At 36.5% G+C, this 113,921-nt stretch carries 127 protein-coding genes, 3 pseudogenes and 3 riboswitches (1 of these 133 running past the window's edge); of the genes and pseudogenes, 85 read left to right on the top strand and 45 right to left on the bottom strand.

Annotated features, from left to right (window positions below):
* Nucleotides 1-175 carry the end of a biotin synthase BioB gene (bioB, locus tag Q9306_RS00650; protein WP_306194203.1) on the top strand. The gene continues 824 nt to the left of window position 1, outside the view, so the window shows 175 of its 999 coding nt (coding positions 825-999); its start codon lies beyond the left edge, outside the window; its stop codon occupies nucleotides 173-175.
* A gap of 240 nt (nucleotides 176-415) precedes the next feature.
* Nucleotides 416-634: pseudogene (locus tag Q9306_RS00645) on the top strand (hypothetical protein); the annotation flags it as partial.
* Between the two features lie 223 nt (nucleotides 635-857).
* Here the strand turns inward: Q9306_RS00645 and ribH are convergent.
* The 4 genes from ribH to ribD form a co-directional block, all read right to left on the bottom strand.
* A complete protein-coding gene (ribH, locus tag Q9306_RS00640) occupies nucleotides 858-1,319 on the bottom strand; it encodes a 6,7-dimethyl-8-ribityllumazine synthase (RefSeq protein ID WP_020059455.1) in 462 nt (153 codons plus the stop codon).
* 229 nt (nucleotides 1,320-1,548) lie between these two features.
* Nucleotides 1,549-2,742, bottom strand: coding sequence for a bifunctional 3,4-dihydroxy-2-butanone-4-phosphate synthase/GTP cyclohydrolase II (locus tag Q9306_RS00635; RefSeq protein ID WP_306194198.1), 1,194 nt, complete (start codon nucleotides 2,740-2,742; stop codon nucleotides 1,549-1,551).
* 13 nt (nucleotides 2,743-2,755) lie between these two features.
* Nucleotides 2,756-3,400, bottom strand: a complete 645-nt coding sequence (gene ribE / locus Q9306_RS00630) for a riboflavin synthase (protein ID WP_306194196.1) — start codon at nucleotides 3,398-3,400, stop codon at nucleotides 2,756-2,758.
* Nucleotides 3,381-4,493 carry a bifunctional diaminohydroxyphosphoribosylaminopyrimidine deaminase/5-amino-6-(5-phosphoribosylamino)uracil reductase RibD gene (gene ribD / locus Q9306_RS00625; RefSeq protein ID WP_306194194.1) on the bottom strand — a complete coding sequence of 371 codons (1,113 nt, stop codon included), beginning with the start codon at nucleotides 4,491-4,493 and terminating at the stop codon, nucleotides 3,381-3,383. The genes ribE and ribD overlap by 20 nt, the downstream gene beginning before the upstream one ends.
* Before the next feature lie 302 nt (nucleotides 4,494-4,795).
* A riboswitch (FMN riboswitch) is annotated at nucleotides 4,796-4,939 on the bottom strand.
* A gap of 171 nt (nucleotides 4,940-5,110) precedes the next feature.
* Here ribD and Q9306_RS00620 point away from each other — a divergent pair.
* Nucleotides 5,111-5,515, top strand: coding sequence for a fluoride efflux transporter FluC (locus tag Q9306_RS00620; protein WP_306194192.1), 405 nt, complete (start codon nucleotides 5,111-5,113; stop codon nucleotides 5,513-5,515).
* Nucleotides 5,512-5,865, top strand: coding sequence for a fluoride efflux transporter CrcB (gene crcB / locus Q9306_RS00615; protein ID WP_306194189.1), 354 nt, complete (start codon nucleotides 5,512-5,514; stop codon nucleotides 5,863-5,865). Before Q9306_RS00620 ends, crcB begins: the two co-directional genes overlap by 4 nt.
* A gap of 35 nt (nucleotides 5,866-5,900) precedes the next feature.
* Here the strand turns inward: crcB and Q9306_RS00610 are convergent, their stop codons facing one another.
* Nucleotides 5,901-6,104: a CDGSH iron-sulfur domain-containing protein gene (locus tag Q9306_RS00610; protein ID WP_098914662.1), complete on the bottom strand. Its 204-nt coding sequence runs from the start codon at nucleotides 6,102-6,104 to the stop codon at nucleotides 5,901-5,903.
* Between the two features lie 143 nt (nucleotides 6,105-6,247).
* A pseudogene (locus tag Q9306_RS00605) lies at nucleotides 6,248-7,102 on the bottom strand (hypothetical protein).
* A 182-nt stretch (nucleotides 7,103-7,284) separates the two neighbouring features.
* Here Q9306_RS00605 and Q9306_RS00600 point away from each other — a divergent pair.
* Entirely contained in the window at nucleotides 7,285-7,527 is a 243-nt protein-coding gene (locus Q9306_RS00600) for a DUF2552 family protein (RefSeq protein WP_090914031.1), read from the top strand.
* 164 nt (nucleotides 7,528-7,691) lie between these two features.
* Nucleotides 7,692-8,150 carry a DUF4352 domain-containing protein gene (locus tag Q9306_RS00595; RefSeq protein ID WP_306194184.1) on the top strand — a complete coding sequence of 153 codons (459 nt, stop codon included), beginning with the start codon at nucleotides 7,692-7,694 and terminating at the stop codon, nucleotides 8,148-8,150.
* Between the two features lie 8 nt (nucleotides 8,151-8,158).
* Here Q9306_RS00595 and Q9306_RS00590 read toward each other — a convergent pair whose 3' ends face one another.
* The gene (locus Q9306_RS00590; RefSeq protein ID WP_306194181.1) at nucleotides 8,159-9,082 is read right to left on the bottom strand and encodes an alpha/beta hydrolase; all 924 of its coding nucleotides are present in this window, start codon (nucleotides 9,080-9,082) and stop codon (nucleotides 8,159-8,161) included.
* A gap of 349 nt (nucleotides 9,083-9,431) precedes the next feature.
* On the opposite strand from Q9306_RS00590, the gene Q9306_RS00585 reads away from it, so the two are divergent.
* Both Q9306_RS00585 and Q9306_RS00580 read left to right on the top strand, forming a co-directional pair.
* On the top strand, nucleotides 9,432-10,598 hold the full coding sequence (locus Q9306_RS00585; protein WP_306194178.1) for a cation:proton antiporter: 1,167 nt from the start codon (nucleotides 9,432-9,434) through the stop codon (nucleotides 10,596-10,598).
* Between the two features lie 114 nt (nucleotides 10,599-10,712).
* Entirely contained in the window at nucleotides 10,713-11,657 is a 945-nt protein-coding gene (locus tag Q9306_RS00580) for a LacI family DNA-binding transcriptional regulator (protein ID WP_306194176.1), read from the top strand.
* Nucleotides 11,658-11,789: 132 nt separating this feature from the next.
* Here Q9306_RS00580 and Q9306_RS00575 read toward each other — a convergent pair whose 3' ends face one another.
* Nucleotides 11,790-12,791 (bottom strand): alpha/beta fold hydrolase, encoded by a 1,002-nt coding sequence (locus Q9306_RS00575; protein WP_306194173.1) that lies wholly within the window; start codon nucleotides 12,789-12,791, stop codon nucleotides 11,790-11,792.
* 177 nt (nucleotides 12,792-12,968) lie between these two features.
* Here Q9306_RS00575 and Q9306_RS00570 point away from each other — a divergent pair, with 177 nt between their 5' ends.
* Nucleotides 12,969-13,427: a ribbon-helix-helix domain-containing protein gene (locus tag Q9306_RS00570; protein ID WP_306194171.1), complete on the top strand. Its 459-nt coding sequence runs from the start codon at nucleotides 12,969-12,971 to the stop codon at nucleotides 13,425-13,427.
* A 276-nt stretch (nucleotides 13,428-13,703) separates the two neighbouring features.
* Here the strand turns inward: Q9306_RS00570 and Q9306_RS00565 are convergent, their stop codons facing one another.
* Nucleotides 13,704-15,293, bottom strand: coding sequence for a bifunctional metallophosphatase/5'-nucleotidase (locus Q9306_RS00565; RefSeq protein WP_306194168.1), 1,590 nt, complete (start codon nucleotides 15,291-15,293; stop codon nucleotides 13,704-13,706).
* Nucleotides 15,294-15,680: 387 nt separating this feature from the next.
* Between Q9306_RS00565 and Q9306_RS00560 the strand changes: the two genes are divergently transcribed.
* On the top strand, nucleotides 15,681-15,941 hold the full coding sequence (locus Q9306_RS00560) for a YqkE family protein (protein WP_306194165.1): 261 nt from the start codon (nucleotides 15,681-15,683) through the stop codon (nucleotides 15,939-15,941).
* A gap of 24 nt (nucleotides 15,942-15,965) precedes the next feature.
* Nucleotides 15,966-16,481 carry a GrpB family protein gene (locus tag Q9306_RS00555; protein ID WP_306194163.1) on the top strand — a complete coding sequence of 172 codons (516 nt, stop codon included), beginning with the start codon at nucleotides 15,966-15,968 and terminating at the stop codon, nucleotides 16,479-16,481.
* A 39-nt stretch (nucleotides 16,482-16,520) separates the two neighbouring features.
* Here Q9306_RS00555 and Q9306_RS00550 read toward each other — a convergent pair whose 3' ends face one another.
* On the bottom strand, nucleotides 16,521-17,486 hold the full coding sequence (locus Q9306_RS00550; RefSeq protein WP_306194161.1) for a quinone oxidoreductase family protein: 966 nt from the start codon (nucleotides 17,484-17,486) through the stop codon (nucleotides 16,521-16,523).
* 588 nt (nucleotides 17,487-18,074) lie between these two features.
* Here Q9306_RS00550 and Q9306_RS00545 point away from each other — a divergent pair.
* Nucleotides 18,075-18,617, top strand: a complete 543-nt coding sequence (locus Q9306_RS00545; RefSeq protein ID WP_306194159.1) for a DinB family protein — start codon at nucleotides 18,075-18,077, stop codon at nucleotides 18,615-18,617.
* A 596-nt stretch (nucleotides 18,618-19,213) separates the two neighbouring features.
* The gene (locus tag Q9306_RS00540) at nucleotides 19,214-20,041 is read left to right on the top strand and encodes an aldo/keto reductase (RefSeq protein ID WP_306194157.1); all 828 of its coding nucleotides are present in this window, start codon (nucleotides 19,214-19,216) and stop codon (nucleotides 20,039-20,041) included.
* 26 nt (nucleotides 20,042-20,067) lie between these two features.
* On the opposite strand, the gene Q9306_RS00535 is transcribed toward Q9306_RS00540, so the two are convergent.
* Entirely contained in the window at nucleotides 20,068-20,982 is a 915-nt protein-coding gene (locus Q9306_RS00535; RefSeq protein WP_306194154.1) for an aldo/keto reductase, read from the bottom strand.
* 53 nt (nucleotides 20,983-21,035) lie between these two features.
* The gene (mciZ, locus tag Q9306_RS00530; RefSeq protein ID WP_306194151.1) at nucleotides 21,036-21,164 is read right to left on the bottom strand and encodes a Z-ring formation inhibitor MciZ; all 129 of its coding nucleotides are present in this window, start codon (nucleotides 21,162-21,164) and stop codon (nucleotides 21,036-21,038) included.
* 74 nt (nucleotides 21,165-21,238) lie between these two features.
* Between mciZ and Q9306_RS00525 the strand changes: the two genes are divergently transcribed.
* Nucleotides 21,239-21,778, top strand: a complete 540-nt coding sequence (locus Q9306_RS00525; RefSeq protein WP_306194150.1) for an NUDIX hydrolase — start codon at nucleotides 21,239-21,241, stop codon at nucleotides 21,776-21,778.
* A gap of 27 nt (nucleotides 21,779-21,805) precedes the next feature.
* On the opposite strand, the gene Q9306_RS00520 is transcribed toward Q9306_RS00525, so the two are convergent.
* Nucleotides 21,806-22,357, bottom strand: a complete 552-nt coding sequence (locus tag Q9306_RS00520) for a GNAT family N-acetyltransferase (RefSeq protein ID WP_306194148.1) — start codon at nucleotides 22,355-22,357, stop codon at nucleotides 21,806-21,808.
* Nucleotides 22,358-22,481: 124 nt separating this feature from the next.
* On the opposite strand from Q9306_RS00520, the gene spoIIM reads away from it, so the two are divergent.
* From spoIIM to corA, 9 genes are all read left to right on the top strand, one after another.
* Nucleotides 22,482-23,132 (top strand): stage II sporulation protein M, encoded by a 651-nt coding sequence (gene spoIIM / locus Q9306_RS00515; RefSeq protein ID WP_020059431.1) that lies wholly within the window; start codon nucleotides 22,482-22,484, stop codon nucleotides 23,130-23,132.
* A gap of 107 nt (nucleotides 23,133-23,239) precedes the next feature.
* Complete coding sequence (gene fur, locus Q9306_RS00510; RefSeq protein WP_035429393.1) at nucleotides 23,240-23,695, top strand: ferric iron uptake transcriptional regulator; 456 nt, start codon at nucleotides 23,240-23,242, stop codon at nucleotides 23,693-23,695.
* A 104-nt stretch (nucleotides 23,696-23,799) separates the two neighbouring features.
* Nucleotides 23,800-24,030, top strand: a complete 231-nt coding sequence (locus tag Q9306_RS00505; protein ID WP_306194142.1) for a YqzK family protein — start codon at nucleotides 23,800-23,802, stop codon at nucleotides 24,028-24,030.
* Between the two features lie 6 nt (nucleotides 24,031-24,036).
* Nucleotides 24,037-24,927: a site-specific tyrosine recombinase XerD gene (gene xerD, locus Q9306_RS00500; protein WP_306194140.1), complete on the top strand. Its 891-nt coding sequence runs from the start codon at nucleotides 24,037-24,039 to the stop codon at nucleotides 24,925-24,927.
* Nucleotides 24,928-25,047: 120 nt separating this feature from the next.
* Nucleotides 25,048-25,809, top strand: a complete 762-nt coding sequence (locus Q9306_RS00495) for a FixH family protein (protein ID WP_306194137.1) — start codon at nucleotides 25,048-25,050, stop codon at nucleotides 25,807-25,809.
* A 651-nt stretch (nucleotides 25,810-26,460) separates the two neighbouring features.
* Nucleotides 26,461-27,645 (top strand): phosphopentomutase, encoded by a 1,185-nt coding sequence (gene deoB / locus Q9306_RS00490; protein ID WP_306194135.1) that lies wholly within the window; start codon nucleotides 26,461-26,463, stop codon nucleotides 27,643-27,645.
* Nucleotides 27,646-27,657: 12 nt separating this feature from the next.
* Entirely contained in the window at nucleotides 27,658-28,479 is an 822-nt protein-coding gene (locus tag Q9306_RS00485; protein WP_306194133.1) for a purine-nucleoside phosphorylase, read from the top strand.
* Nucleotides 28,480-28,486: 7 nt separating this feature from the next.
* Entirely contained in the window at nucleotides 28,487-29,791 is a 1,305-nt protein-coding gene (locus Q9306_RS00480; protein WP_306194130.1) for a pyrimidine-nucleoside phosphorylase, read from the top strand.
* Nucleotides 29,792-29,868: 77 nt separating this feature from the next.
* A complete protein-coding gene (gene corA / locus Q9306_RS00475) occupies nucleotides 29,869-30,831 on the top strand; it encodes a magnesium/cobalt transporter CorA (protein WP_306194128.1) in 963 nt (320 codons plus the stop codon).
* A gap of 31 nt (nucleotides 30,832-30,862) precedes the next feature.
* Here corA and Q9306_RS00470 read toward each other — a convergent pair whose 3' ends face one another.
* Both Q9306_RS00470 and Q9306_RS00465 read right to left on the bottom strand, forming a co-directional pair.
* The gene (locus Q9306_RS00470; protein WP_306194125.1) at nucleotides 30,863-32,152 is read right to left on the bottom strand and encodes an NCS2 family permease; all 1,290 of its coding nucleotides are present in this window, start codon (nucleotides 32,150-32,152) and stop codon (nucleotides 30,863-30,865) included.
* A 134-nt stretch (nucleotides 32,153-32,286) separates the two neighbouring features.
* Entirely contained in the window at nucleotides 32,287-32,946 is a 660-nt protein-coding gene (locus tag Q9306_RS00465) for an SIMPL domain-containing protein (protein ID WP_306194122.1), read from the bottom strand.
* A gap of 162 nt (nucleotides 32,947-33,108) precedes the next feature.
* Here Q9306_RS00465 and Q9306_RS00460 point away from each other — a divergent pair, with 162 nt between their 5' ends.
* Both Q9306_RS00460 and Q9306_RS00455 read left to right on the top strand, forming a co-directional pair.
* On the top strand, nucleotides 33,109-33,528 hold the full coding sequence (locus Q9306_RS00460) for a MarR family winged helix-turn-helix transcriptional regulator (protein ID WP_306194120.1): 420 nt from the start codon (nucleotides 33,109-33,111) through the stop codon (nucleotides 33,526-33,528).
* Nucleotides 33,529-33,647: 119 nt separating this feature from the next.
* Nucleotides 33,648-34,193 (top strand): hypothetical protein, encoded by a 546-nt coding sequence (locus tag Q9306_RS00455; RefSeq protein ID WP_371932282.1) that lies wholly within the window; start codon nucleotides 33,648-33,650, stop codon nucleotides 34,191-34,193.
* A 27-nt stretch (nucleotides 34,194-34,220) separates the two neighbouring features.
* Here Q9306_RS00455 and Q9306_RS00450 read toward each other — a convergent pair whose 3' ends face one another.
* The 6 genes from Q9306_RS00450 to Q9306_RS00425 all read right to left on the bottom strand — a co-directional run bounded on the left by Q9306_RS00450 (nucleotide 34,221) and on the right by Q9306_RS00425 (nucleotide 40,887).
* Nucleotides 34,221-35,996, bottom strand: a complete 1,776-nt coding sequence (locus Q9306_RS00450; RefSeq protein ID WP_306194118.1) for an adenine deaminase C-terminal domain-containing protein — start codon at nucleotides 35,994-35,996, stop codon at nucleotides 34,221-34,223.
* Between the two features lie 257 nt (nucleotides 35,997-36,253).
* Complete coding sequence (locus Q9306_RS00445) at nucleotides 36,254-37,321, bottom strand: ABC transporter permease subunit (RefSeq protein WP_306194116.1); 1,068 nt, start codon at nucleotides 37,319-37,321, stop codon at nucleotides 36,254-36,256.
* 39 nt (nucleotides 37,322-37,360) lie between these two features.
* Nucleotides 37,361-38,434 carry an ABC transporter permease subunit gene (locus Q9306_RS00440; RefSeq protein ID WP_306194113.1) on the bottom strand — a complete coding sequence of 358 codons (1,074 nt, stop codon included), beginning with the start codon at nucleotides 38,432-38,434 and terminating at the stop codon, nucleotides 37,361-37,363.
* Nucleotides 38,435-38,554: 120 nt separating this feature from the next.
* Complete coding sequence (locus Q9306_RS00435; protein WP_306194111.1) at nucleotides 38,555-39,631, bottom strand: ABC transporter permease subunit; 1,077 nt, start codon at nucleotides 39,629-39,631, stop codon at nucleotides 38,555-38,557.
* A complete protein-coding gene (locus tag Q9306_RS00430; RefSeq protein ID WP_306194109.1) occupies nucleotides 39,621-40,502 on the bottom strand; it encodes an ABC transporter ATP-binding protein in 882 nt (293 codons plus the stop codon). Before Q9306_RS00430 ends, Q9306_RS00435 begins: the two co-directional genes overlap by 11 nt.
* Nucleotides 40,468-40,887 (bottom strand): GntR family transcriptional regulator, encoded by a 420-nt coding sequence (locus tag Q9306_RS00425; RefSeq protein ID WP_306194107.1) that lies wholly within the window; start codon nucleotides 40,885-40,887, stop codon nucleotides 40,468-40,470. The genes Q9306_RS00430 and Q9306_RS00425 overlap by 35 nt, the downstream gene beginning before the upstream one ends.
* A 166-nt stretch (nucleotides 40,888-41,053) precedes the next feature.
* Here Q9306_RS00425 and Q9306_RS00420 point away from each other — a divergent pair, with 166 nt between their 5' ends.
* The 12 genes from Q9306_RS00420 to Q9306_RS00365 all read left to right on the top strand — a co-directional run bounded on the left by Q9306_RS00420 (nucleotide 41,054) and on the right by Q9306_RS00365 (nucleotide 49,994).
* Nucleotides 41,054-42,238 carry a D-alanyl-D-alanine carboxypeptidase family protein gene (locus Q9306_RS00420; RefSeq protein WP_306194105.1) on the top strand — a complete coding sequence of 395 codons (1,185 nt, stop codon included), beginning with the start codon at nucleotides 41,054-41,056 and terminating at the stop codon, nucleotides 42,236-42,238.
* Between the two features lie 268 nt (nucleotides 42,239-42,506).
* Complete coding sequence (spoIIAA, locus tag Q9306_RS00415; protein ID WP_306194102.1) at nucleotides 42,507-42,857, top strand: anti-sigma F factor antagonist; 351 nt, start codon at nucleotides 42,507-42,509, stop codon at nucleotides 42,855-42,857.
* The gene (spoIIAB, locus tag Q9306_RS00410) at nucleotides 42,858-43,298 is read left to right on the top strand and encodes an anti-sigma F factor (protein WP_306194100.1); all 441 of its coding nucleotides are present in this window, start codon (nucleotides 42,858-42,860) and stop codon (nucleotides 43,296-43,298) included.
* A 12-nt stretch (nucleotides 43,299-43,310) separates the two neighbouring features.
* Nucleotides 43,311-44,069: an RNA polymerase sporulation sigma factor SigF gene (gene sigF / locus Q9306_RS00405; protein WP_306194098.1), complete on the top strand. Its 759-nt coding sequence runs from the start codon at nucleotides 43,311-43,313 to the stop codon at nucleotides 44,067-44,069.
* A 91-nt stretch (nucleotides 44,070-44,160) separates the two neighbouring features.
* Complete coding sequence (locus Q9306_RS00400) at nucleotides 44,161-44,781, top strand: stage V sporulation protein AA (RefSeq protein ID WP_306194095.1); 621 nt, start codon at nucleotides 44,161-44,163, stop codon at nucleotides 44,779-44,781.
* Nucleotides 44,774-45,190 (top strand): stage V sporulation protein AB, encoded by a 417-nt coding sequence (locus tag Q9306_RS00395; RefSeq protein WP_306194092.1) that lies wholly within the window; start codon nucleotides 44,774-44,776, stop codon nucleotides 45,188-45,190. The genes Q9306_RS00400 and Q9306_RS00395 overlap by 8 nt, the downstream gene beginning before the upstream one ends.
* A gap of 11 nt (nucleotides 45,191-45,201) precedes the next feature.
* Nucleotides 45,202-45,657: a stage V sporulation protein AC gene (gene spoVAC, locus Q9306_RS00390; protein ID WP_306194088.1), complete on the top strand. Its 456-nt coding sequence runs from the start codon at nucleotides 45,202-45,204 to the stop codon at nucleotides 45,655-45,657.
* A 37-nt stretch (nucleotides 45,658-45,694) separates the two neighbouring features.
* On the top strand, nucleotides 45,695-46,708 hold the full coding sequence (spoVAD, locus tag Q9306_RS00385) for a stage V sporulation protein AD (protein ID WP_306194085.1): 1,014 nt from the start codon (nucleotides 45,695-45,697) through the stop codon (nucleotides 46,706-46,708).
* A 3-nt stretch (nucleotides 46,709-46,711) separates the two neighbouring features.
* Nucleotides 46,712-47,062: a stage V sporulation protein AE gene (spoVAE, locus tag Q9306_RS00380; protein WP_306194082.1), complete on the top strand. Its 351-nt coding sequence runs from the start codon at nucleotides 46,712-46,714 to the stop codon at nucleotides 47,060-47,062.
* A 5-nt stretch (nucleotides 47,063-47,067) separates the two neighbouring features.
* Nucleotides 47,068-47,646, top strand: a complete 579-nt coding sequence (gene spoVAEA, locus Q9306_RS00375) for a stage V sporulation protein SpoVABEA (protein WP_306194079.1) — start codon at nucleotides 47,068-47,070, stop codon at nucleotides 47,644-47,646.
* On the top strand, nucleotides 47,624-49,096 hold the full coding sequence (locus Q9306_RS00370; protein WP_306194077.1) for a spore germination protein: 1,473 nt from the start codon (nucleotides 47,624-47,626) through the stop codon (nucleotides 49,094-49,096). Before spoVAEA ends, Q9306_RS00370 begins: the two co-directional genes overlap by 23 nt.
* 91 nt (nucleotides 49,097-49,187) lie before the next feature.
* Complete coding sequence (locus tag Q9306_RS00365) at nucleotides 49,188-49,994, top strand: Cof-type HAD-IIB family hydrolase (RefSeq protein WP_371932290.1); 807 nt, start codon at nucleotides 49,188-49,190, stop codon at nucleotides 49,992-49,994.
* A 30-nt stretch (nucleotides 49,995-50,024) separates the two neighbouring features.
* Here the strand turns inward: Q9306_RS00365 and Q9306_RS00360 are convergent, their stop codons facing one another.
* On the bottom strand, nucleotides 50,025-50,891 hold the full coding sequence (locus tag Q9306_RS00360) for a DUF1002 domain-containing protein (RefSeq protein ID WP_306194071.1): 867 nt from the start codon (nucleotides 50,889-50,891) through the stop codon (nucleotides 50,025-50,027).
* A 208-nt stretch (nucleotides 50,892-51,099) separates the two neighbouring features.
* On the opposite strand from Q9306_RS00360, the gene Q9306_RS00355 reads away from it, so the two are divergent.
* Both Q9306_RS00355 and Q9306_RS00350 read left to right on the top strand, forming a co-directional pair.
* Entirely contained in the window at nucleotides 51,100-51,537 is a 438-nt protein-coding gene (locus Q9306_RS00355; protein WP_020059398.1) for a peptidylprolyl isomerase, read from the top strand.
* A gap of 424 nt (nucleotides 51,538-51,961) precedes the next feature.
* Complete coding sequence (locus Q9306_RS00350; protein WP_306194067.1) at nucleotides 51,962-52,327, top strand: GNAT family N-acetyltransferase; 366 nt, start codon at nucleotides 51,962-51,964, stop codon at nucleotides 52,325-52,327.
* Between the two features lie 17 nt (nucleotides 52,328-52,344).
* On the opposite strand, the gene Q9306_RS00345 is transcribed toward Q9306_RS00350, so the two are convergent.
* Both Q9306_RS00345 and Q9306_RS00340 read right to left on the bottom strand, forming a co-directional pair.
* On the bottom strand, nucleotides 52,345-52,863 hold the full coding sequence (locus Q9306_RS00345; RefSeq protein ID WP_306194065.1) for a DUF309 domain-containing protein: 519 nt from the start codon (nucleotides 52,861-52,863) through the stop codon (nucleotides 52,345-52,347).
* 203 nt (nucleotides 52,864-53,066) lie between these two features.
* Nucleotides 53,067-53,162 (bottom strand): YjcZ family sporulation protein, encoded by a 96-nt coding sequence (locus tag Q9306_RS00340; protein WP_098914571.1) that lies wholly within the window; start codon nucleotides 53,160-53,162, stop codon nucleotides 53,067-53,069.
* Nucleotides 53,163-53,331: 169 nt separating this feature from the next.
* On the opposite strand from Q9306_RS00340, the gene Q9306_RS00335 reads away from it, so the two are divergent.
* From Q9306_RS00335 to phnF, 6 genes are all read left to right on the top strand, one after another.
* Entirely contained in the window at nucleotides 53,332-54,063 is a 732-nt protein-coding gene (locus Q9306_RS00335) for a segregation/condensation protein A (protein WP_306194060.1), read from the top strand.
* 88 nt (nucleotides 54,064-54,151) lie between these two features.
* A complete protein-coding gene (scpB, locus tag Q9306_RS00330; RefSeq protein ID WP_306194058.1) occupies nucleotides 54,152-54,724 on the top strand; it encodes an SMC-Scp complex subunit ScpB in 573 nt (190 codons plus the stop codon).
* A gap of 77 nt (nucleotides 54,725-54,801) precedes the next feature.
* Nucleotides 54,802-55,704, top strand: a complete 903-nt coding sequence (locus Q9306_RS00325) for a ComEC/Rec2 family competence protein (protein ID WP_306194055.1) — start codon at nucleotides 54,802-54,804, stop codon at nucleotides 55,702-55,704.
* Between the two features lie 388 nt (nucleotides 55,705-56,092).
* Entirely contained in the window at nucleotides 56,093-57,235 is a 1,143-nt protein-coding gene (gene nagA, locus Q9306_RS00320) for an N-acetylglucosamine-6-phosphate deacetylase (protein ID WP_306194625.1), read from the top strand.
* The gene (locus Q9306_RS00315) at nucleotides 57,236-58,024 is read left to right on the top strand and encodes a glucosamine-6-phosphate deaminase (protein WP_306194052.1); all 789 of its coding nucleotides are present in this window, start codon (nucleotides 57,236-57,238) and stop codon (nucleotides 58,022-58,024) included. It begins immediately after the preceding gene.
* The gene (phnF, locus tag Q9306_RS00310) at nucleotides 57,954-58,685 is read left to right on the top strand and encodes a phosphonate metabolism transcriptional regulator PhnF (protein ID WP_306194049.1); all 732 of its coding nucleotides are present in this window, start codon (nucleotides 57,954-57,956) and stop codon (nucleotides 58,683-58,685) included. The genes Q9306_RS00315 and phnF overlap by 71 nt, the downstream gene beginning before the upstream one ends.
* Nucleotides 58,686-58,715: 30 nt before the next feature.
* On the opposite strand, the gene Q9306_RS00305 is transcribed toward phnF, so the two are convergent.
* The gene (locus Q9306_RS00305) at nucleotides 58,716-59,531 is read right to left on the bottom strand and encodes an HAD family hydrolase (RefSeq protein ID WP_306194047.1); all 816 of its coding nucleotides are present in this window, start codon (nucleotides 59,529-59,531) and stop codon (nucleotides 58,716-58,718) included.
* Between the two features lie 164 nt (nucleotides 59,532-59,695).
* Here Q9306_RS00305 and glcT point away from each other — a divergent pair, with 164 nt between their 5' ends.
* The 4 genes from glcT to ptsP all read left to right on the top strand — a co-directional run bounded on the left by glcT (nucleotide 59,696) and on the right by ptsP (nucleotide 65,043).
* Nucleotides 59,696-60,544 (top strand): glucose PTS transporter transcription antiterminator GlcT, encoded by an 849-nt coding sequence (gene glcT, locus Q9306_RS00300; RefSeq protein ID WP_306194044.1) that lies wholly within the window; start codon nucleotides 59,696-59,698, stop codon nucleotides 60,542-60,544.
* Between the two features lie 324 nt (nucleotides 60,545-60,868).
* Entirely contained in the window at nucleotides 60,869-62,929 is a 2,061-nt protein-coding gene (gene ptsG, locus Q9306_RS00295) for a glucose-specific PTS transporter subunit IIBC (RefSeq protein WP_306194038.1), read from the top strand.
* Nucleotides 62,930-63,067: 138 nt separating this feature from the next.
* Nucleotides 63,068-63,331, top strand: coding sequence for a phosphocarrier protein HPr (gene ptsH / locus Q9306_RS00290; RefSeq protein WP_020059386.1), 264 nt, complete (start codon nucleotides 63,068-63,070; stop codon nucleotides 63,329-63,331).
* A complete protein-coding gene (gene ptsP, locus Q9306_RS00285; RefSeq protein ID WP_306194035.1) occupies nucleotides 63,331-65,043 on the top strand; it encodes a phosphoenolpyruvate--protein phosphotransferase in 1,713 nt (570 codons plus the stop codon). Before ptsH ends, ptsP begins: the two co-directional genes overlap by 1 nt.
* 123 nt (nucleotides 65,044-65,166) lie before the next feature.
* On the opposite strand, the gene Q9306_RS00280 is transcribed toward ptsP, so the two are convergent.
* The 3 genes from Q9306_RS00280 to Q9306_RS00270 all read right to left on the bottom strand — a co-directional run bounded on the left by Q9306_RS00280 (nucleotide 65,167) and on the right by Q9306_RS00270 (nucleotide 66,934).
* Complete coding sequence (locus Q9306_RS00280) at nucleotides 65,167-65,457, bottom strand: DUF3915 family protein (RefSeq protein ID WP_306194031.1); 291 nt, start codon at nucleotides 65,455-65,457, stop codon at nucleotides 65,167-65,169.
* A gap of 226 nt (nucleotides 65,458-65,683) precedes the next feature.
* Entirely contained in the window at nucleotides 65,684-65,902 is a 219-nt protein-coding gene (locus tag Q9306_RS00275) for a hypothetical protein (protein ID WP_306194028.1), read from the bottom strand.
* A 414-nt stretch (nucleotides 65,903-66,316) separates the two neighbouring features.
* On the bottom strand, nucleotides 66,317-66,934 hold the full coding sequence (locus Q9306_RS00270) for a nitroreductase family protein (protein WP_306194027.1): 618 nt from the start codon (nucleotides 66,932-66,934) through the stop codon (nucleotides 66,317-66,319).
* A 328-nt stretch (nucleotides 66,935-67,262) separates the two neighbouring features.
* On the opposite strand from Q9306_RS00270, the gene Q9306_RS00265 reads away from it, so the two are divergent.
* From Q9306_RS00265 to Q9306_RS00250, 4 genes are all read left to right on the top strand, one after another.
* Nucleotides 67,263-68,555 (top strand): sensor domain-containing diguanylate cyclase, encoded by a 1,293-nt coding sequence (locus Q9306_RS00265; RefSeq protein WP_306194623.1) that lies wholly within the window; start codon nucleotides 67,263-67,265, stop codon nucleotides 68,553-68,555.
* 98 nt (nucleotides 68,556-68,653) lie between these two features.
* A complete protein-coding gene (locus Q9306_RS00260) occupies nucleotides 68,654-69,781 on the top strand; it encodes a serine hydrolase domain-containing protein (protein ID WP_306194024.1) in 1,128 nt (375 codons plus the stop codon).
* Entirely contained in the window at nucleotides 69,778-70,662 is an 885-nt protein-coding gene (locus Q9306_RS00255) for an NAD(P)-dependent oxidoreductase (protein WP_306194022.1), read from the top strand. Before Q9306_RS00260 ends, Q9306_RS00255 begins: the two co-directional genes overlap by 4 nt.
* Before the next feature lie 4 nt (nucleotides 70,663-70,666).
* A complete protein-coding gene (locus Q9306_RS00250; protein WP_306194018.1) occupies nucleotides 70,667-70,999 on the top strand; it encodes a DUF3909 family protein in 333 nt (110 codons plus the stop codon).
* A 28-nt stretch (nucleotides 71,000-71,027) separates the two neighbouring features.
* Here Q9306_RS00250 and Q9306_RS00245 read toward each other — a convergent pair whose 3' ends face one another.
* From Q9306_RS00245 to Q9306_RS00220, 6 genes are all read right to left on the bottom strand, one after another.
* Nucleotides 71,028-71,306, bottom strand: a complete 279-nt coding sequence (locus tag Q9306_RS00245; RefSeq protein WP_306194015.1) for a hypothetical protein — start codon at nucleotides 71,304-71,306, stop codon at nucleotides 71,028-71,030.
* A gap of 386 nt (nucleotides 71,307-71,692) precedes the next feature.
* Nucleotides 71,693-72,223, bottom strand: coding sequence for a cupin domain-containing protein (locus Q9306_RS00240; RefSeq protein ID WP_306194012.1), 531 nt, complete (start codon nucleotides 72,221-72,223; stop codon nucleotides 71,693-71,695).
* Nucleotides 72,201-72,839 carry a methylthioribulose 1-phosphate dehydratase gene (locus Q9306_RS00235; protein ID WP_306194010.1) on the bottom strand — a complete coding sequence of 213 codons (639 nt, stop codon included), beginning with the start codon at nucleotides 72,837-72,839 and terminating at the stop codon, nucleotides 72,201-72,203. The genes Q9306_RS00240 and Q9306_RS00235 overlap by 23 nt, the downstream gene beginning before the upstream one ends.
* Complete coding sequence (locus tag Q9306_RS00230; protein WP_306194008.1) at nucleotides 72,836-73,495, bottom strand: 2-hydroxy-3-keto-5-methylthiopentenyl-1-phosphate phosphatase; 660 nt, start codon at nucleotides 73,493-73,495, stop codon at nucleotides 72,836-72,838. The genes Q9306_RS00235 and Q9306_RS00230 overlap by 4 nt, the downstream gene beginning before the upstream one ends.
* Nucleotides 73,492-74,736: a 2,3-diketo-5-methylthiopentyl-1-phosphate enolase gene (mtnW, locus tag Q9306_RS00225; RefSeq protein WP_306194005.1), complete on the bottom strand. Its 1,245-nt coding sequence runs from the start codon at nucleotides 74,734-74,736 to the stop codon at nucleotides 73,492-73,494. Before mtnW ends, Q9306_RS00230 begins: the two co-directional genes overlap by 4 nt.
* A gap of 65 nt (nucleotides 74,737-74,801) precedes the next feature.
* Nucleotides 74,802-74,908: riboswitch (SAM riboswitch) on the bottom strand.
* Between the two features lie 51 nt (nucleotides 74,909-74,959).
* Nucleotides 74,960-76,159 carry a pyridoxal phosphate-dependent aminotransferase gene (locus Q9306_RS00220; RefSeq protein ID WP_306194003.1) on the bottom strand — a complete coding sequence of 400 codons (1,200 nt, stop codon included), beginning with the start codon at nucleotides 76,157-76,159 and terminating at the stop codon, nucleotides 74,960-74,962.
* A 94-nt stretch (nucleotides 76,160-76,253) separates the two neighbouring features.
* Between Q9306_RS00220 and Q9306_RS00215 the strand changes: the two genes are divergently transcribed.
* Both Q9306_RS00215 and Q9306_RS00210 read left to right on the top strand, forming a co-directional pair.
* Nucleotides 76,254-77,045 carry a carbon-nitrogen family hydrolase gene (locus Q9306_RS00215; protein ID WP_306194001.1) on the top strand — a complete coding sequence of 264 codons (792 nt, stop codon included), beginning with the start codon at nucleotides 76,254-76,256 and terminating at the stop codon, nucleotides 77,043-77,045.
* A 63-nt stretch (nucleotides 77,046-77,108) separates the two neighbouring features.
* Nucleotides 77,109-77,253: riboswitch (SAM riboswitch) on the top strand.
* Between the two features lie 196 nt (nucleotides 77,254-77,449).
* On the top strand, nucleotides 77,450-77,611 hold the full coding sequence (locus Q9306_RS00210) for a YvrJ family protein (protein ID WP_306194000.1): 162 nt from the start codon (nucleotides 77,450-77,452) through the stop codon (nucleotides 77,609-77,611).
* A 257-nt stretch (nucleotides 77,612-77,868) separates the two neighbouring features.
* Here the strand turns inward: Q9306_RS00210 and Q9306_RS00205 are convergent, their stop codons facing one another.
* A complete protein-coding gene (locus Q9306_RS00205; RefSeq protein ID WP_306193998.1) occupies nucleotides 77,869-78,645 on the bottom strand; it encodes a 3-hydroxybutyrate dehydrogenase in 777 nt (258 codons plus the stop codon).
* A gap of 198 nt (nucleotides 78,646-78,843) precedes the next feature.
* Between Q9306_RS00205 and Q9306_RS00200 the strand changes: the two genes are divergently transcribed.
* Genes Q9306_RS00200 through Q9306_RS00190 form a run of 3 tightly spaced genes read left to right on the top strand, consistent with a single transcriptional unit; the run spans nucleotide 78,844 to nucleotide 80,737 of the window.
* On the top strand, nucleotides 78,844-79,176 hold the full coding sequence (locus Q9306_RS00200) for a PadR family transcriptional regulator (protein ID WP_306194621.1): 333 nt from the start codon (nucleotides 78,844-78,846) through the stop codon (nucleotides 79,174-79,176).
* A 41-nt stretch (nucleotides 79,177-79,217) separates the two neighbouring features.
* Nucleotides 79,218-79,979 carry a DUF1129 domain-containing protein gene (locus Q9306_RS00195; RefSeq protein WP_306193996.1) on the top strand — a complete coding sequence of 254 codons (762 nt, stop codon included), beginning with the start codon at nucleotides 79,218-79,220 and terminating at the stop codon, nucleotides 79,977-79,979.
* A 20-nt stretch (nucleotides 79,980-79,999) separates the two neighbouring features.
* Nucleotides 80,000-80,737, top strand: a complete 738-nt coding sequence (locus Q9306_RS00190; protein ID WP_306193995.1) for a DUF1129 domain-containing protein — start codon at nucleotides 80,000-80,002, stop codon at nucleotides 80,735-80,737.
* Nucleotides 80,738-80,752: 15 nt separating this feature from the next.
* On the opposite strand, the gene Q9306_RS00185 is transcribed toward Q9306_RS00190, so the two are convergent.
* From Q9306_RS00185 to Q9306_RS00175, 3 genes are read right to left on the bottom strand one after another with little or no spacing between them, the layout of a single operon-like run.
* Nucleotides 80,753-81,370 carry an ImmA/IrrE family metallo-endopeptidase gene (locus Q9306_RS00185; protein ID WP_306193994.1) on the bottom strand — a complete coding sequence of 206 codons (618 nt, stop codon included), beginning with the start codon at nucleotides 81,368-81,370 and terminating at the stop codon, nucleotides 80,753-80,755.
* Nucleotides 81,371-81,413: 43 nt separating this feature from the next.
* Entirely contained in the window at nucleotides 81,414-81,710 is a 297-nt protein-coding gene (locus tag Q9306_RS00180; RefSeq protein WP_306193992.1) for a hypothetical protein, read from the bottom strand.
* 32 nt (nucleotides 81,711-81,742) lie between these two features.
* Entirely contained in the window at nucleotides 81,743-82,213 is a 471-nt protein-coding gene (locus Q9306_RS00175; RefSeq protein ID WP_306193989.1) for a hypothetical protein, read from the bottom strand.
* A 304-nt stretch (nucleotides 82,214-82,517) separates the two neighbouring features.
* On the opposite strand from Q9306_RS00175, the gene Q9306_RS00170 reads away from it, so the two are divergent.
* From Q9306_RS00170 to Q9306_RS00160, 3 genes are all read left to right on the top strand, one after another.
* Nucleotides 82,518-82,811: a DUF3928 family protein gene (locus Q9306_RS00170; RefSeq protein ID WP_306193986.1), complete on the top strand. Its 294-nt coding sequence runs from the start codon at nucleotides 82,518-82,520 to the stop codon at nucleotides 82,809-82,811.
* Nucleotides 82,812-82,938: 127 nt separating this feature from the next.
* A complete protein-coding gene (locus Q9306_RS00165; RefSeq protein WP_306193984.1) occupies nucleotides 82,939-83,388 on the top strand; it encodes an NUDIX hydrolase in 450 nt (149 codons plus the stop codon).
* 140 nt (nucleotides 83,389-83,528) lie between these two features.
* On the top strand, nucleotides 83,529-84,704 hold the full coding sequence (locus tag Q9306_RS00160) for an acetyl-CoA C-acetyltransferase (protein ID WP_306193981.1): 1,176 nt from the start codon (nucleotides 83,529-83,531) through the stop codon (nucleotides 84,702-84,704).
* Nucleotides 84,705-84,742: 38 nt separating this feature from the next.
* On the opposite strand, the gene Q9306_RS00155 is transcribed toward Q9306_RS00160, so the two are convergent.
* Nucleotides 84,743-85,423 carry an AAA family ATPase gene (locus Q9306_RS00155; RefSeq protein WP_306194619.1) on the bottom strand — a complete coding sequence of 227 codons (681 nt, stop codon included), beginning with the start codon at nucleotides 85,421-85,423 and terminating at the stop codon, nucleotides 84,743-84,745.
* Nucleotides 85,424-85,552: 129 nt separating this feature from the next.
* Here Q9306_RS00155 and Q9306_RS00150 point away from each other — a divergent pair, with 129 nt between their 5' ends.
* The 3 genes from Q9306_RS00150 (at nucleotide 85,553) to Q9306_RS00140 (ending at nucleotide 87,714) form a co-directional block, all read left to right on the top strand.
* Entirely contained in the window at nucleotides 85,553-86,299 is a 747-nt protein-coding gene (locus tag Q9306_RS00150) for a hypothetical protein (RefSeq protein WP_371932277.1), read from the top strand.
* 280 nt (nucleotides 86,300-86,579) lie between these two features.
* Nucleotides 86,580-87,089, top strand: a complete 510-nt coding sequence (locus tag Q9306_RS00145; protein WP_306193975.1) for a GNAT family N-acetyltransferase — start codon at nucleotides 86,580-86,582, stop codon at nucleotides 87,087-87,089.
* A 265-nt stretch (nucleotides 87,090-87,354) separates the two neighbouring features.
* On the top strand, nucleotides 87,355-87,714 hold the full coding sequence (locus Q9306_RS00140; protein WP_306193973.1) for a hypothetical protein: 360 nt from the start codon (nucleotides 87,355-87,357) through the stop codon (nucleotides 87,712-87,714).
* 15 nt (nucleotides 87,715-87,729) lie between these two features.
* Here Q9306_RS00140 and Q9306_RS00135 read toward each other — a convergent pair whose 3' ends face one another.
* Nucleotides 87,730-88,164 (bottom strand): DUF3997 domain-containing protein, encoded by a 435-nt coding sequence (locus Q9306_RS00135; RefSeq protein WP_306193971.1) that lies wholly within the window; start codon nucleotides 88,162-88,164, stop codon nucleotides 87,730-87,732.
* Between the two features lie 146 nt (nucleotides 88,165-88,310).
* Between Q9306_RS00135 and Q9306_RS00130 the strand changes: the two genes are divergently transcribed.
* The 3 genes from Q9306_RS00130 (at nucleotide 88,311) to Q9306_RS00120 (ending at nucleotide 89,681) form a co-directional block, all read left to right on the top strand.
* Entirely contained in the window at nucleotides 88,311-88,766 is a 456-nt protein-coding gene (locus Q9306_RS00130; protein WP_306193969.1) for an RDD family protein, read from the top strand.
* Between the two features lie 242 nt (nucleotides 88,767-89,008).
* Nucleotides 89,009-89,107 (top strand): flagellar motor protein, encoded by a 99-nt coding sequence (locus tag Q9306_RS00125; RefSeq protein ID WP_306194618.1) that lies wholly within the window; start codon nucleotides 89,009-89,011, stop codon nucleotides 89,105-89,107.
* Nucleotides 89,108-89,204: 97 nt separating this feature from the next.
* On the top strand, nucleotides 89,205-89,681 hold the full coding sequence (locus Q9306_RS00120; protein WP_306193967.1) for an SDR family NAD(P)-dependent oxidoreductase: 477 nt from the start codon (nucleotides 89,205-89,207) through the stop codon (nucleotides 89,679-89,681).
* Between the two features lie 38 nt (nucleotides 89,682-89,719).
* Here the strand turns inward: Q9306_RS00120 and Q9306_RS00115 are convergent, their stop codons facing one another.
* Entirely contained in the window at nucleotides 89,720-90,820 is a 1,101-nt protein-coding gene (locus Q9306_RS00115) for an ABC transporter ATP-binding protein (protein WP_306193965.1), read from the bottom strand.
* 274 nt (nucleotides 90,821-91,094) lie between these two features.
* Here Q9306_RS00115 and Q9306_RS00110 point away from each other — a divergent pair, with 274 nt between their 5' ends.
* Complete coding sequence (locus Q9306_RS00110; protein WP_306193963.1) at nucleotides 91,095-92,771, top strand: glycoside hydrolase family 13 protein; 1,677 nt, start codon at nucleotides 91,095-91,097, stop codon at nucleotides 92,769-92,771.
* A gap of 119 nt (nucleotides 92,772-92,890) precedes the next feature.
* Here the strand turns inward: Q9306_RS00110 and Q9306_RS00105 are convergent, their stop codons facing one another.
* Nucleotides 92,891-94,651 carry an alpha-glycosidase gene (locus tag Q9306_RS00105; protein ID WP_306193961.1) on the bottom strand — a complete coding sequence of 587 codons (1,761 nt, stop codon included), beginning with the start codon at nucleotides 94,649-94,651 and terminating at the stop codon, nucleotides 92,891-92,893.
* A 304-nt stretch (nucleotides 94,652-94,955) separates the two neighbouring features.
* Between Q9306_RS00105 and Q9306_RS00100 the strand changes: the two genes are divergently transcribed.
* From Q9306_RS00100 to Q9306_RS00085, 4 genes are all read left to right on the top strand, one after another.
* A complete protein-coding gene (locus Q9306_RS00100) occupies nucleotides 94,956-96,218 on the top strand; it encodes a sugar ABC transporter substrate-binding protein (RefSeq protein ID WP_306193959.1) in 1,263 nt (420 codons plus the stop codon).
* 78 nt (nucleotides 96,219-96,296) lie between these two features.
* Nucleotides 96,297-97,598 (top strand): sugar ABC transporter permease, encoded by a 1,302-nt coding sequence (locus Q9306_RS00095; RefSeq protein WP_306193956.1) that lies wholly within the window; start codon nucleotides 96,297-96,299, stop codon nucleotides 97,596-97,598.
* On the top strand, nucleotides 97,599-98,441 hold the full coding sequence (malD, locus tag Q9306_RS00090; RefSeq protein ID WP_020059351.1) for a maltosaccharide ABC transporter permease MalD: 843 nt from the start codon (nucleotides 97,599-97,601) through the stop codon (nucleotides 98,439-98,441).
* Nucleotides 98,442-98,697: 256 nt separating this feature from the next.
* The gene (locus Q9306_RS00085) at nucleotides 98,698-99,726 is read left to right on the top strand and encodes a LacI family DNA-binding transcriptional regulator (RefSeq protein ID WP_306193952.1); all 1,029 of its coding nucleotides are present in this window, start codon (nucleotides 98,698-98,700) and stop codon (nucleotides 99,724-99,726) included.
* Nucleotides 99,727-99,903: 177 nt separating this feature from the next.
* On the opposite strand, the gene Q9306_RS00080 is transcribed toward Q9306_RS00085, so the two are convergent.
* Together Q9306_RS00080 and Q9306_RS00075 are read right to left on the bottom strand one after the other, a co-directional pair.
* Nucleotides 99,904-100,776 (bottom strand): transposase, encoded by an 873-nt coding sequence (locus Q9306_RS00080; RefSeq protein ID WP_306193950.1) that lies wholly within the window; start codon nucleotides 100,774-100,776, stop codon nucleotides 99,904-99,906.
* Nucleotides 100,777-100,783: 7 nt separating this feature from the next.
* Nucleotides 100,784-101,143, bottom strand: coding sequence for a transposase (locus Q9306_RS00075; RefSeq protein ID WP_306193948.1), 360 nt, complete (start codon nucleotides 101,141-101,143; stop codon nucleotides 100,784-100,786).
* A gap of 212 nt (nucleotides 101,144-101,355) precedes the next feature.
* On the opposite strand from Q9306_RS00075, the gene Q9306_RS00070 reads away from it, so the two are divergent.
* From Q9306_RS00070 to Q9306_RS00035, 8 genes and pseudogenes are all read left to right on the top strand, one after another.
* The gene (locus Q9306_RS00070; protein ID WP_306193944.1) at nucleotides 101,356-102,168 is read left to right on the top strand and encodes a TrmB family transcriptional regulator; all 813 of its coding nucleotides are present in this window, start codon (nucleotides 101,356-101,358) and stop codon (nucleotides 102,166-102,168) included.
* Nucleotides 102,169-102,229: 61 nt separating this feature from the next.
* Nucleotides 102,230-103,102, top strand: a complete 873-nt coding sequence (locus Q9306_RS00065) for a DMT family transporter (protein ID WP_306193942.1) — start codon at nucleotides 102,230-102,232, stop codon at nucleotides 103,100-103,102.
* A gap of 127 nt (nucleotides 103,103-103,229) precedes the next feature.
* Complete coding sequence (locus Q9306_RS00060) at nucleotides 103,230-103,796, top strand: DUF6434 domain-containing protein (RefSeq protein ID WP_306193940.1); 567 nt, start codon at nucleotides 103,230-103,232, stop codon at nucleotides 103,794-103,796.
* 338 nt (nucleotides 103,797-104,134) lie between these two features.
* Nucleotides 104,135-105,697, top strand: coding sequence for a fatty acid--CoA ligase (locus Q9306_RS00055; RefSeq protein WP_306193937.1), 1,563 nt, complete (start codon nucleotides 104,135-104,137; stop codon nucleotides 105,695-105,697).
* Nucleotides 105,694-106,850: pseudogene (locus Q9306_RS00050) on the top strand (acyl-CoA dehydrogenase family protein). Before Q9306_RS00055 ends, Q9306_RS00050 begins: the two are co-directional and overlap by 4 nt.
* Before the next feature lie 18 nt (nucleotides 106,851-106,868).
* Entirely contained in the window at nucleotides 106,869-107,741 is an 873-nt protein-coding gene (locus Q9306_RS00045) for a 3-hydroxyacyl-CoA dehydrogenase family protein (protein ID WP_306193935.1), read from the top strand.
* A complete protein-coding gene (locus Q9306_RS00040) occupies nucleotides 107,738-108,889 on the top strand; it encodes a thiolase family protein (RefSeq protein WP_306193932.1) in 1,152 nt (383 codons plus the stop codon). Before Q9306_RS00045 ends, Q9306_RS00040 begins: the two co-directional genes overlap by 4 nt.
* Nucleotides 108,890-108,992: 103 nt before the next feature.
* Entirely contained in the window at nucleotides 108,993-109,439 is a 447-nt protein-coding gene (locus Q9306_RS00035; RefSeq protein ID WP_306193930.1) for a GNAT family N-acetyltransferase, read from the top strand.
* 82 nt (nucleotides 109,440-109,521) lie between these two features.
* On the opposite strand, the gene Q9306_RS00030 is transcribed toward Q9306_RS00035, so the two are convergent.
* Nucleotides 109,522-109,833 (bottom strand): PepSY domain-containing protein, encoded by a 312-nt coding sequence (locus Q9306_RS00030; RefSeq protein WP_306193928.1) that lies wholly within the window; start codon nucleotides 109,831-109,833, stop codon nucleotides 109,522-109,524.
* 143 nt (nucleotides 109,834-109,976) lie between these two features.
* On the opposite strand from Q9306_RS00030, the gene Q9306_RS00025 reads away from it, so the two are divergent.
* The 5 genes from Q9306_RS00025 to ytpR all read left to right on the top strand — a co-directional run bounded on the left by Q9306_RS00025 (nucleotide 109,977) and on the right by ytpR (nucleotide 113,747).
* Nucleotides 109,977-111,050, top strand: coding sequence for a M42 family metallopeptidase (locus Q9306_RS00025; protein WP_306193926.1), 1,074 nt, complete (start codon nucleotides 109,977-109,979; stop codon nucleotides 111,048-111,050).
* 50 nt (nucleotides 111,051-111,100) lie between these two features.
* A complete protein-coding gene (locus Q9306_RS00020; RefSeq protein ID WP_306193924.1) occupies nucleotides 111,101-111,610 on the top strand; it encodes a DUF84 family protein in 510 nt (169 codons plus the stop codon).
* Nucleotides 111,611-111,940: 330 nt separating this feature from the next.
* A complete protein-coding gene (locus Q9306_RS00015) occupies nucleotides 111,941-112,255 on the top strand; it encodes a thioredoxin family protein (RefSeq protein WP_306193922.1) in 315 nt (104 codons plus the stop codon).
* A 68-nt stretch (nucleotides 112,256-112,323) separates the two neighbouring features.
* Nucleotides 112,324-113,136: a DUF1444 domain-containing protein gene (locus Q9306_RS00010; RefSeq protein ID WP_306193920.1), complete on the top strand. Its 813-nt coding sequence runs from the start codon at nucleotides 112,324-112,326 to the stop codon at nucleotides 113,134-113,136.
* Complete coding sequence (gene ytpR / locus Q9306_RS00005) at nucleotides 113,133-113,747, top strand: YtpR family tRNA-binding protein (RefSeq protein WP_306193918.1); 615 nt, start codon at nucleotides 113,133-113,135, stop codon at nucleotides 113,745-113,747. Before Q9306_RS00010 ends, ytpR begins: the two co-directional genes overlap by 4 nt.
* The last annotated feature ends 174 nt before the right edge of the window (nucleotides 113,748-113,921 follow it).

The following is a 113,921-nucleotide window of genomic DNA, read 5'->3' as shown; positions in this document are numbered from 1 at the left end:
AATTCGTATTTCTGGCGGACGTGAAATTAATTTACGAGCTGTTCAACCTCTTGGTTTATTTGCGGCAAACTCAATCTTCGTTGGTGATTATTTAACAACTGCTGGCCAAGAGCCAACAGCAGACTGGGGAATGATTGAAGATTTAGAATTTGAAATTGAGGAATGTGCATTATAAAGTGAAACTTCCATCAGTGGGGGTCTTACTGCCCGCAAATAGCGGGATAAACCTAATGATAACTTGAGAAGAAAGCTCTCTATGAAGGAGCTTTCTTTTTTTGTAAATAAAATGTAATAAAGCGTATATAAGCGTTGGAATCATTGGGTTTGTAAAAAGATGACATAATATGTGTTCGAATTGCCCATTCTGCAATTGTGCATAGTAAGAGAGAATTTAATCGTGATTTGGGGGATTCGCATGCATAAATATATATTAGCAGTGATGAGCTTTCTTATTTTATTAAAGGCGGTTAGTGCAGATCCAGTAAAAATTGTTGAAAATCCTGAACAGAAAGATTTCCAAAAGAGGGTCGAACAGCATTTTCGGCACCAAGCTGCGTACTTTGGAATCGAAACAGAAGGGAAAAAACTAAAAGAAGTGCGGCAAGAACTGCAAATTTTACAAGAAGGACAGAGGGAAAGAAAAACGGAAAAATAAAAAGAGGCAGAAGCCTCTCTTTATTTTATACTTGAAATGTAATCGTTTTTTTCGCATTAATGGGTAGTTTCATTTCATCCCGCTCAAACGGCTGGTAAGAAGTAAGAGCTGAAAGAAAATCAAACTAGCCATAAGAGCCCGATTGGTGAGGGCTGATAATCAGTGGGGGATGAAGAAAACCCCCACTGATTAAAGTTTCACTTTATGCCCACTGGCGGGATAGGTTTGCCATTTCAATCGCTGCAACTGCAGATTCCCAGCCTTTATTGCCAGCTTTTGTACCAGCACGTTCGATTGCTTGTTCAATCGTTTCTGTTGTTAAGACGCCAAAGATAACAGGAATTTCTGTTTGTAATGAAAGGGAAGCTACGCCTTTTGCCACTTCATTACAAACATAATCATAATGCGTTGTTGCGCCGCGAATCACTGTTCCAAGTGTAATAACAGCATCGTATTTTCCGCTGTTTGCCATTTTCTTTGCGATTAACGGAATTTCAAATGCACCAGGGACCCATGCGACATCAATGTTATTTTCTTCTACTCCGTGACGTTTTAAACCGTCTAATGCGCCGCCTAATAGTTTGCTTGTAATAAATTCGTTAAAACGACCAACAACAATACCTACTTTTAATCCTGTACCAACTAAATGACCTTCGAATACCATCATGTATCTCTCCCTTAATCTATTTAAATTTATTTTGATTTTTTAATAAACAAATTGCTGTTATGCAGAATCTAACATGCCCGCTACTTGCCTGTTCCATTTGTTTCAAACATGGCAAGTGGCAGGAAAAGGCCCTGACCGCTCCTATACGCGGCCAGACGCTCTCGCCCACCCAAAAAAGAAAGGGTTTAAATGTGCATTTTCAATTTACATTTATAAAGCTATATAACTACAAAGTTAATAAATGACCTAATTTTGTTGATTTCGTGTGTAAATATGCTTTATTTTCTTCTTTTGCCGGCATTTGGAGCGGCACACGTTCTACAACTTCTAAATCATAACCTTGTAAGCCTGCGATTTTACGTGGATTATTTGTTAAAAGACGAAGCTGTTGTAATCCTAAATCTTTTAAAATTTGTGCGCCAATTCCGTAATCACGAAGATCAGCTGCAAAGCCAAGTTTTTCATTTGCCTCTACAGTATCGTAACCTTCTTCTTGCAGTTTATATGCTCGTAATTTATTAAGCAGTCCAATGCCTCGTCCTTCTTGACGCATGTATAGAAGAACCCCTTTTCCTTCTCGTTCAATTTGAGCGAGCGCTGCATGAAGCTGCGGACCACAGTCGCAGCGGCAAGATCCAAATACATCGCCAGTTAAGCATTCAGAATGGACACGCACAAGCGCTGGTTCGCCTGTAGAAACATCGCCTTTTATAAGAGCGATATGTTCTTGATTATCTAGAGAATTGGAATAACCAATTGCCTGAAATGTACCAAAGTCAGTTGGTAGTGTAATTTCGACTTCGCGCTGCACTAACGTTTCATGATGACGGCGATACGCAATTAAGTCTTCGATTGTAATCATTTTTAGATTAAATTGTTTGGCAATTTCTAATAAATCAGGCACTCGTGCCATCGTTCCATCTTCATTTATAATTTCACAAATAACGCCTGCTGGCTCTGCGCCGCATAATTTCGCTAAATCTACAGCAGCTTCTGTATGCCCGGCGCGGCGAAGAACACCGCCCGCTTTTGCGATTAAAGGGAAGATATGTCCAGGGCGCTTAAAATCACTTGCTTTCGCTTCATGATTTAATAGTTCACGTACAGTTGCCGCACGTTCATGAGCACTAATACCAGTTGTCGTCGAAATGTGATCAACGCTAACGGTAAAAGCTGTACCGTGTGAATCTGTATTTTGTGAAACCATAGGTCCTAATTCTAAACGATTGGCATATTCTTCTGTAATTGGGACACATACAAGACCGCGCCCATGTGTAATCATGAAGTTGATTGTTTCTGGGGTAATATACTCGGCTAAAGAAATAAAATCCCCTTCATTTTCTCTATTTTCATCATCGCAGACGATAACAACTTTTCCTTGCTTTAAATCTTCTAGCGCTTCTTCAATTCGATGAAACATTTCATTTCCTCCCTTATAGAAACCCATTGTCTTGTAAAAAGTTTTCTGTAATTGAGCTCTTTTTAGATGTTGGCTGTGTAATAAAACGTTCAATATATTTTCCAATCATATCGCACTCAATGTTCACAATATCGCCAGCAGTTTTTGTACCGATTACTGACTGACTTAATGTGTGTGGAATGAGAGAGATTGTGATGGAAGATTCATCAACTCCAAAGATTGTGAGACTTGTACCATCAATGGCAACAGACCCTTTTTGTAAACAATAACGAAGCAATTCATTTGGTAATTGTATTTTGTAATATACGGCGTTATAGCTTCGTTTTTTATCGATAATTGTTCCAATGCCGTCAATGTGTCCTGTTACAAAATGCCCACCGAAGCGGCCATTTGCACTCATAGCACGCTCTAAATTGACTGCCGAGCCGCGGCTAAGTGATTGGAGAGACGTTGCTCGCATCGTCTCGGGCATGACATCAACGGTAAAAGAAGTGGGGGTAAAAGAGGTGACAGTTAAACAAATCCCGTTTACAGCAATGCTGTCACCTAAGTTTACGTCTGCCAAAATGGTCTCTGCCGAAATTGTCAGTTTCATAGCTTCGCCAGTTTGCTGCATATTAGCGATTGTTCCGAGTTCCTCAACAATTCCTGTAAACATAAGGCACCTCTTTTCTTGGAGTGGCAATTACTTTTATATCATCACCAATTTGTTCCATCGATTGAATGTGCAGCGCGAGTGCATCTTTTAGTTGTGTAAAACCATTTCCACCAAAACATGTTGGGGCTTCTTTACCACCAATTAGCTTTGGATTAATATAAGTAATCAGCTCCTGAAAACATTTTGCTTCTAAGAAACTTGCATGAACTGTTTGTCCGCCTTCTACAAAGAGAGAAAGAATATTTTTTTCTCCGAGAAGATCGAGCAGTTCGTTTATTTCAATATGATTCGTCTTCATTTGCAAAACAGATACCATATCTGATTGAAATTTTGCGATTTTCTCTTTTGAAACGTTATTTCCAACGATAACCCATGTTGGCGCCTCGCTATCTGTAATTACATGTGATGAAAGCGGGGTTCGTAAATGTGTATCAAGTACGATGCGAATCGGATTTTGTCCACCATTTACAATTCGCGTTGTTAAATGCGGGTTATCGGTAATAATTGTATTTACACCGACGAGAATGGCATCGTGTGTATGACGATAGCGGTGTACATCAGCTCGTGCTTCCCCGCCGGTAATCCATTTACTTTCTCCTGTACGAGTAGCGATTTTTCCATCTAAACTCATTGCTGTTTTTAATGTGACAAATGGCCGCTTTGCTTGCATGTAGTGGAAAAAGTAACGATTTAATTCTTTTGATTCTTTTTCCAGTACACCAATTGTTACATCAATTCCAGCTTCCTGTAATCGCTTGACACCTTGACCTGAAACGAGTGGGTTGCTATCGAGTACTGCAACAACGACTCGTTTTACGTTCTTTGCAATGAGCAAATCACAGCAAGGAGGCGTTTTTCCGTGATGACTGCATGGTTCTAGCGTTACATAAACTGTTGCACCGTGGGCATTTTCACCAGCCATGCGAAGAGCGTGAACTTCAGCATGTTCAGTTCCTGCTCGTAAATGGGCTCCCACTCCAATGATATTCCCATCTTTTACAACAACAGCACCAACCATAGGATTAGGACTTGTTTGCCCAGCTGTATGTTTTGCTAATTGCAAAGCAAGTGCCATATATTCTTGATCTGTCATAAACTCACCTCTCCTAAAAAAATCAAAAAACCCCAAGGATAGAATCCTTGGGGTGAGAGAGACGATGTTTCTAGAAATGTAAGAAGGATACGAGAGTATACTGAATAAACCTAGCGTTGATTGATAAGTTTGCATAGAAAAGAAGCTTAGCAACTATCTATTTTTTTACATGCTAGTGTTATTGTATGATTTCAGCAAAGAAAAGAATGATATATGAAAGAAAACATATGCATGTTTAAAAATAAACAGTACAAATGCGCATGCTGAAATAAACGTAGTATCCTATTATACGTACTAGAAAACATATCCTTCTCCCATCCAGACTATACTGTCGGCTCTAGAGTCTCACTAGATCCACCGTTTTCGATTTGAAAACGGGTCACGGACTTAGAAGTGTGCACTTCATCACCGCCGGTTGGGAATTTCACCCGACCCCGAAGGATGCTGTTTGCTCACATTATAGCATAAAAAAGACAAAAGGCTATAAAAAAAATATTTAAATGTAAAGAATTGTATGAAAATAAAGGGGTTCTTAAATCTTGTATTGGTGGAGAAAATGAATTTGTTATACTAGTGTAGAAAAGACTTTTTTGTAGTGTCTAAAATGAGGTGAAAGTATGAAATATATTGCTGTAGGCATAGGTGGCGTTATTGGAGCTTTAGCTCGCTATGGAGTAGGATTGCTCTTTGAAACAACATCTTTTACTGGTTTTCCATTCGCAACATGGTTAGCTAATATGAGTGGAAGTTTTTTATTAGCATTTTTAACGATGTCTATCTTTCAAATGAAACAAGTATCACCGCTTATGATAAGTGCGATTGGTACAGGGATAATTGGTTCCTATACAACGTTCTCGACGTTTAGCGTAGATACGCTGAAGCTATTACAGCATGAAGCGTTTAGTGTGGCTTTTTTTTATATGGGCGCAAGTATGATAGGAGGATTGCTTTTCTCTTTTGGCGGATTTTATGCTGGAAATAAACTATATGAACGCAGTGTAAGGAAAGAAGGAAATGTATGAATATTTTACTTGTCAGTATCGGTGGCTTTTTCGGTGCAATTGCTCGTTTTTATATTAGTACGATAGCGAAAGAAAAATATGGGGATTCTTTTCCGTACGGAACATTTTTTATAAATATAATCGGTTCGTTTTTACTCGGTCTGTTATACGGTACTGGAGTAGCTAAAATGTGGATATTATTATGTGGCACAGGATTTATGGGGGCATTTACGACATTTTCGACATATCAACTGGAAATGATACAATTAATACATAAACGAGAAGGGCAAAAGGCGTTCTTATATTTTGTTATGAGTTATGTAATAGGGATTGGCAGTGCTTTTGTAGGATTTTATATGGGCAGGATGTAAAAAACACGCGCACATGTTCTTGTGCGCGTAGTGTGCTATTCTTTCGGTGCACGTACAACAGATTCAAATTGTCCTTTATGCGAACCATCGCAATACGGCATATTTTTGGATAACCCGCAGCGGCATATCGAAAATGCCGGTTTTGCTGGAAAGACATTTCCTTCCGCATCGATTAGTTCCACATCCCCTGTAATGCGGAACGAACCGTTATCATTTACTTTAATTTGTACTTTCCCCATTGTTACACCTCCTCACCAAACGCATATGCTTATCATATACTTACTAGAATGACTTGACAATGTTTAGAAACAATGCTTTTTGTGAGAAAATGAATACTCCCCCACTTAGCAAAGCTTGAAGTGGGGGTTTCTAACGTTTCGACCTAACGGACGATTAACGTCAGTGGAGTTAACACACTAGCGAGCTGTTCCACGCCTAACCCCTCTATCCCGTTTGTCCATGCATTCGGGACTACTTTTCGTAAAATATTAGCCGCAGCGTTTACATCTGCGTTAATTCCGATTCCTTTTGCAGAACGATACATACCACGCTTCATTCGTTTTCCTGAAAAAGTTGCATTTTGGTCATTTGTTCCATACGTTGGAATAAAGTCATGATCTAGAAAACTTGCTTTTGATGTGTAAGATTCCTCAGTTACAACAACTTGAATGCCTATCGTATTTGCTTTGTATACAAGATTTCCTTTTCAGAAGAACGAATATACTTTGGAATTCTAGGTTTTCCGGTATATTTGTCGGGATTCTTTTTATAATTTTTTAAACTTGCAAAAAAAGACTTCCAATTTTGGAATACATTTTTCATGATTGATTGACTAGATTGTGTAGGCAAAGCACGATAATCCTTCTGAATCATCGCTTTAAATAATGCATCTAGAAAATTGTAATCTACATAAGGATTTTCTGTAGTTGGTTCTGAAAACAAATTACATTTCACTTCTTTTTGTTTTTCTTTTGGTTTTGTTTTCTCTTTTTCCAATTTCTTTTGATAGGCAAGAAGTTGTGTATCATTCATCTTCCCCATGTTTTTAACAATTGTATCTAAGACTTCTCTTTGTAAAGGTTGCAATTCCTTATCTTGTGTCAAACCTGTATACACTTGTCGTATTGTACATATTTTTAGCGTTTTGGCAAGATTCTTGAAAATAAGAATACATACGATGTCCTTTTTTAATCCAAATCTGAAGAGTTTTATAATGTATTTGATTTTCCGTTGTCATTTTTCACCTCCTTGTTAAAGATATTACACCAAAACAAGAACGTATGTTTCTGTTGTTTTTGAACATAAAATATTTTTTTCGATTCACCTCACCACCTTCACATATGTTTAGAGGTGGGAGTCCTCTCGAAAGGTATGATATAATAAGCTATATACTGAAAAAATAGTAAGGTGAACATAAACATGAATAAACAATTACGTACATTACAAAATATTGCAACAGAGCGAACGTGGGTATCGTTTTTAAATGATAATCATCCCTACAGTTTACTTCATTGGTCAATTGCCGGTGTGCAACAGGAAGTAAAGGATGTATGGTTATTACAAGATGAAGTAACATTTCAAACAACAGAGTTTCCATCACTTGATGAAGCCGTAAAGTGGATTTCTGAAAATATGGATCAAGTTACAGATGTATTGGCGTAATAGGCCATTGTAAATGTAATAAAACTTTTGCTGTTGGTTAAGGTAGGAAAAAGGCTAATTCATATGGAGATGAATTAGCCTTTTTGTGTGTAGTTTCTAATGCATAAAAACATACAATGTGTGCAACATACAACCGATAGAAACAGCAAAGAAGGTGGTAGTTGTTGTGGAAACGATTGTTTATAATAAGTATTATCATTTCCTTTTGTATAGCTGGATGCGATAGAGAAGATCAGGCTAATCGATCAAGTGTAAAAGGCATTTTATCCGCTCATCAAATAGATTTTGTTATTAAAAATGTAAGTCGTGTACCGCATTATGATGTATGGACTGCAAAAAATAATTACACGCTTCTTGTTGTAGACTTTTCATTAAAGAACAGTAGAAATAAAAGCATTATTGTTAAGCCAGCTCAGTTTAATGTTATTTCAGAGACGGGAAAAATATATGGAGTTGTTCAAACGAAAGGGAATACAAGTATATTGCATGATAGCAGAGTAAAATCATACGATTCATTGCAATCAAGCGTTATATTCGAAATACCTAAAGAAGAGACGGTATCTGAATTATTATTTGCTCCTTCTTTTGCTAAAGATAAACCAATTGTTATTTCACTAAAATAAAAACAGGCTTACGCAAGCCTGTTTTTTGTTTCGTTTACGTATGTTGTTAAAAATTGATCAACTGCCGCTTCGTATTCTTCTCTATTTTCTGCATAAGAACAAGCATGAGCGCCTTTTTCGGCAATAAAGAGTTCTTTTGCGCCTTCTTTTGCTTCATATAATGATTGTGTCATATTGGATAAAATGTAATCATCATCTTTACTGTGGATGAACAATACAGGATTTTTAATGTTTTTCACACAATCAATTGGAGAAACCTCACGAATTGTATAGCCATCACGCACTTTTAAAAATGCATTAGCCATTGGTAAAAGTGGCCATTTTGGTAAATGAAACTCAACCTTTAAACGATAATGAAGTTGTTCGTAAAAATCAGAGAATGGACAGTCAGCAATGTAAAAATCAGCTCCGTCCTCAACCATGCCTGCATATTGTAATAACGTTGCTGCTCCCATTGATTCACCGTGGATACCAAGTGTAATATTTGAACCAAATCGCTGTTTGAGCCAATCTACTACCGTCTTTAGATCGTGTTTTTCATAATAGCCATAACTTGTTGTTTTGCCTCCTGTTTGGCCATGACGACGATGATCATAAATAAATACGTTGAATCCCCTGTTTAAAAATAAATTTGCATATTTTATAGAATTTATTTTGTTGACGGTGACGCCGTGACAAAAAATCATGAACTTATTTGAATTGTTAGCAGGAATAAAGTAACCATGAATGTTATAACCAAATTGAGAAGAGAGGTATACTTCTTCTTTTTGTAGAGCTTCAAAATCCTCAAAGCGAAAATGTTGTTTTGTTTCACGTTCTAAAATTTCTTCTTCTGTTTTTCTCTTTAAATACATGACTTTATTCGTAAAGAAAATGCCAATTCCAATAAGAGTACCGATTATCGTTAATACTGTTGTCCAAAATGCTTTCATACTCTATCCTCCAAGTTTACAGTACATATGATAATTACATTGTATCATAACGAGATGAAAAGGTGAGAGCGGCGAGATTTGAAATATAGCGGGGAATATGGACTATGATAGGGGTATAATTTTACATAAAATTCAGTTTGAAATTTTTTTTTGTAAGATTAATAAGGGGTTTCAATCAGAAAAATATTTATGTTTTATAAATAGGAAGTTTTTTTCTAACAAGAAATTATTGGAAGGAAATAAGCATAATTATTAAGGAAAGATACGAATTTGATAATTTCACAGACTAGTATAAATCATATATAATTATAATTATTCTAATGAGTAAAATAGGAAAAGGAGAGATGAGATGATATTTTTCTTTCAATTAGCAGTAATTTTGCTAAGTACAAAGCTTGCGGGTGACTTAAGTGTTAGGCTAGGACAGCCGTCTGTACTTGGAAAACTTATTGTAGGTATTATAATTGGTCCAGCAGTACTAGGATTAATTGATAATACGGATTTACTAAAGCAATTAAGTGAAGTTGGGGTTATTCTTCTCATGTTTATGGCCGGTTTAGAAACGGACTTAAAAGAATTGAATGAAAACCGCAATTCTTCTTTCGCAGTAGCAGTTGGTGGAATTATTATGCCGTTCTTAGGTGGTTATGTTGCGGGCCTTATTATGGGAATGGAGCAAGCAAATGCAGTATTTTTAGGCTTACTTCTTTGTGCAACTAGCGTTAGTATCTCTGTGCAAACGCTTCGAGATTTAGGGAAAATGAAGACACGTGAAAGTACAACAATGCTCGGTGCAGCTGTGTTTGATGATATTCTTGTTGTTATTTTACTTGCATTTGCAATGAGCTTCTTAGGTGCAGATGATGTAAATTTAACGATGGTTATCTTGAAAAAAGTTGTCTTCTTTGCAGCTATTATCCTAATCGGATGGAAGGGCGTACCGATGATTATGCGCTGGCTTTCTCCGCTTCGCGTATCAGAATCTATAATAAGTACAGCTCTTATTATTTGTTTTTCTTTTGCATATTTCGGAGAATTATTAGGAATAGCAGGCATTATCGGAGCGTTTGCGGCAGGGATTGCTATCTCTCAAACAAATTATAAACATGAAGTTGAGAAGAAAGTTGAACCAATTGCTTATGCAATGTTTGTTCCTATTTTCTTTGTAAGTATTGGGATGAATATTACGTTTGCAGGAATTGGAGATAAAGTTTGGTTTATTGTTATTTTAACAGTAATTGCTGTGTTAACGAAATTAATTGGTTGTGGTCTTGGAGCGCGTATGACAGGCTTTGATTTACAGTCTTCTACAATCATTGGTTCTGGAATGGTTTCCCGTGGTGAAGTAGCGCTAATTATTGCTGGACAAGGTCTTGCGTCAGGACTATTAGCAAAAGACTACTTTACAGCAATTGTGATTGTTGTTATTTTAACAACAATGATTACACCGCCGATGTTGAAGAAAACATTTGCGATAAAAGACAAACAATTAAAAGAGGGAAGAAGTGCTGTGTAAGCACTTCTTTTTTTATGTAACAATTTTCAGAAATATAAAATAATATTCTTGACGTATCATTCAATTTGTTTTACGGTGAAATTGTAAACCATTTCCATGTTGAGGGGTGAAGAGGTGGCAACGATTCGCGATGTTGCAAAGTTGGCGGGAGTTTCAGTCGCAACAGTTTCACGAGTGTTAAATGAAAAAGGATATGTACATGAGGACACGGTCAAACAAGTGAAGAAAGCAATTGAGGAGTTGCAGTATAAACCAAATGCGGTGGCCAAAGCGTTATTTAAAAAGTCTTCCACCATGATTGCTTTACTTGTATCTAACATACAAGATCCAGCATGCTTATCCTTGCTTACGGTTATTGAAGAAGAAGCATACAAAGAAGGGTATCAAATCGTTATATGTAATGTGAAACATAAGAGTGGTTATATGGATGTATTGGAACAAAATAATATTGCCGGTATTCTTATGACACGTGATGTATATGAAGGATTACAAAAAGAAAGAGTATCAGTTCCATTTGTAATTATTGATTCAAGCGAGGAAAGGGCTTCGCAGTACTATAATGGAGCAATACAAGCTGTTTCGTTACTAGAAGAGAAAGGTTGCCATTTTCTTGCGTATATTCATGAAGGATCAAGCCATGAAGCGATGGAGGAACATTTCTCAGGTTTTTTAGATGCAGTTTGGGAGAAAAACATATCTTATCGAGTGATCGAAATGTATAGAAGTGAGGCCGATTCAGAACAAATAGCTACGGAGGTATTGCAAAAACATCCATATATAGATGGCATCGTCACTTGTAGTGATACCACCGGAATTGATTTTATCCGTGCTGCGCAAAAATTACATATCTCTATTCCAGAGTATTTGCAAGTTATTAGTTTGAATGGAGCCGTGCAAGGAGAGTGGTCTACACCGTCTTTAACGACAATTGCTCAGCCAATAACAAGTATAGGGAAGGCCGCTATCCAGAAATTAATTGCAAAAATAAAAAAGGTAGAAGATAACCATGAGATAATGAATTTGGATTTCGTCCTGGTTGAAAGAGGATCAACAAAATGAAAGGTGCGTGTTTTTACGCACCTTTTTCTATTTTGCTCTTTGTAGGCAGCAAGAGTCCGATTGACAGAAGTTGCACCTTGAACAAGAAGCATGCTTCATGCAGTGCACAATCTTTTTCATGAAATATAGAAATCACGGGTGTAGTAAGAAGTGTTCTTGTTTAATTTCGAGTAACGTTTCTGCAAAACGTTCATGTTCTTCAAAGTGTGGAGAATGGGCTGAGTCAGGAAACCAAATCATTTTTTTGATAGGAGCGTTCAAAACATCGCAATATTGTTGTACAAGTGCATAAGGTGTTTGATAGTCGTAGCGTCCAGAGCAAAAATAGACAGGAAACGAAACGCTTGGAATTTGTGAAAAGAAATCAACTGTTAACATTTCTCTCCATAATTCTCCGGATTTTATATTTCCGCTAAAAAATTTTATCCAATCTATCCATGTGTATTCAGATGATAACAATCCTTTTCGAATGAACGAAAAAAATGTTCCATTTTGAATAGCGCCGCCAAAGATACCAAGCCATTTCCTTTGAATAAGCAGTCGCTTTTTATCTAGAAATGGTGGTTTTCCAAGCTTTTTTAAAGAAGCGAGTGCTCGCTCATGTCTGTGCTTCTTTGCGGATCGAATTAAATGTTTAAAAAGTAATTTCTCATTTTGCTTCATGTGCACAATTTGGCCAACTCCAATATAGGCTTCGATGGATTGGGGAGATTGCTGCGCAGCAGATAATCCAATGATGCTACCCCAAGAGTGCCCGAGAAGAAATAACTTCTTTTTTTGAAACTTGTTTAGCAGATAGTCAATTAGTTTATGTGTATCCAAAATAAATTGTTCAATTTTTAGGGGCTCTTTGAAATCTCGCCATGAAAAGGATTTTCCTGCTCCTCGTTGATCCCAGTTGACAACAATAAAATGTTTCTCGAGTTCTGCTTGGAAATGGCGTGCAAAGCCAATATGAGCCATGCCTGGTCCACCATGTAAACATAATAAAAGAGGTTGTTTGAGATCTTGGCCACGAATAAGCAACGATTGTTTGCGGTTGTTTATAAGCATATTTTCAATTGTAGCAATGCTATTTGGAATAAGTTGTTTATTTTTATCGTAAAAAGGGGGAGTGCAGCTGCGACTGAACATGAGAGAGACCTCCTTTTAAGTACAATATAGTGAACGGTGTCGATTTGGCAACATATACTAAATATACAAATAAGAAATCATTGTATCCTAACATAATAACTTTATCTCGCATGAATGAGAAGCAAAATGCTTAAAGATAGAAGTTTTAAGTTATGTATAAGAGAGAGGAGGGAAGAGGTGGAGATTGGTGAAATTATTGATCGTTTAAATAATCATGAATCGATTGCAATTGTTGCAAAACGACTAGAAATGAGTCCGTATACACTATCAAAAAAATTACGATTGCTCGGATATGAATATGATAGTGAGCATAAAAAAAGGAAGTTTGTTGGGGAGGGAGAAGAGCCTCGTCATTTGCAATTAACAGAAGCTGTGAGCATACAACAGGAAAAAATAGATTATCAACGTCTCATTTACGAGCAATTGCAAAATATTTATAAATTGTTGCAAAAACAGGAGTATGGAATATGTATTACTTCTGCCCAAACAGGAGAGAAAAAAAGACGTACGTTCTCTCTTTCAAAACAAACATTAGAACAGCTAGACTGTTTTTCTATTAGACATGGTGTGCACAAGTCTAAAGTTGTTGAAATTGCGCTGGAAGAATATTTAAAAAAATATCGTAAAAAAGAATAAAAGCGGGATTTCCCGCTTTTATTCCACTAATTATATATGAACCCATTTTGATTTTCTGACATACTAGATTGCTGCTATGCAGACAAAAAGGAGATTCCACGCGCTTTCTCCCTTTGTTTGAACTTCGCATGTGGCAGGAAAAGGCCCTGCCCGCTTCTATGCATGGACAGATGCTCTTGCCCATCTAAAAAAAGATGGTTTTATGTCGTTTTTTTAATTTGGATTTATATAGATGGTGAGATTTGTAAAAGATTCAAAATTTGTATTCTATAATGCCTAGTTTATTTTTTGAATACGACCTTCAATTTTTGCTTCAATTGGAGATTTTGCTTGTTTCACATAATCTACTAGTGCATCTAAATCATTTGGTCCTGTTTCTGCATTTTTCCCATTTCTAAATGAAACGAAACCATCCCCGCCAGAAGCTAAAAAGGCATTTGCTACGACAGTATATGTTTGGGAATCAACAAGCGCTTCACCATTTGTTAAGTGCACATCAATGACTTTTTCTCCAACTGCTTTACTATCATCCCATTTATATGTGATACCAGAAATTTGGAGCATACGTGTTTTATCTTTTTGCCACTGCTGATTTAAAATGTCACGAATATCTTTTCCAGTCAATGTTGACTTTATTAATTGATTGCCAAAAGGTTGAATGCCATATAATTCTCCCCACGTAATATCTCCAGCATCTAAATCGTTGCGAATACCACCAGGATTCATAATGGCAATTTGTCCATTCATCGCACTGCGCTGTGCATCAGCTATTAAGTTACCAAGCGTAGATTCTCCGGCAGGTGATTGTGTTCTATCTAAAGCAGTTGCAGATTTGCCAACAACTTCACTCACAAGAGGAGCGACTTTTTCTTCATACTGTTCCATTTTTTTCTTAATTTGTGAATCTGGTTGAATGCCGTCGTGGAACGTTGTAACAATCTCAGCCTTTTTCTCTACGATATCTTTTGTTTTCTTATCAATTTTTAAATCAACATCTGCAAAAGCCATGCCATACGAATAAGCTTGTACAAGAAGTTTTCCGTTTACAGTGCCGTTTACATATGCATGGTTATGACCGCCAAAAATGACATCTACTTCTGGATCGGTATTTTGAGCTAAGCGAACGAGATCTCCATCTGTAATACCTTTATCATCCGTTGTACCCGGATTATGTGCCAATACAACAATCGATTTTACGCCTAATCGCTTTAATTGCTGTGCAGATTTGTTAATTGCCTCTACTTCATCTGTGAACTGTACATTTTCAACCATTTTCGGAATAACGACGTTTGGTGTTTCTGTTGTAACAACCCCAATAAAACCAACTGGAACGCCTTGTACCATTTTTACTGTAAATGGCGGTAAAAATAAACGGCCAGTTGTTTTGTTATAAACATTGGCTGCAACGTAAGGGAACTGAGCACCTTTAAAGTTGCCAGTCTTCTCATGATAACCGCCATAAATAAGGCGACGCATTTCGTCTACACCTTCATCAAATTCGTGGTTTCCAATTGTTCCAACATCAAAGCCTAGGTCATTGAAGATCTCAATTGTTGGTTCATCTTGTAATAAAGCTGAAACTGGTGGACTTGCTCCAACTGCATCTCCAGCATGAACAAGTAGCGTATTTGGATTTTGTTTTTCGCGATCACGTAAGTATGCTGCTAAATAATCGGCACCGCCAGCTTCCTTGTTATTGATTTTTTTCACTGTGTCTAATTGACCATGGAAGTCATTAATGCCCAGCATTTGAACATCGATATAACGATTTTCTTGTGCTGGTGTAGAAGTTGGTTGTGCTGCAAATACACTTGAGAATGTAACGGTACTTAAAACAGCAACTGCAGGTATAATTTTTTTCCACATGTTTTTTGTTTCTCCCCTTTTATGTAAATCTGACATTATACGACATAATTTTAATAGATTATGAGGAAACAATCTATATAAAGTTTAATATTTTATGAAAATTCATAAAATATCTTTTTATTTTTATATAGAAAATAAATAATAAATTGTAAGCGGTTAACTATATAAATCTATTTTTACTTTTTAACATATAAGTGTAGCTATGTAGAATAAAAAATGCTCTGCACTTGCTTTTCATTTTATTTTCATGTGGAGGAAAAGGTAGGTTGTATTTATACATTCATTAGAGCAAGGATTTGTGAAACTGAATAGTGATACCGCTCTTTTAGTTGCTGCTAAATTACACTTTCTAATATAATAAAGAAAAAAGTAAAAGGTGATTTAATTATGGCAAAGAAAAAACAAAAGCAAACACAGAAACAAAGCGCAATGAAGGTGGAAAAGGAAACACTAACAATTGGAGATCAATTGAACGAAGCTCTAATGAAGCAACTAAAAAGTAAACAGAAAGAATTAAAAGAGCAAGAGGAACAGAAACAAGAAATGGAGTTAGAGAGAAAGCGTAAAGAACAGCGTGAACGTGAAAAAAATAAATCATTTGAAGAATTATTAGGTGAAAGTAGCTTGTCATGGAAAGACTTTAAGTAAGAAACGAATATAAGGGGGATGGGCATGAGAAAAGTGGAAGTAGTTCCCTATGAAAATCACTGGGCAGAAAAGTTTCAGGAAGAAGCGAAACGTTTAAAGGAAGCAATGCCAGAACATGTGAAAGTTCATCATATTGGCAGTACATCTGTACCTGGATTAGTGGCAAAACCGATTATTGATATGATTATGGAAGTTACGAATATTGACAAAGTGGATAGTTGGAATGACATATTCCAAAAACTGGGTTATACACCAAAAGGTGAAAATGGTATTTCAGGACGTCGTTTCTACATGCACGGTACAGAAGAAAAGCGAAGCTATCATTTACATGTATATGAAACAGGGAATCAAGAGATTATACGTCACCTTTCATTTCGCGATTACATGATGGAGCATTGTGAAGAAGCGGAGGCGTATGCAACGTTAAAGCAAGAGCTTGCGAAACAATGTACATACGATATAGAGCGGTATATTGAAGGAAAAGATGCATTTGTTCGTGAGAGGGAACAAAGGGCGATAGAATGGATGAAGAAAAAATAACGTGCCATATAGATGTGGCACGTTATTTTTATCATTGTTTTATGGGAGTAATAAAATTTTCCCTGTGCTTTTTCTACTTTCTAAATAATGGTGTGCTTTTGCGCCTTCGCTTAATGAAAATGTAGTTGGCGTAGATAACTTGATCTTTCCTTGTTGAATCCACGTGAATAGCTCATTAGAACGACGAACGCGTTCTTTATGAGACGTGAGTACATTCCATAAATCTCCGCCGGTTAGCGTTTTAGATGTATCCATAAGCATGCGCGGGTCTACAGGCGCTGGATCGCCTCCTGCCATTCCGTAAAACACAACGGTCCCTCCAATACGTGTTGCCTCAAAGCTATCCATCAACGTAGAACCAACAGATTCATATACGACATCGACACCTTTTCCGTTCGTCGCATGCATGACTTTCTGTTTCCAATTATCCTCATACAAAAAGGTCCAGTCTGCGCCAACAGCTTCGGCAGCTTTTGCTTTTTGAATAGAAGAAGTAAGTGCAATCACTTTACCGCCTAGTAATTTTATAATTTGTACAAGAAGCTGGCCAACACCACCGGCAGCAGCGTGTACGAGTACGATATCTCCTTCTTTTACCACATAGCTATCTCGGGTTAAATAGTGAGCTGTTAAACCTTGTAGTAAAATAGACGCAGCTGTTTCATGTGAAATATGATTAGGAAGTGGAATTGCTTTCTCTACTGGAACTGCTACAAGCTCTGCATTTGCATAAGGAACATCTGCAAATGCGATAGAGTCTCCTTGCTTGATTGTGGTAACATTACTTCCTACCATTTCGACAATTCCAGCGCCTTCGTAGCCTAAAATATACGGTGGTTTACCGGCAAGGTGGTAATTACCTTTTCTTCTATAAACATCAGCAAAGTTTAAACCAATCGCTTTCATTTTTACAAGAATTTCATTAGGTCCAATAACAGGATTTGGGATTTCTTTATATTGTAATACTTCTGGTTCTCCAAATGTGTTAAATATAAGAGCTTTCATCGTTTGACCTCTACTTTGTGTATTTTATTTTACGCTTACACTGTAAGGTAAAAGGATGGAGAAAGCAAGGAATTACGCTTTGGAAAAAGTGGGGAAGGACACTGAGTGATTTATACATAACCAGATGCTTTGGTATTGGCTTGAAACAAAAGATTGAGAGTTTAATGGTTCATCACCAAAAGTCGTGGTTGCGTACACTGCACTCCGAGTGGATGCTTTCCGCGGGGCGAGAGCGAGCCTCCTCGGCAAGCCTGCGGGGTCTCACTTTCCTCGCTATTTCCCGCAGGAGTCACCACTCTCCGTTCCGTGTACTAAAATGAATTCATCTCAGAAAAATCAACCACATGTTATGGTGATGAACCATTTTAATTCGAAAAATAGCTATATTTGGAAATAATTCGAGTCTGAAAGTATTTTTTCTGCGTATCGTAAAATTTTTAACAATCCCTTTAAGAAGGTGTGAAGGGATTTTGTTTTTTCTTATGGCACTAAATGGGTATTTAAATTGAACAAGTAACAATAATATTGCTAAAATTGAATTGTATTATTGTAGGGTGAAAGCTTTAATTTCGAGTGAGGTGGAGATAAATGATTTTAGATTTAAAAGGTGAATCCTCAATGGAGCCTATTGTAGGTATGCTTTATTCTGCTGTAGATGGTAATTATAAGCGGTTAAAATCTATTGTTGCAGGTATGTCACAGGAGGAACTAGATTATAAAGGGCCCAATCAGAAATATAACAGTACAGCACAATTAATAAGGCATTTGGAATATGTGGACCTTAACTGGGTTTTTAGAATTAAAGGTGAACCAGTACCGGAACTTCTTGAAGATAAGTACGGACCTATGTTAGATAAAAACAATGAAATCCCATTGATTTATGGAGTTTCCTTAGAAAGGATTCTCTCTGATTATGATGAGGTATTTAACATGTTTAAGTCTATTTGCTTTCAGTTAACTGACAACCAATTGAATAAAATAGTTGAGTATGAGAATGGAGTAACTGCAACTATCCGATGGGGCATTTGGCATATAGCAGATCATAATAGATATCACCAGGCTTACATTAATCAACTTCGCAAATGGTATAAAGAAGAGAAGGAAATAATGATTAAAAAAGAAGTCTACTAAAACAAGTCATGCTACACGTTATTTTGCTAACGTTTAATAACATGCTTTTAAAGTTTATCAATTTATCAACGGTTGTTAGTACATATTTGATCAAAGTAACATCTATATGAATTCATTTTGATTTTCCGACATATAGATTGCTGCTATGCAGAAAAAAAGGAGCTTCCACTCGCTTTCTCCCTTTGTTTTCACTTCACATGTGGAAGGAAGAGGCACTGACCGCTTCTATGCATGGCCAGATGCTCTCGCCCACCTAAAAAAAGATGGTTTTATGTTGGTTTTTTAATTCGTATTTATATATATAAATCCATTTAAATTTTTTCAACAAAGAAGTCGCTGCTACGCAGAATACATCATAACCTGCACTCGCTTACTCTCTTTGTTTGAAAACATCGCATGTGGCAGAAACAGGCACTGACCGCTTCTATGCATGGCCAGATGCTCTCGCCTCCCTAAAAAGAAAGAGGGTTTTTATGCCGTTTTTCAATTTGTATATTTCCTTCTAATTTTTAACATAACAAGATTATGTGAACAAACCGCTTTTCTTTTGACTTTTTATTTTTTTCTTGGTGAAATGGAGGAAAGGAGGAGTTTTTATGCGTATCCCAACAACAACACTTCATAACGGCGTAAAAATGCCAATGCTTGGTTTAGGAGTATATAAAGCGAAAGAGGGAGAGGAAGTAAAACGAGCGGTGAAGACTGCACTTGAGATCGGATACCGTTCTATTGATACAGCTGCTATTTACGAAAATGAAAGCGGTGTCGGAGAAGCGATTCGTGAATTCGGAATTGCTCGCGAAGAGCTGTTTATTACAACGAAAGTATGGAACGATGAACAAGGGTATGAAACGACGCTAAAAGCTTTCGATACAAGTTTAAAAAAATTACAGATGGATTATGTTGATTTATATTTAATTCATTGGCCGATACGTGGGAAGTATGTAGATACATATCGTGCTTTAGAAAAATTGTATGAAGAAGGTAAAGTGCGTGCGATCGGTGTGTCAAACTTTCATATTCATCATTTAGAACACTTATTAGCAAATTGTCACATTAAACCGATGGTGAACCAAGTTGAGCTTCATCCAATGTTGGCACAATTTGAACTTCGTAACTTTTGCCTGCAAGAACAAATTCAAATGGAAGCATGGAGTCCGCTTATGCGAGGCGGAGAGGTGTTTGAACATCCTGTGATTCAAGAAATTGCTAAGAAATATGGAAAAACACCTGCTCAAGTTATTTTGCGCTGGGATATTCAAAGCGGTGTTGTAACTATTCCGAAATCTGTTACACCGTCTCGTATTGCAGAGAATTTTCATATTTTCGATTTTTCATTAACAGAAGAAGAAGTGCGCCAAATTGATACATTAGATTGTAATAAGCGTTCAGGCACGAATCCAGAGAAATATGATACGATGTAAAAAGCTACCGATTTTCGGTAGCTTTTTCAACGATGAGATTCATATGTATCCAATTTTAAAAGTGCTTGAATACGTTCGTATTGCTCGTCTGTTAATGAATTTGTAGTGCCGGCTTTTACGTTTTCGCGTAATTGGTCAATTGAGCTAGCACCTGGAATGAGAGCTGCAATTGCCGAAGTATGCAGGCAATATTGAAGCGCGGTTTCTGTTAGAGAGCGTTCATCTGTTATTTCTTTAATACAAGATACAGCGTGTTTTACTTCATCAAAGTTGTAAGAGAGATAGCATTTTTCTTTCATCTTAGCTAATTTTTGGTCATTGTTATGAGTTAATAAGCCTTTTGAAAGTGGGCCGCGAGCAATAACGCTAATATTGTGCTCTTGCAAGAATGGGAACCATTCTTCTGGGCGGCGATTGAACATGTTATATTCCATTAAAATACTTACAATATTAGAGCGCTCTGCATATTGGCGAATGACATTAGGGCGGATGGAAGAAATACCGTAATGACGAATGAATCCTTCTTGTTTTAGTTCTTCAAATGTTTCAATGACCTCGTCGATATGATCCTCAATTGTTCCGCCGTGCAGCTGATATAAATCGATATAATCTGTTTTTAATCGGCGCAGGCTTTCTTTTACTTCCTCTTTTATATATGCCTTAGAAGGATCCCAAGACCAACCATTTTTTTCTTCTGTCCAGCGGTTCCCAACTTTTGTGGCAAGGACAACTTGTTCTCGTTTTCCTTGTAATGCTTTTCCGACAAACTCTTCATTTAATCCATAATTGTATAAATCGGCCGTATCCAAAAAGTTAATGCCTAAATCTAACGCTTCATGAATAATTTGAATGGCTTCTGTTTCATTTGTTCCAAGTGACATGCACCCAAGTCCAATTTCACTTACATATAAATCTGAATTTCCTAATTGGCGTGTTTTCATAATTCTCCTCCTTACTGTTATTGTACGAAAGCGTAAGGAGTTACACAAACACTTTACTTTTGTGTATTTGTAATCCAATTATGAACAGTTTTATAACGTTGTTCATATTGCTTTAGCATATGACGAATTTCCCAAGCTTTTCCGACTAACGTTACTCGATTTGGTAAAATATACACTTTCATTTTCGTTTCGCTCCTTTCAATGTGATAGAATGTATGAAGAAAGATTAGGAAATAGAACAGGGAGATGAAGTCTTGTGAGTAATCTTGAAGAAAGAACGGTTGCGACTGAGCCTATTTTTGATGGAAGAATCATTAAAGTTCGTGTTGATGAAGTAGTATTGCCAAATGGTGAGACGAGTAAACGTGAAATTGTGAAGCATCCTGGTGCGGTAGCGATTATTGCTATTACAGATGATGAGAAAATTGTGTTAGTTGAACAGTATCGTAAAGCGATGGAAAAAACGCTTATAGAAATTCCTGCTGGAAAGTTGGAACCGGGAGAAAAACCTGAAGTAACAGCAATTCGTGAATTAGAAGAGGAAACCGGGTACATATGTGATAATATGGAGCTCATTACGTCATTCTACACTTCACCAGGGTTTGCAGATGAAATTGTGTACGTATATGAAGCAACTGGCTTGAAGAAGAAAGAAGATAAAGCGGATCTTGATGAAGATGAGTTCGTTGAGTTAATGGAAGTATCATTAGAAGAAGCATTGCAACTAATAAAAGAGCAACGTATTCATGATGCAAAGACAATGTTTGCAATTCAATATTTACAACTGAAAAAATAAACACTCGCTTTATGCGAGTGTTTATTTTTATTGTATTTTTGCGTATACACACGTATCACATAAACTACCATCAGGAGCAAGGAAATCATTTTCGAGCGTACCTTCTAGAATAAACTCTAGGCGCTCTGCAACTAATCGTGCGTTTGTATTATTCGCATCACAGCGAATTTCAAGACGTTTCGCTCCCAGTTTATCGAAAGCGAATTGAACAGCTCCTTTTAATGCTTCTGTCATATAGCCTTGTTTTGTATAAGAGCTATGTAGCCAAAAGCTAATAGAAAACTTTGGGATATCCCAATTTTCTGGGTGAAGAGTGAGTGCACCGATGAAAGTACCTGATGTTTTCTCGTATAGATGGAACGGTAATGTTTCACGAAGTAAAAACTTTCCATGTGCCGCTCTAACTGCTGCTTCTGCTGTTTCTTCAGTTTCGTGTGTAATCGTCATCCATGGCTGCAATTCTTCTAAAGATGCTTGGATTGCTTCGTAAACTTCCGCTCCATCACCTGGGAACGGTTTCCGCACTTGTAAGCGCTCAGTCTGAAATAATGTTGGAAAATCTAATAATAGTTGTTTCAAACGAAATCCCTCCTATTCTCTTCTTTTAAGTTTAGCAAAGTGGCGTGGAATTTCAATGTTAATTCGTCATACTTTTTTCTTTCTCTCATACATTCTAGTAAGAGAAAGGACGGAGGGACGTAATATGTTAAGGAAATCATCTTGGCAAGATCGTGTAACATATCATGTACAAGAACATGCTTCACTTTATGTATTTGTAGCAGTTCTTTTATTAATGGGGGTTATTTTTGGAGCCATTCTTGTGAATAGTTTACAAGTAAGTCAAAAGCAAGATTTGTACTTTTATTTGAGTCGTTTTTTTGGACAAGTTTCCAAAGGGCAATTTGCAAATGCAGGAGAGATGTTTCGAGAAAGTTACTTATCGCAACTGAAATATATTGGCTTTATTTGGATTTTAGGTATTTCCATCATCGGCTTACCACTTATTTTTATTTTATTATTTTTAAAAGGAGTCGTTGTTGGGTTTACAGTAGGATTTTTAGTGAGTCAACTCGGATGGAACGGCCTATTATTAGCATTTGTGGCTGTGCTTCCACAAAATGTGATTATCATACCGACGTTTCTTATTATGACGACGATTGCAGCTAGCTTTTCATTGCGGATGATTCGTCATCAATTTATTCGGAAAGTAAATGAGCCATTGCTACCACTTTTTATGCGCTACACTTGCTTTTTTCTTATTATCGGTGTGGTGTTAGCAGTTGCTTCAGGGATTGAAGCGTATGCATCGCCAACTTTTATGAAGCAAGTCATGGATACTATTAATAAAAAATAATTATACTTTGAGAATTATTATCAAGTAATTTTGATTATTTTTGTTTTGACAGTTGCCCTTCTTCTGATATAATGGGGTAAGAGTGGCGAGGGAGGGAGTAGTACCGAATGGAAGAGAGAATTGATCGAATTAAGAAGCAATTACATGCAGCAAGTTATAAGTTAACACCACAACGTGAAGCAACGGTTCGCGTGCTGCTAGAAAATGAAGAAGACCATTTAAGCGCGGAAGATGTTTACCTCCTTGTAAAAGAAAAGTCGCCAGAGATCGGACTTGCAACCGTCTATCGGACTTTGGAGTTATTATCCGAGTTAAAGATTGTCGACAAGATTAATTTCGGTGACGGTGTTTCGCGCTATGACTTACGCCAAGAGGGAGCATCACGTTTTCATCATCATTTAATTTGTACGGAATGCGGTGCAGTAGAAGAAATTCAAGAAGATTTACTTGGCGAAGTAGAAAAAAGAGTAGAACAAGAGTGGCGCTTTAAAGTAAAGGACCATCGTTTAACGTTCCACGGTATTTGTGAAAATTGTCAAGAAAAATTAACAGAAGAAAATTAACCTTTTCCTATTTAATTAGGAAGAGGTTTTTTATTTATCATTAGGTATAAATGATGAAAAGCTTGGCATATGTTGTAATAACATATATTTTGGAGGAATTTACAATGAGCCGAGCAATAAAAGTTATTTTTGATGGTATGAAAGTATTTTTATTGTTTACCAGTTGTACCATTTTGTTTTATTTCGCTATACTATGGATAAATGAAGAATATGAAAGTTATCATCGTTATGAAAAACCGAAAGAAGAAATGGTAGAAAAAGTATCTGGAACAGAAGAACCAGCGAAAGATGCTTTTGTAAACAGAATGATTTTTTTCTATGAAAATGGGGAGTAGAGGAGATTGGAAGATCAATTACAAGATTTTATTCATTATATGGTTGTTGAAAAAGGATTAGCTAAAAATACAGTTGTATCATATGAACGCGATTTAAAAAGTTATATGAAGTATTTACAAAAAGTAGAGAGGGTTACATCGTTTCATGATGTAACGCGAATGCATATTGTAAACTTTTTGCATCATCTAAAAGAGAATGATAAATCTTCGAAAACGCTGGCGCGTCACATTGCATCTGTACGATCGTTTCATCAATTTTTATTACGTGAACGTGTAGTAGAACATGATCCATCTGTACATATTGAAACGCCTCAAGCTGAGCGTAAATTACCGAAAGTGTTATCTATTGATGAGGTAGAAGCATTATTACAAACGCCAAAAGCAACGAGTGCCTTCGGAATCCGTGATAAGGCTATGCTAGAGTTATTATATGCAACAGGATTACGTGTTTCTGAGCTAATTGAATTGAACATAGCTGATGTACATTTAACAATGGGTTTTGTTCGTTGCGTTGGAAAGGGAAATAAAGAGAGAATTATTCCTCTTGGCAGCTTAGCGGCAGAAGCGATTCAGCGTTATATTGAAAAAGGAAGGCCGGAACTATTAGGGAAGAAGACGGCCGAAGCACTCTTTTTAAATCATCATGGAAATCGTTTATCACGCCAAGGATTTTGGAAAATTTTAAAGAGACTTGCAAAAGAAGCAAATATTCAAAAAGAACTTACACCGCATACATTGCGTCATTCCTTTGCAACGCATTTATTAGAAAATGGGGCAGATTTAAGAGCGGTACAAGAAATGCTTGGCCATGCTGATATTTCAACAACACAAATTTATACACATGTTTCAAAAACTAGATTAAAAGATGTATATAAACAGTTCCACCCAAGGGCATGAGTTTTCATGTCCTTTTGCTATTATGAGAAGAAACTTCACAAAAACTTCACAAACATTTCGTACATTGTTTTCAGCAGAAGGCTAGAATATGAACGCATATGTCCTCTATACTAATATAGAATGAAGGAGGAAGTTATAATGAAGAAACTTTTAATTACATTATTTATCGCCATGCTAGCTTTAGCTGGTTGTAATACGAAATCAGACGAGAAAGCGAAAACAGATAAACAGCTTGAAGAAGTAAAAGTTGAAGTGAAAACAAACCCTGAAACAATAAAGCCGAATGAAAAAGTAGAAGTACAAGCAATTGTTACACAAGGGAAAGAAAAAGTAACAGATGCAGATGATGTGAAATTTGAAATTTGGAAAGATGGCGAAGAGAAAAAAGAAATGCTAAACGCGAAGCATAAAGGAAACGGCGTTTATACAATCGATAAAACATTCCCATCTGAAGGTGTTTACCATATTATTGCACATACAAATGCACGTGATATGCATGTGATGCCAGAAGTAAAAGTAGCGGTTGGAAATGCAAAAGTAACAGACGAAAAGAAAGCTCATGATAGTCATGAAGCAGGTCATGGTGATCATAAAAGTGAGACAATGATTCATCTTATGGCAGATGGTGTAAAAGCAAATACAGAATCTACAATGAAGGTACATGTAAAACAAAAAGAAGAAGCATTAACTGGTGCGGTAGTTCAACTTGAAATTTGGAAAGATGGTGCTGAAAAGCACGAGTTTGTTCCAGCAAAAGAAGGGAACAAAGGTGAATATACAAGCACTCATACATTTAAAGAAGCAGGCACATATAAAATGAAGGTTCATGTACGCAAAGGTGATCTTCATGACCATAAAGAAGAAACGGTTGAAGTGAAGTAAGGAACAGCTCTTTGAAAGAGCTGTTTTTATTTATTATTGGTAACTATATAAATCCAAGTTAAAAACCGACATAAAACCATCTTTTTTAGGTGGGCGAGAGCATCTGTCCATGCATAGAAGCGGTCAGTGCCTTTTCCTGCCACATGCGAAGTGAAAACAAAGGGAGAAAGCGAGTGGAAGCTCCTTTTTTTCTGCATAGCAGCAATCTATATGTCGGAAAATCAAAATGGATTCATATATTCAGTCACTCTATGAAAAACCGATAGAAAAGCGTTTTTTTAAATGGTCGAGAGGGACTGGCTATGTATAGTAGTGGTCAGTGCCTTTTCCTGCCACGCGCAAGGTTTAAAACAAAGGGAGAAAGCAAGTGTAGGTTCCGTTTTCTCTCCATAGCAGCGACTTAGATGTTGAGAAATCAAAATGGATTTATATATATTGAGAAATATAGCGGTTTTATTAGCACTTCTGTGCAGAATAGATTACAATGAAATGTGTATAAAATATGAAATGTGATAAAAATTTCTTAAAAAGAAAGCGTAAACATGTTATAGTAGCTGTAGGAGATGTCTGACATCTGACTTAGAAGAAGAAGGAAGTTTTTACAGCGATTTGAACATACTACATTAGTAGCATATATAGGAGGTTACAGTTGTGAGCAAATATAAACGTATTTTCCTTATCGTAATGGACTCCGTAGGAATTGGAGAAGCACCAGATGCTGAGAAATATGGCGATAAAGGGTCTGACACATTAGGTCATATTGCAGAGCATATGAATGGATTACAAATGCCAAACATGATGAATTTAGGTCTTGGAAATATCCGTGAAATGAAAGGGATTTCAAAAGTAGAGAAGCCGCTTGCATATTATACAAAAATGCAAGAAAAATCTATGGGTAAGGATACAATGACAGGACACTGGGAGATCATGGGCTTATACATTGATACGCCGTTCCAAGTGTTCCCAGAAGGATTCCCGAAAGAATTACTGGATGAGCTAGAAGCGAGAACAGGACGTAAAATCATTGGGAATAAACCAGCTTCTGGAACAGGAATTCTCGATGAGCTTGGACAGGAGCATATGGAAACAGGCGCATTAATCGTGTATACATCTGCTGATAGCGTACTGCAAATTGCTGCTCATGAAGAAGTTGTACCACTTGAAGAATTATATAACATTTGTAAAATTGCACGTGAGTTAACACTTGATGAAAAATATATGGTTGGCCGTGTGATTGCTCGTCCATTCGTTGGGGAGCCAGGAAACTTTACACGTACACCGAACCGTCATGACTACGCTTTAAAACCATTTGGTCGCACAGTTATGAACGAATTAAAAGATACTAACTATGATGTAATTGCAATTGGCAAAATTTCTGACATTTATGATGGAGAAGGTGTAACAGAGTCTCTTCGTACAAAATCCAACATGGATGGCATGGATAAACTTGTAGATACATTGAACATGGACTTTACTGGTTTAAGCTTTTTAAATCTAGTTGACTTTGATGCGCTATTCGGTCATCGTCGTGATCCTCAAGGATATGGAGAAGCGTTGCAGGAATATGATGCACGCCTTACTGAAGTGTTTGAAAAGTTACAAGAAGACGACTTATTACTTATTACAGCTGACCATGGTAATGACCCAATTCACTACGGTACAGACCATACGCGTGAATATGTACCATTATTAGCGTATAGCCCAAGTATGAAAAATGGTGGACAAGAATTGCCACTTCGTCAAACATTTGCTGATATCGGTGCAACAGTTGCCGAAAACTTCAATGTAACAATGCCAAAATACGGAAAAAGTTTCTTAAACGAGCTAGGTAAATAGGAGGAATATAAAATGAATCGTGAATTAATTTCAAAATCTGCATCATATTTAAAAGGTAAATTTTCAGAAAGACCAACAGTAGGACTAATCCTTGGTTCAGGTTTAGGTGTATTAGCGGATGAAATCGAAAATGCAGTAGCAGTACCTTATAATGAAATTCCTGAGTTTCCTGTATCTACAGTTGAAGGTCATGCCGGTCAATTGGTATTCGGTACACTTCAAGGAGTTACAGTTGTAGCAATGCAAGGTCGCTTCCACTACTATGAAGGATACGATATGCAAAAAGTAACATTCCCAGTTCGTGTTATGAAAGAATTAGGTGTAGAAACAGTTGTGGTTACAAACGCAGCTGGTGGTGTAAATACATCATTTGAACCAGGTGATTTAATGCTAATTTCAGATCACATTAATTTCATGGGCTATAATCCATTAATCGGACCAAATGATTCTGAAATGGGAGTACGTTTCCCTGATATGTCTGAATCTTATAGTAAAGATCTTCGTGCAATGGCGAAACAAGTTGCAGCTGATTTAAATATTAAAGTACAAGAAGGCGTATACGCTGGGATGACAGGTCCTGTATATGAAACACCTGCAGAAATTCGTATGATCCGTACAGTTGGCGGCGATGCTGTCGGAATGTCAACTGTGCCAGAAGTTGTCGTAGCACGTCATGCTGGTATGAAAGTACTTGGTATTTCTTGTATTTCAAATATGGCAGCGGGTATTTTAGATCAGCCGCTTAATCATGAGGAAGTAATTGAAACAACAGAGCGTGTAAAAGCAAACTTCTTAGCACTTGTAAAAGAAATTGTAAAACAAATGAAAGGATGAGTTTACAATGAGAATGGTGGACCTAATTGCGAAAAAACGTGATGGCAAAGCATTAACGACAGAAGAAATTAATTTTATCATTGAAGGGTATACAAATGGTGATATTCCAGATTACCAAATGAGTTCACTTGCAATGGCAATTTTCTTCCAAGATATGAATGAGCAGGAACGTGCTGATTTAACGATGGCAATGGTAAATAGCGGTGATACAATTGATTTATCAGCGATTGAAGGTGTAAAAGTAGATAAGCATTCAACAGGTGGTGTTGGTGATACAACTACACTTGTATTAGGTCCATTAGTAGCTGCTTTAGGTGTACCAGTTGCGAAAATGTCTGGGCGTGGCCTTGGGCATACAGGTGGTACAATTGATAAATTAGAAGCAGTTCCAGGATTCCATGTAGAAATTGAAAACGAGGAATTTATTCGTCTTGTAAACGAAAATAAAATTGCTGTTATCGGACAAAGTGGTAATTTAACGCCTGCTGACAAAAAGTTATATGCACTTCGTGATGTGACGGCAACGGTAAACTCTATCCCGTTAATTGCCAGCTCTATTATGAGTAAAAAAATTGCAGCTGGTGCGGATGCAATCGTTCTTGATGTAAAAACAGGTGCGGGGGCATTTATGAAAACGGATGAGGATGCGAAGCAATTAGCAGAAGCGATGGTTCGTATTGGGAACAATGTTGGACGTAAAACAATGGCTGTTATTTCTGATATGAGTCAGCCACTTGGTGAGGCAATCGGTAACGCTTTAGAAGTGAAGGAAGCAATTGATACATTGCAAGGAAAAGGACCAAAAGACTTAGAAGAGTTATGTTTAACACTTGGAAGTCAAATGGTATACTTAGCTGGACAAGCTTCTTCTTTAGAGGATGCACGTGAAAAGCTAATTGAAGTGATGAACAATGGCAAAGCACTAGAAGCGTTTAAAACATTTTTAGCAGCACAAGGCGGCGATGCTTCAGTTGTGGATGATCCAACGAAACTTCCGCAAGCGCGATATATGATTGAAGTAGAAGCAAAAGAAGATGGCTATATATCTGAAATTGTCGCAGATGAAATTGGTACAGCAGCGATGCTTCTTGGTGCAGGACGCGCAACGAAAGAATCTGAAATTGATTTAGCAGTTGGTCTTATGCTTCGTAAAAAAGTTGGCGATAGCGTGAAGAAAGGCGAATCACTTGTAACAATTTACGCAAACCGTGAAAATGTAGAAGATGTAAAACAAAAAATTTATGAAAACATGAAAGTGTCTGCAAATCATCTAGATGCACCGAAGTTAGTACACGGCATCGTTGAGAAATAAAGTGACAATTTGTCCACGAATTATGAGATAAAAAAGCTAGGGAGTTTTCTCCTTAGCTTTTTTTGCATATAATAATAATGGGTGAAATTATGATAAGAATTTGTGCAGTAACAAAAGAAAATGAAGTATTATATGACGTGTCATTAGAAGAAACGAAGCGAGAAGATATCGTATGGTTTTGGCTGGATTTATGTAAACCGACGAAAGAAGAGTATACATATATTTTACAAGATTATTTTAAATTCCATCCCCTTGCGATTGAAGATTGTTTGGAGTACGTGCAGAGGCCGAAAGTGGATTTTTATGAAGGGTATAATTTTTTAGTTCTTCATGCTTTTAGTGAAGAGGGATTAGAGCCGCATGAAATTGATTTATTCGTTAGTGATCAGTTTGTTGTATCTTTTCACTTTTCACATAATAAGGCGATTGAACGGGCGTGGAATAAACTTGGGGAAAAACAGCGCATAAAGAGAAGCACTCTTCATGTGACCCATATGATTATTGACCAAATTGTCGATGATTATTTTGCTCCTGTATATTATATTGAAGATCATTTAAATGCCATTGATGATAATTTAACGGGAGATACCGCTGGTGTTGTATTAGAAGAGGTATTTGATATTCGCTCTGATTTATCAAAATTACGACGAACAATTGTACCAATGCGTGATTTATTGTATCGTATTTTAAATTCAACGCGCTTTTATGGTGTAAATGAACATGAAATTTATTTTAAAGATATTCATGATCATCTTTTAAAGCTTGCCGAAATGATTGAAGCAAGCCGAGAGCTGACAGCTGATATTCGCGATAGCTACTTTTCGCTTAACTCTCATCATATGAATAACATCATGAAGACATTAACGGTTTTTTCAACTATTTTCATGCCATTAACATTTATTGTTGGGGTATATGGAATGAACTTTGATCATATGCCAGAATTAAAGTGGGAGTATGGCTATTATATTTGTTTAGCCATAATGGCCTTTATAGGTGGCGGCATGATGGTCTGGTTTTATAAGAAGGGTTGGTTTAAATAATAAAACGCCGGGAATTCCCGGCGTTTTTTCTTTAGCCAATGGCATGTAACACAAACATGGCTAAGAAGAGACATGTGATAACATAAAGCGGTTTTGCAACTTGTTTATGTTGACCAAGTGCTACTTTTAAGATTGGATATGCAATGAATCCAAAAGCAATACCATCAGCAATGCTATATGTGAGCGGAATCATAACAATGATTAAAAACGCTGGAAATCCTTCTGAAAAATCGTTCAGAGGAATTTGTTGAATGTTTGTAATCATTAAACCGCCAATAATAATTAAGATTGGAGCGATTGCGCTATCTGGAATCAATTTTACAAACGGTAAAGCAAATAATGAGGCAAAGAATAATCCGCCAGTGACGATAGACGTCAGACCTGTCTTACCGCCCGCTGTAATACCAGCAGCACTTTCTACTGTAGAAACAGTTGGACTTGTGCCGAATAGACCGCATGTCATCGCTGAAATTGCATTTGCTTGATAAGCACGAGGGAATTTACGCTGATCTTCTAATAAACCGTGCAAAAGTCCCATGTTTTCAAAAATGAGTACCATACTCAATGAGAACGTTGCGATTAAAAATGGTAAAGAAGTCAGTTTTCCGAACGACATTGCACCAAAAACATCACCGTAGTTAGCAAATGAAAATGAGCTATTACCAACTTGACTTGTATCTACAATACCAAATAACCAAGAGATTCCCGTTCCAATTGCAATCGTCCACAAAAAGTTTCCACGTACGTTACGAATAAATAAAACTAAAGCAACGATAAGAGTAAGCAGTGTTGCTAGAACAACTGGACTACTTAGTTTTCCTAATGCAACAGCAGTATTCGAATTCGCGACGACAAGGCCGCCTTTTTGCAAACCGATAAATGTTAAAAAGAGTCCGATACCAACAGTTATCGCTTCTTTTAACGATTGTGGGATTGCAGCAGAAAGTGTGCGAGCAATTGGTGTAAATGCGGCAATTGTAAAAATAATACCAGCGACAAATACTGCTGCTAATGCTTCTTGCCAACTTAAACCAAGCGTATGCACAGCTGTGTACGTAAAGAACGCATTTACTCCCATACCTGGTACAAGAATCGCCGGTGCATTTGCCCAAAATGCCATCAATAGACATCCGACAAATGAGCTGAATACTGTTGCTAAAATTCCTGCTTCAAGAGGAATGCCGGCATCTGATAAAATGGATGCATTCACAATCATAATATAAACAATCGTGAAAAATGATGTTACACCAGCGAGCACTTCTTGTTTTGGTGACGTTTGATGTAAGTCTAATTTAAATGTTTTCTCAAGAATTCCTTTCATGTTAAACCTTCTTTTTCATATCCCTCTCCCACCCGTGATATCCTTATGTAAGGTTCACCGTCTATTATTATATCAAAACAAATGTTTTTTACAACAATTAAATGAGAACGTTTTCTTTTTTGCTAGATATATAATTACATATAGGTAAAAACGGCACGTACAGTTGAAATGATTTCTATTTCGCCTGATTGAATAGGGGGAGCGCCGCTATGAACAGCTGAATAAGCAACAAATTCCCGCGGCATATGAGAAGACTCTTCAACGAGAGACAAAGGAACGGGATTTATATTTAGATTATATGTACTAGCGATTGTCCTTGCTTTTTCTTGTGCGTTTTGCACAGCGAGTACTAATGCTTGTTTGTAATAAGCATTCGGTGCAGAAACGCGAAATACGAGTCCTCTGGCAACATTTGCTCCGTTTGCTACGGCTGCTTCAAATACTTCGCCTGCTTTTTGGACATTGAGTACAATAACCTCATATAAATGTTCAACTTGATAACCTCGCAAGACAGGCTTTTCGTTTACGTATTCATACTGTGGTGTAATCGTGTAAGAAAGTGTTTTAATATTTTGTTCTGTAATTCCAAGTTGTTTTAAAGAAGCAAGTAAATTAGCGGAAAGAGCAGCGTTTTCTGCTTGCGCCTGTTTTATATTTTGATCTTCAGTACGAACACCGATTGTGAGCACGACAACATCCGGTTTTGCTTTCACAATGCCTTCACCTTGTACAGTAATCGTTGCTTCCTTGCCATTACGTAACTCGTGTGAATAGGGGGGCATGCCCATTTGCATGATTGTTCACCTTCCTTTCTTTATTTATATGAAAGAAGGAAGTCCATTTTTTCCTTAAATTTAAAAATAGAGCAGAAAATCTAAGTAGAAAGAAAATATATACAATTATGGTATTCATGCATTATAATAATGTGTAAATATTATAAAAAAGGATCGAGAACAGTGAACGAAAAACGAGAAGCGCTAATTTTAAACTTATCTACTTCCTTTCGAAAAATGCTACGCTTATTACAAAGTGATATTAATGAACTTTTTTCTGAATATATGCCATGGAATGAATTTTCTGTACTACGTGCGTTATATTGGAAAAGTCCACAAATGGCATCGCAAATTGCAAGTGAAGTGAATGTTACATCTAGTCATATTACAGCAGTTACAGATCGTCTTGCGCGTAAGGGACTTGTAATGAGAAAACGATCGAATTCAGACAGACGCATTGTGTATTTAGAAATTACAGATAGCGGGCGAGAAGTTGCTGAAAAACTGGAAAATGTTCGAAAAGAATATTATAGAGAGAAGTTTCAGGACTGGAGCGACCAGGAAATTGAAATGGCGTTAGATCTCTTCGATAGAGTCATATAAAAATAGAAAAGCAATTTGTGCTTTTCTATTTTTTATGGCTTCATCATGCAGGATGGATACGTTGCATAAAAATAGCCTGAAATTCCTATACTTTACGTATATGAAATAGGAGGCAAACAATGAAGCGTATGGTTTCGCTTGGAATTATCGGTATATGTTTATTATGTTACGGCACTGAGATACGTGCAGCGTCACCAAATCAAATTGTCCAAAAAGAACTGGAATATATCTCAAATCATAAACCTGTTTTATATTCAAAATTATGGATACGTTCGATGCAAACGTCTGTATTATTTCATCATAATGATCGTATTCATCATCAAGATACTTTATATAATATAAAGCATTCATCTCTCGTCGGTATAAAACAAATGTCGCTAACGAAAGCTTCAATTTATATGCCGAGAGTTTCTCAATATGTATCAAAATTCGGAAAAGAAAATGTACAAGTGTACTATTTGGCTGTGCAGTATGATGTGAAAAAAGAAAACATATATCAAATGAATGGAACGAACTACTTTTTACAAGTATTTGTTCGAGAGTATGGAGACTGGAAAATTGCTGAAAGTATTGTTGCACCGACAGATCAAATTTTGGCAAATGGTAATGGATTCGGAACAGATGAGGAGAAGAACTATAGTGAAAAACGGAAGAATGTAAAATAGCCTCCTAGGAGGCTATTTTCACATTGTTTATCTTATAAAATAGTCACTTTTCACTCTCTTAACGGAAGAAACAACCGCATTCTCTTTAATAGAATATACTCCTTCAGCTGTTAAGCGTACCGCTGGTAAATGGGTCGATGTCAAAAAGAACATCGTATATAATGGATCGATATGCTGGTGTCCTCTCTCTTTCAGAAGTTGTACAAGTCTGATCGTTTTTGAAATCAGTTCATACATGGGTAACTTGCTCATTTTCCCTCCAAGCGGTAATTCCAAATTGAATAAGGTTTCCTCCCCCTCCATTAATATGGTACCGCCGCCTTGAGCGAGTAGCTGATTTACAGCCTGTATCATAATCTCTTTCTTTTGCCCTATAACAACGATATCTTGAGATGCTGTATAGGTTGTCGCTAGAGCATCTAGGTGATCGGCAAACCCTTTTAATATGCCGTTAGTAACCCACTTCCCCTTTTGATCAATAAGACTGACATAACAATATCCTTCTCTCGCTTCCAAGTCAATAATACCTTGCTTTAATGGCAATGCCTCTAGACTTGGTTTCGTAATGACCGCATTAAGCATTTCTATTACAGGGACTTCTGGATGCTCAGCAGTCATATCAAGCCATTCCGGCTGAACGCGCCATTCTATGTGCATGGGCTCAAATTGTAATTGCTGCCAATCACATACAGGAAACGGGTTCAAGAGCTGTCTGTTTGTCACAACTAGCTGCCCGTTTGCTATCACCTTGATCGGAGAAGGCTTGCTTATATCCTCGAGAAATAAAATATCTGCGATTCGTCCTGGAGCGATTCCGCCGATTTCTTGATCCAATCCATAATACGTTGCAGGGTTTAAAGTGGCCATCCGATAAGCGGCATGGAAAGGGACGCCATTATCGAGACAAATCTTAATAAGATAGTCCATTAGCCCATGCTGAAGAAATGGGGGCATAGAGCCATCTGTTGTTAACATAAGTCTTGAAGCGGAAGAAAAATCAAAGCCGAGCTCTTGTAAATCCTTAATTAGGCCTGGCAAATCAGGGCGTATGGAGGAGTGACGCAAAGTTGCATACATACCTAAACGAAGTCTTCTAATTACTTCTTCTCCATTGATAGCTTCATGACAAGCCGTAACACCGAGTGCTGCCAAAGCATTTAAGGTTTCACTAGAAGCTCCTGGGTTATGCCCTTCAATTCTTTTGCCGAGCCTCCGCGCTTCTGCTATTCCTTCTAATATTGTTTCATCACCAGCCAGGGCGGCAGGCCAAGCTGTCAATTCACCAGCTTGTATAATCTGCTTATGACGAAGCAAACTGACCAAGCGCTCAGTCGTGAATTTCGCTAACATATCCGGGTGGTTACTTTGTGGATCCATCCTTGCCCACCAATAATTTTTGATAGGCAAATGACTGCTGTAGTCCATTAAATATTCAAAGCCTTTCGGATCGGCATTTAAATAAAATATTAGATTATCATTCACTAAAGTCGTTGTACCTAAACTTAAAGCGAATTCTCCAAATGACGTAGGATTATAATACTGATACGGATGTGCATGAGGTTCGATGTATCCTGGAACTAACGTGAAGCTGGATGCATCTATAATTTGTGTTTTCTCATCAATTTGTGGTTCCCGCATTCCAACATAAGCAATACGGTCTTCATACAAAACGATATCGTTTCTTTCTAGCTCTCCTGTGTATACATTTAACACAATTCCTCCTGTAACCCAAACTGTTGCCGGATGTTTCCCCCTTGATACCTCTATAAGTTTCCACAATGTATCCCTTTCAATGTATCTCATGTAAGTCTCCCCCCTGATCTGCTTTTTCCACGCTCAGCATTATATTAGTTCAAGTTAAAATATCTAAAAATTCAGTCTTACACACTACTATATTTTACTATAAAGGGGGATCACATTGTAGACCGTCTTTTCTTCTTCTGTTCTATATAATACATATGAAAACTCCTCTTTCAATTGTAAAGAGGAGGGAAGAGAGGGAAGTGTATAGAGACAAGTTTGTTTTTCGACACTCTGAAAATAGCCTCCTGACTAGGAGGCTATCTTGTATATAAAGAAAGTTTATGTTTTAATACCCACTGTAAAATAGCATATGTCAAAATGCCACACCCGATAAAATACATATAGTGAAATGGGGTAGATTCACTGCCATCAATGAATACTTCGCTGCCAAGAAGTCCGAAACAAATGGAAGTACATATTGAAAAATAGACATGAAGTTTTTGATATAGCAATATCTTTCCATTCTGTTCATTTGGTGAACGTGCATACAAATAGGCTCCTAGAGGCAGACAAATAAGTATATAAATAGCCGGACTTAGTAGTGTCCATGCAGACGGAATATGATGATAAGCAGGTCCCGCATGTACATCTCCATATTCATCTTTTATAGCTTCTCCTTGCGGTTGATAATTATAGTTAATATTAAAATGCATAAGAGGGGATAATGTGCTTGTATTTTCTATATACATGGAACTTTTACGATAGACCTTGTCATATTCTTTTTCTGATAAATCAACATGTAATGCAATGAACGGAAACGCAAGTTGAGAAATGTAAATCGGGAAAATCAATAAAATGTAACTTAGCGCTCCTTGTGAAACAATATTTCCTGTAATGCTTCCGATAAAAAGGGCTAATGTATAAACTGCAATTAAAGTCATGCTTGTATAAATAAAGTATAGATGAAACGGTGTAAATGATTGATAATCGGCGTGTATCGTAGTTTTATAGATGATATACATAAGGAACCAGTTTACGCTAAGTGCACTTACGATATGGATCGTACCGAATAACCATTTTGATGAAAATAAATGTGAACGTTTAAATGGCATAGACCATAAGAAATCATTTGTTTGATTATGACGCTCCCAGCCTATTAATATGACCGCTAATCCAATTAAAAGCAGGCCAGGGAAAAATGTAGGATGATCTCCGCTCAAATGATAAGAATAGTACGTATCCGTCGTTTCACGTAAATACTTAGTTCTGTACAGTGCGTCTCTATAATATCCATATGGTAAGAGATATAAGGTACTGAGCCAGAATAATACGATGACATATTTTCCTTGTTTCCAGTTTCGCAACCATAGTGCTTTATGGAACATACAATTCACCTCGGTTTATTATTGGTTGAAGTAATATTCTTATCTTCCTACTAAAGAAAATCTCCATTTTAGTAGGCGAGATAGAATGAGATAAGTGATACCCCCCGTGCCTAGAAAACCGATGTAATAGCTTGCCAACGAATTGATTCCTCCTAGTAAACGAGCACCCAGTAAGGCAAAGCATGTTACCGTACAAATGATAAAGAACTTTTGTAGCTTCGGAAAAAGTAGTATTTTTCCATTTTGTTCGTTAGGTGACCGAGCGTATAAGTACGTACTTAATGGTAATAAAATTAATGTATATAGGATTGGGCTTATTAATGTCCAGAGAGACGGAATAGAACTATAGTTAGGTTCATTGATTTGTTTGCTTGTTTTATCATCTGTACCGGCATACTGCGGAGCGTAATTAAAATGAATTTTAAAATGCATCATCGGTGAAAATACCGTAAGTTTTTCAACATTATTCATATATGCATTCTCTCGTTCGTAAGTTTTCGCATACGAATGATTCGTATGAACAGAAATGAATCCAGCAATCAAAAGAGACAATACGAACGGTAAAATAAGAACAATTGTAGTTAAAAGACCTTGTGATACAATATTTCCAGCGATTGTTCCAATACATAGTGTTAGCGTATAGATTGCAACGAGTACGATTGCTGCGTATAGAAAGTAATAGTGAAACGGTGAAAATATTTGATATTTATTATGAAAAGTTGTTTTTTTCAAAATGGCGAAAATTCCCCAGTTTAATACTAGAACGCTTATAATATTACAAACACCAAAAAGCCATTTTGTAAGAAAGATATGTGTTCGTTTGAATGGCATTGACCAAAGGAGTTCGATCGATTGATTGTGACGCTCCCAGCCAATGATTACACAACCTAAAATAATAACAAGTGCCCCTTGTATTACTATAGTTTCTTCAGGGAAAATATAGTTGTAATGAAAACGATAATTCCATTTCATATTATCGTGGAAATAATTTAGTTGTTTTACAGATGCCAAATAATATCTGCACGATAGTATATAGAAGTTAACGAGCCAAAATAACCATACGATATATTTACTTTGCTTGTATGTTTGAAGCCATAGTGCTTTTTGAAACATAGGATCGCTCCTTTAAAAGATTTTATATTTCCCTTGCTTCCAGTTTCGCATCCATAATGCTTTATGGAACATGTAATTCACCTCTATTTATATGTGCTCGCTTCTTGATTAAAAATATCGTTATCTTCCACCAAAAGAAAACTTCCATTTCAGCAAGCGAGTTAAAATCATATAACTAACCATTCCTGCTCCTAAAAACGTTATATAGTAAATCCATAAAGCACCTATTCCAAATATTCGTCCTGCAAGTAATGCAAAGCAAAGGACAGTACAGCCAATGAACCATTTCTGTAGCTGTGGAAACAATAGAATTTTCCCGTTATGTTCATTAGGAGAGCGTGTATATAAAATGATTGCTAATGGTAAAAATAGAATGATATAAACGAATGGATTCAGCAATTTCCACACAGGTGGAATTGATGTTTTCTCCATAGGATTTTTGCTAGGTACTTCTGAGATTTTCCCGTTCTGGTCGAATTTCTCTTCAGGATAGTAGTTGTAACTAATGTAAAATTCATGGAACGGTGCAATAATGCTTACTTGTTCTAAGTAATATTCAGTTTTACTCTCGGTTTTATATCGATCCTCGGTTGCCCCTCCAGTATGAACAAAAACAAATCCAGATATCAGTAAAATTAAACCATACGGAAGATATAAAATGACCGCAGTTAAAGTGCCTTGTGAGAAAATATTTCCAGTAATTGTTCCGATGAATAAAGAGAATGTATAAATAGCAATTAGTACAATTGTTAGGTAGATAAAATAAGTATGAAATGGACTAAAATCTTGATAAGCGTTATGAAAAGATACTTTTTTAATTCCCCACATACTAATCCAGCAAACACAATTCACGATTATAATATTAAAAACACCAAACAACCATTTTGTTAGAAAAATATCTTTTCGCTTAAAAGGCATAGAGAAAAGAAAATCGGCTGATTGATTGTTGCGCTCCCAACCAATTAAAACACAAGCGAGTGCGATGAGCATAATGCCTTGTATCAGGACAGGTTCATCTAATTGAAAATGATAGGAATAATAATATATATGATCCCATTTCATTTTTGACTGCCTCAGCTCTGATTGTGCAGCACTATAATAGGCATAAGGAAGTATATATAAACTACTTAACCAAAAGAGTAGCAGTACATATTTCCCCTGTTTAAACGTCCGCATCCATAGCGATTTATGAAACATGTGACCCCTCCTCAAAAGCCGTAACGAATACATCCTCAAGTGACATTGGCAATTCTTCTAATAAGAGCGGCTGTTCTTTATGGAATTTTTCTAACGTAGTTGCTACGTTGTCTTCGATTAAAACAGTGTATACTTTTCCGGTTTGCTGTAATACTTTCACGTTGCTTAAGTTTTCTAGTTTTTGTGGGAGTGAACGTTCATAAGCGACTTGAATTTTGGCATAACGTGATTTTGTATCGTCTAAAGCTGTGACAGATGCGATTGTATGATCTTTTAAAATGATGATTGTGTCTGCGATTTTTTCGATTTCATCTAAGTGATGCGTCGAGATGAGAATGGTAATTTCGCGTTCTGCTACTTCTTCAATTAAAAATTGCAGGATTTGTCTTTTTACAATTGGATCCAGTCCGTTTGTTGGCTCATCTAAAATTATGTATTCTACACCGGTAGAAAAGGCTAAGATCATTGCTAGTAATGCTTTCATTCCGCGGGAGTAGCTGCGAATGCGTTTGTCTGGTAAGTTAAAACGCTCTAGTAATTCATAGAAATAGTCTGCATTGAAATTATGATAGACTACTTTATAGAATTTTACGATTTCTTTTACCGTATATCCGCTTAATACATTTGTAGAGTCTGGAACAAATACAACTGTTTGTTTCACTTCAGGGTGTTTGTGCACGTCAACTTCGTTATAGGTAACAGTTCCTTCATCTGGATTTAAGATTCCAACGAGTGTCCGTAATAATGTTGTTTTTCCAGCTCCGTTTCTGCCGAGTAATCCGGCAATGCTCCCTTTTTTTAAAGTAAATGAAACATCTTCTAATATCGTTTGATTATCAATTGTTTTCTTTACGTTCGTCACTTTTAACATGAGTGTTTCCTCCTAGCTCTTTATAGTATGAATCAATCCAATCATGAATTTTTTCTTTTGAAATACCAAGATACGAAGCTTCTAGTAACAATTGATGGAATTGTTTTTCTACCATAGCGATTTTCCTTTCATCTTGTGCGGGAGTAATGGATTGCGAGACGAATGTTCCTTTGCCGCGCAGCGTTTCGATAATTCCTTGTCGTTCTAATTCTTGATAAGCCTTACTCACTGTGTTCGGATTAATTACAAGTGAAGAGGCAAGTTCACGAACGGAAGGGAGTTTATCGCTAGATTCGAGCATCCCTCTTAGAATTAACTCTTTAACATTATGAACAATTTGTTCCCATATCGGAGTGTTGCTTCTTGGATCTAGTTGAATGTGCAAGAGCAAAGTCTCCTTTCTAATAAAAAGTATGAGTGTACTAATAGGTGTAATACACTTAATACAATATATAGTACATTATCATTTGTCAATCATATTTTTAGAAAATTATGGTATAAAACCCCTTCGTTTGGAAAAAATAGGTGTGATATAGAATGGAGGGTTAGTCATGAAGCGATTAATAGGAATACTTGTTTGTTTCATGTTATTGCTTTCCGCTGTTCCAGTTGGTTTTGCACAGTCTGAGAAAAAAGAAGCGGAAGCGGAAACAAAACCAAAACTAGCGGAACAAGCATCGTCAGCAATTGTGATTGAGCAGGATACAGGGAAAGTTTTGTTTGACAAAAATCCCAATGAAAAGTTGCCACCTGCTAGTATGACAAAAATTATGACCATGTTACTCATTATGGAACAAATCGAAAAAGGAAAATTAAAACTGACAGATAAAGTGAGAACGAGTGAACACGCTGCTTCTATGGGAGGTTCACAAATTTTCCTTGAACCTGGTGAAGAAATGTCAGTCGATGAAATGTTAAAAGGCATTGCCATTGCATCTGGAAATGACGCATCAGTTGCCGTTGCTGAACACATTGCTGGATCAGAAGAAGGATTTGTAGATAGGATGAATAAAAAAGCAAAAGATTTAGGACTAAAAAATACTCATTTTCAAAATCCAACAGGTCTTCCAGCAAAGGATCATTATTCAACGGCATATGACATGGCCGTTATGGCAAAAGAATTGATGAAATACCCATTAATCCGTAAATATACAGGGAAATATGAAGATTATTTACGAGAAGATACGGATAAGAAGTTTTGGCTTGTAAATACAAATAAGCTTGTTCGTTTCTACCCAGGTGTTGACGGTGTAAAAACAGGATTTACAACAGAAGCAAAATATTGTTTAACCGCATCTGCAGAACGAAACGGGATGCGTGTCATTTCTGTTATTATGGGCTCTCCAACATCAAAGGAACGAAATGCGGAAGTAACAAAGCTTCTTGATTATGCATTTAGTCAATATATGACGAAAAAGATGTTTACAAGAGGTGAAAAAATTCAAACGGTAAAAGTAGGAAAAGGCAAAAAAGAAACAGTCGACTTAGTAGCTTCTGAAAATGTTTCCCTTCTAATGAAAAAAGGAGAAACAATGAAGAATATTAAAAAAGAAGTAGTTGCTGAGGAGAAGGTGAAAGCTCCAATTAAAAAAGGAGATGCCTTAGGTACACTTGTTATCAAAAAAGGGAATGAAGTGCTACTCAAACAAACAATTGTTGCAAAAGAAGATGTTGCAGCAGCGAGCTGGTGGGAGTTATTTAAACGAAGTTTTGGGATGTTTTCGACATCGAAATAGCGGCAATATAGTTGCCGCTTTCTCTTTTAGTAATTTTACTGTGATGCGATAGTGAGAGATGGTTGCGGCTATGCATGGCCAGATGCTCTCGTCCGCTGAAAAAGAATGGTTGTATGTCGGTTTTTTAATTTGGATTTGTAGAGAAGGTTCATTTTATGACGAAATAGTACTTCTTTTGTCAGGTGGAAGGATTCTACAGTTATTTTAGAGAAAACTTCTTATATATTTTGCGTGTATACGCGAATTTTGAATGTAAGGAGGAAATAGAGTGAGTCTTTCCATCCATTTAGAAGTAAAGCGTGACGTCTTATGTGTTCGTTTAGCAGGCGAACTAGATCATCATACTGCTGAAGAGTTGCGAGCGAAAGTAACTGATATGATTGAGACGCATCATGTTCATCATATTATTTTAAATTTAGAGCAATTAGCATTTATGGATAGTTCTGGTCTTGGTGTTGTATTAGGAAGATATAAACATGTCAAAAGCTTAGGCGGCGAAATGGTTGTTTGTGCAATTTCTCCTGCTGTAAAACGCTTATTTGAGATGTCAGGGCTATTTAAAATTATTCGGTTAGAAGAAGATGAAGCGCATGCGCTCGCGACATTGGGGGTGGCATAGATGAGAAATGAAATGAACCTTCAATTTTCTGCATTAAGTCAAAATGAATCGTTTGCTCGTGTTACAGTTGCAGCTTTTATTGCACAGCTGGATCCAACGATGGAAGAGTTAACGGAAGTGAAGACCGTCGTGTCTGAGGCAGTAACGAATGCCATTATTCACGGATATGAAGGAAATCCAGATGGCATTGTCTATATTATGGTTATTTTGGAAGATGATATGGTAAAGTTAACAATTCGTGATGAAGGGATTGGAATTCTAGATTTAGATGAAGCAAGGCAACCCCTTTTTACAACTAAACCCGAATTAGAGCGTTCTGGAATGGGATTTACCATTATGGAAAATTTTATGGACGAAGTAGAGGTTATTTCTAATGAATCTTTCGGGACAACGATCCATTTGACGAAGCATCTATCAAAAAGTAACGCTCTATGCAATTAAGGAGAATTGCCTATGGACATAGAGGTCAGAAGTGAAAAAGGAAAAGGGCAGTTAAAGGATCAGGAATTAAAAGAATTAATTAAAAGAAGTCAACAAGGCGATCAAGGAGCGAGAGATTTAATTATACAAAATAATATGAGGCTTGTTTGGTCTGTTGTACAACGTTTTTTAAATCGCGGTTACGAGCCGGAGGATTTGTTTCAAATTGGCTGTATTGGGTTGCTAAAGTCTGTTGACAAATTTGATTTATCTTTTGATGTAAAGTTTTCAACATATGCAGTTCCAATGATTATTGGAGAAATTCAACGTTTTTTACGTGATGATGGAACAGTGAAAGTAAGTCGTTCGTTAAAAGAAACGGGAAATAAAATTCGTAAAATGAAAGATGAATTATCAAAAAAGTATGGCCGTACACCGACAATTACCGAAATAGCAGAGGCGCTAGAACTAACGCCAGAAGAAGTTGTAATGGCGCAAGAAGCAAGTCGAACACCATCGTCGATACATGAAACGGTGTATGAAAATGATGGTGATCCTATTACTATTTTAGACCAAATTGCGGATCGCTCTGAAACAAAGTGGTTTGATAAGATTGCGTTAAAAGAAGCAATCCGTGAATTAGATGAGCGCGAACGATTGATTGTTTATTTGCGGTATTATAAAGACCAGACACAATCGGAAGTAGCGGAGCGTTTAGGGATTTCTCAAGTGCAAGTATCAAGGCTGGAAAAGAAAATATTAAAGCAAATGAAGGAACGAATAGGCGAATAGTCTATTCGTTTTTTTATTTAAAAAAAGTTGTATTAGAAAAATTTCCAATATCCATACTACAACTACGAGGAATAGTTAAGAGGTGATTGGAGTGGAGCAAACGATATATGTAAAGATGAGGAATCGTCTACAAGTGTCGCCTGCTTATGAGATTAAAATTGGTGACGTTGCACAAGTAGTTGGAGAGTCACGAATTGTAGATCAGATAAAACGACAGGTTATATACAAAATCACAAAGAAAGATAAAACGCATGTTGTAATTGATGTGATGAAAGTGATTCAGAGTATTCGGCAGTATTCTAGCAGTTTAGAAATTAATTTGCTCGGTTCAGCGCAAACGATTGTTGAAATTGTATATGAAAAAAAACAAGTAAATCCATTTTTCTTTGGAATGGTGTGGTTATTACTGTTTGTCGGGGCGGCTCTTGCGATTATTTATTTTCACGAAGATGTTAGTATGCAGCAAGTGCATCAACGTTTGTATTACATGATTACAGGAGAAAGTAACAAAAAGCCACTTTTATTTCAAATCCCATATTCGTTAGGGCTTGGACTTGGAATGATTCTTTTTTTTAATCACGTATTTCAAAAGCGTATTAATGAGGAGCCAAGCCCATTAGAAGTTGAAATGTTCCAATACCAGCAATCTCTCGATCAATATGTAATGATGAATGAAAACAAAGAAATGATAAAGAACATTCAAAATGATTGAATATATTGGAGTAATTTTTATTGGATTTGCTGGTGGAATTGCTGTTGGAGGAGGCTATGTTGCATTTTTAACTGTATTAGGTATGATTCCAAGACTCGCTCAGTTAACGAAAAGTGGTCATCGTGTGCAATCTTATGAGTGGGCTGTTGTGAGCGGGGCATTAAGCGGTACGTGGTGTAGTCTACGCGATGTTACATTGCTGGCTTCACCGTATTGGCTTTTGCTCCTTGGGTTGTTATGCGGCACGTTTATCGGAATGCTGGCTGCTGCTTTAACAGAAGTACTGAATGTACTTCCAATATTAGCGAAACGTGTTGGGGTTGATGGGAAAATTGTTATTCTTCTTATCGCACTTGTTCTTGGAAAGGTGGTAGGATCTTTATTTCATTGGATTTATTTTGTGAAATAGGAGGCATGTCAGTGGCACAGCATAAGTTAAAAGATAATTATACGAATAACGTGAAAGAGTATCATCCAAAACCTAACTATATGATGAATTGTCTGAAGGCTTTTGTTGTGGGAGGGCTTATTTGTACATTAGGTGAAGCTTTGATGAAGGTGTATATACACTACTTTGATTTTACGGAGAAAAATGCGGGAAATCCGGCAATCACAACACTAATATTACTGTCGGCTATTTTAACAGGACTTGGTGTATACGATAAACTTGGACAATTTGCGGGAGCCGGGGCAGCAATCCCAGTAACTGGATTTGCGAATTCAATGGTGAGTGCAGCAATGGAGCATCGCAGTGAAGGAATTGTTCTTGGGATTGCCACAAATATGTTCAAAATTGCGGGTAGTGTAATTGTATTTGGGGTTGTTGGGGCGTATGTTGTAGGTCTCATTCGGTATACATGGAAGCTCCTCCAATGATGGAAGTTTCAGCTTATGTAAGTAAAGGAGAAGGTAGATGAGATTAACTGGGAAGCAAACGTGGTTATTTCAAAACGATATATATGTGAATGCGACGGGAACGGCTGTTGGACCGGATGAGGCAAAGGGGCCGCTTGGAGATAGTTTTGATATTACATATGATGATTTGCATTGCGGAGAAGAGAGCTGGGAATTAGCGGAAAGAAGGTTAATGAGAGAGTCGATTCAACAAGCATTGCGAAAAGAAAAGATGCAAGCATCTGATATCGACTTATTTTTAGCTGGAGATTTATTAAATCAAACAGTTACAGCAAATTATGTTGCTAGAGAGCTTTCGATTCCATTTTTAGGCATGTTTGGAGCGTGTTCCACTTCAATGGAGACGCTAGCTGTTGGCGCAGCATTTATTGATGGGGGATTTGCAAATCGTGTGTTAGCAACAGTCAGTAGTCATAATGCCACAGCTGAAAGGCAATTTCGTTATCCAACAGAGTATGGAGGACAAAAGCCAACTACAGCGACATTTACTGTTACAGGAGCTGGTACAGCTTTAATTAGTCGGGAAAGAAGTTCAATTAAAGTTACATCAGCAACCATTGGAAAAGTTCAAGATTTAGGTATAACAGATCCGTTTGATATGGGGTCTGCAATGGCCCCTGCTGCAGCTCATACAATTGGGCAGCACTTTGAAGATTTAAACAGAAGCGCAGCAGATTACGATTTAATTGTGACGGGTGATTTATCAGGAGTTGGAACACCAATTGCGCGGCAGCTTTTGTTAGATGAAGGCTATGATTTAGGGAATGTTTATAATGATTGCGGTTTAATGATTTATAGGGATGACCAGCAAGTATTTGCGGGAGGAAGTGGCTGTGCTTGTTCCGCAGTAGTAACATATGGACATTTAATGAAAGAAATGAACAAGGGGAATTTGGGGCGGATTTTTGTCGTGGCAACAGGTGCTTTGCTAAATCCGATCATGATTCAACAAAAAGAATCGATTCCAACGATTGCACACGGTGTCGTATTTGAAAGAATAAAAGGGGTGTAATATGTGGAATTTATATATGCGTTTTTAGTTGGAGGGGCGATTTGTGTTGTCGGACAACTTCTGTTAGATTTTGCGAAATTAACACCTGCACATGTGATGGCAATTTTCGTAGTAGTTGGTGCTATATTAGATGGTTTTGGCATCTATGACAAACTGATTCAGTTTGCAGGAGCGGGAGCGACTGTCCCAATTACAAGTTTTGGTCATTCTTTATTGCATGGTGCGATGGAAGCAGCAGAAAAGTATGGTTATCTTGGGATTGGAATGGGAATGTTTAAGTTAACATCTGTTGGAATTTCAGCAGCGATTTTGTTTTCATTTTTAGCAGCACTTATTTTTAAACCGAAAGGATAAATAAGATGAGAAGAAGGGTTATTTTGGTGACAGACGGAGATGAATATGCGCAGCGAACAATCGAGTTACTGGCAAAGGAGTTTGGTGGACGATGCATTTCGGCATCGCAAAGTAATCCAACGAAATTAACAGGGAGAAAGATTGTTGAGCTTATCATGCAAACACCACATGACCCTGTTTTTGTTATGTTTGATGATAGTGGATATATTGGGGAAGGATCAGGAGAAAAAGCATTAAAATATGTGGCAATGAATAAACAAGTCGATGTGATTGGTGTGTTAGCTGTTGCCTCTAATACGCATCATTGGGAATGGGCACGTGTGGATGTAAGTGTCGATCGAGAAGGACGATTAACTGAATATGGCGTTGATAAATTTGGATTGGCGGATATTGAAATAGGAAGAATTAACGGTGATACCGTTTACTGTTTAGATGAATTGCATGTTCCTATTATTGTTGGAATCGGTGATATTGGGAAAATGTACGGCAATGATGACTGGAAACGTGGGTCGCCAATTACAAAACAAGCAATTCAATTAATTTTAGAAAGGAGTGGGTTTTATGACCAACACAAAAAAGACTAATATACCAATTTCTTCATTTTTAAGCGACAATGAAAATTATTTAAAGCAAACAGTTGGACTTGGCGTTACCTTTGATGTGGGAATTCGTAAATTTCATATTTTAGATAGAGAAATTGGTGTTTTGTTTGTAAATGGTTTATGTGATACGAACTATATCATACACATTCTCGAAGAGGCTATTGATACGAATGAAATACAAAGGTATGGAGAAGGTATGGTAAAGTTGTTAGAAAATCGTCTGATTCATCAGCAAGTAAGTAAAGTAAAGACGATGGATGATGTCATATTGCAAGTTCTATCAGGCTTAATCGTTATTTTTGTGGAGGGAGAAACAGAAGCGTTTGTAATCGATGTTCGGAGCTATCCAGGACGAACTCCAACAGAGCCAGATACAGAGAAAGTTGTTAGAGGTGCACGCGATGGATTTGTTGAAAATATTATTGTAAACACAGCTCTTATTCGGAGACGTATTCGTGATCCTCGTTTACGACACGAAATTATCCGGGTGGGAGAGCGGTCACAAACAGATCTTTGTATCGCATATATACAAGATATTGCGAATCCTGATTTGGTGAAAATAATAAAGCAAGAGATAGAAAATATTCAAATCGACGGTGTAACAATGGCAGATAAAACAATTGAGGAGTTTCTTGTGAAACAAGGGTACAACCCTTTTCCGCTTATTCGATATACAGAAAGACCAGACGTCGCTGCGAATCATTTGTTAGAAGGACATGTTTTACTCTTAACAGATACTTCTCCTAGCGCAATTATTACACCGACAACATATTTTCATCATTTACAGCATGCAGAGGAGTTTCGGCAAAATCCTGCTGTTGGAACATTTTTACGCTGGGTTCGTTTTCTGGGTGTTGTATTTTCTCTGTTCTTATTGCCACTTTGGCTTGCGTTTGTACTGGATCCGGCTTTATTACCAGAAAAGTTAGCGTTTATTGGACCGAATAAAGTGACTAATATACCAATTGCTTTGCAGATTATTTTAGCAGAAGTAGGGCTGGAATTTCTGAGGATGGCATCAATCCATACACCAACGCCGCTGTCATCAGCAGCTGGGTTAATTTCGGCTATATTAATTGGTCAAATTGCAATTAATGTCGGTCTATTTGTACCAGAAGTCATTTTATATACTGCCATTTCTATGATTGGATCTTATGCAACGCCAAGTTATGAATTAGGATTAGGGAATAAAATCGGTAAATTATTCCTAATTGTATGTACTGCCTTATTTCAAGAAATAGGATTTGTTATTGGAATGACAGTGTTAATTTTATTTTTAGCATCCATTAGAAGTTTACAAACGCCATATCTTTGGCCGTTTCTTCCATTTGATTGGGAAGCATTGGTGAAAATTTTAATTCGCCCATCTATTTCTAGTTTGAAGGTACGTCCTAGCATCGTCCATCCTCAAAATATAAAGAGGCAAAAATGAGCAGAAGAATCAATTCTGCTCATTTTTGTTTTAAATTTATCTGGTTTTAACAAAAACATAACATTTCTTTTGTACACTAGAAGTAAATATGATGTATGGAAGGGGAGATTACATGATTAAGTTATTTGTTAGCGATTTAGATGACACGCTCGTTTATAACGTGAATCGGATTCACCGTGACGATGAAAAAGCATTATGCTGGCTAGCGGAGAAAGGTACGAATATTTGTTTTGCTTCTGGTCGTTTTACCCACCGCATTCATGCTGTTGTGAAACAATTCGCTTTCCCTTATTATACAACAGGATTAAATGGCGCCGTTTTATTAACGAAAGAAGGAGAAATATTAAACGAATCAACTTTTGATGGTGAGGTTGCCCGGGAAATATATAAATATATACATGAAAAAAAGATGGCGGATATTGTATGTGCGAAGGAGCAGCGATATACAAAAAAGAAAAATGAACATCATTGTATGTTTGAAGAATATATTCAAGGAGAAATCACAGAAGTAGAGGCATTAGAGAAAGAGTTCGGACAAACTATTCATCCGGAAAAATTATTTGTTTATGGAGAAGAAGAGAAAATTACCATGTTAGATCAAGAGTTACGAAACGAGTTTCAAGGCAAGGCGGAAGTCGTGATTTCAGGAAAAAAATACGTGGATATTATGCCAATTGGGATTAGTAAGGGAAGTGCACTGCAGCTTTTAATGGAACATTTACAAGTAGAAGCACATGAAGTAGCGTGTATCGGGGATTCTTTTAATGATGTTTCCATGTTTTCTGTGACGCCGCATTCTTTTACACTGCATCACGCTCATCCATATGTAAAAGAAAAAGCAAGTTATGTTGTTCGTTCTGTAGAAGAAGCGATTATGAAACTACCATTGTTAGCATAAGAAAAAAGCTCGTTAATAACGAGCTTTTTATTACTTAAATAGTGATTTTATAAAATCAATAAAACTAGAGAATACGCCTTTTAATTTATCTAAAAAGCCTTGACCTTCTTCAGAACCTAGGAACGCTGACACGTGTTCTTTTGCTTTATTTAATTGGGTACTAACCTGATTCCAATCAATGTTTAAGTTTTTCATTTTGTCAAAGAGTGCTACTAAATTATCAAGTTGTTCATCAGTTAATGTAATTCCAAGCTGATCTGCAATCTTTTTAATGAGTGAGCGTAAATCTTCTGTTGTTTTTGGTTGCTCTTTTGCAATCTCTTCTTTAACTTTTGCAACAAGTTGTACAGCTTTGTCATTTCCGATTTGGTCACCAAGTTTTGCTGTTTGAACCATTTCTTCATTAGCTACTTTTTTAACTTCTTCTGGAATTTCTTTTTTCGCTGCTGTCTCGTAAGCTTTCATTAAGCCTGTTAAAGCGGCAGTTCCTGATACTTTAAATGGTGCTGTAATGTAAATATTCGCATCTTTTACACCTGCTGTAATTAATGCGTTTGTATACATTGCATCTGTTACCCAATTGATATTATGCGCTTGTACAACAAGACCAGATCCTTTTTTTGTATACGTAATCATAGAAGAAGAAATTGCTTTCGTGCCGATTTGAGCGTTTGGTACAACCCCATCTAAATATTTATGTTCTTCCGCATTTGATACCGTAATAATTTGCGCATCTTTTGGCGCTTTCATTTCTTGGAGAAGCTGTTGTTTTTGTTGTTCTGATAAATTTTCTCCTAATGTAACAATAGACTCTCCCTCAATAATGTCTGCATATGAAGCTGTTGGAATCAAAAAGACCATAACAGCTAATAGCAGTGCTAACAATTTCGTTTTCACGAAAAATCGCTCCCTTTCTCTTTCTGAAATTTTCGGGCAACAAAGTAATTATAGTATATTTTTTATATTTGTCATCCGTCTTTAGATTGATTTTAGAAAGAAATAGCAGGATTGTCGGATTTTATCAAGGTTTTCACAATAATATTTTTGTTTATTACAGTGATTGTGGTAATATAAGGCTGAGATTGTTGAAAGGAGCTTATTATACATGAAAACTTTAGGATACATATTAATGGAAAATGGTGAAAAAATCGAATTAGAATTTTTCGCAGAAGAAGCACCAAAAACAGTAGAAAACTTTAGAAAATTAGCTAATGAAGGCTTTTATGATGGATTAACATTCCACCGCGTTATTCCTGGTTTCGTATCTCAAGGGGGTTGCCCAATTGGAAACGGAACTGGCGGACCAGGCTATTCAATCCCATGTGAAACAGATGGTAACCCTCACAAGCATACAGTAGGTGCACTTTCTATGGCGCACGCTGGAAGAAATACTGGAGGAAGCCAGTTCTTTGTTGTACATGAACCACAACCGCATTTAGATGGTGTTCATACTGTATTCGGAAAAGCAACAAGCGGCATCGAAACAGTATTAAATATGCGTCAAGGCGATGTTATGAAAGAAGTTAAAGTTTGGGAAGAGTAAAATGTAAAGAGAGGGCAAAATGCTCTCTCTTTTTTTATTTAAAAAAGAATTTGTGTATCTTTTGTGTCATTTGAATTTGTTAACATATAAGCTGTTATTATACAGAAGTGATCGCTACTTGCTTCCTCCCTTTTCTTTAAATATTGTCCGTAAAAGCCCAATTGGTGAGGGCTGATAATCAGTGGAGGATGAAAAAAACCACTGATTAAAGTTTCACTTTATATGGGTACGAACCATACAATGCCGTTAGCATAATATAAACAAAATATCAACATTTGACTTCCTATGTACGTCTTTGTATGATAATAAAGTTGTTTTTAGGCAAGCCTTCTCAGTAGGTTAGAAATGTTGTAAAATAGACATGATATGAACATGCTGATTAAGGGGATATGATTTGTAACTTTTGTAAGAAGGGATAAATTTCATGTTAATTCGTTTTAAAAAAAGTTATGAAAAAATTGCAATGGGACTTCTTTCTTTTATGCCAATGGAAAAAGATATAAAGCGATTGCAAGCGACGATGAAGGATTATGAACAAAATGATAATTGGCAGCTTTACTTATGGAAAGAAGATGAAGCGATTGTTGGGATTATTGGGACGGTAAAACAAGCAGAGGATGTATTAGAAATTCAACATATTAGTGTGAATCCTTCACATCGTCATGCTGGAATTGGAACAAAAATGGTGCAAGAATTACAAATTATGATGCCGAATATTACGGTATGCGGAAATGACCAAACATCTAGTTTTTGTAAAAAATGCAAAGAATTTGAACAGAACGTGTATTAATAAAAGCAGAGATTACATTATCCCTGCTTTTTCTTTTTTAATTGCATATTTCGTTCGGCAATTACATCTTCACGATTGCGGCGGGAGTGTTTATGAATAATGTCTTCGCTTGGTGTGAAAGAAGTATCTTTCCAAAGAAATCCTTTTGTTTTGCATAAATGTATACATATGTTTTCTAAATTTGAATCAGCAAACGGGAGAAATAGTGTTGTATAAGACTCATGATTTTGTATGATGTGCAATCGCTCTTCAAGAAGCAATAGTAGTTTTGAATGGTTTAAACCTAATGCCTCTATATGCTGTTTTTCATTTTGTAAAATGAATAGCGCACTTTTCATCATTTTTTTGGCGCCGTTCCAATTACAGCGTCTATGGTGATATAAAGCGACGGCAATTTGGATAAGTCCAACCCAATGCTGTTCCCGCTCTCCGCGTGGTTTTGTTTTCCAATGTTCTTCTAAAACTTCGTGACATTCAAAGTAATCATAATCACTATGAAAATGAATTAAAAACTGTATGTATGCTCCGTGATACATGTTTTTCACTCCTATTCTAAGTAGTGTGCATATATATGAATCCATTTTGATGTGGCAGAAAAAGGCCCTGACTGCTTCTATGCATGGTTAGATGCTCTCGCCCACCGAAAAAGAATGGTTTTATGTCGGTTTTTTAATTTGGATTTATATATTGTAGCATAAATATAAAGCGACTAGAGAGTGCTCTAGTCGCTTTATGTCAGTTAGCAGAAACAAGCTGCGCCGACAATAATTAATAAAATAAACAACACAACTAGTAGAGCAAACCCGCCGTGGAAACCTCCGGTAACATGACCCATAGTTTGTAACCTCCTACAATGTACTCATTACACTGTCATCATATGAAGGGGATGGGCATTGTGGCCTAGGTATACGTCTATTTTTAATTAATTTTTTGAAAAAGGTTGGATAGTGTATGAGTATGCACTATACTTAGGGTGTTACAGAAAAATTGTGGTGGGATGAGTTGTGCAATATAATTTTAAAGTTGAGGCATTTGAAGGCCCTTTAGATTTACTATTACATTTAATTAATCGTTATGAAATTGATATATATAACATTCCTGTAAAGGAAATTACAGAACAGTATTTATCATATATCCATACGATGAAGGAATTGCAGCTTGATATTGCAAGTGAATATTTAGTTATGGCTGCGACGCTATTACAAATTAAAAGCAAAATGTTACTTCCAAAGTATGAAGAAGATGTAGAGGATAGCAGTGAAGAGTTTATCGAAGATCCTCGGCAAGAGTTAATGGAACGCTTAATTGAGTATAAGAAATATAAACAAGTTGCTACTCAATTAAAAGAAAAAGAACAAGAACGAGCGCAGTTATATACACGGCCTCCTCTTGATTATATGATGTTTCAAAAAGAAGAGGCTGAAAAGCTGCCGATTGACGTTACGTTATATGATATGCTAGCAGCGTTTCAAAAGCTCATGCGCCGAAAGAAAATACAGCGGCCAGTAACAGCTACAGTTACTAGGCAGGAAATCCCCATTGAACAAAGAATGGGCGATGTTTTAAAGCAATTGGAACTTGCAGGAGGGCGCCAAAGTTTCTATGATTTATTTGTAGATGATAATCGAGATATGGTTGTTGTTACATTTTTAGCAATTTTGGAACTCATGAAACATCAGAAAATTGTTATTGAGCAAGAGCGTAATTTTGATGAAATCTTTTTAAAGAAACAATAGCTGTAATCTTTGACCGAACGCAATATTTTGCTGTTCGGTCTTTATGACGTATATGGATACAGAGAATGTGAGAAAGGAGCTTTTATCGTTGGATAGACAAGAACAAAAGGCTGTTATAGAGGGTCTGTTATTTGTAGCAGGAGATGAAGGAATCTACCCAGAACAAATTGCAAAAGTATTAGAAGAAAAAGTGAAAGATGTCATAAAGCTTGTAGAAGAGCTGCAGGAAGAATATGAACAATTGAACCGAGGTTTACAAATTGTTCAATTTGCAAAAGTGTATCGTTTTACAACGAAAAAAGAGCATGCCCCGTATTATCAAAAATTGATGGATGCACCAACAGCTGCATCTTTATCGCAAGCAGCATTAGAAACGTTAGCGATTATTGCCTATCGTCAGCCAATTACAAGAACAGAAATTGAAGAGGTTCGCGGTGTAAAAACAGACAGGGCTCTGCAAACGCTTGTGTCTCATTTGTTAATTAAAGAAGTAGGACGTGCAGAAGGGCCGGGACGTCCTATTTTATACGGCACAACAAAAGAATTTTTAGATACATTTGCATTACAAACATTAGATGAACTACCTTCTCTATCAGAAGACGGTGAAGGAATGAATGAAGCGGATTTATTCTTTGGTTCTTTACAAGAAATTTCGAAGTAAAAGCTTGGCATTTTGCCAAGCTTTTTTGTATATGAAATCCAAGCTGCGTCATACTAAATAGAAAAAGGAGAAGGTGTATGAAAGATGTGCGTATCGCTCTTTTTCTATTTGCAGCAATATTATGTATAACTTTAAATAGTACATCCCTTACGCGTCAGTATGCTTCTATACATACGGCTTCCTCCTTTTCGAGTCAGCGTACGCATTTAGGTAAGATGACGGTAAGTTTTTTAAGAGTTGGACAAGGAGACGCAACGATTATTTCTTTACCGAACGGGAAAACAATTTTAATTGATGGTGGACCGCATGAAGCTGGGGAACCTATTATTGATAAATTAATGAGAAAAGGAATTAAACGTCTAGATGTTGTCATCGGTACACATCCTGACATGGATCATATCGGAGGATTAATTCCAATTATTGAACAAATGCCAGTTGCGCTTGTGTTAGATAGCGGGAAATTATATAGTTCGTTTACATATCATACGTATATAAGAAGCATTAAAAAAAGAGGAGTTCCATTTTTACGTGTAAAAGAAGGACAGTATATTCCCCTGGATCCTCATATTGCAATTCAAGTATTAAATGATGGTAAAGCAAAACGAGAAAATAATGAGTCATCTATTGTATTGAAAATTCGTTATGGTAAGGCTGATTTTTTATTTATGGGGGATGCTGATACACACACTGAGGAAGACATTATAAGGAAATATGATGTTCATGCGGATGTATTAAAAGTTGGTCATCACGGGTCATATACATCAACGAGTGAACAGTTTATAACGGCTGTTGCGCCGCAATTTGCTATTATTTCATATGACAAAAAAAATCCGTACGGTCATCCCCATCGAAGTGTGATGAAACGTTTAAATCGGCATGGTGTCACTGTGCATACTACAATAAAAAGTGATGTTGAAATTGAAACAGATGGTGAGAACATTACTATTCAGCATAAGCTGCCTTTACCATTGCTAAAATAGCGTAAGTATAATTCATTTTAACTTTATATACAGTAACATTATTTCTTCTTGATATTCATTTCATTATAATACAATGTATTTTTACAAATGTAGTTACGGGCCAGTTTCATTGTATGATATACCGTCTGTTGAAAGTCTTTTTATAAAGCATTTTCAACAGACGGTATATGCTGCTAAAATAGTTCTGAAATTTGAATTTAGTTACAAAAATAAATAAAGTAATTATCGACTTCTTCATCTATTATAAATTCATCCTTTTGAATAAATAGTCCTAAATACTATAAACTCACTCTAAATGTATAGACAACTACTCGTGTGTATATTATGATGGAGATAGATAAATGGGTAATAATACAAGTAGGGATTACATGAGAAAGGATCGATGAAAATGAAAACGCAAGTTGTCATCAATGCCAAAATTTATACAGGTCGTGAAATTTTAGAAAGAGGTTTTATTCGTTACACTGATCAAATTCAAAATCTGGGATTGATGGCTCAGTATGTACCACAGGAAAATGAAACGATTCATGATATAAAAGGGAATATAGTCATTCCAGGCATGATTGACGTTCATATTCATGGTGGATACGATATTGATGCAATGGATGCAAATAGCGATGGATTAGTAACTCTCGGTAAACAGATGCTACAAGAAGGGGTTACAACTTTCTTTCCAACAACAATGACACAGTCTCCTGAAGCAATTGAAGCGGCGTTGAATGCTGCAAAAGAAGCAAAGGAAAAAGGGGCTCATTTCGCATATATTCATTTAGAAGGCCCATACGTTTCAAAAAAACGTGCAGGTGCACAGCCGCTGGAATACATTGTCCCTGCAAATATTGAGCAATTTAAACAATGGCAAAAAGCAAGTGGGAATTTAATTAAACTCGTAACATATGCTCCTGAAGAAGGAGGCGCGCGTGAGTTTGAACAATATCTTGCAGAAACAGGTGTTATCGGTACGATGGGACATACAGATGCAACAAATGAACAATTAACTGGTAGAAACATTTCACATGCAACACATCTTTACAATCAAATGCGTGGTTTGCATCATCGTGAACCAGGTGCAGTTGGTCATGTGTTGTTAAATCCAGATGTAATGGTCGAAGTGATTACAGATGGCATTCATATTCATCCGGATATGGTGAAATTAGCCTATAAATTAAAAGGTCCGCAAAAAATGAGCGTGATTACAGATGCGATGCGTGCAAAAGGTTTAGAAGATGGATTATATGAACTGGGCGGTCAACCAGTTATCGTAAAAGATGGTAGTGCACGATTAGAAGATGGCACATTAGCAGGTAGTATTTTGAAAATGGACGAAGCATTGCGCAACGTAATAGCGTTTACTGGATGTTCCATTGAAGAAGCTGTTCTGATGACATCAGTTAACCAAGCGGAGGAATTTGGTTTAGTAAACAAGGGAGCTTTAGAAACCGGAAAAGATGCAGATTTTGTTATTATGTCTGAGGATTTATATGTACAAGATACAGTTCGATTAGGAATTCATATGAAAGAGGGGAAATAAATGAATATCGTTGTTGTGAAAACGCCAGAGGAATTAGCAGAAGCAGGTTATAAAGTAATTGAAAAAATTGTAAAATCAAAAGAAAATCCAGTGTTAGGAATGGCTACGGGAAGCTCTCCATTAGGAGTTTATACATTAATGAGAAAAAATAAACTTGATACAAGCCGTGTAACCACTGTAAACTTAGATGAGTACGTAAATTTACCACTTGATGACAAAAACAGCTATCATTATTTTATGCAAGAACAGTTGTTTAATCATCTTCCGTTTAAAGAAACTTATGTACCAAATGGAATGGCAGGCGATTTACAAGAGGAATGTAAGCGTTATGAAAGTATTATTGATGCCAATCCAATTGATTTACAAATTCTTGGAATCGGTGAAAACGGTCACATCGGATTTAATGAGCCGGGAACATCTTTTGATTCTGTAACGAACATTGTGAAGTTAACAGAATCTACCCGTCAAGCAAACCGTCGTTTCTTCGAAAAAGAAGAAGGTGTGCCAACACATGCTATTACAATGGGGATTGGTAGCATTTTGAAAGCTAAGCGAATTTTACTTGTCGCTTCTGGCTTGAAAAAAGCAGAAGCAATTAAGGAAATGCTACAAGGGGAAGTAAGCGAAGGGTGTCCGGCTACAGTTTTACAACGGCATCCGAATGTAACCGTAATCGCAGATCAAGAAGCTCTATCTTTATGCAGTGAGGCGATTGCTGATGAACATCGACAAGTATTCACCATTTCCGATCTATTATCAGATTCAAGAGTGGGTGAAGCAACTAATTGAATACGGTGAATGGAAGCCGGGAGATAAAATTCCATCTGAAAATGAATTATGTGATAAGTTTGAAGTAAGTCGAATGACAATCAGACAGGCGATTAATAACTTAGTTGAACAAGGTTATTTATATCGAAAGCGTGGAATTGGCACTTTTGTACAACTTCCGAAAGTTGAACAAAAGTTGCAAGGCTTGACAGGCTTTACAGAGGATATGCTCTCTCGTGGAATGAACCCGAGTAGTGCGTTATTAAGCTTTCACCTTGTTCCAGCTACTGCTAAAATAGCAGATAGGCTTAGAATTCAAGAGGGAGAATCGGTATACGAAGTAAGGCGTATCCGCTTAGCTGATGAAGAGCCAATTGCGTTTGAAACAACGTATTTGTCACCATCTCTTGTAAAAGATATAAATGAAGAAATTTTGCAGCAATCATTGTATGAGCACTTAGAAAAAAGACTGGGTTTTAAGTTAGTTCGTGCTACGCAATCTATTGAAGCGTCTATTGCAACAGACGAAGAGGCAGAGCATCTTCATATTCCGAAGAAAGCACCAGTGCTTGTAATGAGGCAATGGTCATATGCAGAAGATGACTTGCCGCTGGAATATGTGAAGTGTATTTACAGAGGAGATCGTTATAAATTTATTACGAATATTTCACGCAATAAGTAAAAGTAGTAGAAATAAAAATACGACTCATCCTTATAAGGAGGGAGTCGTATTTTTTTGTTCTTCATTATAACGAAGAACATATTCAATTGCATCTTTGACAGAGGGAACGGTATGTGATGCATGCTGTCTAACTTCAGCGTCTGCACCAGCCATTGCAAAGCTATGAGGTGTTAAAGCAAACATAGGAATATCATTATAAGAATCACCAATGCAAGCTATTTCATTAGATTGAATATTAAACTCGTTTAATAAAACAGAAATAGCAGAACCTTTGCTAATGTTAGGGGGCATTACATCTAAACATTGCTCGGCAGAAATAAAAGTGCTTACTTTTTCTTTGAAGTTTTCCTCAATTTGTTTTTGAAGAATAATTAAATTTTCTTTTGTACCACCGACTGAAATTTTATTTGGGAAAATTGTTGTATCAATTTTTTCGAGCAAGTTTGGTTCTTCAACGGAAGTCATCTTTACCTGCTTTTCGAGTTCATGAATAAATGGTGTTTTTTCCTCAATGTAATAATTATATTCATCACTTACATAACGAAAGAAAGGTTCTTTGTTTGTTATAGACAACAGTTCGGGTAAAATAGTAGAATCAAATGTTGCAGATAATAATTGTTTATTTTCGTGTGTATACACAAATACTCCATTCACACTAATCCGATGAAAGTTGATATCAACTTTATTCATTAAATCGGCAATCTCATTATCAAGTCTTCCGGATGCGAAACAAAGAATTATATTTTGGTCAGCAAGGCTACGGAGTGCATCTACATCTTGGGTATCGATTACACCTCCGTGTTGCATCATTGTGCCATCAATATCGCTTATAAACATTTTAATCATACTATTTCTCCTTTCGATTAGACGTATGCCATTACATTATACGCATCTCGTACATTGATGTCTAAAAAATGACATTTCTAAAATGGCAGATGTTTGACATTGACGAAAAATAAGATTGTTCTGTAACATGAAAGTAGACGTTTTACGCGCGGGGGTGGTGTTGTATGGATAATTGTCTCGAAATTAAAAAAGTTTTAAATAATAATGTTATTATTGCTGCTCATCCAGAACATGAAGAAGTTGTTGTCATTGGAAAAGGAATTGGATTTGGGAAAAAAGCAAAAGAGATGTTGCAAGTAGAACAAATTGAGAAAATGTTTGTGTTAACGAACGAACGTGAGCGCGAACAATACAAACTTCTTGTTCCGCATGTGAGTGAGAAATTGATTGGATTAATGAACGATCTTATGTTTTATATTCAAGATCGAGTAGAAACACCGTTAAATGAGCATATTCATATTGCTTTAACGGATCATATTGCTTTTGCAATAAAGCGACTAAAGCAAGGGTTTACAGTTGATAATCCATTTTTAGTGGAAACAAAAGTGTTGTATCCAAAAGAATATAAAATTGCAGAAGAAGTTGTAGAATTAATTAATTCCCGCTTAAATATTCATCTTCCTGAAGGAGAGATTGGATTTATTGCACTGCATATTTATAGCTCTGTTACAAACTCTGAATTATCTTCTGTTAATCAAAATTCTAAATTAATTGCCCACCTTGTTTCTTTAATTGAAACAAACTTACAAATCGAGTTAGACAAAGAGAGCATTCATTATTTACGTCTTGTTCGTCATCTACAATTTGCAATCGAACGAGTAAAGAATGGTGAGAAAGTGGAAGAATCACAAAATTTTGCAGATTTATTAAAAACTGAATTTCCAGAGTGCTATAATTTAGCCTGGAAACTTGTAAAAGTTATGCAAAAACAATTACAACTTTCTGTGTATGAGGCAGAAACGGTTTATTTAACGATGCACTTGCAGCGCTTAATAAAGGTTGAACAAGTTTAAATTTTGTCGGAAATGTAAACGTTAAAAAAAAACTATTGAATCGCTTACAATTGTTATGTATAATCAGTTATACAAAGTTCTACTAAATTCGACAAATGAATAACAGTACACAAAGAAAACGTTTGCTTTAATTTGTGAACTTATTATGTATACCTATTTTTGACACGTGTTACTGATTCGATCAGGCATGAGTGAAGAAAGTTAGGAATGTAAGCTAAAGAAAGGGACATACTACCCTTTGTATAGCTATCGTTCTATCTTTTTTTCTCATGCCTTTTGGCGTTTGTCGAAAGTATCTATTATATTAAGAGAGGAAGGGTATTTATGTTTAAGAAGATCTTTGGTGTTCTTCAAAAAGTCGGTAAAGCGCTTATGTTACCAGTTGCAATCTTACCGGCTGCAGGGATTTTACTTGGATTTGGTAATGCATTCCAAAACCCTCAGTTAACAAATCATATCCCAGCGTTAAAAGCAGATTGGTTTGTTCTAGTTGCAAAAATTATGGAACAATCTGGTGACATTATTTTCGCAAACCTTGCACTATTATTCGCAGTAGGGGTTGCCATCGGGTTAGCAAATGGAGACGGAGTAGCTGGATTAGCAGCATTCGTTGGATATTTGATTATGAACAAAACGATGAGCGTATTCTTAGGAGTAGACAAGTTAGTTCAAGTAACAAGCAAAGCTGGAGATCCAATTAAAACTGGTTTTGCAGATCCATCTTATGCAAATGTATTAGGCATTCCAACACTTCAAACGGGAGTGTTTGGTGGTATTCTTGTAGGGATATTAGCAGCATATTGTTATAATAAATACTTTAATATTGAATTACCATCATACTTAGGATTCTTTGCTGGTAAACGTTTCGTACCAATTGCAACAGCAACATTCTCTTTAATTTTAGGGATTGTAATGTGCTTTATTTGGCCGACAATTCAAGGTGGTTTAAATTCATTCTCGCATCACATGATTGATACAAATAAAACATTAGCAGCATTTATATTCGGTCTAATTGAACGTTCTTTAATTCCATTTGGATTACATCATATTTTCTATGCGCCATTCTGGTTTGAGTTTGGTCAATATACAAATGCTGCAGGTGAAATTATTCACGGTGACCAAAAGATTTTCATGGCACAATTAAAAGATGGTGTGGAGTTAACAGCTGGTACATTTACAACTGGTAAGTTCCCGTTCATGATGTTCGGTCTTCCGGCAGCAGCGTTAGCGATGTACCATGAAGCACGTCCAGAAAATAAAAAATTGGCAGCTGGTATTTTAGCTTCTGCTGCGTTAACATCTTTCTTAACTGGTATTACAGAACCGATTGAGTTCTCATTCTTATTCGTAGCACCTGTACTATTTGGAATTCACGCAGTATTTGCTGGTTTATCATTTATGACTATGCAAATTTTAAACGTTAAAATCGGGATGACATTCTCTGGTGGTTTAATTGACTTTATCTTATTCGGTGTATTACCAAACCGTACAGCATGGTGGTGGGTAATTATTGTTGGTCTTGTACTAGCAGTGATATACTACTTCGGATTCCGCTTCGCAATTCGTAAATGGAATTTAAAAACACCAGGTCGTGAAGTAGTTGAAGAAAATGACGGAGCAGGAAAAGTAGAAGCAGGCGAGCTTCCAGGTGAGATTTTAGTAGCACTTGGTGGAAAAGAAAACATCGCTTCTTTAGATGCTTGTATTACACGTTTACGCGTGCAAGTAAAGGAACAAAAGGATGTAAACAAAGATCGTTTAAAAGAGCTTGGAGCAGCAGGTGTTCTTGAAGTTGGTAACAATATTCAAGCAATCTTCGGCCCAAAATCAGATACTTTAAAATCACAAATTCAAGATATTATGGCAGGCCGTGCAGTACATGTTGAAAAACAAGCACCTGCGAAAGTAGAAGAACCTGTACAAAAAGATACAAATGAAGTAATTGCGATTCCAATTGAAGGTAAAATTTTATCAATTACTGAAGTGCCAGATCAAGTATTCTCTGGGAAAATGATGGGTGATGGTTTTGCAATTGAACCAACAGAAGGAACAGTAGTATCTCCTGTAAATGGTGAAATTGTGAACGTATTCCCAACAAAACATGCAATCGGTATTCAATCAGAAGGCGGAAAAGAAATTTTAATTCACTTCGGTATTGATACAGTGAAACTAAATGGAGAAGGCTTTGAAGCGTTAGTTTCTCAAGGAGACAAAGTAACACAAGGCCAGCCGTTATTAAAAGTAGATATAGCGTTTGTAAAAGAAAATGCACCTTCTATTATTACGCCAATTGTTTTCACAAACTTACAAGAAGGACAACAAGTTGAAATCAAAAAGCAAGGTAATGTTAAGACAGGTGAAACAAGCGTTATTGACATCCATTAAAAATTTAGACACAAAATGTTGATAATAAAAATAGGCGATGTAGTTGACCGCTCATCGCCTATTTTATAAAATAAAGATGATGTGATACTCACGTCTATACAACTTAAAATATATTGTGATTAAAGGAGATAGATCATTATGGAAAAAATCTTTAAAGTAACTAGCGATTCTGGAATTCATGCTCGTCCAGCAACTTTACTTGTGAACACTGCAAGCAAATTTGGTGCAGATATTAACTTAGAGTATAATGGCAAAACTGTAAACTTAAAATCAATTATGGGTGTTATGTCTTTAGGTATTCAACAAGGCGCAGAAATCAAAATTACTGCAAATGGTGATGATGCAGCTCAAGCAGTAGCAGCTATCGAAGAAACTATGAAAAACGAAGGATTAGGGGAATAATGACTCTTAACATTAAAGGGATTGCTGCATCAAGTGGTATTGCCATTGCAAAGGCATTCCGTTTAGAAAATCCTGAATTTAACCTTGTAAAGAAAACGATTTTGGATGAAGCTGCGGAAATCGCACGCTTAGAAGCTGCGCTTGAGAAATCAAAATCTGAATTAGAAGCAATTAAAAATCATGCTTTTGCTGAGCTTGGTGCTGATAAAGCGGCTATCTTTGAAGCACATTTATTAGTATTAAATGATCCAGAACTAGTAAACCCAGTAAAAGATAAAGTGAAAAACGAGAAAGTAAACGCTGACTTTGCGATGGATGAAGTTGCATCAATGTTCATTACTATGTTTGAGAGCATGGATAACGAATATATGAAAGAACGTGCAGCTGATATTCGTGATGTGACAAAGCGTGTTATTGCACATCTACTTGGAATTAACTTCTCAAACCCTAGCACAATTTCTGAAGAAGTAATCATTATTGCAGAAGATTTAACACCATCTGATACAGCTCAGTTAAACCGCCAATATGCAAAAGGTTTTACAACTGATATTGGTGGACGTACATCTCACTCTGCAATTATGGCTCGCTCTATGGAAATACCAGCTGTTGTTGGTACAAAAGTTGTTATGGAACAAATCCAAAACGGCGATATCGTAATTATCGACGGTTTAGACGGAGAAGTAATTGTAAACCCATCTGAAGAAACTCTTCGTGCTTATGAAGAAAAGAAAGCACAATTTGAAGAACAAAAAGCAGAGTGGGCAAAATTAAAGAATGAAGCGACAGTTACAGCTGATAATCACCATGTAGAGCTTGTGGCAAATATCGGTACACCGAAAGATGTAAAAGGTGTTATTGATAACGGCGGTGAAGGCGTTGGCTTATATCGTACAGAATTCTTATATATGGGCCGTGACAATCTTCCAACAGAAGAAGAACAATTTGAAGCATACAAAGCTGTTCTTGAGGGTGTAGGAGAAGGTCAACCAGTTGTCGTTCGTACACTTGACATTGGTGGCGATAAAGAACTTCCATACTTACATTTACCAAAAGAAATGAACCCGTTCTTAGGTTACCGTGCAATTCGTTTATGCTTAGAAGAACAGGATATCTTCCGTACACAACTTCGTGCTTTGCTTCGTGCAAGTGTATACGGTAACTTAAAAATTATGTTCCCGATGATTGCAACTCTTGATGAATTCCGTCAAGCAAAAGCAGTTTTATTAGAAGAGAAAGAGAAACTTGTACAAGCTAATGTAGTTGTTTCAGACGCTATTGAAGTAGGTATGATGGTTGAAATTCCTGCTTCAGCGGTATTAGCTGACCAATTTGCAAAAGAAGTAGATTTCTTCTCTATCGGAACGAATGATTTAATTCAATACACAATGGCAGCGGATCGTATGAATGAACGCGTAGCATACCTATATCAACCATATAATCCGGCGATTTTACGCCTTGTAAAAATGGTTATTGATGCAGCTCATAAAGAAGGAAAATGGGCTGGTATGTGCGGTGAAATGGCAGGAGATGCCCTAGCAATTCCATTGTTAGTTGGATTAGGATTAGATGAATTTAGTATGAGCGCAACATCTATTCTTCCAGCGAGAACACAAATTCGCAAGCTTTCAAAAGTACAAATGGAAGAATTAGCACAAAAAGCTTTAAACATGTCAACTGCTGAAGAAGTAGTTGAACTTGTAAAAAGTATTTAATGAAAAAAACCTGGGACTGATTTGAAATCGGTCCCAGTTTTTTTGTGCAATTCATTTCTTCGTGAGTAGTTGAATAAATAAAACCAGGAAAGCAATAGCTTTCCTGGAAAGTACTGACTTTTATTAGAAAACGATCGCTACAACGTCGTGTGGGCAAACACGTAATAAACCTGAACCTGTAATGTCTCCTCCTGAGAAAAGTGCTACGCCATTTGAGAAGCCTTCAAATACAACGTTATTGAAAGAACCGTTATCTCTAATTGTTAATAGAGCAATTTGAGTGCCGATAGAAAGGTTTCTAAGAACATTGCATAAACGATTTCTATTACCATCACTACGGCGGTCGTCGCGTCTATGGCTACGGCGATCGCTACGGCGATCGCAGTCATCAAATCCAAAACATCCTCCGAACATAATTCTCACCCCCTTCACATTAATAAGATATGCTTTAGGTACATGCATTGTTTGGACATAATGAAGAATTTTTTTAGATTTTTTCCTATTTTTTAGGAAAGGAATAAATACTTTAGGTAAAATGCTGTTATTTCTCTTATAACATATGAGAATATGGAAATGAGAGTTTGGACAAAAAGCGGATATGTATAGAAAAAAGACTGCCTCTTTTTCATCAAGGCAGTCTTTATATTTTTTTGCTTTTATATAAAACAATAATATATACAGGAAGTGCTAATAGTAATGGTGCAAAAGAGCGAGAGGCATACTGACTAATTTCTGATTGAAGCGTTGTTTCTTTTGAAAACTGTAGCATCGCAATATTTGTCATATCCCCAACGAAGTACAGAAGCAGTACTGTGACCATGTAGCACAATATGGCGATAAAGCTTCCATATAAATTCAACGCAAATCCCTCACTTGTTATCAATTTGTTACTATTGTATCACAATTGTAACAAAAAAGCACCTTTAGATTACACTCTACCATTCCTAGATAGTAATCTGCTTTTAATATTTAGAGAAGTGAAGAAGATAGATATGAGAAAGTAAAAAAATGACATAAACCCTTCCTTTCTTTTAGAGAAGGACGAGAGCATCTGTCCGTGTATAGCAGCGGTCAGGCCTTTTCTTGTCACACGCGAGGTTTCAGACAAGAGGAGAAAGCCAGTAGCGGTTATGTTGTATTCTGCATAGCTGTGATGTATATGTCAAAAAAATAAAATGGATTTATATAGAGGGATAATAACTGTTGTCATATTTAAAGTTGTTGAGAGGTTCCATTCGTGAGGGATGAAAAAAACCTCCACTTATGGAGGTTTTTATTTTGCCCATTCTGTTACTTGTTCTACGCTCATGCGTGGTGCTGGGTGCCCTGCTAAGGTAGATTCACCAATTGTAATTAACATAATTGGAATGTAACGAGTAGAAACGTTAAACTCCTCCATTAATGCTTGTGGATTGAATCCTCCGATTGCACATGTATCCCAACCAGTTGCTTTTGCTGCAAGCATAAGCTGCATTGCTGCTAAAGATGCGTTTGAGAACGCTGCGTCACGCGGGTATTGTTCACGTTGATATGCACTTTCAATATTTTGAGCTAAACGATTTTTTGCTTCTTCCTGCATAAGTCCTTGTTCTACAAGTGAACCGTATACAGAATCAACACTTTTATATGCTTCTAGGTCGCCTAATATAGCAACAACTGCAGAGGCATCGAGAATTTGTTGTTGCTTATATGCGATTGGATGTAAACGACGTTGTACATCTTCTCCTTGGAATACAAGGAATTTCCAATGTTGTAGATTCCATGCTGATGGTGCTTGGCCAGCAGCTTTTAAAATATCATTTAGTTCCTCTTTAGAAATTTCTTTTTCAGGGTTGAAAGCACGATTAGATGTACGTTCGTATAAAACAGTAAAGAAATCTTGCTTTGTCATAATAGTTCCTCCAAGCTTCGTTTCTAATTGTAAATCATTTCGAATGAAAAAATGTTCTTTACTTACATTTTGTAAGTTGATACTGTAAAAGGATATAACATATGCATTTCTATTGTCAAGTCTTTTAAAAAAGATATGGATAATAGAAGATATTCGCACAGACGTCTTATTTATTGTTGACATACAATAAAAAGATGAAACAGTATTTTAATGGGTTTATATAACGAGAAACTGCCATGTGATGGTTTGTTGAACAAATTAAGTTGTTAAGAGTAGCTCTGTAGTAGGGTGTAAGAATGGGATAAATAAAGTGAGTGAAAGCCTAATGGTGCACATTCTACGTTTTTTATTGGAACATACAGTCTTTCAAAATGTATTACAGGATCTTGATATGAATGTATTGTATATTGAAGAAGGGCATAATGAACAACAGACAATTGCAATGTTAAAGCCAAAGTGCCTGTTTTTGGCACACAGTTTTGAAGAAGGAAAAATATTGATTGATAAAGTCCAGCCGCAAATTGTCATTATATACATCTCGCAAGCCTCTCAAGTTGATTTTGTAAAAGAACTCTTCACTTCAGATATATCGTTTATCATTGTATGGAGTGAAGAAGTAACACCTCAATTTGTTGACCTTATTAAACTTGGTATACGAAACATTGTATTACCTCCAATTACGCCGCAATCTGTACTTGCTGAAGTGCAAAAGAGTATGTATGAGTTATCATTAGTAAAACAAGTCATGTTACAGCAAGAGTTACTTCAAATGATATTTGATTTTCAGAATGATTTATTCCTTATTTTAGAAGATGATGAAATTATAGATTGTAATACGAATTTTTTGCGTTTTTTCGGATATGAAGATCTTATGTCATATCATGAGCAGCATATGACATTTGCAGAATATTTTGCTCAGGAGAATGGCTATTACATTGCGGAAAATAATACAATGTGGATTGATGATTGCTTAACGCACGCAAGAAAAATTAAAATGTATAATGAGGTTGGAGAAGGAAGAGTATTCTTGTTACGTATTGCTCCGTTACCTAATGATGTATCACGATTCATCGCGACATGTACAGATATTACAGAGCTAGAAGAAGACTATAAAGAGCAAGAACGTTTAGCAACAACTGATTCTCTGACAAATATTTATAATAGAATGAAGTTTCAAAGGCTATTTTCAGAAGGTTGGGAAACTGCTTTAAGAATGAACCAATCATTTGCTCTCGTTTTATTTGATCTGGATAATTTCAAACAAGTAAATGACACGTATGGGTATGATTTTGGAGATTTAGCATTGGTACAATTGACGGAGCTTGTGACAGCAAAATTACAGCCGCATCATGTTTTTGCAAGATGGGGCGGAGAAGAATTTGTTCTTTTTTTGTCTCAAGTGACAGAAAAAGAAGCATTTCAGATTGCAGAATCGATTCGTTTTTTTATTGAAACAAAAAAAATTTCTGGAATTTCAAAGATAACCGCAAGTTTTGGTGTCGCTGCATTTGAAAATGGAATTACAAAAGAAATGTTAATGCATCGAGCAGATGTTGCATTATATGAAGCAAAAAAGAAGGGGAAAAATCAAGTTTGCTTATATCGAAAAGAAAAAATGTAATATTTTTTCGCAACAAATTGTTGCGATTTTTTTTTATTAACGGATAATGGGGAAGAGGGGGGAGTAAATATATAAGATGCGATGGAGGATTTTTAGGAATGAAGACGTTATGGAGCACAATTATTTTTTTACTTTCTGTTTTATTAGTAGGAAGCTACTTCTTTTTTAAAGTACCTGCTAAAAAAGAAGCACAATCAATAAAAACAACTGCCCCTGCTAATACAACGAAAGAAAAAGAAAAAGAGAAAGAAATTGATTATACCGCTGTTACCCAAAAACTAGATCAGTATCTAAAAGATAAACAATTTAATGGATCAGTCCTTGTTTCCCATCAAGGTCGTACAATCATAAATAAAGGGTATGGCTATGCGGATGTTCAAAAACAAATTGAAAATACACCGCAAACAAAATATCGAATTGGTTCTATTACAAAAACTGCTGTTGCTGTATCGGTTTTACAGTTGCAAGAACAAGGGAAGTTAAATATACAGGACAATGTACATACATATATTCCATCTTTTCCTGCGAATAAAAATATTACATTATATCATTTATTAACGCATACATCAGGACTCCCTGAACACGGGAAAGGGAAAGTGAATGCGGCATCTAGGCTGAATTTAGTAACGTGGCTTGGACAACAACCAACTGCTTTTCAACCGGGGCAAGGCTGGCTATATACAGACTATAATTATATGTTGCTAGCTTATATTGTAGAAAAAAGCTCGGGACAATCTATAGCACAATACGTTACAGAGCACATCTTTATTCCGGCTGGAATGACAGAGTCAGGTATGGGAGAGACACCAGAAGGAGATGTGAATTTTGCAAAAGGGTATAAAAAGAAAGAAAATGAACTTGTATTAGCCCCAAAATTAATTATGAGCTGGTTATATGGATGCGGTGAGATGTATACCACGGTACATGATATGCAAAAGTTAGACGAAGCAATAATGACAACTAAGCTTATTTCGTCTGAAAGTTTGAAATTAATGATAACACCACCCACAGACAGAAAATATGCATTTAGCTTTTATATATATCCAGATTATTATCATAATCATGGTGTACTTTCCGGCTGGAATACATTTAATAACTTTAATTGGGACAAAAGACTACTTGTCACTGTGTTTTCAAATGTGCAAAATGGAATAAATGATGAGTTTAATACCGAATTTCGCAAACTTGTGAGCGATTTGTTAGAAAAAGAGGAGATGAAAAAATGAAGCAGTTATTACCACCAAATTCTATTGGTTTTGTTGGTACTGGTGTTATGGGAAAAAGTATGGTGCGTCATTTACTAAAGGCAGGCTATACGGTGTACGTATATAATCGTACAAAAGAAAAAACTGCAGATTTAATTGAAGAAGGTGCACATTGGTGTGATTCTCCAAAGGAAATTGCAAGAACAGTTGATGTCGTAATGACGATGGTTGGATATCCGCATGATGTAGAAGAAGTATACTTTGGTGCAAATGGAATTCTTACTCACGCAAAACAAGGAACGATTACGATTGACTTTACAACATCCACACCAACTTTGGCGAAACGTATTTACGAAGAAGGAAAGAGCAAGGGGATTTATGTATTAGATGCTCCTGTATCGGGCGGAGATATTGGAGCAAAAGAAGGGCGTCTTGCAATCATGATCGGTGGAGATGAAGAAGCATATAAAGCATGTCTACCATTATTTGAACTGTTAGGTAAAAATATTATGCTACAAGGAAAAGCAGGCAGTGGTCAGCATACAAAAATGTGCAATCAAATTGCGATTGCATCCAATATGCTTGGTGTATGCGAAGCACTTGCTTATGCACAAAAAGCAGGATTACAACCAGAAAAAGTGTTACAAAGTATTTCTACTGGCGCAGCAGGCAGCTGGTCATTAAGTAATTTAGCACCTCGTATGTTACAAGGTGATTTTGAACCAGGATTTTACGTGAAACACTTTATAAAAGACATGAACATTGCCTTAGCGGAAGCAGAAGAGCTTGGACTATCTGCACCTGGCTTAACTCTTGCAAGAGAATTATATGAGCAATTGATGCAAAATGGTGAAGAGAATAGCGGTACACAAGCATTATATAAGCAGTACATAAAGGGGTGATTGTATGAGTTTAGAAAAGTTCGATCATATTATTCGCACAGTACAGTGTACAGAAACGACTCTTATTAATGATAAGCAACTAGCTGCATTTAAAAAGAAATATAACTTTGAACCATTATTTGAATATGGTAGAGATGCAACAGGTCGTTATGTTATTCGAACAACGAAAGAAATGCTAGAAGAGATGGAATTTTATTTGGCACTAAAATATGAGCATGAACTTATTGATTTATATATGAATGCAGAAGTAGACGGAAAATTTTATGTTTCGGTTAGCTACGGAGACGATGCGCTTCATTTACAGGAGCTGTTTCATTTTTTAGAAGAGAATAAATAAAAAAGTCCTCACATGAGGACTTTTTTATTTAGGAAAGGCTTGTTGCCCGGCGTGCTTTTTCAATTGGAAAGGGAATCACTTCAGCCATTCTGTTTCGGGTAAATCGTTTTGTGCGAGCATGACGTAATATATAGAAGGCAAACAGTATACCAACAGGAACCGCACCGTATAAACCGAAAAATAAAGCGCTTACAGTAGATGCGACGAAACCAATCATACCAATTTCTAACTCATCCATAATAGCTCCCACGACAGCAGGTATAGCCCCGCAAACGACACCAAAAAGAATTGCTAAAATTAACTCCATGTATTCCCTTCCTCCTTTTTACAATTTCGTTCTTTTTTACTATTATTTGTATTATAACATATTTTAAACAGAATTTTCAGAAAAAATTCATAAAATGTTCATAAAATGTTCAAAAAGTTGTAAAAAAATTTCGACAAAAAAGAAGGTTTATCTCATAAAAGGAGATAAACCTGTCCATAGGAGGATGTATATATGTAGAGTGAATAAAAGGAAGGAAAAGGGGAACCAATTCCCTTTATTCAACATGCTACCTTAATAAAGTGAAACTTCCATCAGTGGGGAGGGTTTATCCCCCACTGGTGGTTAGTTGAACCAATCGGGCTTTTACGGGCAGTTATACCCCCACCTATCTTCTTTGCTTCTCTCCCAATCTAGAGGTGGGGGTCTTACTGCCCACGAATAGCGGGATAAATAGGAACCCAACCTTCAGTTGTTACAAAAATACGAATTGCGACAACTTGACGATCGTTTTGAAGAGAAAAATAATGCCTTGTGTTTTCAGGGACCGAAATTAAATCTCCTGGTTCAAGTTCAACGTCAAAGAACGAGCCATTTTTCCCTTGGATTGTAAAAATGCCATGTCCGCTGACGATAAAGCGAACTTCATCATCAGTATGATGGTGTTCGTGTTTAAAGTTTACTAGCAATTCATCTAGATTAGGTGTTGCACTAGAAAGTGAAATGACATCGCTAGCTTGATAGCCGCGACGCTTAGAAATATCAGTCACTTCTAGCGCAAACACTTCTAAAATGTCATTCTTATTTTCATCAGTTAATGTATAGTTTTCATGTAAATGAGCAGGGAGCTTTGTAATATCCCATTTTTCATACAAAACACCTTCATTTTGTAAGAACTGATGTACTTCTATTTCATTTTCAATACGCGTGTTAACATTATGAATACGTATTTGCGCCATGTTGAACGCCTCCTTTAATTGATAAAAGTTTAATATGGAACTGAAATAGAAACTCGTATGCTTCTAATCTTTTTTTTGTATCAAACCCATCTTTTCCCCATACGGTAATGCCGTGATTACGAATTAAAACAGCTCCCACATGTTCGTGAATATGCTTGCGAAATTGTTCACCTAAAGTTGGAATATGCGCATAATTTTCGATAATTGGAATTCGAATAGAAGCGCCCTCTTCCCAAATGTTGAGTGCTTTAATAATTTCTTGATTACTGAATACGACTTCTTGATCGTATACATTTGTAATGACATTGTTATCAGTTGTATGAATGTGCAACACACAAGCAGCATTTGTAAGATTATAAATGTGAGTGTGCAGCAATGTTTCGGCAGAAGGGCGTAAATCAGTTTCCAAAACAGGATTACCGTTTTGATCAACTAACAAAAAGTCGTCCGGCGTTGTTTTTGTTTTATCTCTTCCGCTTGCTGTAACGAGAAAGGTAAGAGGATTATCACTTACTTTTATTGAAATATTACCGCTTGTTGCTGGAAACCAATTTCGATCAGTTAATTCTTTTTTCAGTTCACTCAGTTCTTGCCACTGACGAAAGAGCTGCCTCACTTTCTCACTCCTAACAATTTTTCTACTTCGTTTTGAATATCATGAAATGTTTCAAATGGTGTATAAGGAATATGATGTTCTATACATTTAGTGATTAAAAAATCACGAGCAAATACTTTATCAGCAAGTTTTGCTGCTTGCAAATCTGTAATAGAATCACCGATTACAATTTTAAAATCGGTTTGTGAACTTAGATTGCGAATAAGTGTTGATTTACAGAGACCACATTTATTTTTACAATGTTCATCACACGAATGCGGCCAATTTACTTGAATTGTGTCATTGGAAAAATTAGTTTTGTTACAGTAAATATGTTCAAAATCAATAAGTCCTTCGAGAAGAGGATAAACAAAAAAGTCCATTCCTCCTGATATGATATAAAGTTTGATATTATTTTTTTGCAAAAAATGTACAAATTCTATAAAACCAGAACGAATGACGGCGGTTTCTTTTATAAAAGCCGTAATTTTATCTTGTAGACTTGTAGGTAATAGAGAAAAAAGTTTTCCTACACCTTCTTGAATAGAAAGTTCTTGTGATAAAATTAGTTGTTTAATAGTTTCTGCCTCAGGTGGTGCAAATTTTTGCATAATGGCAACAATATTATCGTTATTTGTAATTGTGCCATCGAAATCACAAAAAATTTGAATGCTCATGCTTTCACCTCTTTAGTTGGATTGCCCCACAGGCGCAAAGCAGCTTGTAAATAAGAATCCTCACTCTTATGAAACGGCGTGTTGGTTAATGCTGCATCGATAGCAGCTCGAAATGCTTTTCCGCCCCCCTGTGCTCCGGATGGATGCCCGTGAATACCGCCGCCAGCATTAATGACACATTCCGTACCGAAGTCATGAATGAGAAGTGGAACAAGTCCTGGATGAATGCCAGCAGATGGGACAGGAAAGCTACGCTTAAATGGTTCATTTTCATCTGTAAGTGCTTTGGCTAAATAAAGTACTTCTTCTTGTTTTAAAGCGACATTTCCATACGGTGATGGAAATAGTGAGAAATCTGCACCAGCATAGCGAAGAAGCTTGCCAAGTAATAAAGAAGAAGAAAATCCATATAATTTAGATGCTATGTAAGTTCCGCTTACTGCCGGATGTGCCATAATTGGGATAGGGATATCATTGTCTTCTGCTAAAGCTTGCAGCACATCAAGTCCATATGCGAACACGTTGAAAAGTAATAGATCAGCTCCAGCAGCAACGGCTTGTTTTGCCTTTTCTTTTAAATCATAAGTCCGTCCTGAAAGATTAACGGCATATAACGTTTTATGCCCATATGTTTCATAAACAGATTGCAATACTTCTTTTCCGGCCTGAATGCGTTCGGACAGTGGTGTTAACGGATTATCAAATAAAATTTCATCATCTTTTACAATGTCAACACCGCCGCTTGCTTGATCGCGAAGTTGTGTTTTTAAATAACCGATATTCCGGCCGATCATTCCTTTGAAAATACTCATGAGAAGAGGGCGGTTGTGAACATTTAAATTATTTCGTATTTCATCGATACCAAATTTAGGACCAGGGAAGCACTTTTTAATATCATCAGAAAATGCTAAATCAATTAATTTAATTTCTCCGTCCAAGGATAGTTTTCCGAAAACAGTTGTGAATACTGCTGGTAAGTCATTGGTGAAGTTAGCGGATGGATAATAAATTTTAATAAATCCGCGTGTTACTTTTTTATCAAGATATACGTTTGTTTTTTCATCATCTTCTAATTTTTCTACGCTAACGACAGAACCTTTATGTCGCTTTAATTGTTCTTGTAATAAGTGTGGTAAGTGTGTCCACGAACCAACTGTTAAACCAAGAGCAATTTGCTCTGCTTTTTTACTTAAATTATGAGAATCATCATGAATGAAGTATGTTGCTGTTATTCCGCTCATTTTCATAACCTCCTAGTTGAATAAAAAAAACCTCTCAGCTAAGGAGAGGTTTTTTTACAACCAGCTCCTTATCTGTCAGCATTACGCTGCGAGAATTAGCACCGTGCCTACATAAAGTAGATCGGTTGCCGGGTTTCATCGGGCTCGTCCCTCCACCAGCTCTTGATAAGAAGTATTTGGAAATGTTTAAAATTTTTGATAATTGAATTTTGACAGAGAACTTTTACGTTGTCAATGTTTTTTTGAAAATTTTTAACTCTGCAATTCTCTGAACCGCTTCTTGAAGACGTTCCTCTGAATGTAATAAGCCAACACGAACAAAACCTTCTCCGTGTTTACCGAAGCCGATGCCTGGAGCGACAGCAACGTGTGCCTTGTTTAATAGTACATCAGCAAACTCCTCTGACGTATAGCCATCTGGAACGGGAAGCCATGCAAAAAAAGAACCTTTTGGAGAGGTGACATTCCAGCCGATAGAACGGCAAGCAGTAATGAAAGCATTTCTTCGAGATTCATAGCGTTCTATAAGTTCCTCGACACAAGTTTGCGGACTTAATAACGCTTTTTGAGCAGCTTCTTGTATGGCACCAAAAATACTAACATACATATGATCTTGTAATACGTTAATCGTTTCAATAACACTTTCATTCCCAACGGCAAATGCGATGCGCCACCCTGCCATATTATACGTTTTTGACAACGTATAAATTTCAATGCCAACATTTTTTGCTCCATCGATTTGTAAGAAACTAATCGGCTTTTTAGCGTCAAAACCGATCGCTCCATATGCGAAATCATGACAGACTAAAATGTTATGTTTGTTTGCAAACGATACAGTTTCCTCAAAGAATTTTGTTGTTGCAACGGCTCCAGTTGGATTGTTCGGATAGTTTAAAAACATTAATTTTGCTTGCTCGGCAGTTTGTGTATCAATCTTTGAATAATCAGGTAAAAATTGATTTTCTGCTAGCAGTGGCATTGCAGCAATCTTTGTTTTTGCTAAGGCTATCCCTGACAAATAATCTGGATAACCTGGATCAGGAACAAGAACTGTATCACCTGGGTTCGTAAAACAAAGCGGTAATTCAACTAAGCCAGCTTTTCCGCCAAATAGAACAGCTACTTCTGTTTTCGGGTTTAATTGTACACCGTATTCACGCTCATAAAATGTAGCGACAGCCTCTTTTAAACTTTCAAGTCCTCGAAATGGCGGATATTTATGATGAATAGGATGTTCGGCTGCACGTTGTAATGCTGATACGATGTGTGCTGGTGTTGGTTGATCTGGATTTCCTTGTCCTAAGTTAATAACATCATGACCAGCTTGCATTACTCCATTTACTTTTGCGACAAGAGAAGCAAAAAATTGAGTTGGTAATGATGTTAATATCTCGGAAGGTTGAAAATGTTTCATACTTTCCACCTCTTTTGAAAATTGTTGCAATTATAGTGAAAAATGATATAATCTTTCCAACTTTTTGTAAAGAAAAAAATAAAAAGGAAGAAGGAAAAGAGTAATGAAAATTGCGTGTGTACAAATGAATATCACTTTTGGCGATGTTGCAAAAAATATAGAACATGCTGAAACAAAAATAAACGAGGCGATGAAGGGAAATCCAGATGTTATTGTATTACCGGAGTTATGGACAACAGGTTATGATTTACAGCGTCTTCCTGATATTGCTGATCTAGATGGGAATGATACAAAAGGTTTATTATCAAAGTGGAGTAAGCAAAATGGAGTAAATATTGTCGGCGGTTCAATTGCTAAGCAAACAGAGAATGGTGTTATGAATACGATGTATATTAGTGATCGAAACGGAAAAATTGTGTCTGAATATAGTAAAGTGCATTTGTTTCAACTGATGGATGAGCATAAATATTTGATTGCTGGAAATGAAACGGGGCATTTTCTATTGGAGGACATACCGTGTGCAGGGACAATTTGCTATGATATTCGTTTTCCAGAATGGATGCGCGTTCATACTGCGCATGGAGCAACGGTATTATTTGTTGTAGCGGAGTGGCCGCTTGTTCGTTTAGGACATTGGCGAGTATTGCTTCAAGCAAGGGCGATTGAAAACCAATGTTATGTTGTAGCATGTAATCGAGCGGGGAGTGATCCTAATAATGTATTTGCAGGCCATTCTCTTATTATTGATCCTTGGGGAGAAATCGTTACTGAGGCTGATGAAACAGAAACGATTTTGTATGGAACGCTAGATATAAAAAGGGTTTCTGAAGTGCGTAGAGGGATTCCTGTTTTTTTTGATCGGCGCCCAGAATTGTACACGACAAAAAAGTATTGACAAACAAATTTTATTCTTGGTATAGTCAGAATCGGAAACGAAAAATTCAGACAACTATATATACTCTTATCAAGAGCAGGTGGAGGGATTTGGCCCGATGAAACCCGGCAACCGACCGTAATACCATTGTAAAATGGGGCGCAAGACTTGGCGCCTAGTAAGGCACGGTGCTAATTCCAACAGAAAGAGACTTTCTGGTAGATAAGAGGGGAGAAGAAAATCTTCAAACCTCTTTCGTTGTAGAAAGGGGTTTTTCTTATGATGAAAAGCCCTGATATATTGAGGGGGAATCAAAGTGGGATATAAGCAATTAACAGAAAAAACAGCTGAAATGATTTAATTTGTTTTTAGTTACCACTTTTTTTCCTCTCTGTTTATTTATAATAAGAAGGGAGGAGACAACGATGGAGGAATGGATATCAGTTATTGGTAATGTTGGTTTTCCGATTGTTGTTACGCTATACTTGCTTCATAGAATTGAAAGTAAGTTAGATAACGTTATTGTTGCAATTGAGAAGCTACCAAAGCAAATGCAAAGGTATGAATCTCCAAAAGAAAATATGTAAATGCAAATTGAAAAACCGATATAAAAACCTCTTTTTTTAGGGGAGGGCGAGAGTGTCTGACCGTGCATAGGAGCGGTCAGGTCTTTCTCCTGCCACATGCCAGGTTTAAAACAAAGGGAGCAGACATGTTGTATTCTGCATGGTTGCGATTTGTGTGTTAAAAAAATAAAGTTTATATATGTAACGGAAACGGATTGTGTGGAATAGGCACAATCCGTTTTTAAATTTGATATAGAAGAAACATAGTTTGTTGTCATTTACTGTGCAGTATAACCACCGTCAATGACAACAGCTTGCCCTGTAACTCCTTTTGCTTTTTCACTTGCTAAAAATAAGGCGTAGTTTGAAATTTCTTCTGTATGTAATAATCGTTGTTGCGGTACGAGCGGGTAAATGACATCTTCTAACACATGTTCAAGCGGGACATTTCTTGTTGTAGCTAAATCTTGAAGTTGATTACGAACAAGAGGGGTGTCAACATAGCCGGGACAAAGTGCATTTACGGTAATACCATACTCAGCTCCTTCTAGTGCCGCGACTTTTGTAAGCCCGATTACCCCGTGTTTGGCACTATTATATGCAGATTTACCTGCAAAGCCAACGAGACCATTAATAGAAGCGATATTAATAACGCGACCGTATCGTTGTTTTTTCATAATAGGAAATGCGTGTTTTATTGCAATAAACGGTGCAATTTGCATAATTTTAATTAGCATTTCAAACTTTTCAGTTGGAAAATCTTCAATTGGAGAAACGTATTGCATACCTGCATTGTTAATTAATACATCAAGTGAACCAAATCGTGTAACAGTTTCAGAAGTAGCTTGTTCAATCTCACGTTCTACTGTTACATCACATTGCATTCCAAATACTTTATACCCTTCGTTCTCTAATTGTTTCACTGCCTCTTGTACTCGGACCTCTAACCGATCCGTAATTATGACAGTTGCTCCCTCTTTTGCAAAGGTCTTTCCCATTTCATATCCAATTCCACTTGCAGCGCCTGTTAAAAATACAACGCGATTTCTAAACATGTTTTATTCCATCTCCTCTATGAATATAGTTAGCTCTAATGCTCTATTTATAGAAACGGAGTGGGAAATCCTGCAATCTTTTGGAAAAAATACGCATACTATCTTGCTTTGCAAAATACTGTTTGCTATACTATTTTGTAAAGCAAGATACTTATACTTATCTATCTTGTAAAGCAAGATAGAGGAAGGATTTGAATGATGTCGACGAGTCAAATGCTAAAAGGTATTTTGGAAGGATGCTTACTTGCTATTATTTCTGAAGGAGAAATATACGGATATGAAATGAGTGAAAAACTGGCACAGTATGGTTTTACAATGGCAAGTGAAGGAAGTATTTATCCGCTATTAATTCGCATGCAAAAAGAAGGATTGATTACAAGTACGATGAAGGAATCGCCATCTGGTCCAAAGCGAAAATATTACACATTAACAGAAAAAGGTGAAGATGCACTAGATGATTTCATGGAACGGTGGGAAGCAATGCAAAGTAGTATACAGCGCTTGTTGGAGGGAAAAGGAAGGAAACGATAATGCTGACGTGATGAAAGGAAATCAAAAATGGGGGGAATCACATGCAAGTTTCTAAAGAAGGAGAAAAATTTTTAGTTGATATGAAAGTGTATTTATTAACAAAAGGAATAAAGGAAGAAGATGTAAATAACTTTATAGAAGATGCCGAGCTTCATTTAATAGAAGGAGAAAAAGAAGGAAAGACGGTAATAGATATTTTTGGGGATTCTCCGAAAGAATATGCGGAAGAATTGGCTAAAGAGATGGAAGTTGATAAGAAAGAAAATTGGAATTTACTTATTTCTTTCGTGATTGCAACAGCAGCTTATTGGTTGATTCCAGAACTTGTATTTCGAAATGCAGGGAAACCATTCACTGTATCACTTATTAATTTAATTGGCTATCCTATCGTTTTATTCTTGATGATAGCAGGGATGATTTTTGCTTTTCGTAGCTCCAGTTTTCAAAGTAAATTGAGAGAGTTTTCTATTATATATGTAGTAACGGCTGTCATTCCAATGGTTTTACTTGTTGGATTAATGCTACTTAATAAACAGTATGGTACACCGTTTTTCTCTTTAACCTCGACTCAAAGTTATATTCTTGGTTTTTTATTATTTGCAGCAGCTATAATAATTAATTTTCGTTTAAATAGCTGGATGGGGGTACTTACATTATTTGTTTTGCTTTTTATCATGTTTGTATTTGAATATTTTAAAATTAATAATACGGGATGGGGAAATTTAGAGCCGATTGTGTCGTATGGAAGCTTAGTACTGCTTATGATGTGGGATTCTAAACGTCAAAACATTGTGCAAAGATAGTTAAGATGGGAGGGAGTAAGGTGCTTTCAAGGGAATCACAGCAGTTTCTAGAAGATACAGGAGCGTATTTAACGGTAAAGGGAATAAAAGAAGAAGATATAAAATCTTTTTTAGAAGACGCCGAGCTTCATTTAATAGAAGGAGAACAGCAAGGGAAAACAGTAATCGATATTTTCGGAGGTTCTCCAAAGCAATATGCAGATGAATTAGCAAGAGAAATGGACATAGATAGGAAGAGAAATTTTGCTTTGTTGGTAACTTTCATTATGAGTGTAACCGCATATTGGACAATTCCAGATTTATTATTTCGAAATTTGAATGAGCCTTACAAAGTATCTGTTATTAGTTTCATTGGCTATCCGCTTATTGTATGTTTCATACTTATAGGTAATGTGTTATTTGCACGAAACATGCTTTTTCAAAATAATAAATGGAACCGAAATATAGTATTAACGATTATGGCTATAACACCTATATTATTATCTCTTACCCTTATGTTTTCTAATGAATGGTACGGGACAACGTTATTTGAAATTGCTGGGCAGTTGCGATATATCATTGGAATCACGTTGTTTGTTTTGGCTGCTATTATTAATATTCGCTTTATTGGTTGGAGTGGATTGTTTATATTAATTGTTATGATTCTTGCGCCGTTTCTTTTTGATCAATTAAGAGATAGAAATTTATATTGGGGAATTCCTGGGTTAATGGGAATAGCTTTTCTTATTTTATGTTTCTATTTTAAAGATAAAAAGTAGACGTAACTACAGCGTTTATTTTTTTTCTTTACGCAATAAAGGGCTTTGTAAAGATAATTCTCTTTGGGTATTTGTTAATAAGGAATCTATTTGTGATTTATGAGGGGTAGGAATGATGTAGTGCATAAGATTCGTAGGAGAAGGATGGTGCTCGGAGCCGTTTGGACATTCAGGATCAGCATTTGTAAGCTTATCTTGTACGCGGCGTGTGAATAAAATGTGACCGATTTCGTGGGCAAGTGTGTATATGTTCTTCGAAGCTGAAGCTGAGTTTGTTAATACAATGTAACCTTTAATTTGATTACGAATTGATATGGAATAGGCACAAGCGATTACAGAGTGTTCTTGAAAATAATCACTGCCAATATAACAAATATAAATATCGCATTGCGACGCATGCTCAGAACATTTAGCAAATAAAGAGGCCAACTTTGGTTGTGATTTTAACGAAGATACGTAACTAATTTCACCATCATGAAAACGATATAGTTCATCTAGAACACTGACATCTTTAATTTTAAATATGATAGGATGCCAAATGTATTCAGCAATTGCAATATCCCTAGCAATGCGGTCGTTGTCAATATGAGATCCAGGAGTAGTGCAAATACATATATTAATGTAAGGATACATAGGAGACACCTCAAATATTATGGATTTTTCTATCGAAATATACTTAACGATTAAAAAAAGGAGGGATAAATGTTTTTAATGTATTTACATTGTTTTTTTGCCGAATCACGTACGGAGAATATTCTTTATTTGATAAGAGCTGCGGAAGGATAGCGTCCTCTTTGTTTAGTAAACTGTTAAAATTAGTTATCATATGGGTGAACTGTTCATCCGTAATCATCCCGCTCGTATGCCAATAACACATCATGGCATAGGCAATAGAGCTTGTATCGACGTTTACGGTTATATTCACATTAGAGTTTCCGCTGTTTGAAATATTGGAGCTATTTCGCCGCATCATAATTAATCCTCCTTACCAAAATAGGCTACTGTTTAGTAGCCTATTCCTTTTTGATTATTTTGATTTAGATTATGATTTAGATTATGATTATGATTTTGATTTTGATTTAGATTTTGATTATTTTGATTTAGATTATTTTGCGAGGATTGAGTAGCGTTATTTAAAACGTTTGTTAAAAATGGGAGCAGGGCCGTTAATAATTGGTTTGTAACATCTGTATTCAATTGACCTTGACCTTGTGCCTGACCTTGACCTTGTGCCAGCTCCTGTCCCTGTCCCTGTCCTACATCAGTAGACTGCTGATTAGTAGCAGTTGTATCAGTATCTATATCAGAGTCTACGTTTAAATTCACCTGAGAATTTCCACTATCTGAAATCTGAGCAACGTTATGATTATGTGTATGCTTCTTTGTATGTTCTTCTTGTGATTCAGATTGATCAGATTGATCAGGTTGATCATACTGGATTCTTCTTCGGCAGCGATCATAATAATAATAAGACAACAGAATCCTCTCCTTTAATAACTACAGAAAATGTCTATACCATACTTTATGTGAAAAGAGAGAATGTGTATGGACAAATGAACTATCGTTTAAAGCGGTTTTTTATCCTGTTATAGCATGAGTTACTAATAATTTATTAAATTCACATGAATTTGTGAGCAGTTTTAATAATAAATTATGTTTGTGTTTTTATGACATCTGAATAGTATGATGAAAATTGGTGAAAAGAAGTCAGAAAATAGTCAAACTTCGACACGTTTATATACCCATTTTTTGTTATAGTAAAAGAAAAGGGGGGAAAAACATGTATACATTAAAAATTGTTTCAGATCGTGAAGCTGTTTATCAATTTGCAAGTTATGTTCAAGTTATACAAGGGGTAGAAAATGTATATGTGGAAGTGGGCGAAGCGTTGTATGAACATCCGCTTATGAAATTTTATGTTCACGTCTCAATTAAAGAAAAGTATGAACAAGAAAAAGCATTGCGGGAAATTGCACGTTTAGTAGAGTTAGGACGTTTTACATATGTCCATTACCGAGATGAAGAGATTGAAAGAGCATTTGAAGACGTAAAATACGAAAGCCATATTGGCTAGATAATAAGCAATGAAGAGGCTAATGTGAGTTAGTCTCTTTTTGTGTAGGGAAATATTTTATAGGTATCAAACAAATTAAGAAAGAATTTTGCTATTATAGGAGAGGGAAAGAAAGGGGAGTTACATAATGGGGTATATACAGGAATTAAGAAAATTAGTTGGAACAAAACCACTTATAATAGTAGGATCAGCAATTATAGTTTTAAATGAAAAGAATGAAGTATTATTACAACTTCGTTCTGATACATATGATTGGGGATTGCCAGGTGGAGCAATGGAGTTAGGAGAAACAATTGAAGAAACCGCAGAGAGAGAATTAAGAGAAGAAACAGCTTTACAAGTCGAATCTTTACAGTTTCTAGGTGTGCTCTCTGGTCAAGACTTATATTATCGTTATCCGCATGGAGACGAAATTTATAATGTAATCAACGTATTTCAAGCGCATCGTGTGTACGGTGAAATACAATGTGATGAAGAAGGATTGGATATACGATATTTTCCAATTGATAAGTTACCGAAATTGAATATAACAACAGAAAAAATCTTTCGGAAATTTTTAATAGCATTGACAGAATAGGAAGGGAATTATCTTTCTATTTTTACTTTGTTAAATATTTTGATTTTTTAGTTACTTCCTAATATAATAGACATAGATATGCATCTTGTGGTATTTCATCCAAAATTCACTAGGATACATAAGAGAGGAGAAAGTACACGATGCGTAATGTAGTTGTCACAGCTGCAGTTCGTTCACCGATTGGAACATTTGGAGGAGTTTTCAAAAATGTAAAACCAACTGAACTTATAGTTCCTGTATTACAGGAAGCTGTAAAAAGAGGCGGTGTGTCGCCCAGTGAAGTAGATGAAGTGATTTTAGGTCACTGTATTCAGCGAACAGATGAGGCAAATACAGCAAGAACAGCAGCTCTTATGGCCGGATTTCCTGATACGGTTACTGGTTATACAATTCAGCGTCAATGTGCTTCAGGTATGCAAGCGCTAATTTCAGCAGCAATGCAAATCCAATTAGGTGTAAGCGATGTTGTTGTTGCAGGGGGAGTAGAAGCGATGAGCTCTAGTCCATATGTATTAAAAGAGAACCGCTGGGGACAACGACTACAACATGGAGAAATCCGTGATATGGTGTGGGAAGTGCTAGAAGATCCAATCCATCATATTATGATGGGAGAAACTGCGGAAAATCTTGCCGAACAATATGAAATTTCTCGCGAAGAACAAGATGAAGTAGCGTTGTTAAGTCATCAACGTGCTCTTCATGCAATCGAAGCGGGCTATTTTGATGAGCAAATTGTTCCGATTACGAAGAAGGAACGGAGAAAAGAGATTGTCGTTTCCAAAGATGAACATCCTCGTGCAGATATTACGTTAGAAAAACTTTCGGGTTTAAAAGCAGCTTTTCGCAAGGATGGAACAGTAACAGCAGGAAACGCATCGGGTATTAATGACGGAAGTGCAGCGTTAGTCTTAATGAGTGAAGAAAAAGCGAAAGAAAAAGGGCTTCAACCATTAGCGAGAATTGTTGGATACTCTGTAGCAGGTGTAGATCCTAAATTTATGGGGATAGGGCCGGTGCCGGCAATTCAAAAAGGACTGCAAAATGTAAATTGGTCAGTAAATGATGCGGATTTATTTGAAATTAATGAAGCATTTGCTGCACAGTATGTAGCAGTAGAGAAAGAATTAGGCTTAAATCGTGAAAAAGTAAATGTAAACGGCAGTGGAATTGGTCTTGGTCATCCAATTGGGTGTACAGGAGCACGTATTACAGTAAGCTTGATTCATGAATTAAGAAGACGAGGATTGGAAAAAGGGATTGCTTCTCTTTGTGTCGGTGGCGGTATGGGAGTAGCTTTATTTATAGAAGCATTATAATAACAAAACCAGCTAGTGTGTCTACTAGCTGGTTTTGTTTATGAACGGAATAGATGATGGAATAGTCTTTCACGATCTTCAAAAAAGAGTTTCATCGTTTGATAATGTTCAGTTTCTTCTAATGTAATTTCTTGTATCTTCTCCTGATGTAAGGAATACATAGTTGCATCAGGATATCCCATTAAAATCGGAGAATGTGTAGCTATAATGAACTGTGCGCCTTCATCAATGAGTTCGTGCATTCGAATTAACATAGAAAGTTGGCGCATCGGTGATAGGGCGGCTTCGGGCTCATCTAAAATATATAGTCCGTTACTAGAAAAGCGGTTCATAAATACAGAGAAAAATGATTCACCATGAGATTGTTCATGAAGGGAGGTACCTCCATAAGAGTGAATGGCATCTATTTCATCAATATAAGACGCAACATTATAAAAAGATTCTGCACGAAGAAAAAATCCATCCTTCGGTTTTCGTAAACCTTTTATGAGTGTGAGATATTCATGTAAGTCAGAATGAGACGCGTTTGTCGAAAAACGAAAATTTTTCGTCCCCCCCTCTGGATTGAATCCCCACGCAGTGGCAATTGCTTCTAATAATGTGGATTTCCCGGTTCCGTTTTCTCCTATAATATAAGTGACCTTTGGATGAAAGGATAACGATTGTAGTGAACGAACAACAGGCAAGGAAAAGGGATATACAGAGAATGATGGTTTTATGTCGTTTTTTTATTTGTATTTATATAGGCATGCATAGCAGTCAATTATATGGGGAATAATTAAAATGGATATATATAGTATAATAGTATATGAAATGATAGTTTCATAGAATGTAATGACAGGAGAAAGATGATGAAAATCAGGAATGTATTTTATATTTTATGTAGCATTCTTATAATTTTAAGTGGGTGTGCCCAGCAAGAAAAAGTGAAGCAGCCGAAGAAACAGGCTATTCCTGAGACGAATGAATATGGCGGTTTACAACTAATAAAAGTAGGGCAAGAGATTAAGCAAAAAAATTGGGGGACTTTAAAATTAGAACAAATCAAACATGTAAATGAAACATTTACAGTTGGAACAATGAAAATCTATGTAGATAATGTTAGAGTGATTACATTATCAAATATGGAAACCGAAACAAAAGAAATGCTAAAAATGTATACAAAATTAACTCCAGAAGAAGTGCAACGCCGCTTAGGTAAGACATTGGAGCAAACGGAGGCAGAATTGTATGCATCATTAAGTGGACAAGATATTGGTGATACTGCTAAATATATTGAAATTACATATAAGGTTGAAAACACAGGTGACAAAGAGATGCAGTTCTTTTCTATGAATGATGTAACTGTAAATGAAACACAACCATTTCATGTACCAACGAAAAACTTTTTATATGCGGAAGATACGCTTGTTGGTACAAAAAGTGTATCGAGAGAGGATTATATTCCAGGTGAAACAAGGGATGGCTTAATTGGACTTTTACTAAGTGATCCTAAAGAAAAAGTAAAAACTGTTTCTTTTACAACAGATACATTGGCGGCAGGAGACACACATGAAAAAATAGCAGAACCGCAAACATTTACCATTTCACTATAATAGTGAAATGGTTTTTTTGTTGTTAAATATAAGTTAAAAAAACGACATAAAAACCCCTTTCTTGTTAGGGAGGATGAGATGATCTGGCAGTGCATAGAATCTTCCTGCCACATGCGAAGTAAAAGCGAAGAGAACAGCAAGCGAGTACAGGTTATGATGTATTCTGCATAGCGGTGAATTATATGTTGAGAAATGAATATGGATTTATAGAGTAGGAGAGGGAATATGTCGTTGTATAGAGAATTTATATGTACATAGTGATTAGCAGGGAGAGGAAAAAATGTATATTGTTAAAGCAAATGTAAATGATGCACAGGAACTCGCACGTGTTCATGTTGATAGTTGGAGAGAAACGTATGATGGTATTATGCCGAAAGAAGTATTAGATAAAAAGTCGTATGAGAAACGGGAGGCATTATGGCTAAAAATATTAAAGGAACAGCAGTCGCATGTCTATGTTGCTAAAACAATTGATGGGAAAATTATCGGTTTTGCAGATGGCGGGAAAGAAAGAACGGGTAGTTATGAATATGATGGAGAGTTATATGCGATATATATTTTACAAGAATATCAGCGTAATCAACTTGGAAAAAAATTAATAAAAGCGGTAGCCGCGGATTTATATGAGAATGGCTGTTGTTCTATGCTTGTTTGGGTAGTGGCAAGTAATCCTTCTAAATATTTTTATGAAGCATTACAAGGCTCTTGTGTAGATAAGAAACAAATTGAAGAATTACACGTAGAAGAAATTGCATACGGCTGGAAAGATATAGAAAATCTTCTTATATAAATCCAAGTTAAAAAAATGACATAAAACACTTTTCTTTTTAGGTGGGCGAGAGCGTCTGACCATGCGTAGAAGCGGTCAGGGTCTATGCGAAGTTCAAACAAAGAGAGAAAGAAAGTAGCAGAATCTATTTTTCTGCATAGCAATCTAAATGTTGAAAAGTCAAAGTGGATTTATATATAATACACCCCCCCATTCGTTTTATCACTTCGTGAATATAATGAAGTGAATAGAGTGAAAGGGGAGACAATCCGTGAGGGGATTCACGGTGTTGATCGGAGTTATATTAGCGGTTTGTTTTCAAATAGGGTTATTATATATGTTACAACGAATCGAGCAAGTATCACTTATTCATCTTCTATATGAAATTGTATATATCGGAGTATTATTTGGAATCGGGATGAGTATTGCACATTATTTTTATAAACATAAAATTTATATATTTATATTGATATTTGTTTTTTTCTATGTTTGTGGATACTATAACGGTGAGAATGTTCAAGACATTTTGCGATTGCATATTGTATTAATTAAACGGGCATTCATATTATTATTTTGTATTATGTTTGGAACGATTGTTTATGGAATGTTGTTTTATAAGGGAAATAATGAGAAAAAGGTCAAATGACACATTTGACCTTTTTTAAGATGCTTGTTTTTCTTTTGTAAGGTAAGTTTTCACGTTCTGTAATTGCAGTTGTTCTGAGATACGAAATTCTTGTTTTTGTTCTTCAAATTGTTTTTTTGTATAGGGGCCGAATCGGCGGTTATTTTTTAAATCAATAATCCAATAATTTTCTTTTGCTTGATTGGTAATAGAAGCGTCAGGGTTGTTAGGATCATCTGTTTGTTCTATTTGCTTTGCTAAAATATAAGCGTCGTTCCAAGCGATTTCTACAATTTTTGATGGAATATATTGAGAAGCATACAAGGCGTCTGATTTAGGGAAAAGTTCTAGTGCGTCACCGGTAACATTAATGAGCTCATATTCATCACTAACACTGTAATAAGAGTGATTAGAATCTGTTGAACAACTAGCTAAAAGTATGAAAGAGCAGAAGATGATGAATCGTTTCAATATGAGCTCCTCCTTCCGAAATGTGATTGATACATATTGTACAGGAAAAGAGAGTAAAACACCAATTTATGAGTTGTTTACAACTGTTTTTAGACATGATACGATGAAACAGTTAATAAAGGATAGAAAAAAGGAGACGACACAACATGAATCTGAAAATACATCGTCCAGCGATTGTTATGAATCGCATCGGGGCTGCGATTATCGATATGTTTTTCATTTCTGTTCTGTATGGTGCTGTTGTCGCAATTACAACAGGAAACTATAAAGCAATCTTGAATCGTTTTAATGTAAGTTCAGGAGACATCCGTTATGACCTTGGACTTGTATGCTTATTAATGGCGCTTTATTTTATTGTTGTACCATTCATTTGGAATGGATATACACCAGGGAAAAAATTTACCCGTACAAAGCTTGTATCACTTACAAATGAAAAGTTAACGTTAGGGATATTAACAATGAGGTTTTTTGTATTGTTAATACCAAATATTTTATTTCTCGGGATTCCAGTGATATGTAATATATATATGATGCTGTTTAGAAGTGATAATAGCGGTTTCCATGATCTTATAGTAAAAACAAAAGTTATGAGTGTCGTATAGAGAAAGAGAGGCAGCCGCTTCTCTTTTTTTAATAAAAATTTTTACTAAGTATAAATTTTTACAAAATTCGATATTTTTAATTGGTATAATAGAATTTATATAGGACAGGCATCTCCTATATAGTACCCTCCATATTGATGGCGCGCCACAAAAAGGCGTGCTTTTTTTATTTAATTAGACTGAAAATTAAGAAAATGATATTTTTATGATAAAGAGTAATAAATTTATATTTGGGGAGGCAACTGATGGGAGGAAGTTTATTATTTTGGGGAATTCTTATTTTTGTCGGTCTAGCTTTTGACCAGTATAATAGTAAGAAAAAAGAGAAAGTTCAAAAGTAAACGATTACATCTTATATATCTATCTTTTCCTGCTTGCGGATGCTTTGAAAAAAGGAGTATACTGTGACGGTAAGACTAACCAGAAGGGGTAATGACGATGAAGCTAGCAGGAAAAATTGTCGTTGTAACAGGTGGTGGCATTGGTATTGGTCGTAGCACAGCTCTTTTGTTGGCAAGGCAAGGTGCCAAAGTAATTGTGACGGATATTGATGAGGAAAGCGGACAAGCAACAGTTGATGAAATTGTAGAATTAGGTGGAGATGCAATTTTTGTTACTCACGATATGGGTAAACAAAGTGATTGGCGACATGTTTTAGAAGTTGCACTTGAAGTCTATAATAGAGTTGATATGTTGTTTAATAATGCTGGATTATATAAAATAGATCCAATATTTTCTCATGAAAAAGAGAACGATTCCACTATGATTTGCATAAATGACGTCTGGATAGAAATAAAACAATTGACGTCATCTTTTATGAAACAGCAAGAAGAAATGATGTTAACAGATTTACCGATTTCTGGTGTTATAGGAGCAAGACAACAATCATTTCATACAGCAGAAGTAGTATTATAATGGAAAACCGCCCATGAATATGGACGGTTTCTTTGTATTTAGCGAATGCGATTTTCAGTTTTTACATCAAAGAAGTGTGCTTTATTCATATCGAAAGCAAGCTGGATTTGATCACCGTTAGCAAACATATGTCGCGCATCAACACGTGCTGCAAAATCTTGATTTCCAAGTTTCATATATAAAATAGATTCTGCACCTAATAGTTCGGCAACATCAATTTTTGTTGTAAATGTTGTATCTTGTGAAGCTTCTAAAAATAAGAGTTCATCGTGAATATCTTCTGGACGAATTCCTAAAATAATTTCTTTGTTAATATAGCCTTGTTCACTCAGCAGTTTCATTTTTCCTTCAGATACTTTAATTTTTATCTTATTATCTATTACAAAGTAATTTTCTGTTAACTGACCACGGAAAAAGTTCATCGCAGGGGAGCCAATAAATCCGCCAACGAAAATATTTTCGGGTGTTTCATATACTTCTTTTGGTGTTCCAATCTGCTGTATTTTCCCATCTTTCATAACAACAAGGCGTGATGCCATTGTCATAGCTTCTGTTTGGTCATGTGTTACATAAATAGTTGTTGTTCCTAGTTTTTGATGAAGCTTAGAAATCTCTGACCGCATTGTTACACGTAATTTTGCATCAAGATTTGATAATGGCTCATCCATTAAGAAAACTTTTGCATCACGAACAATGGCACGTCCTAATGCAACACGTTGTCGTTGCCCTCCAGATAATGCTTTTGGTTTTCGATTTAAATATTCTTCTAGTCCTAAAATACGGGCTGCATCTTTCACACGGCGATCAATTTCTTCTTTTGGAATTTTACGAAGTTTTAAGCCGAATGCCATGTTATCATAAACACTCATATGCGGATAAAGTGCATAGTTTTGAAAGACCATTGCGATATCACGATCTTTTGGAGGAACATCATTCATTATTTTTCCATCAATTGAGAATTCACCTTTTGAAATATCCTCTAAACCAGCGACCATTCGTAATGTTGTTGATTTCCCGCACCCGGATGGACCGACAAATACAATAAATTCTTTATCCTGTATGTGTAAATTAAAGTCTGTTACTGCTGTTACATTGTTATCGTATATTTTGTAAATATTTTCTAATTTTAATTCTGCCATGACTTTTCCTCCTAGCAAAAGTGTGCAAACGTTTTCTTTGGATTTATTATATACGAATGCATAAAAAAAATAAATAAAAAAATTAAAACGTTTTCATATTTTTAAAGAAGTGTAGTTTAATTATTGTTTATTTAGTGTTAATCGAGGAATAAGTTTATATTTTTTGATGATAAAAAATGTAAGTCTGTTTTCATTTTTTTTTAAATCTGTTATCATTCAGTAATGAAAACGTTTGCGCCTGTTTTGCAATTAAATAATGAAATGGGGTAGCATGATGGAGAAACAGTGGTGGAAAGAAAGTGTTGTATATCAAATTTATCCGCGTAGCTTTATGGATAGTAATGGTGATGGAATTGGTGATCTTCGTGGAATTATTTCAAAGCTTGATTATTTGCAAGAACTGGGTATAGATGTAATTTGGTTATCACCAGTTTATGAATCTCCAAACGATGATAATGGTTATGATATTAGTGATTATCGTAAGATTATGGATGAATTTGGGACGATGAATGATTGGGATGAAATGTTAAGTGAAATGCATAAACGTAATATGAAATTAATGATGGATTTAGTTGTTAATCATACTTCAGATGAACATCATTGGTTTGTTGAATCGCGAAAATCAAAAGATAATCCATATCGAGATTACTATATTTGGCGTAAAGGAAAAGATGGAAAAGAGCCGAATAATTGGGGAGCTGCTTTCAGTGGATCGGCTTGGCAGTATGATGAAACGACAGATGAATATTATTTACATTTATTTTCAAAAAAGCAACCGGATGTAAACTGGGATAATGAGCATGTACGTAAAGAAATTTATGAGATGATGAAATTTTGGCTTGATAAAGGGATTGATGGTTTCCGTATGGATGTCATTAATTTTATTTCAAAGACAGAAGGGCTCCCATCTGTTGATACCGAAACGGAAGGGTATGTATCAGGGCATCAATACTTTATGAATGGACCTAATATTCATACGTATTTACATGAAATGAATCAAGAAGTACTGTCTAAATATGACATTATGACAGTTGGTGAGATGCCGGGTGTAACAACGGAAGAAGCTAAACTGTATACAGCTGAAGGGCGCCAGGAATTACAGATGGTATTTCAATTTGAACATATGGACTTAGATTCCGGAGAGAATGGTAAATGGGATGTGCTTCCATGCTCACTCCTTACACTAAAGCAAAATTTAACAAAGTGGCAAAAGGCATTGGAGCATACAGGATGGAATAGTTTGTATTGGAATAATCATGATCAGCCACGTGTTGTGTCTCGCTTTGGTAACGATAAATCTTATCGTATTTCGTCAGCGAAAATGTTAGCGACAGTACTTCATATGATGAAAGGAACTCCTTATATATATCAAGGTGAAGAGATTGGAATGACAAATGTCCAATTTGCTTCAATTGATGAGTACCGTGATATCGAAACGCTGAATATGTATCGTGAAAAAGTAATAGAACGTGGTGAAGATCATGAAAAAGTGATGCAATCTATTTATGCGAAAGGGCGCGATAATGCTCGGACACCAATGCAATGGGAAAACAGCGAACATGCGGGATTTACAACAGGTAAGCCGTGGTTACAAGTAAATCCTAATTATAAAGATATCAATGCGTGGCAAGCATTACGTGACCCGCAATCAATTTTTTATTATTATAAGAAATTGATTGAGCTTCGTAAAAAACATGAAATCATTGTATATGGTACATATGACTTGATTTTAGAAGAACATCCGTCTATTTTTGCTTATGTGAGAACATGGAAAGATGAGAAATTACTTGTTATTGCAAACTTTACTGAGGAATCATGTGTATTTGAGTTGCCAGAAGAGATAACACATAGTAGTTCAGAGTTATTAATACACAATTATGATGTGCAGAGTGAATTAATTGAAAATATTGCTTTACAGCCTTATGAAACAAGGGTGTATAAACTGAAATAATAATATGTAAATTACAGGATGTAACATATCTCAGTTTCTAATGAATGGTTGTCTGCAGTCGTTACATTGCCGATTATAAATAAAGAAAAGCCTTGTTTTTTTAACAAGGCTTTTCTGATTTACCATTTCAAAATTGAAAATCCGTATGGTGGAAGTGTAACTTGTAGTGAGTTTGTTTCAGCTGAAAACTCTTCTTGTGTATATAAGTTTGTAATCTTTTTACCAGCGATATCATAAGGGATAGAAGCTGTAACTTTATGATTTGTTGGATTTAAAACAAAAAAGATTGTTTCTTTCTTGTATGTTTTTATATAAGAAATATAATTGTGTTTGTCGTTTGCCTCAATCCATTGAAATGAACCGTGTCCACTAAAGGTTTTATATTGCTTTCGTAGGGAAATTAGTGTTTGTATATGTTGAAAGAACCCTCTATCTTGTTTATCTTCTTCCCAAATCATGCATGCTCGGCAGCCTGGATCCATTCCGCCCTCCATTCCGATTTCATCACCGTAATAAATACATGGCGAACCGATGAAGGAGAGTTGGAATACATAAAGTAACTTCACTTTTTCTTTATTACCGTTGCAGGTTGTTAAAATCCGTGGTGTATCATGGCTATCTAATAGATGAAAAGCAGCTTCGTTTATATTCATGGAATATGAATGTAAAGATGATGTAATTTGTTCCATAAATTCACTAGCTGTAATCGTTTCATGTGCAAAGTAAGAAAGGAGGGCGTTTGTAACTGGGTAACTCATTACAGCATCAAATTGATCTCCTTGTAACCATGGTTGTGCATCATGCCAAATTTCTCCTAAAATATACACTTCAGGATTAATTGCTTTTATTTCACTGCGAAATTCCCTCCAAAAGCTATGATCGATTTCATTTGCAACATCAAGTCGCCAACCGTCTATGTGGAACTCTCGTACCCAATAACGGCCTATTTCTAGTAAGTATTCTTTTACATCTGGATGAGCAGTATTTAGTTTTGGCATATCGGGTGTAAACGCGAATGTATCATAATTAGGAACAGGTGCTGTTTGAATTGGAAATTCATGAATATGAAACCAATCTTTATAAGGTGAGCGTTCTTCTTTTTCAAGAACATCTTGAAATTTATCAAAAAAGTATCCACTATGATTAAATACAGCATCTAGCATAATTTTAATACCGCGTTGATGACATGCTTCGACAAGCTTTTGAAACGTTTCTTTCGTTCCAAATTGAGGATCGATTTCCATATAGTCAATTGTGTCGTATTTATGATTCGAATGTGCCGTAAAGATTGGAGTAAAGTAAATCCCGGAAATACCGAGTGCTTCAAGATAATCAAGATGTTGCATAATGCCAGCGAAATCTCCGCCGAAAAAATTTGTTGCAGTTGGCACTGTGCTACCCCAAGAAAGAGTGTCCGTAGGATTACATGTAGCATCTCCGTTCGCAAAACGTTCTGGGAAAATTTGATACCACACTGTATCTTTTACCCATGAAGGGGCGGAAAAAACATCCTTTTCATGTATAAATGGGAAGCAAAAGTAATGGCCAACGTCGTCGGTAGGTGCTTCAGAGAAAAATCCTCTTTCTGTATAAATAGTAGTTTCCGTACTGCTTTTTAGTTCGAATCCATATCGTAAGCGCTTAAATTTCGGTTCAATTGATACAAACCAATAATCGAATAAATCCGTCGAACCGCTCTTTTCCATTGTCATTTTTGCTGTGAGCCACTTCTTATTCTGCCATTCATATGGATCCCCATAAATAAAGGACACTGCATCTACATCGTTTTTTTTCGTACGTAACCGAATATGAAGTGTTTTTTCATTGTAAGCATATGCGTAATTATCTTTTGGCCTATGGTATATTGCTTCTTTTAACATGTAAAAAGCCCCCTTTACTATTTTTAAAAATAAAGATATATCGCAAACGATTGCTTTTTATATAACTTTAATATTGCTTATAAGAGTAGTACTCATTTTATGTAAAGTCAATGACTATAAAGATTGGTTACGTAAATTTTTTGAAAAATAATATTTGCAAAATCTATAAAAGAATGTATAATGATAGACAAATAGCGCAAACGTTTTCGTAAATTAGAGAATTGTTTGTGCTTCTATTAAACCATTATATGCAAACGTTTTCATTTTTAAGGTATTATGTACATAATTTGGGAGGTAGTTAGGGATGAAGAAGAAAGCGTTATCTTTATTAACAGTTTCAGCTTTGACAATCGGAATGTTATCCGCGTGTGGTCCGAAAGATTCAGGAAAAAAAGAAGCGAGCAAGGAGAAGAAAGATTATGATCTTCTTGTTTGGGAAGACCAGAAAAAAGCTGTTGGTTTAGATCCAGCCGTAAAAAGTTTTGAAAAGAAATATAATGTAAAAGTAAAAGTTGTAGAAGTTCAGATGACAGAGCAAGTAAAAAAACTTCGCCTTGACGGTCCAGCTGGTACAGGACCAGATGTTGTGACATTGCCACATGATCAAATTGGGAATGCAGCAACAGAGGGACTGCTTTCTGAAATAAAAGTAGATGATTCTGTTAAGAGTAAGTTTACTGATTTATCATTACAAGCACAAACATATGATGGGAAACTATATGGTTTACCAAAAGCTATTGAAACCCCTATATTCATTTATAATAAAAAATTAATGCCAAAAGTACCAGAAACAATGGATGAACTATTTAATTTTTCAAAAGAGTTTACAAAGAACGGAAAATATGGATTTTTAGCATTAGGAGATAACTTCTACTTTGCGAATGCATTTATGGCTGGTATGGGTGGTTATGTATTTGGTGAAAAAGATGGTAAACCAAACCCTGCAGATATTGGATTAAACAATAGCGGTGCAGTACAAGGTGCAGAATTTATTCAAAAATGGTATAAAGAAAAACTATTCCCAGAAGGAATTATCGGTGAGTCTGGCGGATCAGCTGCAGATGGATTATTTAATGAAGGAAAAGCAGCGTCTATTATGAACGGTCCATGGGCATTTCAAGCGATTGAAAAAGCAAAGATTGACTATGGTGTAGCTCCAATGCCTAAATTACCGAATGGTCAACCGATGAAAACATTTGTTGGTGTAAAAGGATGGCATGTAACAAGCTTCTCAAAAAATAAAGATTTAGCAGCAAAATTTACTGATTGGGTAACAAATGAAGAAAATGCAAAAATTCGTTTTGAAAAGACAAAAGAAATTCCTCCAGTGAAATCAGTGATGGAAGATCCAATTATTAAAGATAACGAAGCTGCAAAAGCAGTAGTAGCACAAGCAGAAAATGGTATTCCAATGCCGAATATTCCAGAAATGCAAGAAGTTTGGAAACCAGCTGGTGATGCGTTGCAATTAGTTGTAACAAACAAACAAGATCCAAAAGCGGCACTTGATGGGGCTGTGAAACAAATTAAAGGAAACATTGAAGCAAATCATAGTAAGAAAAAATAATATAGAATTCGTGTCTTTTGTATACAAAAGACACGAATTCTCCTCCTTCCAAGGGGAAGAAAAAAAGGGGGAAGAACCATGCAGACATCCATTGAACCAGCTCATGCAGGAAACGGTTCAAAACACCGAAAAACAGCGGCAACGTTGTCTATTATTCCGGGTATTGGTCAACTGTACAATAAACAATATGTAAAAGGTATTATTTTTCTAATATTAACTAGTTCGTTTTTTGTAGCATTTGCTGACTTGTTAAATATTGGATTGTGGGGAATTGTAACGCTCGGTACAGAAGTTCCTCGTGATCATTCTATCTTTCTTTTAGTAAAAGGGATTTTAGCGCTGATCGTCACTGCATTTGGACTAGGTATTTATGCATTTAATATATATGATGCGTATCAAAATGGGAAAAAGCGTGATGAAGGCATACCGTTACACTCTGTGAAAGAGCAGTACCATCATTTATTAGACCAAGGTTTTCCGTATATGATGGTTTCGCCAGGATTTCTGTTATTAATCTTTGTTGTTGTACTTCCAATTATTTTCGTCATACTAATTGCATTTACAAACTATGATTTATATCATTCTCCTCCTGCAAAACTTGTAGATTGGGTTGGTTTTAAAAATTTTGTTGATATTTTCACATTACCAATGTGGCGAAATACATTTATAAGTGTATTTTCTTGGACAATCATTTGGACGTTTTTGGCAACAACATTGCAAGTAGCACTTGGAGTTTTCTTGGCAATTTTAGTGAATCAACAAGGAATTAAAGGGAAAGCGGTAATTCGTACAATCTTTATTTTACCTTGGGCTGTTCCAGCGTTCGTTTCGATCCTCGTATTTGCTGGTATGTTTAACGAATCATTTGGAGCAATTAACAATCAAGTGTTAGCTCTATTTGGAATTAAAGAAATTGCTTGGATGACAGATCCATTTTGGACAAAAGTCGCGTTAATCTTCATTCAAACATGGCTTGGTTTTCCGTTTATCTTTGCGATGACGACAGGTATACTGCAATCGATTCCAGGTGAATTGTATGAGGCTGCGACGGTAGATGGTGCGACAGCTTGGCAACAATTTTGTAAAATTACATTACCGCTCGTTTTATATGCAACTGCTCCTATATTAATTACGCAATATACGTTTAATTTTAACAATTTCAGTATTATTTATCTGTTTAATGGCGGCGGTCCGGCTGTAGCAGGACAAGATGCAGGTGGGACAGATATTTTAATTTCTTGGATTTATAAGTTGACGATGACATCGGCTCAATATGGGAAAGCAGCAGCACTTACGATGATTTTATCACTAATTGTTATTTCAGTTGCTTTATGGCAATTTAAAAGAACAAAATCATTCCAAGAAGAGGATATGATGTAAATGAACATAAAACGACAGAAGATATTACGTCTTTCATTAAGTTATTTCGTAATTTTCATGATGTGTGTGATTATTTTCTATCCATTATTATGGATTGTAGGATCATCCTTTAATCCAGGAGATAGTCTTTCTGGATCGAGTATCATTCCTAAAAATGCAACGCTGGATCATTACAAAAAACTACTGGATCTCTCCCAAAGTAACTATGTACTTTGGTATAAAAATACGTTGAAAGTTAGTGTTTTGACAATGATTTTCTCAGTATTGTCAATTAGTTTTACAGCATATGCATTTTCGAGATATCGTTTTGTCGGAAGAAAGAATGGGCTAGTAACATTTTTAATTCTTCAAATGATCCCAAACTTTTCAGCGTTAATTGCATTGTATATTTTAGCGCAGCTAACAGGATTAATGGATACGCATCTAGCACTAATTTTAATTTACGTTGGCGGTGCAATTCCGATGAATACGTGGCTCATGAAAGGATACTTTGATACGATTCCGAAAGAATTAGATGAATCAGCTCGAATGGATGGCGCAGGACATTTTCGGATTTTTTGGCAAATTATTATGCCTTTAGCAAAACCGATTGTTGCGGTTGTAGCGTTATTTACTTTTATTGGTCCGTTTACTGATTTTATTTTAGCAAGTATCATTTTACGTACACCGGAAAATTATACGTTAGCTGTAGGATTATATGAAATGGTAGCGAAAAAATTCGGTAATGAATTTACAACATTTGCAGCAGGCTCGGTATTAATTGCGATACCAATTTCAATTTTGTTCTTATCTTTGCAAAAATATTTTATTTCTGGTTTAACTGCTGGAGGGACGAAGGGATAAATGGGACGTTATGTCCCATTTATCTTTTTTTATCGAAGAATCGATTTAGCAAGTATAGGAACGAAGAAAAATTCAAAAAAATACTATATGGTATAGGAAAATAACCATCTATCCATTACAATACATGAAGAGGGAAAATATAGATTGATATTAATAAAGTGAAACTTCAATCAGTGTGCGTTTTTATGTCGGTTTTTTAGCTTGTATATAAATAGTATAAATCATATAAATCAAAGAAGAGAGGGGGAACAAATTTATGACAGTTACAATTAAAGATGTAGCAAAAAAAGCAAATGTTGCTCCTTCTACAGTTTCACGTGTAATTGCTGATAATCCGAGCATTAGTGAGAAAACAAAACGACGTGTTCGTAAAGTAATGACTGAATTAGGATATCATCCGAATTTAAATGCGAGAAGCCTTGCAAATCAAACAACAAAAACGATTGGACTTGTTATGCCGAGTTCTGCAAGTAAATCGTTTCAAAATCCATTTTTTCCAGAGGTTATTCGAGGAATTAGCTCATTTGCACACGGAGAAGAATACTCATTGTATATGTCAACTGGAGAGACGGAAGAAGAGATTTTTGATGCTGTTGTGAAAATGGTGCAAGGAAGGCAAATTGGCGGCATTATTCTTTTGTATTCTCGTATGAATGACCGTATTTTAGAATATTTACAGGGACAAAATTTTCCGTTTGTTCTTATTGGTAAACCATATGATCGAAAAGAAGAGATTACATATATTGATAATGATAATTATGCGGCGGCGCGAGAAGTAACGGAATATTTAGTTTCACTTGGACATAAGCGAATTGCATTTATCGGTGGTGATTCAGATTTACTCGTTACGAAAGATCGTCTTGCTGGGATGACAGATGCATTAAAATTAGCTGATATTTCTTTGCCAGCTGAGTATGTCTTAAATCTAGGTTTTTTACAAGAAAGCGGTCAAAAAGCAGTAGAAAAACTGATGACACTTAGTGAACAGCCAACAGCTATTATCGCAACGGATGATTTAATTGGATTAGGTGTATTAAGTGCATTATCAGAAAAGGGAATCTCCGTACCGAAAGATATTTCTATTGTTAGTTTTAATAACGTATTGTTATCTGAAATGGCCAATCCACCATTAACAACGATAGATGTAAATATTTATCAGCTAGGTTACGAAGCGGCAAGATATTTAGTTGATAAAGTTGAACACTGTGAAACTTCACCAAAGTGTATCATTATTCCTCATAAATTGGTGAAACGTCAAACTTGTAGTGAAAATGAAAAAAACTAAGAGAAGAATTTTCTCTTAGTTTTCACTTTGTTGAAAAAAGATTATGTCAAAGAAAATGCCAAATTTTTTTGGCATTTTCTTTGATTTATATTTGTTTTATAAAGTAGTTTCTTCTATAATTTGATGTGTTAGGTGTAAACCAACTCGCTTAAGTGAGCGAAGTTTGGTCCACTTTTTTTAGTTTTGTATGATGGCCGTCATCAAAACTTGTGTTTTAACTTTTTGAACTCCACGGTATCGCGCGTAGCGCAAACCGTGGAGTTCTTTACTATGTGCGAAACTCAGTTCCACTGTAGATGGACGAACAGAACGGAGAATTTTCCCTCTCATCGACAAGCGCTGTTCTCTTAATTGATCGTAAATTTCTTGATGAATCGAAATTCGCAACACACGGTCTTCGTTTTCTTTTTTCGCAAATGGACAGAATTCGCAGCTTCCTTTAGGTGGCTTGAACTCATGATATCCTTGACGATTTGTTGTTTTATAATAAAATGGTACACCGCAAGGACACGCATAGAGATCCTCGTTTACTTGTTTAAAGTGGTAACGACGACACTGCGGATGTTCTTTTGTGCTGAATCGGCGATAAGATATGTAGACAAAGAAGTGACGTTGAAACAATCTGCGTGCGAGGGAAGCGTTGTAGTAGCCTGAATCAAGGGCGATTTCTCCCGCATACTTCCCAAATAATTTCTTTAATCCCTCAATTTGTTCAATCAATTTACGATGTCCTGGAACATTCGCAGCAGTGATATTTGTGGCAATGATAAAATTATGAAGCGAATCTACTACCCGGTGTTCAAAATATGCAAATCGCCCGCGTTTATCGTGTTTGATAGATAAACGTGCGTCAGGATCTACCGGGCTAACCTTTGTCTGTTTTTCTTCTATTTTTGAACGTTTCGCTGGTAGAGATTTTTTTCCATGACGCAAACGGTGATTGTTAATAATCGCTAAATCTTTGTCTTTTTCTTCTATGACTTTCTCCTCTATTAGGGTTTCGCGGATACGTTTATTTGCGTTTGCTTTTAATTCTGTTTCATCCGCCACCCATGTTTCATTCGCGATAAATCCTTCGTTGCGAAAGAAACTTAGAGATTGTTGAGTGATCTGGAATTTTCTCTTTTGGAGAAATACCTAAAAACCAACGATATGTCGCATTTTGTTTTACCTGTTTACATGTGAAACGAACCGAACGAAAGCCCTCCAAATACTGAATCAATAAGATTTTCACTAACATAATTGGATCTTTCGTTGGGCGACCAATACGATGTGGATAGAACACTTCTAACTTCCTTGTCACAAAATCCCAATCCATTATTTGATCTATCTTTACTAAATGATGCGAAGCATCATACATCATTTCATAGTACTTTCGATTTTCTTCAACTTTTCTCATGGAATATGTAACGTACATAAAAAATCTCCTCGCTTCATTTCATTCACGAGGAGATTTTATCTAAATTTTTAGTTTTTGTCTATTGACTAGATTGTTTTTCAACAGTATGAAAAGTATCAGTCTATGTTGACTGATACTTTTTCACGTTTTAATAAAAAACTGAAAATATAGACATTTCATTATGGATGTTTTATAGTAGTTAATAGAATAACTACTATTGAGGAGGATTTATGGAAGAGAAAGCAATTACCGAATTGCAAAAACATGGATTTTCAAAATACGAATGTAAGGCTTACATCGGTTTATTAAAAGCACCCGCCATTACTGGTTACGAATTAAGTAAGCGTTCTGGCGTTCCGCGCTCCATGATTTATGAGGTATTAGGAAAATTGCTTGATAAAGGAGCCATTCAAACGGTTCCTTCTGATCCGATTGTTTATAAGCCTGTTGAACCGAAACTGTTGCTTGCTCGTTTGAAAGAAGAGATGGATGCATCATTAGAAGTGCTCGAATCATCTCTTACGACGTTAGAAAGTGATCAAAAGATAGATGTTGTCACGAGAATTGTTCAGTATGAACATATTGTTCAAGAAATGCTTTCGATGATTCGAGAGGCAAATAAAGAACTTTGGTTATCCATTTGGTCTCCTATTGTGAAAGATATTGAAAAAGCTGTTCGAGAAAAAGAAGGATCAATCCCTATTTTTACAGTTTTATTTGGTGCAGAAGATAAGACGCTAGGAAATACGTATCATCACAATTACATGGCGCCCGACATTGTTAGTAAGCGTATGGGTGGGTATTTGACGATTCTCGTTCGAGATGAAGAAGAAGCGTTAATTGCTAAGTTTAGCGACAAAGGTTCAGAATGGGCTGTGAAGTCAACCGATCCAGCACTCGTTTTAATTGCTACTGAATACATTCGCCATGACATTATGGTCGAAGAAGTTACAACTGCGTTCGGTCCTGAAAAGTTAGATGAACTATGGAAGAAAAGGGAAGATTTAATTCATGTTATGACAGGAAAAAACAACTTAATGTAAAGCTGTTTTTTCGCACAAAACAATAGTCGTTATAATTATAACGACTTTGGAGGGGAATTAGATGTATGCAAAATTAAAATTTGCCGTCTCGATGGCCCTATTTGGTTCCATCGGCCTATTTTCGATTAAAACAGGTCTTCCGTCGATTGAATTGGTCTTTGTACGATGTCTTTGTGCAAGTGTTCTGTTAGGGGGAATATGGTTTTTTCGCTCATTTACAACGAAACAGAAGAACTGTATTCCGCGCCGGGAGTATGCACTTGCCTTACTATGCGGCCTGTTTCTTATTATAAACTGGGTCTTTTTCTTTCGCTCCATTGAAGTCATGCCTATTACTGTAGCGATATCGATTTATCATTTAGCACCTGTTATTGTGCTTCTTGTAGGCTCTGTTATCTTTAAAGAAAAAATAACAGGAACAGGTTTATTTTTTTTCTTTGTTTGTTTTATAGGTACATTGTTAGTTGGAGGCATTCATCAACATACAACCGTTTCCGAATTTTTATCCACAGGTGTACTATGGGCGTTTGCCGCAGCATTATTCTACGCACTTACTTCCATTACAGGAAAGGGAATTCAAATACTGAGCCCGCTATTAGCAACTTTCATACAAACGACCCTCGGTGTTGTCATGTTGATTCCATTTGTGGATTGGTCAAAATTTATGCATCTTGCCGCTGAAAATTGGTTTTATATCCTTGTTACAGGATTTATTCATACAGGGTTTGTGTTTTATTTGTTCTTTAGTAGTTTACGAGAATTAAAGGCTCAAACAATTGCTATTTTAGTCTTTGTTGATCCGGTTGTTGCAATCTTACTGGATGTTACAATTTTGCATTACCGTCCTGATATGTATCAGCTTCTCGGCATTTTCCTCGTATTTGCGGGAATGTGCTATTCTCCGAAAAAAGAACGGCAATTAGCAGAAGCTTAATATACATGTAAAAGATATCTAGAGTTTGTTTTCATGAATTTTTTAAACAAACTCTATTTTTCGTTATGGAGAATTGTAATTCACGAACCTACGTTCTAGAATGGAGGTATATGTGGAGGTGTGAACAGTGAGACCGAATCTTACAAAGAATATTTCAATTCAAGATTTCAAAGATTTTTATTGGCTAAAGGAAGAGTTGCAATCATTTTGCAGGGAACATGGAATAAGTGCATCTGGTTCTAAGATGGAGATTACAGATAGAATTGAAACGTTTCTTCAGACTGGGGAGATCAAAAAAGCGTTAAGAAAGCCGAAAAGTAAGGCACAGTCCCAGGTACTAGGGAACTTAAGCCTTGATACAATTATTACGGAAAATCATCGTTGTAGTCAGGACGTAAGAGCATTTTTCAAGACAGTAATTCCAAAGTTTCACTTTTCTACTTATATTCAAAACTATTTCAAAAGTAATGTAGGAAAAACGTTTCGTGATGTTGTAGTTGCTTGGTATGAAGAAGAAGAGCGTAAGAAAGATCCAACATATAAGAAAGACATTGCTCCTCAATTTGAATACAACCAATTTACTCGTGACTTTTTCACGGATCCAAACAATAAAGGGAAAACTCGTAAAGAAGCGATTGAAGCTTGGAACAAGGTTAAGAAACTGCCTGGAAGTAATACATATAGACCGAACTAAGCATCTGTCCGTGCATATATAAATACAAACTGAAAAAACGACATAAAAACTTTTTTTTAGGGGAGGGCGAGAGCGTCTGACCGCGCATTGGAGCGGTCAGAGCCTTTTCCTGCCACATGCCAGGTTTAAACAAAAGGAGCAGGCCAGTGGCTGACATGTTGTATTCTGCATAGCCGCGATTTATCTGTCGAAAAATAAATATAGAGTTATATATTTGTCGAAAGATTCACCTGTAAAGTATTCTGAAAATTGTTATAATATTCCCCAAGCTATCTTGTTTTTAATAGGGAGATAGTTAAAAATGAAAGCGTTTTAATAAATAGGAGGGAAAAAATATCGTGTATATGACCATTGGAAAACTACTGGAATTAACGACTGGGAATTATCCGAATAAGGAAGCGATTGTTGAGCCTGAAAAACAGATTCGCTGGACGTATGCAGAGTGGAATGAACAGGTAAATAAACTTGCTCATGCGTTCCAACAAAGCGGGATTCAAAAAGGAGACTGCGTTTCGACATTTCTTTTTAATAGTAGCGCGCTGGCAACGACATGTTTTGCCTGTGCAAAAATTGGTGCTGTATTCAATCCAATTAATTTTCGGTTAAAACCGCAAGAACTTACTTATATATTAGAAGACGTTTCTCCTAAAATCGTGCTTTTTGAACAGCAACTATCCTCCCAAATACAAAGCATTCATACACAATTTCCTCACATTCAGTTTTGGTATATTGATCAAAATAAGCCATCGTTTTCTGTTTCCTATGAAGAAAAAGTAGCGACTGCTACGCCGCAATTTGAAAAAGTAGAAGTGAATGAAGATGACATTTGTTCCATTATGTATACGAGCGGAACGACAGGAAGTCCAAAAGGTGTGCTTCATCGCCACCGGGAAATTCTTGAGCAAAGCTTAATGGGCGTTGCTTATTTACATTACACGGAAAATAGCCGCGGCCTTGTGACAGCGCCGATGTTTCATTGTGCGGAACTTCATTGTTGTTTTATCCCAAGAGTACATAGCGGTGCGACAAATATTATTCTTCATCATTTTGATACAAAGCTTGTCTTGGAGACGATTCAAAATGAAAAGGTGACAGTTATGTTTGCTGCACCGACAATGTGGAATATGCTGCTGCAGGAAGATTTAGCGCAGTATGATTTATCATCGCTTCAATACGGTTTATACGGAGCGGCTTCGATGGCCCCTGCGCTTATAAAAGCTTGCGATGAAAAACTGAATGTTTCGTTAGTACAAGCTTACGGAATGACAGAGATGGGACCGGCCGTTACATTTTTACGAGAGCATGAGCAGCTTTCGAAAATTGGCTCGGCAGGAAAGGCTGGGTATAATCATGAAATTCGCGTTGTTCGCCCGAACGATGATGGACCGTCTGAGCCGGATGATGTGTTACCTCCATATGAAATTGGAGAAATTATTATGAGAGGCCCATGTGTGATGGCAGGGTATCACAATAAGCAAGAAGCAACGGAAAAGGCTTTATATAAAGGATGGCACCATTCAGGAGATTTAGGGTATGTCGATAGAGATGGGTATTTATATGTAGCTGATCGCGTTGATGACATGGTCGTGAGCGGCGGAGAGAATATTTATCCGCGTGAGGTAGAGGACTTTTTGTATACGCATGAAGGTGTGTTAGACGTTGCAGTATTGGGGGAGAAAGATGATCTATGGGGGCAGCGCGTCGTTGCATACGTTGTCTCTAAGGATGGGTCTCTTACAGAAGAAATGTTAGATGAATATTGCAGGCAAAGCGATAAACTCGCTGATTATAAACGTCCGCGCCGGTATGTATTTACGGAGCAGCTGCCGAGAAATGCGAGCGGGAAAATTCAAAAGTTTATTTTACGTAATCAAGGGACAGAGGTGAAAAAAATACGATGAAGCATGCCTATTTAGAGGAGGAGCATCACATTTTCCGTGATGCTTTCCGTAAATTTTTAGAAAAAGAAGCGTACCCTCACTATAACCAATGGGAGAAGGACGGGATCATTCCGCGGTCTCTCTGGAGAAAGATGGGAGAAAGATGGGAGAAAGCGGTTTTCTTTGTCCAATGGTAGAAGAGAAGTACGGCGGAGCTGAAGCTGATTTTGGGTACTCAGTTGTAATCAATGAAGAACTAGAAAAGGTAGGTTCAAGTTTAGTAGGAGTCGGTTTACATAATGATATTGTTGTTCCGTATTTGACATCATATGGGACAGAAGAGCAAAAGAAACGATGGCTTCCTAAATGTGTAAGTGGTGAATATATTACCGCTATTGCGATGACAGAGCCGGGAGCTGGTTCTGATTTAGCTAGTATTCGTATGGCGGCACGAAAAGAAGGCGATCATTATGTTGTGAACGGTGAAAAAACATTCATTACAAATGGGATTCATGCAGATTTAGTCGTTGTTGTTTGTAAGACAGATACAACTGTAAAGCCGGCGCATAAAGGAATTAGTTTACTCGTTTTAGAAAGAGGAATGGAAGGATTCATGCGAGGAAGAAAACTCGAAAAAGTAAGATTGCATAGTCAAGATACAGCGGAACTCATTTTTGAAGATGTGAAAGTTCCTGCCTCTAATTTGTTAGGGGAAGAAGGAAAAGGTTTCTATTATTTAATGGACAAATTACAGCAAGAACGCCTCGTTGTTGCAATTGCGGCTATAACAGCTGCGGAAGTGATGCTGCGTGTAACAAAGGACTACGTAAAAGAACGAAAAGCATTTGGGAAAAGTATTAGTGATTTTCAAACTGTACAATTCAGGCTTGCTGAAATGTATACAGAAATTGAAATTGGCCGTACGTTTGTGAATGAATGTATTGCAGCGCATATGCAAGGTGAAAACATTGTAACGAAAGTATCGATGGCAAAGTGGTGGATCACAGACATTGCGAAGAAAGTAGCAGCGGAGTGTATGCAACTGCACGGCGGGTATGGGTATATGGAAGAATACGAGATTGCAAGGAGATACAGAGACATTCCAGTAAGCGCTATTTACGCAGGAACAAATGAAATTATGAAAAATATTATTGCGAAAAGTATGGGGTTGTAATGAAAGGGGAGGAAAATGATGATTCGAAATATTGCGGTGATTGGTGCTGGGATTATGGGAAGTGGTATTGTTCAGGCATTAGCGATGGGCGGAAAGTGCGTGAAAATGTATGATGTATCAGAAGAAAGTATACAAAAAGCATACAAGGGGATTACAACAAGTCTAGGACGGTTTGTGAAGGCAGGGCGGATGAGCGAAGAAGATAAGGAGCAAGTTCTTGCGAATATCGTGTCTACTATAACGCTAGAGGAAGCATGTAAAGATGTCGAGCTTATTATTGAAGCTGCTCCAGAAAATTTACAGCTGAAAAAAGAGATTTTTAAACAGCTAGATTGCTATTCTTCCCCGTCTACTATTCTTGCAACAAATACGTCTGAATTAAGTGTAACGGCGATTGCAAGTGCGACAAATCGCTCGGAGAAAGTGTTAGGAATGCACTGGTTTAATCCAGCACCTGTTATGAAACTGATTGAAATTGTGAGAGGAGTTGATACAGCAGAACATACAATCCAAATAGTGAAAGAGTTAGCAGAAGAGATTGGAAAAGAGACCGTCGTTGTGAAAGATATGCAAGGATTTGTTACTTCAAGAGCGATTGCGGTGCATTTGTTAGAGTGTATGCGTATGTATGAGGAAGGCGTAGGAAGTAAAGAAGAAATTGATAAAGCGATTAAACTTGGTTTGAACTATCCGATGGGGCCGTTTGAGTTAGCGGATTATGTCGGATTGGATACGATGTTATTTGCAAGTCAAGGTTTAAGCGAAGCATTTGGTGACAGGTTCCGTGCTCCGCAAACACTTGTGAAATTGGTCGAGGCAGGGCATCTTGGGCGAAAAACGGGAAAAGGATTCTATGATCATGAAAAAGGGAAAGTAGGCGAGAGAATATGAGTAGAGAAGTTGTAATTGTTGAAGCAGTACGTACGCCAGTTGGAAAAAGAAATGGGGCATTTCGCGAACTCCATCCTGTGCAACTTGCAGCAGTGGCGCTGAATGAAGTAATAAAGCGTGCCGATATCGAAAAAGGTATGGTAGAGGATATTGTCATGGGCTGTGTGACACCAATCGCGGAGCAAGGTTTTAATATTGGGAGACTTGCTGCTTTAGAAGCGGATTTTCCTATTACTGTTCCTGCTGTAACAATTAACCGTCTTTGCGGTTCGGGACAACAAGCAATTCATTTTGCAGCGCAAGAGATTAAATCTGGTGATATGGATATTACCATTGCTACTGGTGTTGAGCATATGACGAAAGTACCAATTTTAAGTGATGGCAATGCAAATACAATTCCAAGTAGTCTTCATGAAAAATATGAAATTGTCCATCAAGGTGTATCGGCAGAAATGATTGCTGAAAAATATGGAATTACAAGAGAACAGCTAGATAACTATGCATATGAAAGTCATCAGCGCGCACTACAGGCAATAGAAGCAGGATACTTTAAACGTGAAATTGTCCCAGTAAATGGGATCGATAAAGAAGGAAATGCAATACTTGTTACAAATGATGAAGGACCGCGTGCAGATACTTCTCTTGAAGCGCTAGCAAATTTAAAGACGGTGTTTAAAGAGAATGGATCGATTACAGCGGGGAATGCGAGTCAAATTAGTGACGGAGCAGCAGCCATGTTGTTAATGGATAGTGAAAAAGCAAAAGAGTTAGGGCTTAAAGCACGGGCGCGGATTGTGAATCAAGTTGTAGTTGGTTCAGATCCTACAATGATGCTAGACGGCGTCATTCCAGCAACGAAAAAAGTATTGCAAAAAGCAAACTTAACAATTCATGATATGGACGTAATCGAAATTAACGAAGCATTTGCTTCTGTCGTGTTGGCGTGGCAAAAAGAACTGGAGGCTGATTTACATAAAGTAAATGTGAACGGCGGTGCTATCGCATTAGGACATCCGCTCGGAGCAACAGGTGTGAAATTGATGACATCTCTGCTTCATGAATTAGAAAGAAGAAACGGAAAATACGGCTTACTTACAATTTGCATCGGACACGGGATGTCAACGGCGACAATTATTGAAAGAATATAACAACAGGTGCAGGAACACTGTAAATTGTATACGAATTAGCAGACCAGATCACGATTCGATTTGGTCTTTTGCAATCATTGTTAATAAAATAAGGAGAGTTATATTGAAACATCTATCATTAAAAACGATCGATAAAAGTAACTGGGAAGATGCGATTCAATTATCGGTGAACCAAGAACAACAACCATTTATCGCTTCCAATTTGTATTCAATTGCAGAAGTGCAGTTTCTAGACAACTTCTATGCAAAAGGCATATATCTTGATAACGAAATGGTAGGCTTCACTATGTTTGGAATAGACCCTGACGATCATAATTATTGGATTTACAGACTGATGATTGATAAAGGGTTCCAAGGGAGAGGAATAGGAATACATGCTATAAAATTGGTTATTGAAGAAATAAGGAGAATGAATGATACAAATATTCCACTTATAATGATTGGTTATCATCCTGAAAATCTTGCAGCAAAGTTTGCGTATCAAAAGGCAGGTTTTATAGAGACGGAATTATCATCTTGGGGTGAGCGGTTAGCAAAATTCTGTTTATGAAAAGACATATAAATAAAAAGCTTGGATTTACATGTAATCCAAGCTTTTTGGTGCTGGAACTACTTAAAACCAATTTGCATCCTTAAGCAACTTTTACTTCTAAAATTGTACCTGTTTTTGCATCTACTAAAAATTCAAATCGCTCTTGTACGTCTTGTAATAATGTTGTAATACCACCGCGGTATACATCGTAAGTAACATCATATTTTTCAAACGTCTCAGGAACCATATGTACCCAAGAACCTGTAATTTCACCTTTATGACTTAATGCTTGTTTCACCATCTTTAATGCTTTTTCAGAAGAAATGTGGGACTGTTCTTGTACTTTATTTGCAACAACATATCCAGCTGCAAAACCTAAACCAACACCCGCTAGTAAGCTTTTCCAGTTCATACATTCACCTCTATCCTAATTAAAGTTTTTCCTCATAAGTATAAATCAAATTACACAAAAAAAGAAGAAACTAGAAAGATTTCGAAAATTTCGTTACAATGAAAAGAGTGATTCTATAACTGGATTGAAGGAAGGGTACCGCGATGAATAAAGAGACAATGGAACTATTTCGTACGTTAACAGAACTGCAAGGTGCTTCAGGATTTGAGCATGATGTGCGCCGTTTTATGAAGCAAGAACTAAGTAAATACTCAGATGAAATTGTACAAGATCGTTTAGGGAGTATCTTCGGTTTAAAAAAGGGTGACGAAAATGGTCCGCGCGTTCTTGTAGCTGGTCATATGGATGAAGTTGGCTTTATGGTAACGCAAATTACGAAAAACGGAATGGTTCGTTTTCAAACATTAGGTGGCTGGTGGAGTCAAGTATTACTAGCACAGCGTGTACAAATTATGACAGACAACGGTCCGATTATCGGGGTAGTAGGGTCTGTTCCTCCGCACTTATTAAGTGATGAACAACGTAACAGACCAATGGACATAAAAAACATGTTAATTGATATCGGTGCAGATAGCAGTGAGGAAGCACATGAAATTGGTGTGAAACCCGGTCAGCAAATTGTACCAATTTGTCCGTTTACACCGATGGCAAATCCAAAGAAAATTATGGCAAAAGCTTGGGACAATCGTTATGGCTGTGGTCTTGCGATTGAGTTATTGAAAGAGTTAAAAGATGAAAAATTGCCAAACACACTATATTCTGGTGCAACTGTACAAGAAGAAGTTGGCCTTCGCGGTGCACAAACAGCTGCGAATATGATTCAGCCTGATATTTTCTACGCGTTAGATGCAGGTCCAGCAAACGATGCATCAGGAGATAAAACACAGTTTGGTCAAATTGGAAAAGGTGCTGTACTTCGATTATATGATCGTTCTATGATAACACACCGCGGCATTCGTGAATTTATTTTAGACACAGCAGAAACACATAATATTCCGTATCAATACTTCGTATCACAAGGCGGTACAGATGCAGGACGCGTACATACAAGTAACTCTGGTGTACCATCTGCTGTGATTGGTGTATGTGCTCGTTACATTCATACGCATGCTTCAATTTTACATATTGATGACTATGCAGCAGCGAAAGAATTACTGATTCAGTTAGTAAAAGCGACAGATAAAACAACATTTGAAACAATTAAAGAAAATGTCTAATATGGAAAGGCCGAATGCGGCCTTTTCTTTTTAAATTTTGAGGTGAAAACATGAAAGTAGTAGTTGGATCGAAAAACAAAGTGAAAGTAAATGCGGTTCAGCAAGTACTTATAGAAGCAGAAATTATGTCACTATCTGTCCCGTCTCATGTATCAGCGCAGCCATTTTCTGATGAAGAAACGCTGCAAGGGGCAAGTAACCGAGCAAAATTAGCATTAGCAGAAGGAAAAGCGGATATTGGAATTGGTTTAGAAGGCGGCGTGATGCATACAGATCATGGTTTGTTTATGTGTAACTGGGGTGCTTTAGCGACGAAAGAAGGCAAGCTATTTACCGCAGGCGGAGCACGTATGAAACTGCCGGATGAGTTTATTCAGCCTCTTGAAGAAGGAAAAGAATTAAGTGAAGTGATGGAAGACTACACGAAGCAGCGTGATATTCGCAGCAATGAAGGAGCAATCGGTATTTTTACAAACAATTATGTAGATCGGACGGATTTGTTTGTGCATGTTGTAAAGCTATTAGTTGGACAATATATGTATGACAGAAGCAAAGCATAAACCTTGCACTGCGAGCGATGTATGGTAGTATATAAATACAATTTAAAAACCTGAGTAACTACTCAGTTACTCTGTAAAAAAAGGAAAAAAAGCATTTTTTTAAATAGGCGAGAGGGACTGGCGATGCATAGGAGCGGTCAGGGCCTTTTCCTGCCACGCGCAAAGTTTTAAAACAAAGAAAGGCAGCGAGGTGTAGGTCCATTTTCACCTTCATGGCAGCAATTATAGGTAAGCGTATTTCCCCTTACTAAAATTCTAAATGCAATGTATGGCTGAGTAGTTACAAATTAATTTAGTAAATACATACTTCTTTTTAGGGAGGAATTATAGATGAAAGCATTAGAAAGTATGGAGCAATTTCAAGAATTGAAAAACGAAGAGAAAGTGATCTTTTTATTCTCAGCAGATTGGTGCCCAGATTGCCGCTTTATCGATCCATTTATGCCGGAAGTAGAAGAAAAGTATAGCGAGTTCTCTTTCTATTATGTAGACCGCGATGAATATATCGATCTATGCATCAAATTAGACATATTTGGTATTCCAAGCTTTGTCGCTTACAATAAGGGAGAAGAAATTGGCCGCTACGTAAACAAAGATCGTAAAACGCAGGAGCAAATTGAAGAGTTCATTGAAGGTTTAAAATAAAGTGAAACTGAGAACAACCTCTATCTTCATATGTGGAGGTTGTTTTTTTCGGAAGGGAGGTAAACGGTATGAAAATGACAAGTAAAAAGATGAAAGACGAACTGATGAAGCACCTTGAACGAGAAGAGTGGAGCTTTCAGTACGATAGTGAAAAGGAAACACTTCGCATTGAGCAGACAAATACGAAAAAAGGAATTACGGTTTCTCTTCCAGGTATTGTAGCGAAGTGGGAGGTAAAGAAAGAAAAGGCAATTGAAGAAGTTGTCTATTACGTAGAAGAAGCCCTCGTTGCGATGCATAAAGAAGTAACGAGTACGGCGAAGATTTTGCCTGTTATCCGTTCCACTTCTTTTCCGAAAGAAGCGGAAGAAGGAAATCCGTTTGTCATGACGGAACATACAGCAGAAACACGTATTTACTATGCGTTAGATGCAGATAAAACATATCGCCTTATTGATCAGCGTTTGCTGAAGCAAATTGGAATGACAGAAGAACAAGTACGTGAAATGGCACTATTCAACGTGCGCTCTTTACGTACTGAATTTAAGCAAGATGAAGTCGCTGGAAATACATTTTATTTCTTAAATACAAATGACGGGTATGATGCGAGCCGTATTTTAAACGATTCATTATTACGAGAGATGCGGAAACAAATTTCTGGTGACATGGTTGTTGCGGTTCCGCACCAAGATGTATTAATTGTTGCTGATATCGAGAACAAAATCGGTTATGATATTATTGCACAAATGACAATGAAGTTTTTTGCAGAAGGTCATGTTCCGATTACATCACTTTCATTCGTATATGAAGATGGTAATTTTGAACCAATCTTTATTTTGGCGAAAAATCGGAAAGAACGAAGTGAAAAAGAGAAAGGATGAACAAAGTGAACGTTTTTTATAACCTTGAAGGTATTGGGGATACATTAATTGTTGCCCTGCAAGATATTACATTAGAAAACCGCACATTTGAACGTAAAGGAGATGTAGCACGCGTTTTCGATCGCGAAAGCAATCTAACAGCAGGATTCAACATTTTTAATGCTTCTTCTTATATGGAAGTAACAGAAACGGGCAACCTTACATTAACGAAAGAGCTTGTTGAAAAAATTAATGAAATTTTGGCGAAGAACGATTTTACAGAAACAGTAGAAGCAGATCTTTCACCAAAATTTGTAGTTGGTTACGTAGCAGAAAAAGAAAAACATCCAAATGCGGATAAATTAAACGTATGTAAAGTAGAAGTTGGTACAGAAACATTACAAATCGTATGTGGTGCACCAAACGTTGACGCAGGTCAAAAAGTAGTAGTTGCGAAAATCGGTGCAGTAATGCCAAGTGGTATGTTAATTAAACCAGCAGAACTTCGTGGCATTCCATCTTCTGGTATGATTTGCTCAGCACGTGAATTAGAGCTTCCAGATGCTCCGCAAGAAAAAGGAATTCTTGTACTTGAAGACAGCTATGAAGTTGGACAAGAGTTTAAATTCTAAATAAAAAATAGAGCTGACACCATACTTATGGAGTTAGCTCTTATTTTTGTTTGTCCACCAATATATCGGCGCTTTTTGGAATATATCGGTTCTGTCAAGAAGTCTGTGTAAATTAATGAGACTTAGTACTTAGGTCTATCCAGTATTTAGTTATATGTTTTTTTCTCTTAGGGG

It is taken from the genome of Bacillus multifaciens (assembly GCF_030756675.1).
Classification (GTDB): domain Bacteria; phylum Bacillota; class Bacilli; order Bacillales; family Bacillaceae_G; genus Bacillus_A; species Bacillus_A multifaciens.
Note: the sequence above shows the minus strand (reverse complement) of the source record. Positions and strands in the feature narration are given on the sequence as shown.

Excerpts from the sequence above, each read along its gene's own strand:
- ribH (WP_020059455.1), bottom strand. The coding sequence starts at position 1,319 with ATGGTATTCGAAGGTCATTTAGTTGGTACAGGATTAAAAGTAGGTATT.
- Q9306_RS00635 (WP_306194198.1), bottom strand. The coding sequence starts at position 2,742 with ATGTTTCATCGAATTGAAGAAGCGCTAGAAGATTTAAAGCAAGGAAAA.
- ribE (WP_306194196.1), bottom strand. The coding sequence starts at position 3,400 with ATGTTTACAGGAATTGTTGAGGAACTCGGAACAATCGCTAATATGCAG.
- ribD (WP_306194194.1), bottom strand. The coding sequence starts at position 4,493 with ATGACAGATCAAGAATATATGGCACTTGCTTTGCAATTAGCAAAACAT.
- Q9306_RS00620 (WP_306194192.1), top strand. The coding sequence starts at position 5,111 with ATGAAATATATTGCTGTAGGCATAGGTGGCGTTATTGGAGCTTTAGCT.
- crcB (WP_306194189.1), top strand. The coding sequence starts at position 5,512 with ATGAATATTTTACTTGTCAGTATCGGTGGCTTTTTCGGTGCAATTGCT.
- Q9306_RS00610 (WP_098914662.1), bottom strand. The coding sequence starts at position 6,104 with ATGGGGAAAGTACAAATTAAAGTAAATGATAACGGTTCGTTCCGCATT.
- Q9306_RS00600 (WP_090914031.1), top strand. The coding sequence starts at position 7,285 with ATGAATAAACAATTACGTACATTACAAAATATTGCAACAGAGCGAACG.
- Q9306_RS00590 (WP_306194181.1), bottom strand. The coding sequence starts at position 9,082 with ATGAAAGCATTTTGGACAACAGTATTAACGATAATCGGTACTCTTATT.
- Q9306_RS00585 (WP_306194178.1), top strand. The coding sequence starts at position 9,432 with ATGATATTTTTCTTTCAATTAGCAGTAATTTTGCTAAGTACAAAGCTT.
- Q9306_RS00575 (WP_306194173.1), bottom strand. The coding sequence starts at position 12,791 with ATGTTCAGTCGCAGCTGCACTCCCCCTTTTTACGATAAAAATAAACAA.
- Q9306_RS00565 (WP_306194168.1), bottom strand. The coding sequence starts at position 15,293 with ATGTGGAAAAAAATTATACCTGCAGTTGCTGTTTTAAGTACCGTTACA.
- Q9306_RS00560 (WP_306194165.1), top strand. The coding sequence starts at position 15,681 with ATGGCAAAGAAAAAACAAAAGCAAACACAGAAACAAAGCGCAATGAAG.
- Q9306_RS00555 (WP_306194163.1), top strand. The coding sequence starts at position 15,966 with ATGAGAAAAGTGGAAGTAGTTCCCTATGAAAATCACTGGGCAGAAAAG.
- Q9306_RS00550 (WP_306194161.1), bottom strand. The coding sequence starts at position 17,486 with ATGAAAGCTCTTATATTTAACACATTTGGAGAACCAGAAGTATTACAA.
- Q9306_RS00545 (WP_306194159.1), top strand. The coding sequence starts at position 18,075 with ATGATTTTAGATTTAAAAGGTGAATCCTCAATGGAGCCTATTGTAGGT.
- Q9306_RS00540 (WP_306194157.1), top strand. The coding sequence starts at position 19,214 with ATGCGTATCCCAACAACAACACTTCATAACGGCGTAAAAATGCCAATG.
- Q9306_RS00535 (WP_306194154.1), bottom strand. The coding sequence starts at position 20,982 with ATGAAAACACGCCAATTAGGAAATTCAGATTTATATGTAAGTGAAATT.
- mciZ (WP_306194151.1), bottom strand. The coding sequence starts at position 21,164 with ATGAAAGTGTATATTTTACCAAATCGAGTAACGTTAGTCGGAAAAGCT.
- spoIIM (WP_020059431.1), top strand. The coding sequence starts at position 22,482 with ATGTTAAGGAAATCATCTTGGCAAGATCGTGTAACATATCATGTACAA.
- fur (WP_035429393.1), top strand. The coding sequence starts at position 23,240 with ATGGAAGAGAGAATTGATCGAATTAAGAAGCAATTACATGCAGCAAGT.
- Q9306_RS00505 (WP_306194142.1), top strand. The coding sequence starts at position 23,800 with ATGAGCCGAGCAATAAAAGTTATTTTTGATGGTATGAAAGTATTTTTA.
- Q9306_RS00495 (WP_306194137.1), top strand. The coding sequence starts at position 25,048 with ATGAAGGAGGAAGTTATAATGAAGAAACTTTTAATTACATTATTTATC.
- Q9306_RS00485 (WP_306194133.1), top strand. The coding sequence starts at position 27,658 with ATGAATCGTGAATTAATTTCAAAATCTGCATCATATTTAAAAGGTAAA.
- Q9306_RS00480 (WP_306194130.1), top strand. The coding sequence starts at position 28,487 with ATGAGAATGGTGGACCTAATTGCGAAAAAACGTGATGGCAAAGCATTA.
- corA (WP_306194128.1), top strand. The coding sequence starts at position 29,869 with ATGGGTGAAATTATGATAAGAATTTGTGCAGTAACAAAAGAAAATGAA.
- Q9306_RS00470 (WP_306194125.1), bottom strand. The coding sequence starts at position 32,152 with ATGAAAGGAATTCTTGAGAAAACATTTAAATTAGACTTACATCAAACG.
- Q9306_RS00465 (WP_306194122.1), bottom strand. The coding sequence starts at position 32,946 with ATGCAAATGGGCATGCCCCCCTATTCACACGAGTTACGTAATGGCAAG.
- Q9306_RS00455 (WP_371932282.1), top strand. The coding sequence starts at position 33,648 with ATGAAGCGTATGGTTTCGCTTGGAATTATCGGTATATGTTTATTATGT.
- Q9306_RS00450 (WP_306194118.1), bottom strand. The coding sequence starts at position 35,996 with ATGAGATACATTGAAAGGGATACATTGTGGAAACTTATAGAGGTATCA.
- Q9306_RS00445 (WP_306194116.1), bottom strand. The coding sequence starts at position 37,321 with ATGTTCCATAAAGCACTATGGTTGCGAAACTGGAAACAAGGAAAATAT.
- Q9306_RS00440 (WP_306194113.1), bottom strand. The coding sequence starts at position 38,434 with ATGTTTCAAAAAGCACTATGGCTTCAAACATACAAGCAAAGTAAATAT.
- Q9306_RS00435 (WP_306194111.1), bottom strand. The coding sequence starts at position 39,631 with ATGTTTCATAAATCGCTATGGATGCGGACGTTTAAACAGGGGAAATAT.
- Q9306_RS00430 (WP_306194109.1), bottom strand. The coding sequence starts at position 40,502 with ATGTTAAAAGTGACGAACGTAAAGAAAACAATTGATAATCAAACGATA.
- Q9306_RS00420 (WP_306194105.1), top strand. The coding sequence starts at position 41,054 with ATGAAGCGATTAATAGGAATACTTGTTTGTTTCATGTTATTGCTTTCC.
- spoIIAB (WP_306194100.1), top strand. The coding sequence starts at position 42,858 with ATGAGAAATGAAATGAACCTTCAATTTTCTGCATTAAGTCAAAATGAA.
- sigF (WP_306194098.1), top strand. The coding sequence starts at position 43,311 with ATGGACATAGAGGTCAGAAGTGAAAAAGGAAAAGGGCAGTTAAAGGAT.
- Q9306_RS00395 (WP_306194092.1), top strand. The coding sequence starts at position 44,774 with ATGATTGAATATATTGGAGTAATTTTTATTGGATTTGCTGGTGGAATT.
- spoVAD (WP_306194085.1), top strand. The coding sequence starts at position 45,695 with ATGAGATTAACTGGGAAGCAAACGTGGTTATTTCAAAACGATATATAT.
- spoVAEA (WP_306194079.1), top strand. The coding sequence starts at position 47,068 with ATGAGAAGAAGGGTTATTTTGGTGACAGACGGAGATGAATATGCGCAG.
- Q9306_RS00370 (WP_306194077.1), top strand. The coding sequence starts at position 47,624 with ATGACCAACACAAAAAAGACTAATATACCAATTTCTTCATTTTTAAGC.
- Q9306_RS00365 (WP_371932290.1), top strand. The coding sequence starts at position 49,188 with ATGTATGGAAGGGGAGATTACATGATTAAGTTATTTGTTAGCGATTTA.
- Q9306_RS00355 (WP_020059398.1), top strand. The coding sequence starts at position 51,100 with ATGAAAACTTTAGGATACATATTAATGGAAAATGGTGAAAAAATCGAA.
- Q9306_RS00350 (WP_306194067.1), top strand. The coding sequence starts at position 51,962 with ATGTTAATTCGTTTTAAAAAAAGTTATGAAAAAATTGCAATGGGACTT.
- Q9306_RS00345 (WP_306194065.1), bottom strand. The coding sequence starts at position 52,863 with ATGTATCACGGAGCATACATACAGTTTTTAATTCATTTTCATAGTGAT.
- Q9306_RS00340 (WP_098914571.1), bottom strand. The coding sequence starts at position 53,162 with ATGGGTCATGTTACCGGAGGTTTCCACGGCGGGTTTGCTCTACTAGTT.
- Q9306_RS00325 (WP_306194055.1), top strand. The coding sequence starts at position 54,802 with ATGAAAGATGTGCGTATCGCTCTTTTTCTATTTGCAGCAATATTATGT.
- nagA (WP_306194625.1), top strand. The coding sequence starts at position 56,093 with ATGAAAACGCAAGTTGTCATCAATGCCAAAATTTATACAGGTCGTGAA.
- Q9306_RS00315 (WP_306194052.1), top strand. The coding sequence starts at position 57,236 with ATGAATATCGTTGTTGTGAAAACGCCAGAGGAATTAGCAGAAGCAGGT.
- phnF (WP_306194049.1), top strand. The coding sequence starts at position 57,954 with ATGAACATCGACAAGTATTCACCATTTCCGATCTATTATCAGATTCAA.
- Q9306_RS00305 (WP_306194047.1), bottom strand. The coding sequence starts at position 59,531 with ATGATTAAAATGTTTATAAGCGATATTGATGGCACAATGATGCAACAC.
- glcT (WP_306194044.1), top strand. The coding sequence starts at position 59,696 with ATGGATAATTGTCTCGAAATTAAAAAAGTTTTAAATAATAATGTTATT.
- ptsG (WP_306194038.1), top strand. The coding sequence starts at position 60,869 with ATGTTTAAGAAGATCTTTGGTGTTCTTCAAAAAGTCGGTAAAGCGCTT.
- ptsH (WP_020059386.1), top strand. The coding sequence starts at position 63,068 with ATGGAAAAAATCTTTAAAGTAACTAGCGATTCTGGAATTCATGCTCGT.
- ptsP (WP_306194035.1), top strand. The coding sequence starts at position 63,331 with ATGACTCTTAACATTAAAGGGATTGCTGCATCAAGTGGTATTGCCATT.
- Q9306_RS00280 (WP_306194031.1), bottom strand. The coding sequence starts at position 65,457 with ATGTTCGGAGGATGTTTTGGATTTGATGACTGCGATCGCCGTAGCGAT.
- Q9306_RS00270 (WP_306194027.1), bottom strand. The coding sequence starts at position 66,934 with ATGACAAAGCAAGATTTCTTTACTGTTTTATACGAACGTACATCTAAT.
- Q9306_RS00260 (WP_306194024.1), top strand. The coding sequence starts at position 68,654 with ATGAAGACGTTATGGAGCACAATTATTTTTTTACTTTCTGTTTTATTA.
- Q9306_RS00255 (WP_306194022.1), top strand. The coding sequence starts at position 69,778 with ATGAAGCAGTTATTACCACCAAATTCTATTGGTTTTGTTGGTACTGGT.
- Q9306_RS00250 (WP_306194018.1), top strand. The coding sequence starts at position 70,667 with ATGAGTTTAGAAAAGTTCGATCATATTATTCGCACAGTACAGTGTACA.
- Q9306_RS00245 (WP_306194015.1), bottom strand. The coding sequence starts at position 71,306 with ATGGAGTTAATTTTAGCAATTCTTTTTGGTGTCGTTTGCGGGGCTATA.
- Q9306_RS00240 (WP_306194012.1), bottom strand. The coding sequence starts at position 72,223 with ATGGCGCAAATACGTATTCATAATGTTAACACGCGTATTGAAAATGAA.
- Q9306_RS00230 (WP_306194008.1), bottom strand. The coding sequence starts at position 73,495 with ATGAGCATTCAAATTTTTTGTGATTTCGATGGCACAATTACAAATAAC.
- mtnW (WP_306194005.1), bottom strand. The coding sequence starts at position 74,736 with ATGAGCGGAATAACAGCAACATACTTCATTCATGATGATTCTCATAAT.
- Q9306_RS00215 (WP_306194001.1), top strand. The coding sequence starts at position 76,254 with ATGAAAATTGCGTGTGTACAAATGAATATCACTTTTGGCGATGTTGCA.
- Q9306_RS00210 (WP_306194000.1), top strand. The coding sequence starts at position 77,450 with ATGGAGGAATGGATATCAGTTATTGGTAATGTTGGTTTTCCGATTGTT.
- Q9306_RS00205 (WP_306193998.1), bottom strand. The coding sequence starts at position 78,645 with ATGTTTAGAAATCGCGTTGTATTTTTAACAGGCGCTGCAAGTGGAATT.
- Q9306_RS00200 (WP_306194621.1), top strand. The coding sequence starts at position 78,844 with ATGTCGACGAGTCAAATGCTAAAAGGTATTTTGGAAGGATGCTTACTT.
- Q9306_RS00195 (WP_306193996.1), top strand. The coding sequence starts at position 79,218 with ATGCAAGTTTCTAAAGAAGGAGAAAAATTTTTAGTTGATATGAAAGTG.
- Q9306_RS00185 (WP_306193994.1), bottom strand. The coding sequence starts at position 81,370 with ATGTATCCTTACATTAATATATGTATTTGCACTACTCCTGGATCTCAT.
- Q9306_RS00180 (WP_306193992.1), bottom strand. The coding sequence starts at position 81,710 with ATGATGCGGCGAAATAGCTCCAATATTTCAAACAGCGGAAACTCTAAT.
- Q9306_RS00170 (WP_306193986.1), top strand. The coding sequence starts at position 82,518 with ATGTATACATTAAAAATTGTTTCAGATCGTGAAGCTGTTTATCAATTT.
- Q9306_RS00165 (WP_306193984.1), top strand. The coding sequence starts at position 82,939 with ATGGGGTATATACAGGAATTAAGAAAATTAGTTGGAACAAAACCACTT.
- Q9306_RS00160 (WP_306193981.1), top strand. The coding sequence starts at position 83,529 with ATGCGTAATGTAGTTGTCACAGCTGCAGTTCGTTCACCGATTGGAACA.
- Q9306_RS00150 (WP_371932277.1), top strand. The coding sequence starts at position 85,553 with ATGATGAAAATCAGGAATGTATTTTATATTTTATGTAGCATTCTTATA.
- Q9306_RS00145 (WP_306193975.1), top strand. The coding sequence starts at position 86,580 with ATGTATATTGTTAAAGCAAATGTAAATGATGCACAGGAACTCGCACGT.
- Q9306_RS00130 (WP_306193969.1), top strand. The coding sequence starts at position 88,311 with ATGAATCTGAAAATACATCGTCCAGCGATTGTTATGAATCGCATCGGG.
- Q9306_RS00120 (WP_306193967.1), top strand. The coding sequence starts at position 89,205 with ATGAAGCTAGCAGGAAAAATTGTCGTTGTAACAGGTGGTGGCATTGGT.
- Q9306_RS00115 (WP_306193965.1), bottom strand. The coding sequence starts at position 90,820 with ATGGCAGAATTAAAATTAGAAAATATTTACAAAATATACGATAACAAT.
- Q9306_RS00110 (WP_306193963.1), top strand. The coding sequence starts at position 91,095 with ATGGAGAAACAGTGGTGGAAAGAAAGTGTTGTATATCAAATTTATCCG.
- Q9306_RS00105 (WP_306193961.1), bottom strand. The coding sequence starts at position 94,651 with ATGTTAAAAGAAGCAATATACCATAGGCCAAAAGATAATTACGCATAT.
- Q9306_RS00100 (WP_306193959.1), top strand. The coding sequence starts at position 94,956 with ATGAAGAAGAAAGCGTTATCTTTATTAACAGTTTCAGCTTTGACAATC.
- Q9306_RS00095 (WP_306193956.1), top strand. The coding sequence starts at position 96,297 with ATGCAGACATCCATTGAACCAGCTCATGCAGGAAACGGTTCAAAACAC.
- malD (WP_020059351.1), top strand. The coding sequence starts at position 97,599 with ATGAACATAAAACGACAGAAGATATTACGTCTTTCATTAAGTTATTTC.
- Q9306_RS00085 (WP_306193952.1), top strand. The coding sequence starts at position 98,698 with ATGACAGTTACAATTAAAGATGTAGCAAAAAAAGCAAATGTTGCTCCT.
- Q9306_RS00075 (WP_306193948.1), bottom strand. The coding sequence starts at position 101,143 with ATGTACGTTACATATTCCATGAGAAAAGTTGAAGAAAATCGAAAGTAC.
- Q9306_RS00070 (WP_306193944.1), top strand. The coding sequence starts at position 101,356 with ATGGAAGAGAAAGCAATTACCGAATTGCAAAAACATGGATTTTCAAAA.
- Q9306_RS00065 (WP_306193942.1), top strand. The coding sequence starts at position 102,230 with ATGTATGCAAAATTAAAATTTGCCGTCTCGATGGCCCTATTTGGTTCC.
- Q9306_RS00045 (WP_306193935.1), top strand. The coding sequence starts at position 106,869 with ATGATTCGAAATATTGCGGTGATTGGTGCTGGGATTATGGGAAGTGGT.
- Q9306_RS00040 (WP_306193932.1), top strand. The coding sequence starts at position 107,738 with ATGAGTAGAGAAGTTGTAATTGTTGAAGCAGTACGTACGCCAGTTGGA.
- Q9306_RS00030 (WP_306193928.1), bottom strand. The coding sequence starts at position 109,833 with ATGAACTGGAAAAGCTTACTAGCGGGTGTTGGTTTAGGTTTTGCAGCT.
- Q9306_RS00025 (WP_306193926.1), top strand. The coding sequence starts at position 109,977 with ATGAATAAAGAGACAATGGAACTATTTCGTACGTTAACAGAACTGCAA.
- Q9306_RS00020 (WP_306193924.1), top strand. The coding sequence starts at position 111,101 with ATGAAAGTAGTAGTTGGATCGAAAAACAAAGTGAAAGTAAATGCGGTT.
- Q9306_RS00015 (WP_306193922.1), top strand. The coding sequence starts at position 111,941 with ATGAAAGCATTAGAAAGTATGGAGCAATTTCAAGAATTGAAAAACGAA.
- Q9306_RS00010 (WP_306193920.1), top strand. The coding sequence starts at position 112,324 with ATGAAAATGACAAGTAAAAAGATGAAAGACGAACTGATGAAGCACCTT.
- ytpR (WP_306193918.1), top strand. The coding sequence starts at position 113,133 with ATGAACAAAGTGAACGTTTTTTATAACCTTGAAGGTATTGGGGATACA.